Annotated in this window: 109 protein-coding genes and 1 pseudogene (2 of these 110 cut by a window edge); 68 read left to right on the forward strand and 42 right to left on the reverse strand. The window is 69.0% G+C overall.

Going from position 1 to position 114,716, the window contains the following annotated elements:
* Positions 1-520, forward strand: partial view of a glycosyltransferase gene (locus BS329_RS24940; protein ID WP_158075829.1) — the end only. It extends 650 nt beyond the left edge of the window; only the last 520 of its 1,170 coding nucleotides appear in the window; the start codon falls outside the window, past its left edge; its stop codon occupies positions 518-520.
* Between the two features lie 76 nt (positions 521-596).
* Here BS329_RS24940 and BS329_RS24945 read toward each other — a convergent pair whose 3' ends face one another.
* The 3 genes from BS329_RS24945 to BS329_RS24955 are packed head-to-tail and all read right to left on the reverse strand — an operon-like array spanning position 597 to position 2,948.
* Positions 597-863 (reverse strand): HPr family phosphocarrier protein, encoded by a 267-nt coding sequence (locus tag BS329_RS24945; protein ID WP_076163675.1) that lies wholly within the window; start codon positions 861-863, stop codon positions 597-599.
* Between the two features lie 40 nt (positions 864-903).
* Positions 904-2,163: a PTS transporter subunit EIIC gene (locus tag BS329_RS24950; RefSeq protein ID WP_076163676.1), complete on the reverse strand. Its 1,260-nt coding sequence runs from the start codon at positions 2,161-2,163 to the stop codon at positions 904-906.
* The gene (locus BS329_RS24955; RefSeq protein ID WP_076163796.1) at positions 2,160-2,948 is read right to left on the reverse strand and encodes a GntR family transcriptional regulator; all 789 of its coding nucleotides are present in this window, start codon (positions 2,946-2,948) and stop codon (positions 2,160-2,162) included. Before BS329_RS24955 ends, BS329_RS24950 begins: the two co-directional genes overlap by 4 nt.
* A gap of 225 nt (positions 2,949-3,173) precedes the next feature.
* Between BS329_RS24955 and BS329_RS24960 the strand changes: the two are divergent.
* Both BS329_RS24960 and BS329_RS24965 read left to right on the forward strand, forming a co-directional pair.
* Positions 3,174-3,419: pseudogene (locus BS329_RS24960) on the forward strand (PTS sugar transporter subunit IIB); the annotation flags it as partial.
* Positions 3,416-3,871: a PTS sugar transporter subunit IIA gene (locus BS329_RS24965; protein WP_076163677.1), complete on the forward strand. Its 456-nt coding sequence runs from the start codon at positions 3,416-3,418 to the stop codon at positions 3,869-3,871. The pseudogene BS329_RS24960 and the gene BS329_RS24965, both read left to right, overlap by 4 nt.
* A 61-nt stretch (positions 3,872-3,932) precedes the next feature.
* On the opposite strand, the gene BS329_RS24970 is transcribed toward BS329_RS24965, so the two are convergent.
* The gene (locus BS329_RS24970; RefSeq protein ID WP_076163678.1) at positions 3,933-4,361 is read right to left on the reverse strand and encodes a QcrA and Rieske domain-containing protein; all 429 of its coding nucleotides are present in this window, start codon (positions 4,359-4,361) and stop codon (positions 3,933-3,935) included.
* A 132-nt stretch (positions 4,362-4,493) separates the two neighbouring features.
* Between BS329_RS24970 and BS329_RS24975 the strand changes: the two genes are divergently transcribed.
* The 11 genes from BS329_RS24975 (at position 4,494) to BS329_RS25025 (ending at position 13,067) form a co-directional block, all read left to right on the forward strand.
* Entirely contained in the window at positions 4,494-4,862 is a 369-nt protein-coding gene (locus tag BS329_RS24975) for a hypothetical protein (protein ID WP_076163679.1), read from the forward strand.
* Positions 4,859-5,371: a sigma-70 family RNA polymerase sigma factor gene (locus BS329_RS24980; RefSeq protein ID WP_076163680.1), complete on the forward strand. Its 513-nt coding sequence runs from the start codon at positions 4,859-4,861 to the stop codon at positions 5,369-5,371. Before BS329_RS24975 ends, BS329_RS24980 begins: the two co-directional genes overlap by 4 nt.
* Entirely contained in the window at positions 5,368-5,997 is a 630-nt protein-coding gene (locus tag BS329_RS24985) for an anti-sigma factor family protein (RefSeq protein ID WP_076163681.1), read from the forward strand. Before BS329_RS24980 ends, BS329_RS24985 begins: the two co-directional genes overlap by 4 nt.
* 269 nt (positions 5,998-6,266) lie before the next feature.
* Positions 6,267-6,878, forward strand: a complete 612-nt coding sequence (locus BS329_RS24990; RefSeq protein WP_076163682.1) for a prepilin peptidase — start codon at positions 6,267-6,269, stop codon at positions 6,876-6,878.
* 47 nt (positions 6,879-6,925) lie between these two features.
* Positions 6,926-8,113, forward strand: a complete 1,188-nt coding sequence (gene aroC, locus BS329_RS24995; RefSeq protein WP_076163683.1) for a chorismate synthase — start codon at positions 6,926-6,928, stop codon at positions 8,111-8,113.
* Complete coding sequence (locus tag BS329_RS25000) at positions 8,110-8,634, forward strand: shikimate kinase (protein WP_084750153.1); 525 nt, start codon at positions 8,110-8,112, stop codon at positions 8,632-8,634. The genes aroC and BS329_RS25000 overlap by 4 nt, the downstream gene beginning before the upstream one ends.
* Positions 8,631-9,056 (forward strand): hypothetical protein, encoded by a 426-nt coding sequence (locus BS329_RS25005; RefSeq protein WP_076163685.1) that lies wholly within the window; start codon positions 8,631-8,633, stop codon positions 9,054-9,056. The genes BS329_RS25000 and BS329_RS25005 overlap by 4 nt, the downstream gene beginning before the upstream one ends.
* Positions 9,057-9,064: 8 nt before the next feature.
* Complete coding sequence (aroB, locus tag BS329_RS25010) at positions 9,065-10,174, forward strand: 3-dehydroquinate synthase (protein WP_076163686.1); 1,110 nt, start codon at positions 9,065-9,067, stop codon at positions 10,172-10,174.
* Positions 10,171-10,602, forward strand: coding sequence for a type II 3-dehydroquinate dehydratase (aroQ, locus tag BS329_RS25015; protein WP_076163687.1), 432 nt, complete (start codon positions 10,171-10,173; stop codon positions 10,600-10,602). The genes aroB and aroQ overlap by 4 nt, the downstream gene beginning before the upstream one ends.
* Complete coding sequence (locus BS329_RS25020; RefSeq protein ID WP_076163688.1) at positions 10,599-11,522, forward strand: GNAT family N-acetyltransferase; 924 nt, start codon at positions 10,599-10,601, stop codon at positions 11,520-11,522. The genes aroQ and BS329_RS25020 overlap by 4 nt, the downstream gene beginning before the upstream one ends.
* 60 nt (positions 11,523-11,582) lie before the next feature.
* A complete protein-coding gene (locus BS329_RS25025) occupies positions 11,583-13,067 on the forward strand; it encodes a glycoside hydrolase family protein (RefSeq protein ID WP_076163689.1) in 1,485 nt (494 codons plus the stop codon).
* Here BS329_RS25025 and BS329_RS25030 read toward each other — a convergent pair.
* Positions 13,022-13,474 (reverse strand): B-4DMT family transporter, encoded by a 453-nt coding sequence (locus BS329_RS25030; RefSeq protein ID WP_167480031.1) that lies wholly within the window; start codon positions 13,472-13,474, stop codon positions 13,022-13,024. The two genes, BS329_RS25025 and BS329_RS25030, sit on opposite strands and share 46 nt — an antisense overlap.
* Before the next feature lie 176 nt (positions 13,475-13,650).
* On the opposite strand from BS329_RS25030, the gene BS329_RS25035 reads away from it, so the two are divergent.
* Genes BS329_RS25035 through nusB form a run of 3 tightly spaced genes read left to right on the forward strand, consistent with a single transcriptional unit; the run spans position 13,651 to position 15,808 of the window.
* Entirely contained in the window at positions 13,651-14,742 is a 1,092-nt protein-coding gene (locus BS329_RS25035; protein WP_076163691.1) for a M24 family metallopeptidase, read from the forward strand.
* A gap of 38 nt (positions 14,743-14,780) precedes the next feature.
* Complete coding sequence (efp, locus tag BS329_RS25040) at positions 14,781-15,344, forward strand: elongation factor P (RefSeq protein WP_076163692.1); 564 nt, start codon at positions 14,781-14,783, stop codon at positions 15,342-15,344.
* Positions 15,344-15,808 carry a transcription antitermination factor NusB gene (gene nusB / locus BS329_RS25045; RefSeq protein ID WP_076163693.1) on the forward strand — a complete coding sequence of 155 codons (465 nt, stop codon included), beginning with the start codon at positions 15,344-15,346 and terminating at the stop codon, positions 15,806-15,808. The genes efp and nusB overlap by 1 nt, the downstream gene beginning before the upstream one ends.
* Before the next feature lie 278 nt (positions 15,809-16,086).
* Here nusB and bldD read toward each other — a convergent pair whose 3' ends face one another.
* Positions 16,087-16,575, reverse strand: a complete 489-nt coding sequence (bldD, locus tag BS329_RS25050) for a transcriptional regulator BldD (RefSeq protein ID WP_003096372.1) — start codon at positions 16,573-16,575, stop codon at positions 16,087-16,089.
* A gap of 260 nt (positions 16,576-16,835) precedes the next feature.
* On the opposite strand from bldD, the gene pyrR reads away from it, so the two are divergent.
* The 16 genes from pyrR to BS329_RS25125 all read left to right on the forward strand — a co-directional run bounded on the left by pyrR (position 16,836) and on the right by BS329_RS25125 (position 33,521).
* Complete coding sequence (gene pyrR, locus BS329_RS25055; protein WP_076163694.1) at positions 16,836-17,447, forward strand: bifunctional pyr operon transcriptional regulator/uracil phosphoribosyltransferase PyrR; 612 nt, start codon at positions 16,836-16,838, stop codon at positions 17,445-17,447.
* A complete protein-coding gene (locus tag BS329_RS25060) occupies positions 17,444-18,376 on the forward strand; it encodes an aspartate carbamoyltransferase catalytic subunit (RefSeq protein WP_076163695.1) in 933 nt (310 codons plus the stop codon). Before pyrR ends, BS329_RS25060 begins: the two co-directional genes overlap by 4 nt.
* Entirely contained in the window at positions 18,373-19,665 is a 1,293-nt protein-coding gene (locus BS329_RS25065) for a dihydroorotase (protein ID WP_076163696.1), read from the forward strand. The genes BS329_RS25060 and BS329_RS25065 overlap by 4 nt, the downstream gene beginning before the upstream one ends.
* Positions 19,662-20,171, forward strand: coding sequence for a PH-like domain-containing protein (locus BS329_RS25070; protein ID WP_076163697.1), 510 nt, complete (start codon positions 19,662-19,664; stop codon positions 20,169-20,171). The genes BS329_RS25065 and BS329_RS25070 overlap by 4 nt, the downstream gene beginning before the upstream one ends.
* On the forward strand, positions 20,171-21,304 hold the full coding sequence (carA, locus tag BS329_RS25075) for a glutamine-hydrolyzing carbamoyl-phosphate synthase small subunit (RefSeq protein WP_076163698.1): 1,134 nt from the start codon (positions 20,171-20,173) through the stop codon (positions 21,302-21,304). The genes BS329_RS25070 and carA overlap by 1 nt, the downstream gene beginning before the upstream one ends.
* Complete coding sequence (locus tag BS329_RS25080) at positions 21,304-22,506, forward strand: AAA family ATPase (RefSeq protein ID WP_076163699.1); 1,203 nt, start codon at positions 21,304-21,306, stop codon at positions 22,504-22,506. The genes carA and BS329_RS25080 overlap by 1 nt, the downstream gene beginning before the upstream one ends.
* Complete coding sequence (locus BS329_RS25085; RefSeq protein WP_244197283.1) at positions 22,503-23,132, forward strand: DUF4276 family protein; 630 nt, start codon at positions 22,503-22,505, stop codon at positions 23,130-23,132. The genes BS329_RS25080 and BS329_RS25085 overlap by 4 nt, the downstream gene beginning before the upstream one ends.
* The gene (gene carB, locus BS329_RS25090; RefSeq protein WP_076163700.1) at positions 23,132-26,446 is read left to right on the forward strand and encodes a carbamoyl-phosphate synthase large subunit; all 3,315 of its coding nucleotides are present in this window, start codon (positions 23,132-23,134) and stop codon (positions 26,444-26,446) included. Before BS329_RS25085 ends, carB begins: the two co-directional genes overlap by 1 nt.
* Positions 26,443-27,282 (forward strand): orotidine-5'-phosphate decarboxylase, encoded by an 840-nt coding sequence (gene pyrF / locus BS329_RS25095; RefSeq protein WP_076163701.1) that lies wholly within the window; start codon positions 26,443-26,445, stop codon positions 27,280-27,282. Before carB ends, pyrF begins: the two co-directional genes overlap by 4 nt.
* A 107-nt stretch (positions 27,283-27,389) precedes the next feature.
* A complete protein-coding gene (gene mihF / locus BS329_RS44175; RefSeq protein WP_003096398.1) occupies positions 27,390-27,707 on the forward strand; it encodes an integration host factor, actinobacterial type in 318 nt (105 codons plus the stop codon).
* On the forward strand, positions 27,704-28,333 hold the full coding sequence (gene gmk, locus BS329_RS25105) for a guanylate kinase (RefSeq protein ID WP_076163702.1): 630 nt from the start codon (positions 27,704-27,706) through the stop codon (positions 28,331-28,333). The genes mihF and gmk overlap by 4 nt, the downstream gene beginning before the upstream one ends.
* Positions 28,334-28,357: 24 nt before the next feature.
* Positions 28,358-28,627 (forward strand): DNA-directed RNA polymerase subunit omega, encoded by a 270-nt coding sequence (gene rpoZ / locus BS329_RS25110; RefSeq protein ID WP_005152353.1) that lies wholly within the window; start codon positions 28,358-28,360, stop codon positions 28,625-28,627.
* Positions 28,628-28,634: 7 nt separating this feature from the next.
* Positions 28,635-28,799, forward strand: coding sequence for a hypothetical protein (locus BS329_RS43490; protein WP_158075830.1), 165 nt, complete (start codon positions 28,635-28,637; stop codon positions 28,797-28,799).
* Positions 28,792-30,012 carry a bifunctional phosphopantothenoylcysteine decarboxylase/phosphopantothenate--cysteine ligase CoaBC gene (gene coaBC / locus BS329_RS25115; RefSeq protein ID WP_076163703.1) on the forward strand — a complete coding sequence of 407 codons (1,221 nt, stop codon included), beginning with the start codon at positions 28,792-28,794 and terminating at the stop codon, positions 30,010-30,012. The genes BS329_RS43490 and coaBC overlap by 8 nt, the downstream gene beginning before the upstream one ends.
* A 94-nt stretch (positions 30,013-30,106) precedes the next feature.
* Positions 30,107-31,309 (forward strand): methionine adenosyltransferase, encoded by a 1,203-nt coding sequence (metK, locus tag BS329_RS25120; RefSeq protein ID WP_076163704.1) that lies wholly within the window; start codon positions 30,107-30,109, stop codon positions 31,307-31,309.
* A 118-nt stretch (positions 31,310-31,427) separates the two neighbouring features.
* Positions 31,428-33,521 (forward strand): primosomal protein N', encoded by a 2,094-nt coding sequence (locus BS329_RS25125; protein ID WP_076163705.1) that lies wholly within the window; start codon positions 31,428-31,430, stop codon positions 33,519-33,521.
* 83 nt (positions 33,522-33,604) lie between these two features.
* On the opposite strand, the gene BS329_RS25130 is transcribed toward BS329_RS25125, so the two are convergent.
* On the reverse strand, positions 33,605-34,993 hold the full coding sequence (locus tag BS329_RS25130) for a hypothetical protein (protein WP_076163706.1): 1,389 nt from the start codon (positions 34,991-34,993) through the stop codon (positions 33,605-33,607).
* A 99-nt stretch (positions 34,994-35,092) separates the two neighbouring features.
* Between BS329_RS25130 and ggt the strand changes: the two genes are divergently transcribed.
* From ggt to BS329_RS25150, 4 genes are all read left to right on the forward strand, one after another.
* The gene (gene ggt, locus BS329_RS25135; RefSeq protein ID WP_076163707.1) at positions 35,093-36,904 is read left to right on the forward strand and encodes a gamma-glutamyltransferase; all 1,812 of its coding nucleotides are present in this window, start codon (positions 35,093-35,095) and stop codon (positions 36,902-36,904) included.
* 244 nt (positions 36,905-37,148) lie between these two features.
* Positions 37,149-38,075 (forward strand): methionyl-tRNA formyltransferase, encoded by a 927-nt coding sequence (gene fmt / locus BS329_RS25140; protein ID WP_076163708.1) that lies wholly within the window; start codon positions 37,149-37,151, stop codon positions 38,073-38,075.
* Positions 38,072-39,511 carry an RsmB/NOP family class I SAM-dependent RNA methyltransferase gene (locus BS329_RS25145; RefSeq protein ID WP_143253187.1) on the forward strand — a complete coding sequence of 480 codons (1,440 nt, stop codon included), beginning with the start codon at positions 38,072-38,074 and terminating at the stop codon, positions 39,509-39,511. Before fmt ends, BS329_RS25145 begins: the two co-directional genes overlap by 4 nt.
* The gene (locus BS329_RS25150) at positions 39,508-40,008 is read left to right on the forward strand and encodes a flavoprotein (protein WP_076163709.1); all 501 of its coding nucleotides are present in this window, start codon (positions 39,508-39,510) and stop codon (positions 40,006-40,008) included. Before BS329_RS25145 ends, BS329_RS25150 begins: the two co-directional genes overlap by 4 nt.
* On the opposite strand, the gene BS329_RS25155 is transcribed toward BS329_RS25150, so the two are convergent.
* The 4 genes from BS329_RS25155 to BS329_RS25170 all read right to left on the reverse strand — a co-directional run bounded on the left by BS329_RS25155 (position 40,005) and on the right by BS329_RS25170 (position 44,582).
* The gene (locus BS329_RS25155; protein WP_076163710.1) at positions 40,005-41,120 is read right to left on the reverse strand and encodes a serine hydrolase domain-containing protein; all 1,116 of its coding nucleotides are present in this window, start codon (positions 41,118-41,120) and stop codon (positions 40,005-40,007) included. The two genes, BS329_RS25150 and BS329_RS25155, sit on opposite strands and share 4 nt — an antisense overlap.
* Before the next feature lie 78 nt (positions 41,121-41,198).
* Positions 41,199-42,584, reverse strand: a complete 1,386-nt coding sequence (gene phoA / locus BS329_RS25160; protein ID WP_076163711.1) for an alkaline phosphatase — start codon at positions 42,582-42,584, stop codon at positions 41,199-41,201.
* Positions 42,585-42,690: 106 nt separating this feature from the next.
* The gene (locus BS329_RS25165) at positions 42,691-43,350 is read right to left on the reverse strand and encodes a response regulator transcription factor (RefSeq protein WP_076163712.1); all 660 of its coding nucleotides are present in this window, start codon (positions 43,348-43,350) and stop codon (positions 42,691-42,693) included.
* Positions 43,347-44,582 (reverse strand): sensor histidine kinase, encoded by a 1,236-nt coding sequence (locus tag BS329_RS25170; RefSeq protein ID WP_076163713.1) that lies wholly within the window; start codon positions 44,580-44,582, stop codon positions 43,347-43,349. The genes BS329_RS25165 and BS329_RS25170 overlap by 4 nt, the downstream gene beginning before the upstream one ends.
* 145 nt (positions 44,583-44,727) lie before the next feature.
* Here BS329_RS25170 and rpe point away from each other — a divergent pair, with 145 nt between their 5' ends.
* The 5 genes from rpe (at position 44,728) to BS329_RS25195 (ending at position 48,424) form a co-directional block, all read left to right on the forward strand.
* Positions 44,728-45,396 (forward strand): ribulose-phosphate 3-epimerase, encoded by a 669-nt coding sequence (gene rpe / locus BS329_RS25175; protein WP_076163714.1) that lies wholly within the window; start codon positions 44,728-44,730, stop codon positions 45,394-45,396.
* A gap of 112 nt (positions 45,397-45,508) precedes the next feature.
* Entirely contained in the window at positions 45,509-46,132 is a 624-nt protein-coding gene (locus tag BS329_RS25180; RefSeq protein WP_076163715.1) for a riboflavin synthase, read from the forward strand.
* A gap of 53 nt (positions 46,133-46,185) precedes the next feature.
* Entirely contained in the window at positions 46,186-47,460 is a 1,275-nt protein-coding gene (locus BS329_RS25185; RefSeq protein ID WP_208619274.1) for a bifunctional 3,4-dihydroxy-2-butanone-4-phosphate synthase/GTP cyclohydrolase II, read from the forward strand.
* Complete coding sequence (gene ribH, locus BS329_RS25190) at positions 47,457-47,963, forward strand: 6,7-dimethyl-8-ribityllumazine synthase (protein ID WP_076163717.1); 507 nt, start codon at positions 47,457-47,459, stop codon at positions 47,961-47,963. The genes BS329_RS25185 and ribH overlap by 4 nt, the downstream gene beginning before the upstream one ends.
* Positions 47,964-47,980: 17 nt before the next feature.
* Positions 47,981-48,424 (forward strand): PH domain-containing protein, encoded by a 444-nt coding sequence (locus tag BS329_RS25195; protein ID WP_076163799.1) that lies wholly within the window; start codon positions 47,981-47,983, stop codon positions 48,422-48,424.
* A gap of 141 nt (positions 48,425-48,565) precedes the next feature.
* On the opposite strand, the gene BS329_RS25200 is transcribed toward BS329_RS25195, so the two are convergent.
* Both BS329_RS25200 and BS329_RS25205 read right to left on the reverse strand, forming a co-directional pair.
* Entirely contained in the window at positions 48,566-49,345 is a 780-nt protein-coding gene (locus BS329_RS25200) for an exodeoxyribonuclease III (protein WP_076163718.1), read from the reverse strand.
* A gap of 94 nt (positions 49,346-49,439) precedes the next feature.
* Positions 49,440-50,177, reverse strand: a complete 738-nt coding sequence (locus BS329_RS25205) for a S1 family peptidase (RefSeq protein ID WP_076163719.1) — start codon at positions 50,175-50,177, stop codon at positions 49,440-49,442.
* A gap of 238 nt (positions 50,178-50,415) precedes the next feature.
* On the opposite strand from BS329_RS25205, the gene uvrC reads away from it, so the two are divergent.
* Genes uvrC through whiA form a run of 4 tightly spaced genes read left to right on the forward strand, consistent with a single transcriptional unit; the run spans position 50,416 to position 55,253 of the window.
* Positions 50,416-52,374, forward strand: coding sequence for an excinuclease ABC subunit UvrC (gene uvrC, locus BS329_RS25210; RefSeq protein ID WP_076163720.1), 1,959 nt, complete (start codon positions 50,416-50,418; stop codon positions 52,372-52,374).
* A 50-nt stretch (positions 52,375-52,424) separates the two neighbouring features.
* Positions 52,425-53,282 carry an RNase adapter RapZ gene (gene rapZ, locus BS329_RS25215; protein WP_076163800.1) on the forward strand — a complete coding sequence of 286 codons (858 nt, stop codon included), beginning with the start codon at positions 52,425-52,427 and terminating at the stop codon, positions 53,280-53,282.
* Positions 53,269-54,273, forward strand: a complete 1,005-nt coding sequence (locus tag BS329_RS25220; RefSeq protein ID WP_076163721.1) for a gluconeogenesis factor YvcK family protein — start codon at positions 53,269-53,271, stop codon at positions 54,271-54,273. Before rapZ ends, BS329_RS25220 begins: the two co-directional genes overlap by 14 nt.
* Positions 54,264-55,253: a DNA-binding protein WhiA gene (whiA, locus tag BS329_RS25225; RefSeq protein ID WP_034311722.1), complete on the forward strand. Its 990-nt coding sequence runs from the start codon at positions 54,264-54,266 to the stop codon at positions 55,251-55,253. The genes BS329_RS25220 and whiA overlap by 10 nt, the downstream gene beginning before the upstream one ends.
* A 254-nt stretch (positions 55,254-55,507) precedes the next feature.
* Here the strand turns inward: whiA and BS329_RS25230 are convergent, their stop codons facing one another.
* From BS329_RS25230 to BS329_RS25245, 4 genes are all read right to left on the reverse strand, one after another.
* Positions 55,508-56,461 carry a prenyltransferase/squalene oxidase repeat-containing protein gene (locus BS329_RS25230; protein WP_076163722.1) on the reverse strand — a complete coding sequence of 318 codons (954 nt, stop codon included), beginning with the start codon at positions 56,459-56,461 and terminating at the stop codon, positions 55,508-55,510.
* A complete protein-coding gene (locus tag BS329_RS25235; protein ID WP_076163723.1) occupies positions 56,458-57,165 on the reverse strand; it encodes a class I SAM-dependent methyltransferase in 708 nt (235 codons plus the stop codon). The genes BS329_RS25230 and BS329_RS25235 overlap by 4 nt, the downstream gene beginning before the upstream one ends.
* The gene (locus BS329_RS25240) at positions 57,159-58,373 is read right to left on the reverse strand and encodes a glycosyltransferase family 4 protein (RefSeq protein WP_076163724.1); all 1,215 of its coding nucleotides are present in this window, start codon (positions 58,371-58,373) and stop codon (positions 57,159-57,161) included. The genes BS329_RS25235 and BS329_RS25240 overlap by 7 nt, the downstream gene beginning before the upstream one ends.
* A 194-nt stretch (positions 58,374-58,567) precedes the next feature.
* Positions 58,568-61,246, reverse strand: a complete 2,679-nt coding sequence (locus BS329_RS25245) for an FHA domain-containing protein (protein WP_244197284.1) — start codon at positions 61,244-61,246, stop codon at positions 58,568-58,570.
* 94 nt (positions 61,247-61,340) lie between these two features.
* Here BS329_RS25245 and BS329_RS25250 point away from each other — a divergent pair, with 94 nt between their 5' ends.
* Complete coding sequence (locus BS329_RS25250; protein ID WP_076163725.1) at positions 61,341-62,276, forward strand: hypothetical protein; 936 nt, start codon at positions 61,341-61,343, stop codon at positions 62,274-62,276.
* Positions 62,277-62,340: 64 nt separating this feature from the next.
* Here the strand turns inward: BS329_RS25250 and BS329_RS25255 are convergent, their stop codons facing one another.
* The gene (locus BS329_RS25255) at positions 62,341-63,237 is read right to left on the reverse strand and encodes a sterol desaturase family protein (RefSeq protein ID WP_076163726.1); all 897 of its coding nucleotides are present in this window, start codon (positions 63,235-63,237) and stop codon (positions 62,341-62,343) included.
* A gap of 84 nt (positions 63,238-63,321) precedes the next feature.
* Here BS329_RS25255 and BS329_RS25260 point away from each other — a divergent pair, with 84 nt between their 5' ends.
* A complete protein-coding gene (locus BS329_RS25260; RefSeq protein WP_244197285.1) occupies positions 63,322-63,933 on the forward strand; it encodes a TetR/AcrR family transcriptional regulator in 612 nt (203 codons plus the stop codon).
* On the opposite strand, the gene BS329_RS25265 is transcribed toward BS329_RS25260, so the two are convergent.
* The 4 genes from BS329_RS25265 to BS329_RS25280 all read right to left on the reverse strand — a co-directional run bounded on the left by BS329_RS25265 (position 63,908) and on the right by BS329_RS25280 (position 68,886).
* A complete protein-coding gene (locus BS329_RS25265) occupies positions 63,908-64,426 on the reverse strand; it encodes an NUDIX domain-containing protein (protein WP_076163728.1) in 519 nt (172 codons plus the stop codon). The genes BS329_RS25260 and BS329_RS25265 overlap by 26 nt on opposite strands.
* 405 nt (positions 64,427-64,831) lie before the next feature.
* Positions 64,832-65,434, reverse strand: a complete 603-nt coding sequence (locus BS329_RS25270; protein ID WP_076163729.1) for an RICIN domain-containing protein — start codon at positions 65,432-65,434, stop codon at positions 64,832-64,834.
* Between the two features lie 215 nt (positions 65,435-65,649).
* Positions 65,650-68,163 (reverse strand): PQQ-dependent sugar dehydrogenase, encoded by a 2,514-nt coding sequence (locus BS329_RS25275; protein WP_143253195.1) that lies wholly within the window; start codon positions 68,161-68,163, stop codon positions 65,650-65,652.
* Between the two features lie 285 nt (positions 68,164-68,448).
* Complete coding sequence (locus tag BS329_RS25280; protein WP_076163731.1) at positions 68,449-68,886, reverse strand: PPOX class F420-dependent oxidoreductase; 438 nt, start codon at positions 68,884-68,886, stop codon at positions 68,449-68,451.
* A 109-nt stretch (positions 68,887-68,995) separates the two neighbouring features.
* Between BS329_RS25280 and BS329_RS25285 the strand changes: the two genes are divergently transcribed.
* Genes BS329_RS25285 through BS329_RS25305 form a run of 5 tightly spaced genes read left to right on the forward strand, consistent with a single transcriptional unit; the run spans position 68,996 to position 76,509 of the window.
* Positions 68,996-70,444: a hypothetical protein gene (locus tag BS329_RS25285; protein WP_076163802.1), complete on the forward strand. Its 1,449-nt coding sequence runs from the start codon at positions 68,996-68,998 to the stop codon at positions 70,442-70,444.
* A gap of 56 nt (positions 70,445-70,500) precedes the next feature.
* Positions 70,501-71,241: a hypothetical protein gene (locus BS329_RS25290; RefSeq protein ID WP_076163801.1), complete on the forward strand. Its 741-nt coding sequence runs from the start codon at positions 70,501-70,503 to the stop codon at positions 71,239-71,241.
* Between the two features lie 16 nt (positions 71,242-71,257).
* Positions 71,258-75,727, forward strand: a complete 4,470-nt coding sequence (locus BS329_RS25295; protein ID WP_076163732.1) for a coiled-coil domain-containing protein — start codon at positions 71,258-71,260, stop codon at positions 75,725-75,727.
* A 43-nt stretch (positions 75,728-75,770) separates the two neighbouring features.
* Complete coding sequence (locus tag BS329_RS25300) at positions 75,771-76,037, forward strand: type II toxin-antitoxin system Phd/YefM family antitoxin (protein WP_076163733.1); 267 nt, start codon at positions 75,771-75,773, stop codon at positions 76,035-76,037.
* A complete protein-coding gene (locus tag BS329_RS25305; protein ID WP_244197286.1) occupies positions 76,027-76,509 on the forward strand; it encodes a type II toxin-antitoxin system VapC family toxin in 483 nt (160 codons plus the stop codon). The genes BS329_RS25300 and BS329_RS25305 overlap by 11 nt, the downstream gene beginning before the upstream one ends.
* Here the strand turns inward: BS329_RS25305 and BS329_RS25310 are convergent.
* Complete coding sequence (locus BS329_RS25310) at positions 76,424-77,362, reverse strand: AraC family transcriptional regulator (RefSeq protein ID WP_076163734.1); 939 nt, start codon at positions 77,360-77,362, stop codon at positions 76,424-76,426. The two genes, BS329_RS25305 and BS329_RS25310, sit on opposite strands and share 86 nt — an antisense overlap.
* An 87-nt stretch (positions 77,363-77,449) precedes the next feature.
* Here BS329_RS25310 and BS329_RS25315 point away from each other — a divergent pair, with 87 nt between their 5' ends.
* Positions 77,450-77,878: a nitroreductase/quinone reductase family protein gene (locus BS329_RS25315; protein ID WP_076163735.1), complete on the forward strand. Its 429-nt coding sequence runs from the start codon at positions 77,450-77,452 to the stop codon at positions 77,876-77,878.
* Between the two features lie 475 nt (positions 77,879-78,353).
* Here BS329_RS25315 and BS329_RS25320 read toward each other — a convergent pair whose 3' ends face one another.
* The 5 genes from BS329_RS25320 to BS329_RS43500 form a co-directional block, all read right to left on the reverse strand.
* Positions 78,354-78,956 carry an LppA family lipoprotein gene (locus tag BS329_RS25320; protein ID WP_076163736.1) on the reverse strand — a complete coding sequence of 201 codons (603 nt, stop codon included), beginning with the start codon at positions 78,954-78,956 and terminating at the stop codon, positions 78,354-78,356.
* Between the two features lie 11 nt (positions 78,957-78,967).
* Complete coding sequence (locus BS329_RS25325) at positions 78,968-80,719, reverse strand: alpha/beta hydrolase (RefSeq protein ID WP_076163737.1); 1,752 nt, start codon at positions 80,717-80,719, stop codon at positions 78,968-78,970.
* The gene (locus BS329_RS25330; RefSeq protein ID WP_076163738.1) at positions 80,719-81,039 is read right to left on the reverse strand and encodes a DUF6317 family protein; all 321 of its coding nucleotides are present in this window, start codon (positions 81,037-81,039) and stop codon (positions 80,719-80,721) included. Before BS329_RS25330 ends, BS329_RS25325 begins: the two co-directional genes overlap by 1 nt.
* 1,675 nt (positions 81,040-82,714) lie before the next feature.
* A complete protein-coding gene (locus tag BS329_RS25335) occupies positions 82,715-83,461 on the reverse strand; it encodes a hypothetical protein (RefSeq protein WP_076163739.1) in 747 nt (248 codons plus the stop codon).
* Between the two features lie 91 nt (positions 83,462-83,552).
* Positions 83,553-83,723, reverse strand: coding sequence for a hypothetical protein (locus BS329_RS43500; RefSeq protein WP_158075832.1), 171 nt, complete (start codon positions 83,721-83,723; stop codon positions 83,553-83,555).
* Between the two features lie 155 nt (positions 83,724-83,878).
* Between BS329_RS43500 and BS329_RS25340 the strand changes: the two genes are divergently transcribed.
* The 6 genes from BS329_RS25340 (at position 83,879) to BS329_RS25365 (ending at position 89,054) form a co-directional block, all read left to right on the forward strand.
* Positions 83,879-85,066, forward strand: coding sequence for a winged helix DNA-binding domain-containing protein (locus tag BS329_RS25340; RefSeq protein WP_076163740.1), 1,188 nt, complete (start codon positions 83,879-83,881; stop codon positions 85,064-85,066).
* A 178-nt stretch (positions 85,067-85,244) separates the two neighbouring features.
* On the forward strand, positions 85,245-86,249 hold the full coding sequence (gene gap / locus BS329_RS25345) for a type I glyceraldehyde-3-phosphate dehydrogenase (protein WP_076163741.1): 1,005 nt from the start codon (positions 85,245-85,247) through the stop codon (positions 86,247-86,249).
* 9 nt (positions 86,250-86,258) lie between these two features.
* On the forward strand, positions 86,259-87,476 hold the full coding sequence (locus BS329_RS25350) for a phosphoglycerate kinase (RefSeq protein ID WP_279628187.1): 1,218 nt from the start codon (positions 86,259-86,261) through the stop codon (positions 87,474-87,476).
* Positions 87,476-88,261: a triose-phosphate isomerase gene (gene tpiA / locus BS329_RS25355; protein ID WP_076163743.1), complete on the forward strand. Its 786-nt coding sequence runs from the start codon at positions 87,476-87,478 to the stop codon at positions 88,259-88,261. The genes BS329_RS25350 and tpiA overlap by 1 nt, the downstream gene beginning before the upstream one ends.
* Before the next feature lie 155 nt (positions 88,262-88,416).
* Entirely contained in the window at positions 88,417-88,647 is a 231-nt protein-coding gene (gene secG, locus BS329_RS25360; protein WP_005152283.1) for a preprotein translocase subunit SecG, read from the forward strand.
* Positions 88,648-88,712: 65 nt separating this feature from the next.
* On the forward strand, positions 88,713-89,054 hold the full coding sequence (locus tag BS329_RS25365; protein WP_037320937.1) for an RNA polymerase-binding protein RbpA: 342 nt from the start codon (positions 88,713-88,715) through the stop codon (positions 89,052-89,054).
* A gap of 148 nt (positions 89,055-89,202) precedes the next feature.
* Here BS329_RS25365 and BS329_RS25370 read toward each other — a convergent pair whose 3' ends face one another.
* The 7 genes from BS329_RS25370 to tkt form a co-directional block, all read right to left on the reverse strand.
* Positions 89,203-90,405, reverse strand: coding sequence for a sensor histidine kinase (locus tag BS329_RS25370; protein ID WP_076163744.1), 1,203 nt, complete (start codon positions 90,403-90,405; stop codon positions 89,203-89,205).
* 471 nt (positions 90,406-90,876) lie between these two features.
* The gene (pgl, locus tag BS329_RS25375; RefSeq protein WP_076163745.1) at positions 90,877-91,632 is read right to left on the reverse strand and encodes a 6-phosphogluconolactonase; all 756 of its coding nucleotides are present in this window, start codon (positions 91,630-91,632) and stop codon (positions 90,877-90,879) included.
* On the reverse strand, positions 91,629-92,663 hold the full coding sequence (gene opcA / locus BS329_RS25380) for a glucose-6-phosphate dehydrogenase assembly protein OpcA (RefSeq protein WP_076163746.1): 1,035 nt from the start codon (positions 92,661-92,663) through the stop codon (positions 91,629-91,631). Before opcA ends, pgl begins: the two co-directional genes overlap by 4 nt.
* Positions 92,660-94,189: a glucose-6-phosphate dehydrogenase gene (gene zwf / locus BS329_RS25385; RefSeq protein WP_076163747.1), complete on the reverse strand. Its 1,530-nt coding sequence runs from the start codon at positions 94,187-94,189 to the stop codon at positions 92,660-92,662. Before zwf ends, opcA begins: the two co-directional genes overlap by 4 nt.
* Positions 94,186-95,820, reverse strand: a complete 1,635-nt coding sequence (locus BS329_RS25390) for a hypothetical protein (protein ID WP_076163748.1) — start codon at positions 95,818-95,820, stop codon at positions 94,186-94,188. Before BS329_RS25390 ends, zwf begins: the two co-directional genes overlap by 4 nt.
* 9 nt (positions 95,821-95,829) lie before the next feature.
* Positions 95,830-96,942 (reverse strand): transaldolase, encoded by a 1,113-nt coding sequence (gene tal, locus BS329_RS25395; protein WP_076163749.1) that lies wholly within the window; start codon positions 96,940-96,942, stop codon positions 95,830-95,832.
* A gap of 10 nt (positions 96,943-96,952) precedes the next feature.
* Positions 96,953-99,055: a transketolase gene (gene tkt, locus BS329_RS25400; RefSeq protein WP_076163750.1), complete on the reverse strand. Its 2,103-nt coding sequence runs from the start codon at positions 99,053-99,055 to the stop codon at positions 96,953-96,955.
* Between the two features lie 301 nt (positions 99,056-99,356).
* Here tkt and BS329_RS25405 point away from each other — a divergent pair, with 301 nt between their 5' ends.
* The 3 genes from BS329_RS25405 (at position 99,357) to BS329_RS25415 (ending at position 103,382) form a co-directional block, all read left to right on the forward strand.
* On the forward strand, positions 99,357-100,337 hold the full coding sequence (locus BS329_RS25405) for a heme o synthase (protein WP_076163751.1): 981 nt from the start codon (positions 99,357-99,359) through the stop codon (positions 100,335-100,337).
* A gap of 206 nt (positions 100,338-100,543) precedes the next feature.
* Positions 100,544-102,799, forward strand: a complete 2,256-nt coding sequence (locus BS329_RS25410; protein ID WP_143253197.1) for a HelD family protein — start codon at positions 100,544-100,546, stop codon at positions 102,797-102,799.
* Between the two features lie 10 nt (positions 102,800-102,809).
* Positions 102,810-103,382, forward strand: coding sequence for an FKBP-type peptidyl-prolyl cis-trans isomerase (locus BS329_RS25415; RefSeq protein WP_076163753.1), 573 nt, complete (start codon positions 102,810-102,812; stop codon positions 103,380-103,382).
* Positions 103,383-103,467: 85 nt separating this feature from the next.
* Here the strand turns inward: BS329_RS25415 and BS329_RS25420 are convergent, their stop codons facing one another.
* Together BS329_RS25420 and BS329_RS25425 are read right to left on the reverse strand one after the other, a co-directional pair.
* Complete coding sequence (locus tag BS329_RS25420; RefSeq protein WP_076163754.1) at positions 103,468-103,995, reverse strand: GNAT family N-acetyltransferase; 528 nt, start codon at positions 103,993-103,995, stop codon at positions 103,468-103,470.
* Complete coding sequence (locus BS329_RS25425; RefSeq protein ID WP_076163755.1) at positions 103,992-104,963, reverse strand: quinone oxidoreductase family protein; 972 nt, start codon at positions 104,961-104,963, stop codon at positions 103,992-103,994. The genes BS329_RS25420 and BS329_RS25425 overlap by 4 nt, the downstream gene beginning before the upstream one ends.
* Before the next feature lie 95 nt (positions 104,964-105,058).
* Here BS329_RS25425 and BS329_RS25430 point away from each other — a divergent pair, with 95 nt between their 5' ends.
* Both BS329_RS25430 and BS329_RS25435 read left to right on the forward strand, forming a co-directional pair.
* Positions 105,059-105,367 carry a hypothetical protein gene (locus BS329_RS25430; RefSeq protein WP_076163756.1) on the forward strand — a complete coding sequence of 103 codons (309 nt, stop codon included), beginning with the start codon at positions 105,059-105,061 and terminating at the stop codon, positions 105,365-105,367.
* Complete coding sequence (locus tag BS329_RS25435; protein WP_076163757.1) at positions 105,364-106,242, forward strand: ATP-grasp domain-containing protein; 879 nt, start codon at positions 105,364-105,366, stop codon at positions 106,240-106,242. Before BS329_RS25430 ends, BS329_RS25435 begins: the two co-directional genes overlap by 4 nt.
* An 81-nt stretch (positions 106,243-106,323) precedes the next feature.
* On the opposite strand, the gene BS329_RS25440 is transcribed toward BS329_RS25435, so the two are convergent.
* From BS329_RS25440 to mptB, 5 genes are all read right to left on the reverse strand, one after another.
* A complete protein-coding gene (locus tag BS329_RS25440) occupies positions 106,324-107,271 on the reverse strand; it encodes an acyl-CoA desaturase (RefSeq protein ID WP_076163758.1) in 948 nt (315 codons plus the stop codon).
* Between the two features lie 115 nt (positions 107,272-107,386).
* Positions 107,387-108,355 (reverse strand): COX15/CtaA family protein, encoded by a 969-nt coding sequence (locus tag BS329_RS25445; RefSeq protein ID WP_076163759.1) that lies wholly within the window; start codon positions 108,353-108,355, stop codon positions 107,387-107,389.
* 65 nt (positions 108,356-108,420) lie between these two features.
* Positions 108,421-109,233 (reverse strand): ABC transporter permease, encoded by an 813-nt coding sequence (locus BS329_RS25450; RefSeq protein ID WP_076163760.1) that lies wholly within the window; start codon positions 109,231-109,233, stop codon positions 108,421-108,423.
* Positions 109,230-110,156, reverse strand: coding sequence for an ABC transporter ATP-binding protein (locus tag BS329_RS25455; protein ID WP_076163761.1), 927 nt, complete (start codon positions 110,154-110,156; stop codon positions 109,230-109,232). Before BS329_RS25455 ends, BS329_RS25450 begins: the two co-directional genes overlap by 4 nt.
* A 19-nt stretch (positions 110,157-110,175) precedes the next feature.
* Complete coding sequence (gene mptB, locus BS329_RS25460) at positions 110,176-111,762, reverse strand: polyprenol phosphomannose-dependent alpha 1,6 mannosyltransferase MptB (RefSeq protein WP_076163762.1); 1,587 nt, start codon at positions 111,760-111,762, stop codon at positions 110,176-110,178.
* Positions 111,763-111,972: 210 nt separating this feature from the next.
* On the opposite strand from mptB, the gene BS329_RS25465 reads away from it, so the two are divergent.
* The 3 genes in view from BS329_RS25465 to sufD are tightly spaced (at most 38 nt apart) and all read left to right on the forward strand, a layout consistent with a single transcriptional unit that may run on beyond the window.
* Positions 111,973-112,773, forward strand: a complete 801-nt coding sequence (locus BS329_RS25465; RefSeq protein ID WP_425266374.1) for a helix-turn-helix transcriptional regulator — start codon at positions 111,973-111,975, stop codon at positions 112,771-112,773.
* Between the two features lie 38 nt (positions 112,774-112,811).
* The gene (sufB, locus tag BS329_RS25470; protein WP_409492618.1) at positions 112,812-114,218 is read left to right on the forward strand and encodes a Fe-S cluster assembly protein SufB; all 1,407 of its coding nucleotides are present in this window, start codon (positions 112,812-112,814) and stop codon (positions 114,216-114,218) included.
* 2 nt (positions 114,219-114,220) lie between these two features.
* Positions 114,221-114,716: the 5' end (the start) of a Fe-S cluster assembly protein SufD gene (gene sufD / locus BS329_RS25475; protein ID WP_076163764.1), read on the forward strand. Its footprint extends 704 nt past the window's final position; the window shows 496 of its 1,200 coding nt (coding positions 1-496); it begins with the start codon at positions 114,221-114,223; the stop codon falls past the right edge of the window.

Below are 114,716 nucleotides of genomic sequence, written 5' to 3' on the forward strand. Positions count from 1 at the left end.
TCGAGATTCTCTTCCGCTGTTGTCTCCGGGCGAACTCGTCCGGCACTGTGAGACCCTGCGAAGGATGGCGGGGCAGGACGTATGCACAGGTGATCACGTTCTCCCCACTGAGTACCTTCGCCGTACGCTTGCCCTCGCCTGTCAAAGTTTGACTTTTCGGAGAGAATGGCGAGTGGTCGAAGAGTACTGCGCGCTGATTGACGAAATCGATGGTTGTTCCAGTCCTGATGCGCAGTATTTTCGAGCGATGCTCGAAGGAATCGGCGAGGTTGTCACTGATCGGACTTTGAGAGACACGATCTCGGTTCGTAAGAACGAAGAGCTTCTCGCGAAGAGTACTTTGTGCCCGGCGGGCAGACATCTGGATGCCGCGATCGCCTTGCTGGTCGAGCGCCGATTCGGCGTCGAGAAAGCTGAGGAATACCGGGGGATGTGTATGGACTGGGACGACATGCTCTTCGAGCGATCCAGGCCCCGAATAAGCCAGTTGCCGTCACTTGCCTCCTCTGCTGTCCTTTAACCCGCAGGGAAGAGCATGCCCAACACCCTGCGAAGCCCGGGCCGGTCGGGGCGGCCCGGGCTTCGCAGTGAGGGGATCAGGCGTCGAGGTCGGTCGCCACCAGCTCGGCGATGGCGTCCACGGCCGCTTCGGCACCCTCACCTTCGGCACTGATGATGACCTCGTCGCCGTAGCCGGCGGCGAGGGTCATCAGGTTCAGCACGCTGCCGGCCGCGACCGGGTCGCCGCCCGCCTTGGCGATGGACACCGCGACGGGCTGCGCCGCGGCCGCCTTGGCGACCGTCGCCGCGGGCCTGGCGTGCAGGCCCACCTTGCTGGCCACGGTGACGCGTTTCTCCGGCATGTTCTTTCCCTTTCGTGCCTTCGGTTCTACTGAGCTGAAACTACTTGACGGGCTTCGCCGCGGTGGCTTCGAGATCGGCTTCGATCGCGTCGTCCTCGCGGCCCGGGGTGCGCAGGTTCCACTTCTTGATCACGAAACGGAAGATCACGTAGTAGATGACTCCATAAGCCAAACCGATGGGGATGAGCAGCCATACGTTGCTGCTCGCCGCCGGGAGACTGCTGTTGAGTGCGAAGTCGATCGCCCCGGCGGAGAAGCCGAAGCCGAGGTGGATGTCAAGCGCGTTCACCAGTGCCATCGACGTGCCGGTCAGGACCGCGTGGATCAGGTACAGCGGCCAAGCGATGAACATGAACGAGAATTCGATCGGCTCGGTGATACCGGTCAGGAACGAGGTCAGCGCGCCGGCGATCATCACACCGCCGACGATCTTCTTCTGGCTGGGCTTCGCGCTCTGCCAGATCGCCAGCGCCGCGGCGGGGATGGCGAACATGAAGATCGGGAAGAACCCGGTCATGAAGGCGCCCGCGTTGGGATCCTGGACCTTGAAGAAGTTGGGGATGTCACCACCGTCGAAGATGAACCACACCGGCACGTTCAGCAACTGGTGCAGACCGACCGGGATCAGAAGCCGGTTGAGCACACCGTAGATCCCGCCACCGACCACGGGTGCCGAGGTGACCGCGTCACCCACTGCCTGGATACCGTCGTTGACCCAGTGGAAGACCAGGCCGAAGGGCACCGCGAGAATCATCAGCGTCAGGGCGGTGATGATCGGCACGAACCGGCGGCCGCCGAAGAAGGCCAGGTACGGCGGCAGCTTGACGCGGTAGAACTTCTGCCACAGCAAGGCGGTGACCAGGCCGACGATCACACCGGCCAGCACACTGTAGGGCCACTTCATCGGGTTGAGCATCAGGCCCGCGGGTTTCTCGGGGTCCCAGCCCGGCAGCTCGGAGAACGGCGCGAAGACCTGGAGGACGCTGGTGAACACGAAGAAGCCGACCACGGCGGCCAGCGCGGTGGCACCATCGCTCTTCCGGGCGAAGCCGACGGCGATACCCACCGCGAACAGGAGCGGAAGCCAGTTGAACAGCGAGTTGCCCGCCGCGCCGAGAACCTCGGCCACTTTGGTCCAGCCGAGCCCGTCCTCGCCGAGCAGGTCGGGCTGGCCGAACCTGTTGAGGAGCGCGGCGGCGGGCAGAGCGGCGATGGGGAGCATGAGGCTGCGGCCGAAGCGCTGAAGGCCGGCAAGTCCCTTGCCTTTGCTCTTCGCCCCCTCGGCTGTGGTGGAGCTCATCGGGTACCTCCGTAGTGAGGATGGTGACCGGAATCCGGGGTGTTCCGGTCCAGCTGCATGGTGACCTGGTAGTGATCGCCCCGGTACCAGGAAGTCATGTCTTCGATCGGTTCCCCGTTGACGCTGGAAACCCGGCGGAAGACAAGAAGCGGACTGCCGGCGCGCATGCCGAGCAGGCGTGCCGTTTCGCGGTCCGCGGATTCGGCCCAGACCGTCTGCCACGCGTGGTCCGGGCGGAGGTCGTACGACTGGGCGAGTTGGACGTACAACGATCGGGTGAGATCGAGGTCGAGCAGGCCGGGCATCCGGCCCGCGTGATACCAGCCACGTTCGACCGCGAGCGGTACCCCGTCGGCACGGCGGAGCCGCACCAGCCGGTGTGCCGGAGTTCCGGCGGTCAGGCCGAGGGCGTGCGCCGAGGGGGCGGGTGGCACCTCGGTGGCGGTCTTGACGACCTCCGTGGTCGGGGTCATCCCGCGACGGCGCATGTCCTCGGTGAAGGACATCAGATAGAGCTGCAACTCCATCCGCCTCGCGGCGGTGAACGTCCCCTTGCCGCGCACCCGCGACAAGAGCCCTTCTTCGACCAGCTTGCCGATCGCCGATCGGACGGTGAGCCGCGACACCTGATAGGTCTCGGCTAGGTCACGTTCCGAGGGGATGGGCGAGCCTGGGGGTAGCTCACGCTCCACCGTGCGGCGCAGAATCTCCCGCAGCTGGGCGTGCTTGGGCGTCGGTCCGTTGATCACACGGTCGGACGGCGGCAGCTGCGCCGAAGCGCTCATGACGGTCACCGTCCTTTCGGGCCGGTCGGTTGGGGGAACCCGTACTCGCGTCTGGTCCGGAAGATTGGTACGTTCCGGTCTAGACCAATGATCCGATGGGGCAGGATGCTCCGTCGCGCGAGCGGGTGTCAACCACCGTTACGCGTTCGTGGCCAGGGATCACGTGCGAGTCGGCGAACGGCGTAGTACAGCTGGTTCGCATGTGGGAAACCGACAGGGAACAGGGAGACCGCGATGGCGGATGACAGGGCGGAAAAGATCCTCGCGGGCCTCGGCGGTGCCGAGAACGTCATCGAGGTGGAGGGCTGCATCACCCGCTTGCGGTGTGAGCTCGAAGACATGAGCCTGCTCGACGAGGCGGCGTTGAAGGCCGCCGGCGCGATGGGCGTCGTCCGCATGGGCGCCGGTGTCCAGGTGATCGTCGGGCCGGAAGCCGACAACATCGCCAGCGACATCGAGGACTTGCTGTGAGCCTCGAAATTCAGAGCCCGGTGAGCGGTAAGACGACCGCTATGACCGAAGTGCCTGACCCGGTCTTCGCGCAGGCGATGGTCGGCCCCGGCCTCGCGATCCTGCCCTCGGGCGGGCGTCAGGACGCGGTCTCGCCGGTCGACGGGACGGTCGTGACCCTGCACCCGCACGCCTTCGTGGTGGCCACCGAAGACGGCCGCGGCGTGCTGGTCCACCTCGGGATCGACACGGTCAAGCAGAAGGGCGAGGGGTTCACCCTCCACGTCGTCAAGGGTGAGACCGTCCGCGCCGGGCAGCCGGTCGTGGAGTGGGACCCCGAAGCGGTCGCGGCCGACGGCTACTCGCCGATCGTGCCCGTGGTGGCGCTGGACGCGAAGGCCGAGGTCCTTTCCGGACTGCTCACCGGCGGCGACGTCGAGGCCGGCGACGCGATCTTCACCTGGGACAGCTGAAACGCCGTACGCAAAGGGTCCCTTCAGGACGGAATTCGTCCTGAAGGGACCCTTTGCGTTTTCAGGCCGTGACGACCTGGCCGTTCGTGACCTTGACCGCGACCGAGGGCAGCGGTTTGTCCGCCGGTCCCTTTTTGACCGCGCCGGTCGCCGCGTCGAAGATCGAGTTGTGGCATGGACATTTGAGTTCCGCGCCGTCCGGGACGACCGCGCAGCCCTGGTGCGTGCAGATCGCGCTGAACGCGGCCGCGGCGCTCTCGGCGGTCCTGGTGACGATGACGTCCTTGCCGTCGGCGGTCTTGGCGGCCTTCGCCTGGCCGACCTCGATGTCGGAGAGCGCGGTCAGGGTTTCGCCCGGAGCCGCGGCGGCCGGGCCGGACGGCGGGGTGTCGCTTCCGCAGGCCGTGAGGGCCACGGCACCGACGGCCGCGCCGGCGACGGCGGCCCCGGTGGTCAGGACGGTGCGGCGGGAGTGGAGTTCGGCAGTCATGCCTCTACACACGTTCGGAGCACCCATCCGGTTCAATTTCGGCGGCCATCGGGTGGGGAATTGAACCGGGCGCCCCTCTTTTCCGTGTTCAAAGGCATAGGGGAAACCGAACACGCGAAAAGAGAAACGGACATGATCCGGTGGTTGTCGCGGGTGGTCGTGGCGGCGGGCCTGCTCGGCTCGGCGTGGGTGCACTACGTCGGATGGCAGGACTGGGCGTCCGAAACGGATGTGGTCGGCCCACTCTTTCTGGTGAACGTGGCGGCCGGGGTGGTCCTCGCGGTCGCCGTCCTGGTGTGGCACCACCGGCTTCCCGCGCTGGCGGCGATCGGCTTCGGCCTGGCCACACTGGGCGCGTACGTGCTTTCGCTGACGACAGGGTTCTTCGGCGTCTCGGAGCGCTTCACCACCCAGGCCGAGCTGTGGGGTCTGATCACCGAAGTGGTCTGCGTGGTCTTCGCCCTTCCCTTGCTCTTCGCCCGCGAAGGCACGGATCGGTGAAGGAATTCGCGGAGGACGGGCTGATGCGGGCTTTGCACGAAGAGCACGCCGCCGCGCTCTGGTCCTACGCACTGCACCTGACCAGTGGTGACCGCGTCCGCGCGGAGGACGTCGTCCAGGAGACGTTGCTGCGGGCCTGGCGCAACGCCAAGGTGCTCGACCAGTCCGAGGGATCGGCGCGGGGCTGGCTGTTCACCGTGGCGAGACGGATCGCCATCGACGACTGGCGTGCCGCCGAGGCGCATCCGGAGGTGGTGACCCGCGAACCGCCCGAAACGGCGGTCACGGACGGCACCGAGCGGGCGGTCCAGGGCTGGCTGGTGGCCGAAGCCCTCGGCGAACTTTCGCCGAGACATCGGGACGTGCTCGTCTTGTGTTATTTCCAGGGTTACTCCGTCGCCGACGCCGCGAAGCGACTGGGCGTGGCCGAAGGAACGATCAAGTCGCGGACGCATTACGCCTTGCGGGCGTTGCGGCTGATACTGGAGGAAAGAGGGGTGACTCGATGACCGACCCCTTCGCCACCTACGACGCGGCCTACGTGCTCGGGGCGTTGTCCCCGGAGGACCGGTTCGCGTACGAGACACACCTTCGCGGATGTGTCGAGTGCGCGGCGTCCGTGCGCGATCTGGCCGGGATCCCCGGCCTCCTCGCCCAGGCGGGCGCCCCCGCGCTGCGGGAGGAAGAACCGGCGCCCTCGCCGGAGCTGCTGCCCACCGTGCTCAAACGGGTCCGCCGGGGAAGGCGGATCCAACGGGCGATCACCACCACCGCGGCCGGGGTGGCCGTCGCCGCCAGTGCCACGCTCGCCGTCGTCCTGACCGGGCCGGTCGCGGCGAGCGGCAACCCGATGACCCTGCTCGGCGACTACCCGGTGACCGCCGAGGTCGCCATGTCCGCCACCGACACCGGCACGAAGGTCGACATGACGTGCAGCTACGGCGGCAACCGCACCGGGGACTACATCCTGGTCGCGGTCGGCGGCGACGGCGGCACCAGCGAACTGGCGTCCTGGCGCGCGATGCCCAAGGACACCGCGCACATCGTGGTCGGCACCGCGATGCGCGCCGGGGACATCAAGGCGCTGGAAATCCGCACGCCCTCAGGCCTCCCGCTGCTGCGGATGAACCCCTGATCCCGGTGTCATGACAGGACTTCGGCGCCGGGAGCGGGCGGATTGGTGCCTTGGTCCATGGGCTGAAGGACGCCTTCCCCGCATGCGACGCGACGAAAGCTCCCTTCGCCGCGTGGCATGCGGCCATGGGCCCCTTCAGCTCCCAGCCCTAAAACGCAAGTAGTCGACTACTTGCGTAGGGGCCGCTCACCTGCCGAAAGTGCGTGAAAGTACCTGTCACGAAAAGAAATCCTTGCCTCACCGAACGCGTCGGGCGCACTCTTGATCTTGTGTTCATGCCGATCGCCTTCGCGGTGGCGGGCGCCGGATCGGCGCTCGCCACCCGCTCCTGTCTGCGCCGCGCCGGAGCACCGGTGACGGCGTGGGCGGCGGTGCTCGCGGCCGCGTTGCTCCTCGCGGTCTGCCTCCGCCACCAAGGCGGGGCCTGGCCGTCGTGGTGGCTCGCGGTTCCGGCCGTGCTGACCGTCTTCGCGGTCCCGTTGGCGCTCGCCGACCTCAAGTACCGCCGCCTGCCCGACATCCTGACCCTGCCCGCGTACCCGGCGCTGGCCATCGCAGTGGCGGTCGCCGCGGCAGGCGGCGGGGCGGGCATCGCCTGGCGGGCCGTGTTCGGCGCACTGGTCTTCGGCGGCGCGCACGCGCTCGTCCACGCGCTGTCGCCGCGCTCGCTCGGCGCCGGTGACGTGAAGCTCGCCGGGAGCCTCGGCGCGGTCCTCGCCGCGACGGGCTGGCCGTCGGTCGTGCTCGGCGCCGTCGCCGCGGCGCTACTGAGCGTGGCGCTCGCGGTGGGCGGGCCCCGGCATCCCACGGTGCCGCACGGGCCCGGTCTCCTGGTCGCGGCGTGGGCGCTCGCCGTCTTCGCCGGACCAGGTCCCGGATAGCCCGGCCTGTCCAGGAACGGAAGGGAGACTGTGACAGGATCTGTCAGGTGTTGCGCTGGATAACCGCAGGGGAATCGCACGGACCCGCCCTCGCCGCCATCCTGGAAGGGATGCCGGCCGGAGTCGAGGTCACCACCGCCGAAGTGGGCGAGCAGCTCGCGCGACGAAGGCTCGGCTTCGGCCGCAGCCCCCGGATGGGCTTCGAGACCGACCACATCGAGTTCACCGGCGGCGTCCGGCACGGGCTCACCCAGGGCGGCCCTGTCGCGGTCCAGATCGAGAACGCCGAGTGGCCCAAATGGGAGAAGGTCATGTCGGCCGATCCCGTGCCCGCCGAGGAGCTGGAAGGCCTGGCGCGCAACGAGCCGCTGACCCGTCCCCGGCCCGGCCACGCGGACCTGCCCGGCATGCAGAAATACGGCTTCCCCGAGGCCCGTCCGGTGCTGGAGCGGGCGAGCGCCCGCGAGACGGCGTCCCGCACGGCACTCGGCACGGTGGCCCGCGCGTACCTCAAGCAGCTGCTCGGGGTCGAGATCCTCAGCCACGTCGTGTCCATCGGCGGCGCCTCGGCGCCGGAGGGTCCGCTGCCCGTGGCGTCGGACCTGCCCGCCATCGACGAGAGCCCGGTCCGCGCCTTCGGCCAGGAGGGGACCGACGCGATGGTCGCCGAGGTCGACGCCGTGCGGAAGGCGGGTGACACCGTCGGCGGCGTGATCGAGGTGATCGCCTACGGGCTGCCGCCGGGCCTCGGCTCGCACGTGCACTGGGACCGCAGGCTCGACGCCCGGCTCGCCGGCGCGCTCATGGGCGTGCAGGCGATGAAGGGAGTGGAGGTCGGCGACGGCTTCACCACGGCCAAGCGCTGGGGCAGCCAGGCCCACGACGAGATCGACCGCGGCACCGGCCCGGTCGGGGTGACCCGCCGGTCCAACCGCGCCGGCGGTCTCGAAGGCGGCATCACCAACGGCGAACCGCTGCGCGTGCGCGTCGCCATGAAGCCGATTTCGACCGTCCCCAAAGCACTGTCCACTGTGGATGTCACGACCGGCGAACCCGCGGTGGCCATCCACCAGCGTTCCGACGTCTGCGCGGTACCCCGCGCCGGGGTCGTGCTGGAGTCGGTGGTCGCGCTGGTCCTCGCGGACGCCGCGCTGGAGAAGTTCGGCGGCGACTCGCTGATCGAGGGCAAGCGCAATGTCGAGGGCTACCTGAAGGCGCTCGAGGAGCGCTGGTGACCCCTCGCGTGGTGATCATCGGGCCGCCGGGTTCCGGCAAGAGCACGGTCGGCCCGGCGCTCGCCGCCCGGCTCGGCCTTGCCTTCCGCGACAGCGACGACGACATCGTCGCGAGCGCGGGCAAGCCCATCACCGACATCTTCGCCGAGGAGGGCGAGCCCGCCTTCCGCGTGCTGGAGGAGGAGATGGTCGCGACGGCGCTGGCCGAACACGACGGCGTCCTCTCCCTGGGCGGGGGAGCGCCGATCACCCCGGGCACGCGCGAGCGGCTCGCCGGGCACACCGTGGTCTTCCTCAACGTCGGGATGGCCGCCGGGGTCCAGCGCGCCGGGCTGTCGACCGCGCGTCCGCTGCTGGCCGGGGTGAACCCCCGCGCCACCTACAAGGCACTCCTCGACGCGCGGCTGCCGGTGTACCGCGAGGTGGCCACGTTCGAGATCGAAACCGACCAGCTGACGCCCGACGAAGTCGTCAAGGCCGCCGTCATCGGACTGGCCGAGATCAGCAAGGAGCAAGCATGAAGCGCACCACCGCCGGTGTTCTCCTCGCCGTCTTGACCTTGAGCCTGACCGCCTGCAGCGAGGAAAAGCAGCCTGCGGGCTCGGACGTGATCCAGACCAGTGCCGCGGAGACCGGCTCGGCCACCGCTTCGGTCGCGCCCGAAGCCGATGTCGCCGCCGACGTCCAGGTCATGAAGTGCGAGAGCACCAGCTACACCCCGAAGGTCACCATCGAGGTCACGAACAGCACCGGTGAGGACGCGCGCTACGCCGTCACCATCGCGATCAAGGACGGCGAGGGCAAGGCCTCCGGTGAAGCGCTGTTCGCGAAAAACCGGATGACGCCTGGCCAGAAGGTGACCGAAGAGATCCCGGGGGACACCCCGGTCAAGGGCAAGATCTCCTGCGAGGTCGCCAGGGCCAAGCGGCTTCCGCCGAAGTGAGGGAAACGATGACCGAGCCGGTTCGCATCACCGTCAACACCGCCAAGCCGTACGACGTCGTCATCGGCCGGGGGCTGCTCGGCGAGCTCACCGAGCAGCTCGCCGACGCGTCCAAGGTCGCGCTGATCCACCCGCCGACGCTGACCACCACCGCCGAGGCGATCCGCGACGAACTGGCCGAGGCCGGGATCGACGCGCACCGGGTCGAGATCCCCGACGCCGAGGACGGCAAAGCGCTCTCCGTCGCCAGCTTCTGCTGGGAGGTCCTCGGCCGCATCGGCCTCGACCGCCAGGGTGTGGTCGTCGGACTCGGCGGCGGCGCCGTGACCGATCTGGCCGGGTTCGTCGCCGCCACCTGGATGCGCGGTGTCCGCCTGGTCAACGTGCCCACCACACTGCTGGGCATGGTCGACGCGGCCGTCGGCGGGAAGACCGGCATCAACACCGAGGCAGGCAAGAACCTCGTCGGCGTCTTCCACGAGCCGAGCGCGGTCCTGGTCGACCTCGCGACGCTGGAGACGTTGCCGCCCAACGAACTCGTCGCCGGAATGGCCGAGGTCGTCAAGACCGGCTTCATCGCGGACCCGCGCATCCTCGAACTCGTCGAGCGGGACTCCGCCGCCGCGCTGGACTCCACCGGCGAGGTCCTCGGTGAGCTGGTCCGCCGCTCGATCCAGGTCAAGGCCGACGTCGTCGCCGCCGACCTGCGCGAGTCGAACCTGCGCGAGATCCTCAATTACGGCCACACCCTCGGCCACGCCATCGAACGCCGCGAGAAGTACCGGTGGCGCCATGGCGCCGCGGTCAGTGTCGGCCTGGTGTTCGCCGCCGAACTCGCGCGCCTCGCGGGTCGTCTCGACGACGCCACCGCGGAGCGGCACACGTCCGTGCTCAAGCTGCTGGGCCTGCCGACCACGTACGACCCGGACGCGCTCCCGCACCTGCTGGAGACGATGAAGGGCGACAAGAAGACCCGGTCGGGCGTGCTGCGCTTCGTCGTCCTGGACGGGCTCGCCAAGCCGGGCAGGCTGGAAGGCCCCGACCCGTCGCTGCTCGCGGCGGCGTACTCGGTGGTCGCGGGGGACACCCCCAAGTCCAGCGGGAGCGTGCTGCTGTGAAGGTGCTCGTCCTCAACGGCCCCAACCTCGGGAGGCTCGGCCTGCGCGAACCGGGGATCTACGGTTCGGCCACGCACGCCGACCTTGCCGGGACCTGCGTCGAGACCGGTAAGGAACTCGGGATCGACGTCGAGGTCCGCCAGACCGACCACGAGGGCGAGATGGTCGGCTGGCTGCACGAAGCCGCCGACGCCGGCTGGCCGGTGGTGCTCAACGCGGCCGCGTGGACGCACTACTCGATCGCGGTCCGCGACGCCGCCGCCCAGCTCAAGGCGCCGCTGATCGAACTGCACATCTCCAACGTGCACCAGCGCGAGCAGTTCCGGCACCACAGCGTGCTTTCGGACGTCGCCACCGCCGTCATCGCCGGGCTCGGGGTCGACGGCTATCCGCTCGCCCTCCGCTGGATGGCCGCGAACGCGGCATGAACAACCCGCCCGAGATCAAGACCGCGCGGCTGCGGCTGCGCGGGCTGACCGAGGCCGACACCGAGGCGATCGTCGGGCTCTTCGCCGACCCGGCGTTGAGCGCGCATTTCGCGGCTCCGCTCACCGAGCCGGACAAGATCCGCGAAATGGTCGGACGGCGACTGGCGTACAGCGGCCCGGCCGGGACGGGGCACTGGGCGATCGAACGTGACGGCGAGGTGATCGGCCTCGCCCATCTGCGGCCGTCGCAAGAGCTGCCCGGCGGGGTGCCGGAAATCGGTTATTACCTGGCGCGTGCGCACGGCGGCCAGGGCCTGGCGACCGAGGCCGCGAGCGCGCTGCTCGACCACGGATTGCTCGGACTCGGCCTGTCGTCGGTGTGGGCGCTGGTCGGTGAGTCCAATGTGGCCAGTCTGAACCTGGTGCGGCGTTTGGGTTTCCTCGAGGTCGGCGGGGGTGACCACTACGGCGGGCCGCACCGCGTACTCGTCGCGCTGCCGTCGGAGCACGGGCAGGCCCATCACATCGAACTGTGGGTGCCGGATCTCGCGCGTGCCGAGGAGAGCTGGGGCTGGCTGCTCGGCGAACTCGGCTGGCGGGAGTTCCGGCGCTGGCCTGCCGGGGTCAGCTGGAAGCACGGCGCGACGTATCTCGTCGTCGAACGTTCTCCCGCGCTCAGCGGCGAAAAGCACGAGCGCACCGCGCCGGGCCTGAACCATCTCGCCCTGCACGTCGATACCCGCGATCGGGTGAACGAGCTGGCTTCGGAGGCGCTCGAACACGGCTGGTCGGCGCTGTTCGCGGACAAGTATCCGTATGCGGGCGGTGATCGCCACTACGCCGCCTACCTCGAAAACGCCGACGGCTTCGAGGTGGAGTTGGTAGCCCGACCAGGGAGTGACGTCACCCAGCTGGGTTAAGTCTCGCTACACTCGGCCATCATGCGCCTTTTTCGTGGGGGTCGGCGACCCGCCCGTGTCGTGGTGGCCGTCTTCGCGGCCGGCGCGGTTCTCGTGGCGTGCAGTGACGGCCTCGCCCAGCCCCAGGCCGACGGCAAGGGTGGCGGGATCGGCGGTGTCCAGCCGACGCCCGGTGAGAGGCCCCGGCCGATGGACGTCGAACTCGCCACGAGCGATCCCCGCGCCAGCGGTGGCGTGGTCGCCGCCGGCGGTCAGGACGCGGTCTACAACTACGGCCCGACCGTGATGCGGGACGGCGGCAAGCTCCGGATGTGGTGGTGCAGCCAGTACGGCAGCGCCCAGCCTCCCGGCGACGACGTCCTCTACGCGGAGTCTCAGTCGCTCGACGGTCCTTTCACCGGTCCGTCCGGTGGCGGTCCGGCGGCGGTGTTCTCGGGCGCGCCCGGCGGGTTCGACGGGATGCACACCTGCGACCCCTCGGTGATCAAGGTCGGCTCGACCTACTACATGTACTACACCGGCGCGGCGGGCGACCACGCGCTCGGCAACTCGATCGGCCTCGCCACCGGCACCGACGGCCTCACCTGGACCCGGGCCGCGGGCGGGCAGCCGATCGTCGGGCCCGCGCACGACGTGCATCGCGCCAACGTCTACGGCGCGGGCCAGCCCTCGGCGGTGTACCTCGACGGCTGGTTCTACCTCCTCTTCACCGACACCACGGCCAAGGCCGCCGGGTGGAACGGCGCCGGGCAGTTCCTGCTGCGCGCCAAGGACGCGGCCTTCAGCAAGGGCGTGGAGACACTGGGGGAGCAGGGTTTCGTGCCCAAGCCCAGCACGATCTCGCCACGCACGCGCTCCTTGGTCGACGGGTTCAGCACCGACCTGATGTGGGTCGGCTCGCTCGACGCCTTCGCGATCGCGCACGAGACCGACACCGGCACCACGCTCACCTTCTGGACAAGGGACTTCTCCGCGCAGCCGTACCGGCCGGTGGTCGTCCCCGGCGCCTGGAAGGAGGGACCTGGCCTGGTCCGGCGGCCCGACGGCCACGCGCCGCTCTCGTCGGGCGACGTCTGCGACCGGGTCCCGTTCGACGTCGTCCGCGCCACGATCGTCGGCGGTGCGGCCGCGCCGACCGACCTCAGGCATTTCGGCCTGGACGTCCGGGGCTCGCGGGCCTGCGACGGTGACGCCCGGACCCGGACCGCGTTCGAAGGTGTCGCGATGCCGTCGCCGCAGCGGACGATCGATCTGGTCGCCGACGGGAACCTGGTCAGGGTCGACCGGCGTTCGGTGGCGGCGGCACTCGCCGGTGAGGTGCTGGACCAGCGGCTCAAGGTCGTCGACAGATTTCCCCAGGCCGCGCGGCTGAGCGCCGGGGCGAGAATGGTGCGCGCGCCCGGCCGCGGGGTCGGCGTGGTGCTCGACGGCAAGCTGTTCGCCCTACCGGACGCCGGGGCCGCGGCGCTGAACGACTCGACCGTCGAGGAGATCGGCGATCAGGCCTGGGACGGCTTCCCCGCCGGTTTCTCGCTCGCGGGCTGAGCCTCTTCTTCGGGCGCTTTCCTGCCGATCAGGCCGCCGACGAACAGGCCGAGCCCGGCCGGGATGAGCACCAGCAGGGCCGAGAAGGCGGCGCCGCCGGTGAGCGCGCCGCCGAGTTCGGAGGCGCCGGTCTGGTCGACGAACACCGCGCGGCCGATCACGTACAGCACGCCGGAGACGGGGCCGGCGATCAGCGCCGCGATGAACCAGTTCTTGCCGCGCTCGGGTTTGTCCCGCCAGGCGTCCACGGCGCTCCAGCCCGCCGCCGCGCCGACGAGGACCGCGAGGGCGAGCGAGGTGACGAGGGTCTTGTCGGTGGGGTTGAAGACCTCGTACTTGGCCAGCACGGTGACGGCCACGCCGTGCAGCAGCGCCATCACGAGTCCACGAGTCAGCCACGGTGCCATGGGGTGAGTTTAACTCGCGAGTAGCGACAGTCACCCCCGCCCGCGCGGGTGCCCGCAGGCAAGTACGTGAAGGCCCCCTTCATTGCGCCTAGGTACATGAAGGGGGCCTTCACGTACCTAGGCGATCGTCCGGCAGCGGCCCGCCGGGCGAGCGCCCAACCTCTAAACTCCATTCCGTGCGTGAATACTTCTCTCGCCGCCGCGCGGCGCTGCGTTCCCTGCTTGCCGACTCCGGCGTGGACGCGCTGCTGGTCACGGACCTGCTCAACATCAGGTACCTGACCGGCTTCACCGGGTCCAACGCCGCTCTCCTCGTCCACGGGAGCGGCGACGACAAGACGATCTTCTGCACCGACGGCCGCTACACGGTCCAGTCGGCGGCCGAAGTTCCCGATCTCGAACGGGTGCTGGACCGCGCGAGCGCGGCCAAACTCGCCGATCTGGCGGCCGGGAAGGACTTCGGCAAGACCGGGTTCGAGAGCCAGCACGTCAGTGTCGAGCAGCACGAGGACCTCAAGGTGCGCTTCGACCGTGTCCAGCTGGTCCGGACGCCCGGCCTGATCGAGCAGCTGCGGCTGGTCAAGGACGAACAGGAGGTCGAAGCACTGCGCCAGGCGTGCGCGGCGGCCGACCGGGCCTTGGAGGACCTGGTGTCCGCCGGTGGGCTGCGGCCGGGCCGTACCGAGCTGGACGTCGCCCGTGACCTGGAGAATCGCATGCTCGGCCACGGGTCGACCGGGCCGTCGTTCGACACGATCGTCGCGGCGGGCGTCAACTCCGCGATCCCGCACCACCGGCCGACCTCGGCCGTGCTGGCGACCGCCGACTTCGTCAAGATCGACTTCGGCGCCACGGTCGACGGCTACCACTCCGACATGACCCGCACGTTCGTCCTCGGCAAGCCGGCGGCGTGGCAGGAAGAGGTCTATGAGCTGGTCCATCGGGCGCAGGCGGCGGGCTGCGACGCCGTCCTCCCCGGTGCGAAAGTGTCCGAAGTGGACAAAGCGGCCCGCGGTGTGATCGTCGACGCGGGGCGCGGCGAAAGTTTCGGCCACGGCCTCGGCCACGGGGTCGGGTTGCAGGTGCACGAGGCGCCCAGCCTCGCCACCACCGGCGTCGGTACACTGACCGCCGGTATGGCCGTCACCGTCGAGCCTGGTGTGTATCTGCCCGGACGCGGAGGCGTGCGCATCGAGGACACGCTGGTCGTGCGGGAAGGTACGCCCGAACTCCTCACGCTGAGCACCAAGGAACTCGTGGTCGTCTGACGGCGGCCCGGAAGATCGACACAGGAGACTGCACACTCGTGGCCACCACCAACGACCTGAAGAACGGGCTCGTCCTCAACCTCGACGGCCAGCTCTGGACCGTCACGGCGTTCCAGCACGTCAAGCCGGGTAAGGGCGGCGCGTTCGTCCGCACCACGCTCAAGCATGTGCTGACCGGCAAGGTCGTCGACAAGACCTTCAACGCGGGCACGAAGGTCGATACGGCCACCGTCGACCGGCGCAACATGACGTACCTGTACAAGGACGGCGCGGACTTCGTGTTCATGGACGCGGAGACCTACGACCAGATCACCGTGCTGGCCGAGACCGTCGGCGACAACGCGAACTACCTGCTCGAGAACTTCGAGGTCCAGGTCGCGGTGCACGAGGGTGTCCCGCTGTACATCGAGCTGCCGACCTCGGTCGAGCTGATCGTCCAGCACACCGACCCCGGCCTGCAGGGCGACCGTTCCACCGGTGGCACCAAGCCCGCCACCCTGGAGACCGGCGCCGAGATCCAGGTGCCGCTGTTCCTCACCACCGGCGAAAAGATCAAGGTCGACACCCGTGACGGCCGCTACCTGGGTCGCGTCTCCAACTGATGGCAGGCTCAGACAAATCCGGCAAGTCCCCGAACCGGGGCGGGCCGATCAGCCGTCGCCAGGCCCGTAAGCGTGCGGTCGAGATGATGTACGAGGCCGCCCAGCGCGGCGCCGACGCGGTGACGCTGCTGGCCGACCGGGTCGGTTCGGTCGAGGTCGACCCGATCGCGGACTACACGATCTCACTGGTCGAGGGGGTCACCGGACGCAAAGTCCAGATCGATGAGCTGCTCTCGGAGCACGCGCAGGGCTGGACGCTGGACCGGATGCCGCCGGTGGACCTCGCGGTGCTGCGGGTCGGCGTCTACGAGCTGCTGTGGGCCGAGGACGTGCCGGACCCGGTCGCCATCGACGAGGCCGTCGGGCTGGCGAAGGAGCTGTCGACCGACGACTCGCCGCGATTCGTGAACGGCGTGCTCGGCCGGATCGGCACGATCGCGGACAGGCTTCGCGCTGTACTGTAAATCGCGCTGTCCTTTAAATCGCGCTGCCGCGATCGTGCTGCCAGGGCGCTCTTCAGCATTGACTCTCACGTCAGGCTGGAGGGCGCCCTGCCATCACGATCGCGGGGCCTGCGGCCAAAGGCGCGACTTCCAAAAGATCAAAAGACCTTGGTCGCGTTCGCCTCGGTCGCCAAGACCTCGGTCACCTTTGTCAGGGTCACCTTTGGCTTGGTAGCGTTTCCCTTGGGCGCCTTGGGGGTGCAACGTTTCCGGCCCCCCGACCGAAAACGTCCTCACCTTTAATCCTCTTTGGACGGTCGAGCCTCGGGCGGCAGCACGCCCCAGTCGATCAGCTGCTCGGTGAGTTCACCGGGGGTCATGTCGTAGATGATCGCCAGCGAACGCAGGTCTTCGGTGCGGATGGAGAGCACCTTGCCGTTGTAGTCGCCGCGCTGGCTCTGGATGGTGGCCGCGTAGCGGGCGAGCGGTCCGACCTTCTCCGCCGGGAGCTGCTGCAGGCGCTCCAGGTTTATGACGATCTTCGTGGCGGGTTCGGCTCCCGAGGGCACCCGGCCCTCCGGCAGCAGTTCGACCACCGGCACGCCGTAGAAATCGGCCAGCTCGGCGAGCTTCTGCACGGTGACGGCGCGGTCGCCGCGCTCGTACGAACCGACGACGACGGCCTTCCAGCGGCCCCCGGACTTCTGCTCGACCCCGTGCAGGGACAGGCCCTGCTGCTGGCGGATCCCGCGGAGCTTGGCCCCGAGCGCCTTGGCGTAATCGCCCATCTGGTGGTTCTCCGTTTCCTCACCCCCGATCGGTCGCGGTGACCGATCCAGGGGACTCCTAGAGTCGAATACTCAGAGTAATGGTTACGCATAGTTGTCACCAGGTCAAGCGGGTGCTTTCGAGAGGCGTTCGTCACCTGGGGCGCGCCACCCGGAAGACTGAGGTCCCGCTGCTGCTAGTGTCGACTCGATTTCCTCGCCACGCAGGAAGTCGACGTCCTTTAAGGACCCGTCCAGAGAGGCGGGGAAGGAGGTCCGCCTTGTCGTCACGTCCCCGTGGCGCGGCGGAACCGGCGGGAGAGCGCGAGCTCCTCTCGTCCGGCGATGTCGCGCGCACGATCGCCCGAATGGCCCACCAGGTCATCGAGAAGACCGCTCTCGGTGCCGGTGGCTCGACTCCGCCCGTGTTGCTGGGCATCCCCACCCGGGGTACTCCGCTCGCCCTGCGGCTCGCGGACAAGATCGCCGAGTTCTCCGGCATCCGTCCGCCGACCGGCGCGCTGGACGTCACGCTCTACCGCGACGATCTCCGCCGCCGCCCGCCCCGCGCGCTCGAACATTCGCAGCTGCCGCCGACCGGTATCGACGACGCGGTGGTGATCCTGGTCGACGACGTGCTGTTCTCCGGCCGCACCATCCGCGCCGCCCTCGACGCCCTGCGCGACCACGGCCGCCCGCGCGCGGTCCAGCTGGCCGTGCTGGTCGACCGCGGCCACCGCGAACTACCGATCCGCGCCGACTACGTGGGCAAGAACGTGCCCACCTCGCGTACCGAGGGGATCGAGGTCCTGCTGTCCGAAGTGGACGGACGTGACACGGTCCTGCTGAGGTCGTCGAATGAGGGCGCTTCATCAAAAGGAGACCGATCGTGAAGCACCTGCTCGCCACCGACGGGCTCGACCCGGCGCTCGCGACAGCCGTGCTGGACACCGCCGAAGAGCTCAAGCACACCTTGCTGGGCCGCGAGGTCCGCAAACTGCCGACGTTGCGCGGCCGTACCGTCATCACGCTGTTCTACGAGAACTCGACCCGCACCCGCGTCTCGTTCGAGATCGCGGGGAAGTGGATGAGCGCCGACGTGATCAACGTCTCCGCGTCCAGTTCGTCGGTCAACAAGGGCGAATCGCTGCGGGACACCGCGCTGACGCTGGCCGCGGCCGGGGCCGACTGCGTGATCATCCGGCACCCCGCCTCCGGGGCGGCGCAGCGGCTTTCGGGCTGGCTCGCCGAGGCCGGGACGGCGGTCGTCAACGCGGGCGACGGCACCCACGAGCATCCGACGCAGGCGCTGCTCGACGCGGCGACGCTGCGGGAGCGCCTCGGTTCGCTGGAAGGCCGCCGGATCGCGATCGTCGGCGACGTCCTGCACAGCAGGGTCGCGCGGTCGAACATCCATCTGCTGTCGGCGCTGGGTGCGGAAGTGGTGCTCGTCGCGCCGCCGACGCTGCTGCCCGCCGGGGTGGAAAGCCTGCCGGTCACCGTGTCGCACGAACTCGACGCCGAACTGCCCGCGGTCGACGCGGTCATGATGCTGCGGGTCCAAGCCGAACGCATGCACGGGGGCTTTTTTCCCTCGGCTCGTGAGTACTCGATCGCGTACGGCCTCAACGAACGGCGGATGAAGCTCCTGCCCGAGCACGCCGTCGTCCTGCACCCCGGTCCGATGCTGCGCGGGATGGAGATCGCCTCGGCGGTCGCCGACTCCCCGGCCTCGGCCATCACCGAACAGGTCCGCAACGGCGTCCACGTGCGCATGGCGGTCCTCTATCACCTGCTCGCGAGCGAAGGAGCCACCGCGTGACCACCGTCCTGATCAAGGGCGCCCGGCCCTACGGCGAGGGCGACCCGGTCGACGTACTCGTCGAGGACGGGGTCATCACCGACATCGGTTCGATCGACACCCCGGACGAAGCCGAAGTGATCGAGGCGGGCGGCCAGGTGCTGCTCCCCGGTTTCGTGGACCTGCACACCCACCTGCGGGAACCCGGCCGCGAGGACACCGAGACCATCGCCACCGGTTCGGCCGCGGCCGCGCTCGGCGGCTACACCGCCGTGTTCGCCATGGCCAACACCGACCCGGTGGCCGACAACGCGGTGATCGTCGACCACGTGTGGCGGCGCGGCCAGGAGGCCGGACTGGTCGACGTGCACCCGGTCGGCGCGGTCACCGTGGGCCTCAAGGGCGAGAAGCTCGCCGAACTGGGCACCATGGCGAAGTCCGAGGCCCAGGTGAAGGTCTTCTCCGACGACGGTCTCTGTGTCGCGGACCCGCTGCTGATGCGCCGCGCGCTGGAGTACTCGACGGCGCTCGGGGTGGTCATCGCCCAGCACGCCGAGGAGCCCCGGCTGACCGTCGGCGCGCAGGCGCACGAAGGCGAGCAGTCCGCGCGCCTTGGCTACACCGGCTGGCCCGCCTCGGCGGAGGAGTCGATCGTCGCCCGCGACTGCCTGCTCGCCCGGCACGCGAACGCGCGGCTGCACGTCTGCCACGTGTCCACCTCGGGCACCGCCGACATCCTGAAGTGGGCCAAGGAGCGCGGCACCAAGGTCTCGGCCGAGGTCACCCCGCACCACCTCCTGCTGACCGACGAGCGGCTCGCCACCTACGACCCGGTCAACAAGGTCAACCCGCCGCTGCGCACCGGGTCCGACGCCGAGAAGCTGCGTGCCGCGCTGGCCGAGGGCGTCATCGACTGTGTCGCCACCGACCACGCGCCGCACGCCGTCCAGGACAAGGACTGCGAATGGAACTCAGCCCGTCCCGGCATGCTCGGCCTCCAGACCGCGCTGTCGATCGTGGTCGAGACCATGGTCCGCACCGGCCTGCTCGACTGGCGGGGCGTCGCGCGGGTGATGAGCGAGCGGCCGGCCGAGATCGGGAACCTGTCCGATCACGGCCGCCCGATCGAGGTCGGCGAACCGGCCAACCTGACGCTGGTGGACCCGGACACCGAATGGACCGTGCGCGGAGTCGAGTTCGCGAGCATCGCGGCGAACACCCCGTATGAAGGAATGCGGCTCCCCGGCGTGGTGACGGCGACGTTGCTGCGCGGGCGGATCACCGCGCGGGAGGGGAAGATCGCACCATGAGTGACCGGATTCTGCTGACCCTGGCGGTCTTCGCCTTCTTCCTCGTCTGCGTCCTCCTGATGTGGCGCGGCTGGCGCCGCAAGTCCCGCGCGCAGAGCGTCCAGGTGCCGCCGTTCGCCGAGATCCCGGCCGAACCCGGCGACGCGTCGCTCGAATCGACCGGCGTCTACATCAGCACGACGACGGCGGGGCACTGGCAGGAACGGGTGGTCACCCGCGGCGCCGGTCTGCGCACCGGCGCGGTCTGGCGGCTGCACGCCGACGGTATCGCCATCGAACGCGGTGGCGCCCCGGACTTCTGGATCCCGCGCGCTGCCGTCACCGGCGTCCGCAAGGACAAGGGCATGGCCGGGAAGGTGATGGGCATCGACGCGCTGCTCGTCATCACCTGGCTGGCGGGCGATGTCGCACTGGACACCGGATTCCGCGGCGACGACGTCGACGACTATCCACAGTGGATCGAAGCTTTGCAAAACACTCGCAACGACATCAAGGGAGGTGCCTGATGAGCACCGCAAATGGCACCCGCACCCCGGCCGCACTGGTCCTCGAAGACGGCCGGATCTTCCGGGGCTCCGCGTACGGAGCACGCGGACGCAGCCTGGGCGAGGCGGTGTTCTGCACCGGCATGACCGGCTACCAGGAGACGTTGACCGACCCCTCCTACCACCGGCAGATCGTGGTCCAGACCGCGCCCCAGATCGGCAACACCGGCTGGAACGACGAGGACGACGAGTCCTCGCGCATCTGGGTCTCGGGCTACGTCGTCCGCGACCCCGCGCGCACCCCGTCCAACTGGCGCTCGAAGCGCACGCTGGACGAGGAACTGGAGCGTCAGGGCGTCGTCGGGATCTCCGAAGTGGACACTCGCACGCTGACCCGGCACCTGCGCGAACAGGGCGCCATGCGGTCCGGCGTGTTCTCGGGTGAGGCGCTGGGCAGCGACGAGGAGATGCTCGCACAGGTCAAGGCCAGCCCGCAGATGAAGGGCGCCGACCTCGCCGGCGAGGTCAGCACCAAGCAGTCGTACGTTGTCGAAGCGCAGGGGGAGCGGAAGTTCCGCGTCGCCGCGCTGGACCTGGGCATCAAGTCCAACACCCCGCGCATGATGGCCGCGCGGGGGATCGAGGTGCATGTGCTGTCCTCGGCGTCCACTGTGGACGAACTGCTCGCGGTCGAGGCGGACGGTGTCTTCCTGTCCAACGGACCTGGCGACCCGGCGACCACCGCGCATGCGACGGAGCTGACGAAAGCGGTGCTACAGCGGGAAATTCCGCTGTTCGGCATCTGCTTCGGCAACCAGATCCTCGGCCGCGCGCTGGGCCTGGGCACCTACAAGATGCGCTACGGCCACCGTGGGATCAACATCCCGGTGATCGACGTGGCGACCAAACGGGTCGCGATCACCGCGCAGAACCACGGTTTCGCCCTCGAAGGCGAACCGGGCCAGCGGTTCGAGACGCCGTTCGGCGCCGCGCAGATCTCGCACTACTGCCCGAACGACGACACCGTCGAAGGCGTCCGCGCGTTCGACGTCCCCGCGTTCTCGGTGCAGTACCACCCCGAGGCCGCCGCCGGCCCGCACGACGCGGCCCCCCTGTTCGACGAGTTCGTGAGCTTGATGGAGAAGAAGTCGTGATGGCTGCCCAAAGCAGGTCAAAGCCGTCTATCGAGAGGCTTCACATTCGGAACTACCGAGTGCTGAAAGATGTGACCTTCGAGAAGCTCACGCCGTTGACCGTTCTGTTCGGCCCGAACGGCAGTGGCAAGTCAACCGTGTTCGACGTGTTCGCCTTTCTTCACGAAGCTTTCAGCACGAACCTCCGCCGTGCCTGGGATGCGCGCAATAGAATCGCCGAGATTCGCAGCCGAGGGGCTGAGGGACCCGTCCAGTTCGAACTCAAATATCGTGACCCGGACAGCGGACGATTGATCACCTACGTGCTGGCGATCGATGAGGAGGGAGGGTCGCCGGTTGTGGTGAGCGAGCTGCTTCGGTGGACGACCAACCCAGCCCAGGGACGACCACGAGAGATCCTCAACTTTTCGCGAGGAGAGGGGGCTGTCTACGACGAACGGGCGAACGAGAAGCTCATAGAGACGCTCGACAGTCCGGATCTGCTGGCCGTGAGCAGCCTCGGCCAGCTAAGCCGCTATCCACAGGTGGCGGCTTTGCGGAGATTCATCACTGGCTGGTACCTCTCGTACCTCAACATCGACCATGTCCGGCAGCAGCCGATGTCTGGTCCTCAGGAGAGGCTTTCGGTTACCGGAGACAATCTAGCGAATGTCATCCAGTACCTGGGAGATCGTCACCAAGACAGGCTGGCGACGATCTTCGACGTGCTTGGCCAGCGGGTGCCGAGCCTTGAGCGAGTCGACTCTGAACAGATGCCGGACGGGCGTCTGCTGCTGCGTCTAAAGGACCGGCCCTTCGATACGCCCGTACTCGCGAGGTTCATCTCTGATGGCACCTTGAAGCTGCTTGCGTACTTGACGGTGCTGTTCGACCCGGCACCGGCGCCGATTATCGGTATCGAAGAGCCTGAGAATCAACTTCACCCAAAGTTATTGTATCCATTGGCCGAGGAAGTTCGTGGGGCCTCGGCAAGGAGTCAGCTCCTCGTCACGACGCACTCGCCTTACTTTGCCGACGCGCTGTACCCCGACGAGATGTGGGCCTTATATCGCGATGAGGACGGTTTCACCAGGTGTGCTCGAGCCTCGAGGAACAAACGGCTCATGGCCATGGTGGACGCAGGCGGAATGCTGGGAAATCTCTGGATGGAGGGCTACTTCGGACTGGGTGATCCCCTTACGCGGTCGGGACGTCCAGCGTGACGAAGGAACCGATCTCGCTCGAGATCCTTGTTGAAGAACCTTCAGCGAAACGGGCGCTTGAGGTCCTGGTCCCGAAGATCGTTCCTGGGACCAGGTTCGAGATCTTTGAGTTCCGGGGTAAGGACGCCTTGTTGAAAGACCTGCCGCGCCGTTTGGCTGGTTATGCGGCTCGTTTGAGCTGGGAGTCAATCAGGGTGGCCGTGTTGGTCGATCGAGATGACGACGACTGTGTCGTACTCAAGGAGCGACTGCAGGTGATGGCGAAGACCGCAGGGCTGATCACGACGAGTGCGGCGTCGGACGGGTTCACGATCTTGAACAGGATCGTCGTGGAAGAACTCGAGGCATGGTTCTTTGGCGATGTGCCCGCTCTTTGTGCCGCGTACCCGAGGATGCCGTCGACGCTGCACAAGCAACAGAGGTACCGCGATCCTGACGCCGTCGCCGGCGGCACCTGTGAAGCGCTTGGCCGGGTGCTCGCCAGACATGGTTATCACAAGCCCCGACTGCAGAAGATGCTGCTTGCCTCCGAAGTCGCGCCGCACATGGATGTAGAGAACAATCGTTCCCAGAGTTTTCAGGTCTTCCGCGACGGTCTGCGGCGCCTGGTGAGTGAGGAAAACTAATGCCGAAGAGGACAGACATCCAGCACGTGCTGGTGATCGGCTCCGGGCCGATCGTGATCGGCCAGGCGGCGGAGTTCGACTACTCCGGCACGCAGGCCTGCCGCGTACTCCGCGAAGAGGGACTGCGCGTCTCGCTGGTGAACTCGAACCCGGCGACCATCATGACCGACCCCGAGTTCGCCGACGCCACCTACATCGAGCCGGTCACGCCGGAATTCGTCGAGAAGGTCATCGCCGTGGAACGCCCTGACGCGATCCTCGCGACCCTGGGCGGGCAGACGGCGCTCAACTGCGCGGTCGCCCTGCATGACCGCGGCGTGCTGGAGAAGTACGGCGTCGAGCTGATCGGCGCCGACGTCGAAGCCATCCAGCGCGGCGAGGACCGGCAGAAGTTCAAGGACATCGTCCGCACGATCGGCGCCGAGGTGCCGCGTTCGCGCGTCTGCCACGACATGGACGAGGTCCGCGCGACCGTCGCCGAGGTCGGCCTCCCGGTGGTCATCCGGCCGTCGTTCACCATGGGCGGGCTCGGCTCGGGTATGGCGCACACCGACGCCGAGCTGGAGCGGCTCGCTTCCACCGGTCTCGACGAGTCTCCGGTCACCGAAGTGCTCATCGAGGAGAGCGTCCTCGGCTGGAAGGAGTTCGAACTCGAACTCATGCGCGACCGGCACGACAACGTGGTGGTCGTCTGCTCGATCGAGAACATCGACGCGATGGGCGTGCACACCGGCGACTCGGTCACCGTCGCGCCCGCGATGACCCTCACCGACCGCGAGTACCAGCACATGCGCGACGTCGGCATCGCGGTGCTGCGCGAGGTCGGCGTCGACACCGGCGGCTGCAACATCCAGTTCGCGATCAACCCGGCCGACGGCCGCATGGTCGTCATCGAGATGAACCCGCGCGTCTCCCGGTCCAGCGCGCTGGCGTCGAAGGCCACCGGCTTCCCGATCGCCAAGATCGCCGCGAAGCTCGCCATCGGCTACACGCTCGACGAGATCCGCAACGACATCACCGGCGAGACCCCGGCGGCCTTCGAGCCGACGCTGGACTACGTCGTGGTGAAGGTGCCGCGGTTCGCCTTCGAGAAATTCCCCGGCGCCGACCCCACGCTGACGACGACGATGAAGAGCGTCGGCGAGGCGATGTCGTTCGGCCGCAGCTTCCCCGAGGCGCTCGGCAAGGCACTGCGCTCCATCGACACCAAGGCCACCGGTTTCTGGACGAGGCCCGATCCCGACGGCGCGACGCTCGAGTCCATTTTGGACGCTCTGCGCACGCCGCACGACGGCCGCCTCTACGAGGTCGAGCGGGCGCTGCGGTTCGGCGGCACCGTGGAGCAGATCCACGAGGCGTCGGGTATCGACCCCTGGTTCATCGACCAGATCGCCCTCATCGGCGAGGTCGGTTCCGAGGTCCGTGACGCCCAGGTGCTCGACGAGCCACTGCTGCGCCGCGCCAAGCGCACCGGTCTTTCCGACCGCCAGATCGCCGCGCTGCGGCCGGAACTGGCGGGCGAGGACGGCGTCCGCGCGCTGCGCCGCCGTCTCGGCGTGCGGCCGGTGTACAAGACCGTCGACACCTGCGCGGCCGAATTCGCGGCCAAGACGCCGTACCACTACTCGGCCTACGAGACCGATCCCGCGGCTCGGTCGGAGATCACCGCGCAGACCGAGAAGCCGAAGGTGCTGATCCTCGGCTCCGGGCCGAACCGCATCGGGCAGGGCATCGAGTTCGACTACTCGTGCGTGCACGCCGCCATCGCGTTGCGCGAGGCCGGTTTCGAAGCGGTCATGGTCAACTGCAATCCCGAGACCGTCTCCACCGACTACGACACCTCGGACAGGCTCTACTTCGAGCCGCTGTCGTTCGAGGACGTCCTGGAGGTGGTCAACGCCGAGCAGGAGTCGGGCACCGTCGCCGGGGTCATCGTGCAGCTGGGCGGCCAGACCCCGCTCTCGCTCGCGAAGCGCCTCGCCGACGCCGGTGTCCCGGTGATCGGCACCTCCCCGGACGCGATCCACCTCGCCGAGGACCGCGGCGCGTTCGGCGAGGTCCTCACCGACGCCGGGCTGCCCGCGCCGAAGTACGGCACGGCGACCTCGTTCGAGGGCGCGAAGCGGATCGCCGACAAGATCGGCTACCCGGTCCTGGTGCGGCCGTCCTACGTGCTCGGCGGGCGCGGCATGGAGATCGTGTACGACGAGGAGTCCCTCGCCGGCTACATCCACCGCGCCACCGAGGTCACCCCCGAGCACCCGGTGCTGGTGGACCGGTTCCTCGACGACGCCATCGAGATCGACGTCGACGCGCTCTTCGACGGCGACGAGCTGTTCCTCGGCGGCGTCATGGAGCACATCGAGGAGGCCGGAATCCACTCAGGCGACTCCTCCTGCGCGCTGCCGCCGATCACACTGGGCCGGACCGACATCGAGACGGTGCGCCGCTCGACAGAGGCCATCGCGCGCGGCGTCGGCGTCCGCGGGCTGCTGAACGTCCAGTACGCGCTCAAGGACGATGTCCTGTACGTCCTGGAAGCCAACCCGCGCGCCTCGCGGACGGTGCCGTTCGTGTCGAAGGCGACCGCGGTGCCGCTCGCCAAGGCCGCGGCGCTGATCATGACCGGCTCGTCGATCAAGGAGCTGCGCGAGTCCGGCGTCCTCCCGGCGGAGGGTGACGGGGGGCAGATGCCCGCCGATTCGCCGGTCGCGGTCAAGGAGGCGGTCCTGCCGTTCCACCGCTTCCGCACCCCCGAGGGCCACGGCGTCGACTCGCTGCTCGGCCCGGAGATGAAGTCCACCGGTGAGGTCATGGGCGTCGACGTCTCCTTCGGGAAGGCGTTCGCCAAGTCCCAGGCCGGGGCCTACGGTTCGCTGCCGACGTCGGGCAAGGTGTTCGTCTCGGTCGCCAACCGCGACAAGCGTTCACTGGTGTTCCCGGTGAAGCGGCTGGCGGACCTCGGTTTCGAGATCCTCGCCACCTCCGGGACAGCGGAAGTGTTGCGGCGCAACGGAGTCGCCTGCACGGTCGTGCGCAAGCACTACGAAGGTTCGGCCGAAGGCGAGCAGAACGTCGTGGATGTCATCCTCAGCGGCGAAGTGCAGATGGTGATCAACACTCCTTACGGGAACAGCGGTCCGCGCATCGACGGCTACGAAATCCGTACCGCCGCGGTGTCGCGGGACATCCCCTGCATCACCACGGTGCAAGGCGCGGCGGCGGCCGTGCACGGGATAGAGGCCGTCATCAAGGGCGACATCGGCGTCCGCTCGCTCCAGAGCCTCCAGGCGGCGCTGAAGGCCAAGGCGTGAGCGGGCGGTTCGGGGCGAGGCTGGCGCGGGCGGTCGCCCGGAAGGGACCGCTCTGCGCCGGGATCGACCCCCATCCCGCGTTGCTCCGGTCGTGGGGTCTTCCGGCGGACGCGGGCGGTCTGGAGAAGTTCGCCCTCACGGCCGCTGAGACGATCGCGCCCGAGGTCGCGGTGATCAAGCCCCAGTCGGCCTTTTTCGAGGCCTACGGGCCTCCTGGGGTCGCCGTTCTGGCCAAGACGATGAAGGTGTGCCGGGAAGCGGGCGCGCTCGTCCTGCTGGACGTCAAACGCGGCGACATCGGTTCGACGATGGCGGCGTACACGGCGGCGTTCCTGCCCTCCGGCGCGGAACTCGAGGCCGACGCCATCACCGTCTCGCCGTACCTCGGGTTCGGCTCGCTGGACTTCGCCGTCGAGGTTGCCCAGGCGCAAGGCAAGGGCCTGTTCGTCCTCGCGCGCACCTCCAACCCGGAGGCGCAGGGATTGCAGAACGCCTTGCTGCCCAACGGAAAGACCGTCGCGCAGGACATCGTCGACACGGCAGGCGCGCATAACGCCGGTGTCGGGCCGCTGGGTGACATCGGTGTCGTCGTCGGCGCGACCATCGCGCCGGGAGAGCTCGATCTGAGCAAGCTGAACGGTCCCGTCCTGGCACCCGGTTTCGGGGCTCAGGGGGCTACTCCGGCCGATTTGCGGGCGCTTTTCGGGCCGACGTTGCCGGGCGTGCTCCCCGCGTCTTCGCGCGACGTCCTCAATCACGGGCCGGATCCCGAAGCGTTGCGTGCGGCCGTTCGGCGGACGCGGGATTCCCTCGCTTCCCTGGAAAACGGCCAATAGCAGGCCCGGGAATCGGTCATGACCAGCCACCCCCGCATTGTGGGCCGAGGTAACGGGTGGGTACCGTCGCCACACCCACCCAGATTTGAGAACTACCGGAGGAAAACGTGGCACTTCCCCAGCTGACAGAGGAACAGCGCGCTGCGGCGCTGGAGAAGGCCGCCGCCGCCCGCCGCATCCGTGCTGAGCTGAAGGAGCGGCTGAAGCGGGGCGGTACCACTCTGGTCGACGTGTTGAAGCAGGCCGAGGAGAACGAAGTCCTCGGCAAGATGAAGGTCTCGGCTCTGCTCGAGGCTCTTCCGGGCGTCGGCAAGGTCCGTGCCCAGCAGACCATGGAACGACTGGAGATCGCACCCAGCCGTCGTCTTCGCGGCCTCGGCGACCGGCAGCGCAAGGCGCTGCTGGCCGAATTCAGCGGCGAGTGAGCGGCACCGGTCAGGACCACCCGGTGATCCCGGGCGCTGACCGCGGCGGTGAGCCGGTGGCGGGATTCAACTCCCGGCACCGGCTCACGGTCGTATCAGGGCCTTCGGGGGTCGGGAAGTCGAGCGTGGCGGGGGAGCTGCGCGAGCTGGATCCGGAGATCTATTTCAGCGTCTCGGTGACCACCAGGAAGCCGAGGCCGGGTGAGGTGGACGGCGAGCACTACCACTTCGTCGACCGCGCCGAGTTCGACCGCATGGTCGCCGCGGGCGAGCTGCTGGAGCACGCCGAGTTCGCCGGCAACTGCTACGGCACCCCGCGCGAACCCGTGGAGCGGGCCTTGGCGGCCGGTCGCAACGCCATACTGGAGATCGAACTCCAGGGCGCGCGGCAGGTCCGCAAGGCGATGCCGGAGGCGCGGCTGGTGATGCTGATGCCGCCGTCGTGGGACGAACTGGTCGGCAGGCTGACCGGCCGCGGCACCGAGAACGAGGCCGCGGTGAAGGCAAGGCTGGCCGAGGCGGAGCGCGAACTCGCCGCCGCCGGGGAGTTCGACGAGCGGGTCGTCAACGCCGACGTGCGAGACGCCGCCGAGCAGTTGCTAAACTTGATAACCGGCGACATCTAAACCCGAAGATTCGGAGCACCACGAGTGACGACTCAGGCCACGCTGCACGAAGAGCTCGAAGGCATCACCAACCCGCCCATCGACGACCTCCTCGAGAAGGTCAGCTCGAAGTACGCGCTGGTGATCTACTCGGCCAAGCGCGCTCGCCAGATCAACGACTACTACGCCCAGCTGGGCGAGGGCCTGCTGGAGTACGTCGGCCCGCTGGTCGAGCCGGGCCCGCGCGAAAAGCCGCTGTCCATCGCCCTGCGCGAGATCCACGGTGGCCTGCTCGAGCACACCGAGGGTGAGTAGTCACTCAATGGCCGCGGCGGCCGTCAAGGCGACCACGGAGCGCGGGCTGGCCGAAGGCCTCCGCTATCGGGATGGCAGGGCGTTGATCAGCGTGAGCGATGCCGGTGGAGTGACATGCTCTGGCAGCCTGATCGCGGTCTCGCGCGAAACCGCCGAGAACACCGTTGAATAAACCCAAAGTCGTTCTGGGCGTAGGTGGCGGCATCGCCGCTTACAAGGCCTGTGAGGTCCTGCGCGGGCTGACCGAATCCGGTCACGACGTCCGCGTGGTCCCCACGGAAGCCGCGCTGAACTTCGTCGGCGCGGCCACCTTCGAGGCACTGTCCGGCCACCCGGTGCACACCGGCGTGTTCACCGAGGTGCCCGAGGTGCAGCACGTCCGCGTCGGCAAGGAAGCCGATCTGGTGATCGTCGTGCCGGCCACGGCGAACCTGCTGGCCAAGGCCGCGCACGGCATCGCGGACGACCTGCTGACGAACACCCTGCTCACCGCCCGGTGCCCGGTCGCCTTCTTCCCGGCGATGCACACCGAGATGTGGGAGCACCCGGCCACCCGCGACAACGTGGCGCTGCTGCGCTCGCGCGGTCTGGTCGTCGCCGAACCCGCCGCGGGCAGGCTCACCGGCGCCGACACCGGCAAGGGACGGCTCGCCGACCCGGCCGAGATCGTCGACCTGGCCAGGCTCCTGCTCGCCGTGCCGAACGCCCTCCCGCGTGACCTCGAAGGCGTGCGCGTGGCGATTTCGGCGGGCGGCACCCGTGAGCCGCTGGACCCGGTCCGCTACCTGGGCAACCGCTCGTCGGGCAAGCAGGGCTACGCGCTGGCTCGCGTCGCCGCCCAGCGTGGCGCCGAGGTCACCCTGGTCGCCGCGCACACCGTCGCGCTGCCGGAGCCGGCCGGCGCGAAGGTCGTCCACGTGTCGACAGCCGAGGAGATGCGCCAGGCGATGCACGCCGAGGCCGCTTCCTCGGACATCCTGGTGATGGCCGCCGCCGTCGCCGACTTCCGGCCGTCGAACCGGGCCGACCACAAGATCAAGAAGTCCGACGACGCGCCGGATCCGGTGGTCGAACTGGCGCGCAACGCCGACATCCTGGCCGAACTGGTGCGGAACCGGACAGCGGGCCAGCTGGTCGTCGGGTTCGCCGCGGAGACCGGGGACGACAAGGGTGGCGTTCTGGACCACGCTCGGGTCAAATTGAAGCGCAAGGGTGCGGACCTTCTGGTGGTGAACGCCGTCGGTGAGGGAAAGGCGTTCGGGACCGAGGACAACTCGGGCTGGCTGCTCGGGGCCGACGGCACCGAGCTCCCGATCCCGCTCGGCGCCAAGGCCGAACTGGCGTCCACACTGTGGGACGCTGTTGTGACCTTGATGAAGCATTGAGAGGCCCTCCACCGATAGTCAGTACGCTTGAGTTCAAGCTGAGGGGTGCCTGACTATCTGGCATCAGACGTCTAGGTGAGGGAGTGACGCCACGGTGACCGCGTCCACGAGCAGACTGTTCACATCGGAATCGGTGACTGAGGGTCATCCCGACAAAATTTGCGATGCCATCAGCGATTCGATCCTGGACGGCCTGCTGGCCAAGGATCCGCGCAGCCGGGTGGCGGTCGAAACCCTCATCACCACCGGGCAGGTGCATGTCGCCGGAGAGGTGACCACCGAGGCCTACGCGGACATCCCGACCATCGTCCGCGACGTGATCCTGAAGATCGGCTACGACTCTTCGGCCAAGGGTTTCGACGGCAACTCCTGCGGCGTCAACGTGGCGATCGGCTCCCAGTCGCCCGACATCGCGCAGGGTGTCGACACCGCGTACGAGTCCCGCGTCGAGTCCGACGAAGACGAGATCAACCGCCAGGGCGCCGGCGACCAGGGCCTGATGTTCGGCTACGCCTGCTCGGACACCCCCGAGCTGATGCCGCTGCCGATCGCGCTGGCGCACCGGCTCTCGCAGCGGCTGACCCGGGTCCGCAAGGACGGCGTGCTGCCGTACCTGCGCCCGGACGGCAAGACCCAGGTCACCATCGAGTACGCCGGTGACCAGCCGGTGCGGCTCGACACGGTGGTCGTGTCCACCCAGCACGCGGACGGCATCGACCTGGAGCAGATGCTCGGCGTCGACGTCCGCGAGCACGTGGTCGCCCCGGAGCTCGCCGACCTCGGTCTCGACACCTCCAACGTGCGGCTGCTGGTGAACCCGACCGGCCGGTTCGTCATCGGCGGCCCGATGGGTGACGCGGGCCTGACCGGCCGCAAGATCATCGTCGACACCTACGGCGGCATGGCCCGTCACGGTGGCGGCGCGTTCTCCGGCAAGGATCCCTCCAAGGTCGACCGTTCGGCCGCGTACGCGATGCGCTGGGTGGCGAAGAACGTCATCGCCGCCGGCCTCGCCTCGCGCGCCGAGGTCCAGGTCGCCTACGCGATCGGCAAGGCGGCCCCGGTGGGTCTCTTCGTCGAGACGTTCGGCACCGAGACGGTCGACCCGTCGAAGATCCAGAACGCCATCACGGAGGTCTTCGACCTGCGTCCGGCGGCGATCATCCGCGACCTCGACCTGCTTCGCCCGATCTACGCGCCGACGGCCGCGTACGGCCACTTCGGCCGTCCCGAGCTGGGCCTCCCGTGGGAGAGCACGGCGCGGGCCGCGGACCTGAAGTCGGCCGCGGGCGCCTGAGGTTCACGCTGCCAAGTGTGTTATGAACGGACCTTTCATAACAAATTCTGTTATGAAAGGTCCGTTCATAACACGGCGGTGAAGAAGAGCGTCGGGCGAGTCTGGTAGAGATCACCGGGTGAGCAGCAGTCCCGAACCGGCCCCGCTGTGGGACCTCCCGGAGCCGCCGAAGGCCGAACAGGCGCGGAAGGCCAAGCCGTCCCGCGCGAAAAGCGCCAGCCGTCGCGGCGCGCAGAACCCCGCGCCCGAGAACCCGGTCGCGCGGATCGTCGTGGACATCCCGCTCACGCATCTCGACCGGACCTTCGACTACCGGATCCCGGAAAAGCTGCACGAGACCGCCGTGCCCGGCTGCCGGGTGCGCGTCCGGTTCGCGGGCCAGCTCGTCGACGGGTATCTCGTCGAGCGGGCCGACACCACGGACTTCACCGGGAAGCTCGCGTACATCGACCGCGTGACGTCCAGTGAGCCGGTGCTGCCCCCGTCGCTGCACACGCTCTGCCGGTCGGTCGCGGACCGGTACGGCGGCACGCTCAGCGACGTCCTGCGGCTGGCCATCCCGTCCCGGCACGCGAAGGTCGAGGGCGAGCCGCCCGCCGAGCCCGCGCCGACGCCGGAAGCGCCCGAAACCACCGCCTGGGAGAAGTACCGGAGCGGGCCGGCGTTCCTGGAGGCCGTCGCGGAGCGGCGTCCGGCCAACGCCGTCTGGCAGGCCCTGCCGGGGGAGGACTGGCCGCGCCGTCTCGCGGAAGCCGCGGCGGTGGCGGCCGCCGCCGGACGTGGCGTCGTGATGGTGGTCCCCGACCATCGCGATCTCACGCGTTTGCACGACGCGTGCGCCGAACTGATGGGCTCCGAGGCCGTGGTCGCCTTGATCGCCGGGCTGGGCCCCGCCGAGCGCTACCGCCGCTGGCTCGCGGTGCTGCGGGGCGCGGTGCGGGTCGTCGTCGGAACGCGCGCGGCGATGTTCGCGCCGGTCGCCGATCCCGGCCTGTTCGTGGTGTGGGACGACGGCGACGACGTCCACCTCGACCAGCACGCGCCGTATCCGCACGTCCGTGACGTGCTGATGGACCGCGCGCACGCCGCGAAAGGGTCCATGCTCGTCGCCGGTTTCGCGCGTACCGCCGAGGCGCAGTTCCTGGTCGAGTCGGGCTGGGCGCAACCGCTGGTGGCGGCCCGTCCCGAACTGCGGGCGGCCGCGCCGCGCGTCACGCCGGTCGGCGAGGACTTCGACGTCGCGCGGGACGAAGCGGCGAAGGCGGCACGGCTCCCGTCGGTCGCCTTCGAGGCGGCGAGGCAGTCGCTGGCGGGCGGATTCCCTGTGCTGGTGCAGGTTCCGCGTCGCGGGTACGTCCCGGGGCTCGCTTGCGGCAATTGCCGGACGTCCGCGCATTGCCGTCGCTGCGCGGGCCCGCTTTCCTTGCCGGGTGGGCTGATCGACGGCGCGCCGAGGCCACCCGCCTGCCGGTGGTGTGGTGTTCCCGAGACGAACTTCCATTGCGCCGCTTGCGGTTCAGTGCGGCTGCGGGCGGTCGTCGTCGGCTCCAAGCGGACCGCGGAAGAACTGGGCCGAGCGTTCACGGGATTCCCGGTGCGGACCTCGGGCGCGTCGGAGGTTTTGGCTTCAGTGCCAGGGAAACCGGCGCTGGTGGTGTGCACGCCGGGAGCCGAGCCGATCGCGGAAGGCGGTTACGGCGCGGCGTTGCTGCTGGACGGCTGGGCGCTGCTGGGGCGACAGGATCTGCGCGCGGGGGAGGAGACCCTGCGCCGCTGGATGGCGGCCGCGGCGCTGGTGCGGCCGGGGACCGAAGGCGGTCGCGTGTTCGTCGGCGCCGAAGCGGGACTCGCGGTCGTGCAGGCGCTGGTGCGGTGGGACCCGGGCTGGCACGCGAGCCAGGAACTGGCCGGGCGGCGCGAACTCGGCTTCCCGCCCGCGATGCGGATGGCGAGCGTCGAAGGCACCCCGGACGCGGTCGCCGGACTGCTCGACGACCTCGCCCTGCCGGAGACCGGCGAGGTGCTGGGACCGGTGCCGCTCGGCGACGTCGACGAGGACGGCAACGCCGAACGCGAGCGCGCCCTGGTGCGCGTCGCCCGCCCGGACGGGAAGGCGCTCGCCGCCGCCGTCCACGCCGCCGCCGCCAAACGGGACGCACGCAAGGCCACCGAGCCCATCCGGATCCAGCTGGACCCCCTGGAACTCATCTAGCGACCTCCCCCACACCGCGTTTCGTCCTCTAGTTGCGGTAGTTCGACGCCGAACTACCGCAACTAGAGGACGAAACGCATGGGTTAGAGCGTCGTGCCGAGGGTGGCGAGGACGTCGGCGCGGGGCGAAGTGCCTGGGGCGGGCGTAGCGGGCTTCGCGGCGGAGCCGCCGAGGGCGGCGGTAAGCAGCGTGACGATCTGCGACGAGATCGCAGCTCGGCGTCCCTCGAAGTCGGTGTCGGTCAGCGCCGAAGGATCGGCGGGCGTGCCGAGGACAGGTGTGTGCAGGTGCCCGCCCGCGATCCCGGTCAGGCCCAGTCCCGTGCGCAGCCGGTTCACGCGATATTGAGACTCGTTCGAGAGATAGTTACCGCCGCCGCCGGAAGCCGCGATCTCGCCGGGTTTCGGCGCGTCCGTCCGGCAAACGGCCGTTCCGGTTCCCGGCCGGTCACTGTCCGGCCACACGCAGAACGCCTGGTTGTACAGGACCTGGTATGCCCCGGCGGGCGCGGCGAGCATCTTTTCGTACGGCAGCGTGGTTTCGATGAACTGGCCGTCCGGCTGCGGCCAGCCGCGCGCGGGCGGGACCTGGCCGCGGACGGACTCGTCGAGGTTGTCCGGCGAACCACCGCGCCAGGCACCGGCCCACCGCTCGATGTCGAACCGGCCGGGACGGCCCTGGCTGATCGTCACGATCAGTTCCGGACGCCGGAGGCGGTCCTTCAGCGCCTGGCCGTAGGCCGCCTCGACGATGCCGGTGTCGAAGTAGCTCCACACCACCGGGAAAGACACGGCCTGCACCAGCGCGGGCCCGGCCGGCGTCTGGATCACCTTGCCGTCCAGGTGCAGCGCGGCCGCGCCCGACGGATTCGCGATGCGGACGCCCGCGCCGTTGAGCGTGAACGGGTCGAACCCGCTCACCATCACCCGGCGCAGCTTGGGGCTGGACGGAAAACGGGAGTCGTCGAGTCCGCGCGCGCCGAAGTCGAACGTCTTCAGCAGCTCTGCGCGGGCAGGCGCGGACAGCGTGAAGCGCGGCGTCCACTGGCGCAGTGCCTTGCTCATCTGCAAACGCGCCCAATACAGCGGGCGGTCGTCGGCCTTGTCGATATCGCCGAGATCGGGACGGCGGCCCTGCGCGCGGTCGACGGCGGTCCGCCAGAGCCCGTCACCGGCGGTCTCCGCGAGCTTCTCCGCGCGCAAAGCGGTCTTCGTCGCGCAGAGCCGCGTCGTGAAGTCGGAGACGAGCTTGTCGAACCCGGCGAGCCGGACGAGTTCCGGGCCGACCGCGGGACCGCCCGACGGCATCGTCGCGGTGAGCCGCTTTTCCTCGACGGTGATCGTCGCGGAGTCGTCAAAGCAGTCACGTACGGTTTCGGCCCGTGCGACGCCGGGGACCGCGAGGACGGGGAGGGCGATGAGCAGCGGGAGGAGCGCGCTCCATCGCCTGCCGGGAGTCTTCATGGACCGCATTCTGCTCATCCCGGCAGGGCCGCACTACCGACCTTCGCAGGTCTGAGCGGGACCTGGCGGGGTCTTGTCCGGGGTGGACAGGCGGGGCAGACTCGCGCCATGGCCGCGCACAGAAGCACTCTGGGACGCATCACCGCAGTCACCGCGATCGCCGCTCTGGTCGGTGCCGCCGCGCCGGGTACCGCCTCAGCGGCTCCACCGACGCCCAAGCCTCCGGTCGCCGTCGGCTATCTGGGCGCCGTCTCGAGTATCGACGTGGACGCGACCGCGATCGGCACGAAGATCCTGCGTGAGGGCGGCAACGCCGTCGACGCGGCCGTCGCGACGGCCGCCGCGCTGGGCGTCACCGACCCGTTTTCCGCCGGTTTCGGCGGTGGCGGCTTCTTCGTCTACTACGACGCGCGCAGCGGCAAGGTGCACACCCTCGACGGCCGCGAGACCGCGCCTTCGAGCGCGGACGAGAACCTGCTCGTCGAGAACGGCAAGGCGATCCCGTTCGCCGAGGCCGTCACCAGCGGGCTCAGCGTCGGCGTCCCCGGCACGCCCGCCACCTGGCAGGAAGCACTCCGCAAGTGGGGGACGAAGTCGCTGGCGAAGGCGGTCAAGCCCGCCGAAGAACTCGCTCGCAAGGGTTTCACCGTCGATCAGACCTTCGCCACCCAGGTCTCCAACAACGCCGCCCGCTTCTCGGCGTTCCCGTCGACCCGGTCGCTGTACCTGCCCGGCGGGGCGCCGCCCGCGGTCGGCACGACGTTCAAGAACCCGGACCTCGCCGGTACGTACGCGCAACTCGCCGCGAAGGGCACCGACGTCCTCTACCGGGGGCCGATCGGCGCGGACGTGGTGAACACCGTGCGGAAGCCGCCGGTCGACCCCGCCTCGACGCTGAACGCGCGACCCGGCGACATGACCGCGGCCGACCTCGCCAAGTACCGCGTGGTGGAGCGGAAGCCGACCAAGACCGAGTACCGCGGCCTCGACGTGTACGGCATGCCCGCGCCGTCGTCCGGTGGGCTGACCGTCGGCGAGGCGCTGAACATCCTCGAGAACAAGAAGCTGAGCAAGCTCGAGAAGGCCGACTACCTGCACTACTTCCTCGAGTCGACCCGATACGCCTTCGCCGACCGCAACCGGTGGATCGGTGACCCCGCCTTCGTCGACGTCCCGGCGAAGGAACTGATCAGCCAGAAGTTCGCCGACAGCCGCGCGTGCCTGATCGATCCCGCGAAGGCCGGGACGAGCCCGGTCGCGCCCGCCGACCCGCGCAAGCCGGTGCCGTGCGCCGCCGGGACGAACTCCGCGCCGACGCCGTACGAGGGCGAGAACACCACCCATCTCACGGTCGCCGACCGGTGGGGCAACGTCGTCGCCTACACGCTGACCATCGAGCAGGAGGGCGGCAGCGGGATCGTCGTGCCGGGCCGCGGGTTCCTGCTCAACAACGAACTGACCGACTTCTCCTTCACCCCGGTGACGCCGGGCGTGCCCGACCCGAACCTGCCAGGCCCGGCCAAGCGGCCGCGTTCGTCGATGGCGCCGACCATCGTGCTCGACCACGGCAAGCCGCTGCTCGCCGTCGGCTCGCCCGGTGGCGCGTCGATCATCACCACGGTGCTGCAGATCCTCACCGGCCGCATCGACCGAGGCCTGAAGCTGGTCGACGCGATCGCCGAACCGCGTGCCTCGCAGCGGAACTCGGCGGCCGCGCAGGTCGAGCAACCGTTCCTCGACCAGACCGAGGTGCTCGCGGCGCTGAAGGCCAAACAGCAGGGCTTCTCGACCGCGCCCGCCGAGATCGGGGCCGCGACCGGGGTCGAACGGCTGCGGGACGGGCGGTGGCTCGCGGCCGCCGAACCGACCCGGCGGGGTGGGGGCTCGGCGGCCGTCGTCCTGCCCTGGCCGCCCAGGTAGGCACCGACGATCGCCGGTGACCGGCAGATGTCTCCTGGGAGCGCGTCAGCGCGACAGGAGACTTCACCGTCGCGCGCCTCTTTTGGCCGAAGGCCATGGCGACATTTTGCAGGGCGCCCTCCACGCCTGCGTGACGTGACGGCGGTGTCGCGCCCTGCGAAAGGTTTCCGTCAGCGCGCGACATAGACTGCAGAGCGATGTTCGCCCAGTCAGAGGTACCCGTCCCCCCGGTGGAGGTGCGTTGATGCGCCTCGTCTTCGCCGGTACCCCCGAACCCGCCGTCCCGTCGCTGCGCGCGCTCCTCGCGTCCGAACGGCACGAGGTCGTCGCCGTCGTGACCCGTCCGGACGCCCAGGCGGGCCGTGGCCGTCGTGTCGTGCGATCCCCGATCGGCGCGCTGGCCGACGAGCACGGGATCGAGGTGCTGACCCCGCCGAAGGCGAGTGACCCCGCGTTCCTCGCCCGGCTCGCGGAGATCGCCCCCGACGCGTGCCCCGTCGTCGCGTACGGGGCGCTGCTGCCCCAGGCCGCGTTGGACATCCCGGAGCACGGCTGGGTCAACCTGCACTTCTCGCTGCTGCCCGCGTGGCGCGGCGCCGCGCCGGTCCAGGCCGCGATCCGCGCCGGGGACGAGATCACCGGCGCCTCGACGTTCCGCATCGTCAAGGAACTCGACGCGGGCCCGGTCTACGGCGTAATCACCGAGCAGATCACCGCCACCGACACCGCCGGGGTACTTCTGGGCAGGCTGTCGGAGTCCGGGGCGAAGCTGCTCGTGTCCACGATGGACGGAATCGCCGACGGCACGCTGCGCGCGGTCGAGCAGGCGAGCGACGGCGTGAGTTACGCGCCCAAGGTGACCGTCGAGGACGCGCGCGTCTCGTTCGCCGACCCGGGCACGGCCGTCGACAGGCAGATCCGCGCGGTCAGCCCGGAACCGGGCGCGTGGGCGGAGTTCCGGGGCGAGCGGCTGAAGCTCGGCCCGGTGACGGTCGTCGACGAGCCGGGGCCCCCGCCGGGCGAACTGGTCGTGGAGCGCAAGCGGGTCCTGGTCGGCACGGCGTCGAAACCGGTGCGGCTGGGCGAAGTGCAGGCGCAGGGGAAGAAGCGGATGGCGGCCACCGACTGGGCGCGCGGTACGAGGATCGAACAAGGAGAGCGCCTGCAGTGAACGAGCGTAGGGAACGCCGGCCATCGAGGCCGGAGCGAGGTCGTCCGGGCCCGCGTAAGGAAGGGCCCAGCCGCCCACCGCAGATCGACCCGGCCCGTCAGGTCGCCTTCGACGTGCTGCGCGCGGTCCGGGAAGACGACGCGTACGCCAACCTGGTGCTGCCGCAGCTGTTGCGCAACCGCCGGATCTCCGGCCGTGACGCGGCGCTGGCCACCGAACTGACCTACGGGACCTGCCGCGCGGTCGGCATGCTGGACGCCGTCATCGAGGCCTGCCTCGTCGACCGTCCGCTGGCCAAGGTCGACGCCGTGGTGCTGGACGGGCTGCGCCTCGGCGCGTACCAGCTGCTGCGCACCCGTATCCCCGAGCACGCCGCCGTCGGGTCCACTGTGGACCTCGTCCGTGCCGAAGTCGGTTCCTGGATCGCGGGTTTCGTCAACGCGGTGCTGCGCTCGGTGTCCGAAAAGGACGAAGAGACCTGGCTGAACGAACTGGCCCCCGACGAGGCCGTCGACCCGATCGGCGCCTACGCGCTGCGGACGGCGCACCCCCGCTGGGTCGCGCGGTCGTTCGCGGAAGCGCTGGGGGACAAGGGACCCGAGCTGAAGGCGGCGCTCGAGGCCGACGACGACCGCCCCGACGTGCACCTGGTCGCCCGTCCCGGCGAGATCAGCGCCGACGAGCTGGCCGCCATCACCGGTGGCGACGAGGCCCCGTATTCGCCTTACGGCGTCCGGATGCCCGCGGGCTCCGGCGACCCCGGCGACATCGAGCCGATCAAGGAAAAGCTGGCCGCCGTGCAGGACGAGGGCAGCCAGCTGTGCGCCGTCGCCGTCACCAAGGTCCCGCTCACCGGCTCCGACGAGCGCTGGCTTGACCTGTGCGCCGGCCCGGGTGGCAAGGCCGCGCTGCTGGGCGCGCTCGCGGCGATCAGCGGCGCCACGGTGGACGCAGTCGAGAAGGCGCCGCACCGCGCGAAGCTGATCGAGAACGCCGTCCAGGGGCTTCCGGTGACCATCCACGTCGCCGACGGCCGCGAGACCGGCCTCGAACCGGGCTACGACCGAGTCCTGGTCGACGCGCCGTGCAGCGGCCTCGGCTCGCTGCGGCGGCGGCCGGAAGCGCGCTGGCGCCGTCAGCCCAGTGACATCTCGGACCTGACGAAGCTGCAGGGCCAGCTCATCGTCGCGGCGCTGGACCTGGTCCGCCCCGGTGGCATCGTGACCTACGTCGTCTGCTCGCCGCATCTGGCCGAGACCGAAGGCGTCGTGGGGGAGACCGCGCGCCGCGCCGGCGCCGAGATCGTCGACGCTCGCGAGTTCTTCCCCGGCGTCCCGCAGCTCGGCGACGGCCCGTACGTCCAGCTGTGGCCGCACCGCCACGGTACGGACGCGATGTTCTGCGCCGTCCTGCGGAAGCCGGATTCCGCGGGGTGAGCGGGGTTCTCGGCCTGGTCGCGAGCTCGTGCGGCGGACTGGACACCCGGTTCGCCGCGCAGCTCGCGGGACCGGCCGCCGACCGCGGCTGGGAACTCGCGATCACGCTGACCCCGACCGCGGCCCGCTGGCTGGAGAAGACCGGCGGGCTCGGTGACCTGGAGAAGGTCACCAAGCTGCCGGTCCGCAGTACCTCCCGGCTGCCGGGCGAACCCCGCCCGCATCCGGATCCGACGGTGTTCCTGTTCGCGCCGGCGTCCGCGAACTCCGTGGCGAAACTCGCGCTGGGCATCGCCGACAACCAGGCGCTGACCCTGCTCGGCGACGTTCTCGGCACGCCGGGCATCACGATCGTGCTCGGCTACCAGATCCAGGACACGCGGGTGCATCATCCGGCGTGGCGGCGCCATCTCGACACGCTGGCCGCCGCCGGTGTCACCACCGCGAGGCTCACTCCGGACGCGTCCTGGACCTCCGTGCTGGACCTGCTCCCTTAGCGAGCGCAGAACGCCGTGTCCAGCGCCTTGGCGAGATGCGCGGACGCTCCTTCGGGCAGCGGGTCCAGGTTGGCGACGACGTTCACCCGCCTGCCGTGCGGGACGGCGCCCGAAAGGTTCGCGAAGCCGACGATGTTCCCGCCGTGGCCCCAGAAGGTCCCGCCGCAGGACAACGGCACAGACGCGATCCCGAGTCCGTACGCGGCACCGGGGATGCCCAGGTCGGCGGGCACCGTCCGCTGTAGCTCCGCGTGCTGGGCACGCGGCAGGAGGCGGCCGTCGGTGAGCGCGCCGTAGAAGCGGTTCAGGTCCTCGGCGGTCGAAATGATCCCACCGGAAGCCCCGGCCGCAGACGGATCGAACTCGGTGAAGTCGACGAGGCCCGGCGCGTAGCCCCGGGGGTGCGGGGCGGGAATGCTTTCGTCGCCGCGCTGCGGCAGGTAGGTGTCGCGCAGGTCGAGCGGTTTGGCGATCCTGCTTCGGATCTCCGCGGAGACGGAGCGGCCGGTGAGCTTTTCGATGAGCATCCCGGCGATGATGTAGTTCGTGTTGGAGTACGACCATTTCGTGCCGGGCGCGGACAACGGCGGATGCGCGAGGCCGATCGCCACCAGTTCTCCCGGCTCGGCGCCACGGTGCCGCCACTCCTCGATGTCGAGGTCGCGCACGTAGTCGTAGAGCCCGCTGGTGTGCTGGAGCAGCTGCCGGACGGTGATCTTGGTGCCGTCGTTGCCGTTCCCGCGCACGAGACCGGGCAGATACCGGTCGATCGGCGTGTCCAGCCGGACCTTTCCTTCGGCCACCAGTTGCAGCACCACCACGGCGACGAACGTCTTGGTGACACTGGCCGCCCGGAAGTTCGAGCCGCGCGGGAACGGTGTCCGGGTTTCGATGTTCCCGACGCCTTCGCGTTCCGACCAAGTCCGCCCGGACGCGCTCGTCACCGTCGCCTGCGCGCCGGGGACTCCGTCCCGCACCAGCGTTTTCAGTGCCTTGTCGACTTCGTCGTGTGGCTTGGTCACGGCGAGCGCCGGTGCGGCGGTGGTGGTGGCCAGCAACGCGATCAGCGAGCCGATGGCGACGATCTTCTTACCTGGCAAGGTTTTCCGCATGATGCAAAGTTAGGGAGGCCGCGATCGGGCGGCCATGGGGCAGGCCCCCACCCCTCAACGGGGGCCTGCCCCACCTCGTCAGCGCAGGCGCAGAGCGCGCTTCAAGGTGCCGAAGAGGTCGGTCTGGTTGGTCAGCCCGACGACGTTCGCCGCCTGCGGTCCGTAGCCGGCGACGCGGATCTGCGTGCCGGTGTGGTCCTGCGACGAACCGGGCATCCCGGTGCCGTAGTTGATGGTCATGTTCGCGCCCTCGTTGGTGACCAGCGTCGCGGTCTGACCGGGGCTGGCCGTGCCGTTGCCGATGATCTGGCTGGTGTGGCCGTGGTCGCCGGTGACGATCACCAGGGTGTCGGGGTTGCTCCGGGCGTAGGCGAGCCCGGCCGCGACGGCCTGGTCGAAGTCGATCGTCTCACCGATCTGGCCGCACGGGTCGGCGGCGTGGTCCTGCTTGTCGATGCTCGCGCCCTCGACCTGGAGGAAGAAACCCTTGTCCTTGCGGCGGTCGTCGAGCAGCGAGATCGCCTTGCGGGTCTGGTCGGCCAGCTTCGGCTGGGTCTTGGGCAGGCCCGCGTTCGGCGTGCAGCGGCTCGGCGGGGTGCCGCCGAGCTTCGCGGCCGGACCGGTCCAGTTGACCGGCAGGTTGCCGGGCGCGAAGAGGCCGAGCAACGGCCGGCCTGGTTTGGCCGCGGCGAGGTCGGCCGCGGTGTTCACCACCTGGTAGCCCGCCGACTTCGCCTGATCCAGCACGGTCTTTCCGGCGAACTTCCCGGCCTTGACCTTCTGGTCGAAGTACTTCGCGCCGCCACCGAGCAGGACGTCCGGCTTGGTCTGGACCAGCTGCTCGGCGATGGAACCGGCGCCGCCGTTCTCCTTGGCGTTGACCGCGCACTTCTTGCTGGTCTCGTCGGGGCCCTTGCAGTCGCGGTTGACGACGTGCGAGCCGAGCACCGCGGGGGTGGCGTCCTGGACCTCGGCCGTGGTGACGTCACCGGTGCGCAGACCCGAACGCTTGGCGATTTCGAGGATCGACGGGACGGCGTTGCCGTACGGGTCGACGGAGATCGCGCCGTTGTAGGTCTTCACGCCGGTGGCCCACCCGGTGCCGGAGGCGGCGGAGTCGGTCACGTAGTCGGGTTTCGAAGGGTTGTTCTTCTCGACCGCGTACGTCGTGTAGTCACCGGTGAGCGGCAGTTCGTCCATCGCGAGCCGTCCGGCCGCGCCGCGTTCGTAGTTCCGTGCCGAGGTGATCTCGGACTGGCCCATACCGTCGCCGATGAACAGGATGACGTTGCGGGCGCCGCCGCCCTTGATCGCGGCGCGTACGTCCTGCGTGCGGTCGCCCTGGGCGGCCGCGAGACGGGCGTCGTCGCCGGCGGCGAGCGCCGCGGGCGCCAGCGCGATCAGCGTGACGCCCAGCGCCCCGCCTGCGAGCCATTTGCGCCGTCCGGTGAACAGCGAAGCCATCGAAAACTCCTTGGGATTACTGGGGAACAGGGCAGTCCCATTAGTCACCGCGCATGTGTGCGGCCGGGGTTTTCCGGATGAACGCGAGCGGAACAACGGCCGTCCGCTAACGCAGGCTGTGGCCTGGTGCGACGATCCCGGTCTCGTAAGCGAAGACCACCGCCTGGCTGCGGTTGGCCGCGCCCAGTTTCCCGAAGATGTTGCCCACATGGGTTTTGACGGTTTCGAGACTGATGACCAGATCGGCCGCTATGTCCACATTGGACATCCCGGTGGCGATGAGCCGCAGTACCTCGGTCTCCCGTTTGGTCAGCGACGACGGCCGGGGCGCGAGTCCCGACGCCGCCGGGCGCGCGGTGACCATCCGCCGGATGGCGTCCGGGAAGAGCAGCGTCTCCCCGGCGGCGATGGTCCGGATGGCGTGCGCGAACTCCTCCTTGCGCGCCCGCTTCAGCAGGAACCCGCTCGCACCGGCCAGCAGCGCGTCGTAGACGTAGTCGTCGTTGTCGAACGTCGTGATCACGAGCACCTTCGGCGGGTCGAAATCTTCAGCCAGCACCCGCCGGGTCGCTTCGATCCCGTCCACGCCGGGCATCCGGACGTCCATCAGGACCACATCGGGACGCGTCCGCCGGACCAGGTCCACCACCTCGCCGCCGTCGCCGGCCTCGCCGACCACGGTCAGATCGGGCTGGTTTTCCAGCAGCGAGCGCAATCCGGCGCGCAGCAACGGTTCGTCGTCGACGATCAGGACACGCAGTGTCATGCGTGCGACCGTAGCGGGATCGTGGTCACCAGCCGCCACAGCGGTTCCCCGTCGATGGCGGGCCCGGCGACGAGTTCGCCACGCAGCGCCTCGACGCGTTCGGTCAGCCCTGGCAACCCGTTGCCGCCGCGATCCGACGTGGCGGCCATCTCCATGAGCGGGTTCACGATCTCGATCCGCAACGCGTCCGCCAGCACCGCGACCCGTACGGTCACCGGCCCGGGATGCGCGTGCCGCAACGCGTTCGTCAGTCCTTCTTGGACGATCCGGTACGCCTCCCGCGAAAGGGTCGCGGGCAGTTCGGCGGCCGGGCCGGTCAGCTCGTAGTCGATCACCGCCCCGCCGGAACGCGCCCGTTCGGCCAGCGTCGCGGCCTCGATGAGACGTCGTTCGGGCTCGCGGGACGACCGGTCCTCGCGCAGCAGGCCGAGGACGTGGTCGAGGTCTTCGAGTGCCGCCCGGGACGATTCCTCGATGGTGCCCAGCGCCTTGCGCACCAGCCGCGGTTCGGAATCGACCAGTTCGGCGGCCGCGGCGGCCTGGATGGTCGACGTCGTCAGCGTGTGCCCGATGGAGTCGTGCAGTTCGCGGGCCAGCCGGTTGCGCTGCTCGAAGTGGTTCGCCCGGACCTCGGCCGCGGCGACCCGTTCGGCGGCCGACGGCCCCAGCAACGCGACCGCGCAGTACTGGAAGAGCCTGGTGAAACCGATGAGGACGTACGCGATGACGACGAGGGTGACCAGCGCGAGCGGCAGCGTCCACAGCCCGCCGGTGCCGGGTTCGACCGTCACCGGTTCCCCGAAGACCTGGATCGGGCTGCCGCCGCCTCCCGTCCACACCGCGGCGAACACGAAGCCGAGCATCAGGAAGGAGCCGAGGCCGAACAGCGCCCAGCCGAGCACGGTGTGCGCGAGCAGCCAGGCGGCCGAGCGCCAGCGCTCGGCCCAGGCGACCTTCGTGTTCGGCGGGGGCTGCGCGATCCGGGTGCCCAGCATCTGGTTGGCGAACCAGACGCCGACCCGTCGCATCGGCCCCGGCAAGCCCGCCAGCGCGACCAGCAGGCCCATGGCGAGCATGCCGTAGACCATCTTCACCCTCACGTCGCCCGGGATGAGGACGGCGGGGATGAGCGCGATCGGGAACGGGATCGCCGTGATCGCCATGCCGAGCAGCCCGAACGGCACACTCCGATAGCTGCCGATCCGCACCAGGGGTTTCAAGGGGTTGACCATGACGGGAACGCTATTCGGCGCCGCGTGCGCGCACCTCCCACTGCGGTGCCATTTCCCGTCATCCTCAAGAGCGGGACGCCGGTCACAGCCGGTTAGCGGGTGTCAGCGGCGTCCTCCTACACTCGGGCGCGTGGCTCACCGACCTTTGATCGCACCCAGCATCCTCTCCGCGGACTTCGCCCGGCTCGGCGACGAGATCCGCGCCGTCGCGGGCGAGGGGGACACTCGCGCGGACTGGGTCCACGTCGACGTCATGGACGCGCACTTCGTGCCGAACCTGACCCTCGGCCTGCCCGTCGTGCAGTCGCTGATCAAGGCCACCGACGTTCCGATCGACTGCCACCTGATGATCGAGAACCCCGACAAGTGGGCAATCGGGTACGCCGAAGCGGGCGCTTACAACGTCACCGTGCACGTCGAGGCGGCGCACGACCCTGTCGCGCTGGCGAAGAACCTCCGTGCCGCCGGGGCGAAGGCCGGTCTGTCGATCAAGCCGAACACCCCGATCGAAGACCACCTCGACACCCTCAAGCACTACGACACGCTGCTGGTGATGTCGGTCGAGCCCGGCTTCGGCGGCCAGTCGTTCATCGAGGGTGTCCTCGACAAGGTGCGCACCGCCCGGCGCCTGGTCGACACCGGTCACCTCAAGCTCGTCGTCGAGATCGACGGCGGGATCAACGCCGACACCATCGAGCGGGCCGCCGAGGCCGGTGTGGACTGTTTCGTCGCCGGTTCCGCCGTCTACGGCGCCGAAGACCCTGGTAAGGCGGTCGCGGCGCTGCGCGAGCAGGCGGCCCGCATCCGCGGCTGATCCCGGCTTCTGGGCCGCCATCGGGTCAGGAGAAGGAATCGGTGCCGGTGGGTGTTGGATGAGGGGAGCACCGTTTCCAGCGACGGTGCGACCGATGAGGAGGGCAGCAGGAGTGTTCACCGGCATTGTCGAGGAACTCGGCGAGGTCACCGCGGTCGAGCAGGTCCCGAACGCCGCGCGGCTGACCGTGCGGGGGCCCCTGGTGACCAGCGACGCGAGCCACGGTGACTCCATCGCGGTGAGTGGCGTGTGCCTCACCGTGGTCGCGGTGGCGGGCGGTGAGTTTACCGTCGATGTCGTGCACGAAACCCTGCAGCGCTCCAGCCTCGCGAAGGTGAACGTCGGCGACGTCGTCAACCTGGAACGCGCGACGCCGGCGGGCGGCAGGCTCGGCGGGCACATCATGCAGGGGCATGTGGACGGCACCGGCGTCTTCCTCAAGCGGGACGAGCAGGGCCTGACCACGTTCGCCCTGCCGGGGAAACTGGCCAGGTACGTGGTCGAGAAGGGGTCGATCGCGGTCGACGGCATCTCCCTCACGGTCGCTTCGGTGACCGACGAGGAGTTCGCCGTCGCCTTGATCCCGACCACTCTCGAACTGACCACCCTCGGCCGAAACCAGCCGGGTGACCTGGTGAATCTCGAGGTCGACGTGGTCGCCAAGTACGTCGAGAAGCTGGCCATGCCGCATCTGCGCACGCAGGGGGACAATGGCGGTACGGAGGAGCGGGCGTGAGTGAGACGAGTGCGATTCCGGGGTCGGCGGGTCTGACCCCCTGTGGAGGCGGGGTGGCCGTGAACGCCGAAGCCATCGAGGCGGCGATCGCCGACATCAAGGCGGGCCGTCCGGTCGTCGTGGTGGACGACGAGGACCGCGAGAACGAGGGCGACCTGATCTTCGCGGCGGAGAAGGCCACGCCCGAACTGATGGCCTTCATGGTGCGCTACACCTCGGGGTACGTCTGCGTGGCGCTGACCGAGGCCGAGGCGGACCGGCTCGATCTGCCGCCGATGTACCACACGAACCAGGACCAGCGCGGTACCGCGTACAGCGTCACGGTCGACGCCGCCGAGGGCATCACCACCGGCATCTCCGCGGCCGACCGGTCGCACACCGTCCGCCTGCTCGCCGACCCGGCGTCCACGGCGTCGGACTTCCGGCGGCCCGGCCACGTGGTCCCGCTGCGCGCCAAGCAGGGCGGTGTCCTGCGGCGCCCCGGGCACACCGAAGCCTCCGTCGACCTGGCCCGCCTCGCCGGTCTTTCGCCGTCCGGTGTGCTCTGCGAGATCGTGTCGCAGAAGGACGAGGGTGACATGGCCCGCCGCGACGAACTCGAGGTCTTCGCCGCGGACCACGACCTCAAGATGATCACCATCGCCGACCTGATCGCGTACCGGCGCCGCACCGAGAAGCAGGTCGAGCGGGTCGCCGAGGCCCGTATCCCGCTTTCGGCCGGCACGTTCCGCGCGGTCGGCTACGACAGCCTCCTCGACGGCATCGAGCACATCGCGTTCGTCTACGGCGAGATCGGCGACGGCGAGGACATCCTGGTGCGCGTGCACTCGGAATGCCTCACCGGCGACGTCTTCGGCTCGCTGCGCTGCGACTGCGGCCCGCAGCTGGAGGCGGCGCTCGAAGCCGTCGCCAAGGAAGGCCGCGGCGTCGTGCTCTACATCCGCGGTCACGAGGGCCGGGGCATCGGGCTGCTGCACAAACTGCAGGCCTACCAGCTGCAGGACGCGGGCGCGGACACCGTCGACGCGAACCTGCAACTCGGCGTCCCCGCCGACGCGCGTGACTACGGCACCGGCGCGCAGATCCTGTGCGACCTCGGGGTCCGCTCGATGCGGCTGCTGACGAACAACCCGGCCAAGCGCGTCGGGCTGGAGGGCTACGGCCTGCGCGTCACCGGCCGGGTGTCGCTGCCGATCTCGCCGAACCCGGAGAACCTGCGCTACCTCAAGACCAAACGGGACCGGATGGGGCACGATTTGTCCCAGCTTGAGCATTTCGACCAGGTCGGCGCCGAAGTCGACCAGGGCAACGGAGGTGGCACGCGGTGAGCGGCGAGGGCCGTCCGGACGTCGAACTCGACCTGTCCGACTGTAAGAACATCCGGCTCGGGATCGTGGCCACGCGCTGGCACACGAAGATCACGAGCGCCCTGCTGGAACGCGCCCTCGCGGCGGCCAAGGTGGCCGACCTGGAGGAGGAGCCGACGGTCGTACGCGTCGCGGGCGCCGTCGAACTGCCCGTCGCCGCGCAGGCACTGGCCCGCACGCACGACGCGGTCGTCGCGCTGGGCGTGGTCATCCGGGGCGGGACCCCGCACTTCGAGTATGTCTGCGACGCGGTCACCGCGGGCCTGACCAGGGTGGCGCTCGACGAGAGCACCCCGGTCGGCAACGGTGTGCTCACCTGCGACACCGAGCAGCAGGCCCTCGACCGGTCCGGCTTGCCGGGCTCCGTCGAGGACAAGGGCTACGAAGCGACCGTCGCCGCGCTGGACGCCGCGCACGCGCTGCGAAACCTTCGCCAGCCGTGGACCGAGCGGGGTTTCGTGTGAGCGTCGAGGCGGATGTGATGACAGGGTCCGAGGTCATGGTGGTGCGGCCTCGCCGTGCCTTGGTGATGTGCTCCGTGCTGGCGGTGTTCCTGCTGGCGACGTTCGTGGTCGTCGCGGTGCTGTTGCGCGGCTCGGACACCGGCGTGATCTTCCAGCCGTCCGACCAAGCGGCGATGATCGGCATCGGGGTCCTGCTCGCGGCGGGCACGATGCTGTTCGCGACCGCGCGTCTGAAGGCCGACGCCGACGGCATCGAGGTCCGAAACGTGCTGATGACGAAGAAGTTCGCGTGGAGCGAGGTGCTTTCGGTGAGCTTCCCCGACGGCGCTTCGTGGGCGCGGCTGGAACTGCCGGACGACGAGTACTACTCGGTCATGGCCGTGCAGGCCGTGGACCGGGAACGTGCGGTGGACGCGGTGCGGGCGCTGCGGCGGCTGCACAAGGCCGCCTGGAACGGCTGACGCCTTTGCCGCCTTCATAGCGTTCGGGACCTTTCAAGCCAACAGATCCGAAGTACGTGAAGGACCCCTTCACTGCGCTAGACGCAGTGAAGGGGTCCTTCACGTACTTCAGTTGACGGACGGCACCCCGCGCCGCATCGCTCAAAGCTCGAAGTCCACCACGACCGGCGCGTGGTCCGAGGAGCCCTTCCCCTTCCGCGCGTCACGGTCCACATAGGAGTCCGTCACGCCATCCGCGACACGGGCGTCGGCGTACACGAGGTCGATCCGCATTCCCTTGTTGTTCGGGAAGTTCCCGGCCCGGTAGTCCCAGTAGGTGAACGGGTGGCCGTACTTCAACGGCCGCGGGAACACGTCGGACAACCCGAGATCCCGCAGGGCCGCGAGCGCCTTTCGCTCCGGTTCGGTCACGTGTGTCGATTCGGCGAACACGCCGATGTCCCAGACGTCCGCGTCGGTCGGCGCGATGTTGAAGTCGCCGAGCACCGCGAACGGCAAGCCGCGCGCCTGCTCCTCGCGCACCGTCGCCTCCAGTGCCGAGAGCCAGGCGAGTTTGTAGTTGTAGTGCGGGTTCTCCAGGTCCCGCCCATTGGGCACGTACACCGACCACAGCCGCACGCCGCCGCAGGTGGCGCCGATGGCCCGCGCGTCGGTCTTGTCCTCGAAGGTGGGCTCGCCGGTCAGCCCGCGCGTCACGTCCTCCAGCCCGACGCGGGACACGATGGCGACGCCGTTCCAGCGCCCGATGCCGTACGCGGCCGTCTCGTAGCCCGCCTCCCGCACGGCGTCGAACGGGAACGCCTCCGTACCGCATTTGAGTTCTTGCAGGCACAGCACATCCGGCCGCACCGAGCCGAGCCAGTCCACCACCCTCGGCAGCCGGGGCCCGATCGAGTTCACGTTCCAGGTCGCGATCCGCATGCCCGCGAGCGTCCCACACCCCACCGACAGGCTGACGCGAAAGGGCCCCTCCGAGACGGGTCGCGTCTCGGAGGGGCCCCACCGGGGTGTGAGGTCAGACCCCGGTGGTCGTGCGGATCCAGGAGCGCGCCGAAGCGACGCTGCCGTAGTTGTTGGTGCCGCGGACGTTCGAGCCGCTCTGGTTCTGCACGGTCGAGGCGACGCCGACCTGGACGCCGTTGGAGACCTGGGGGCCGCCCGAGTCGCCCTTCCACGCCGAACCGTTGATGCCGACGCTCTGGATGGCCGGGCCGCCGTAGGCGTCGCGCGAGGTGCCGCTGACGCGGACGTTGGCCACCTTCAGCGCCGAGGCGGGCGGACCGGTCGGGGTCTCGCGGCCCCAGCCGTACAGCTGGTTGGTGGACCCGACCGACGGGTTCGAGCCGGCCAGGGCGATCGGCGTGACGCCGGCGTCGGAGGCCAGGTGCAGCAGCGAGATGTCGGAGCCCGCCGGCGAGGACACCTTGCGGTCGACGGCGATCACGCGGCCACTCTGCAGCTGGTTGCTGCCGACGCGGACCCGCATGCCGCTGCCGTCGGAGTCGAGGCAGTGCTTGGCGGTCAGCACCCAGCGCTGCGCGATGACGCTGCCGGAGCAGTTGAACCCGTCCCACTGGCGGCCGGGGGTGTTGACGTAGACCTGGGCGCCCCAGCTCACGGTGGGGGCGGTGCCGCCGCCCACGATGTTCGGCTGGACGCCGGTGGGGGTGCCCGCGGAGGCGGCCGCTCCGGCGGTCATGGTGAGGGCTGCGGCGGCGAGGGTGGCGGCGCCCAGCGTGCGAAGACGGCTCACGGTGCAGGAGTCCTTTCGAGCGTCATCTGACGAAGAACCGAGTGAAAGGGAACTGGGACGGAAAGTAATCACCCGATTCACCCGCTAGGAACCAACGAACGTCGGGTCCGGCCGAATATCCGACTTAGGTCGGTATACGTAGTGAAATACGGACCGCATCGTGGTGGTCGTCACCCGGACGAGTGCTAGAGCATGGGGGCCCGTAAGACTGTCGGTGGTGCCCCATAGGCTTGGCGGTGTGGCTGACCCGACCACCTACCGTCCCTCGCCGGGGAGCATCCCGGACGCCCCTGGCGTGTACAAATTTCGTGACGCCACGAAGAGGGTCATCTACGTCGGCAAGGCGAAAAGCCTCCGCGGCCGGCTGAACTCGTACTTCGCCGACATCACCGGCTTGCACCCGCGCACCCGCCAGATGGTGACGACGGCGGCGAGCGTCGAGTGGACCGTCGTGGGCACCGAGGTCGAGGCGCTCCAGCTCGAGTACAACTGGATCAAGGAGTTCGACCCCCGGTTCAACGTCCGCTACCGCGACGACAAGAGCTACCCGGTCCTCGCCGTCACGATGAATGAGGAGTTCCCGCGCCTGCACGTCTACCGCGGCGCGCGCAAGAAGGGCGTGCGGTACTTCGGGCCGTACGCGCACGCTTGGGCCATCCGCGAGACGCTCGATCTGCTGCTGCGGGTCTTCCCGGCGCGCACCTGCACGGCCGGGGTCTTCAAACGGCACGGCCAGATCGGCAGGCCCTGCCTGCTCGGCTACATCGGCAAATGCTCCGCGCCGTGCGTCGGCAAGGTCTCCGCCGACGAGCACCGCGCGATCGTCGAGGACTTCTGTGACTTCCTCGCCGGCCGCACCGACGCGCTGATCCGCCGTCTCGAACAGGAAATGGCGGCCGCGTCCGACGAGCTGGAGTTCGAGCGCGCGGCCCGGTTGCGTGACGACCTCGGCGCGCTCCGGCGCGCGATGGAGAAGCAGGCGGTGGTGCTCGGCGACGGTACGGACGCCGACGTCGTCGCCTTCGCCCACGACGAACTCGAAGCCGCGGTCCAGGTCTTCCACGTGCGCGGCGGCCGGGTCCGCGGCCAGCGCGGGTGGGTGATCGACAAGGCCGAGGAGATGGACGTCAAGGACCTCGTCGACCACTTCCTCACGCAGTTCTACGGCGAAGAGGCCGAACGCGCGGACGACCCCGACCTCGGGTCGCCGGTGCCGCGTGAGGTGCTCGTGCCCGAACTGCCCGCCGACGCCGAGGCGGTGGGCGAGTGGCTTTCCGGGCTGCGCGGGTCGAGGGTGAGCCTGCGGGTGCCGCAGCGCGGCGACAAACGCGCGCTCGCGGAGACGGTGACACGTAACGCAGGCGAGGCCTTCACCCAGCACAAACTGCGCCGTGCCGGTGATCTCACCGCGCGGTCGGCGGCGTTGGCCGAACTACAGGACTACCTGGCGCTGGAGACCGCGCCGCTGCGCATCGAATGCGTCGACATCAGCCATATCCAGGGCAGTGACGTGGTCGCGTCGCTCGTGGTGTTCGAGGACGGCGTCCCGCGCAAGTCCGAGTATCGGCGATTCGCGCTGCGCGAGGCCGCGGAGGAAGGCGACGTCGCGTCGATCGCCGAGGTCGTCCGCCGCCGTTTTTCCCGCTACCTCAAGGAAACGGCCGAAGACGCACCGGTCGACCCGGACCGCCCCGGCATCGACCCGGAGACCGGCAAGCCACGCAAGTTCGCCTACGCGCCGAACCTGCTCGTCGTCGACGGCGCGGGCCCGCAGGCCACCGCGGCCGCGGACGTGCTCTCGGAACTCGGCTTCACCGACCTGGTCGTGGTCGGCCTGGCGAAGCGGCTGGAGGAGGTGTGGCTGCCGGGCGATCCCGATCCGGTGATCCTGCCGCGCACCTCCGACGCGTTGTATCTGCTCCAGCGGCTGCGCGACGAGGCGCACCGGTTCGCCATCCGGTACCACCGGGAGAAGCGCTCCAAGCGGATGCAGGTGTCCGCATTGGACGGTGTGCCCGGGCTGGGGCAGGCTCGGCGTACCGCGCTGATCAAGCATTTCGGCTCGGTGCGGAAACTCCGCGAAGCAAGGATCGAGGAGATCGAGGCGGTGCCCGGCTTCGGCAGGCGCACCGCGGAGGCGGTCGTCGCGGCGCTCGCAGGGGAGCAGCCACAGACGGCGGGGGAGTCCAGTACGTGATCGGGGAAAGGACCATCGTGAGTGCGCAAGAAGAAGGCCGCGGTTCCGGAATGGAGGTCGCGGTCGTCTCCGGGCTGTCCGGGGCGGGCCGCAGTACCGCCGCGAAATGCCTGGAGGACCTGGGCTGGTTCGTGGTGGACAACCTGCCGCCCGAACTGATCGCCACCATGGTCGAGCTGGGCGCGCAGGCGCGGGGCGCGATCACCAAGGTCGCGGTCGTGATGGACGTGCGGTCGCGCGCGTTCACCGACGACCTGGCGTCGGTCATCAAGGACCTCGACGCCCGCGGGTACAAGCCGCGCGTGCTGTTCCTGGAGGCGACCGACGCGGTGCTGGTGCGCCGGTTCGAGGCCGTCCGCCGCGGGCACCCGATGCAGGGCGACGGCAGGCTCGCCGACGGCATCACCGCCGAGCGCACGCTGCTGGAGCCGCTGCGCGAAGAGGCGGACCTCGTGCTCGACACGTCGTCGCTCTCGGTGCACGACCTGCGGGCCAAGATCGAGGACGCGTTCGGCTCCGAGGCCGGCACGCAGACCCGCGTCACCGTGCTCTCGTTCGGTTACAAGTACGGCCTGCCGATGGACGCGGATCTGGTGATGGACGTCCGGTTCCTGCCGAACCCGTTCTGGATCCCGGAACTGCGCGACCACACCGGTCTCGAGGGCGAGGTCCGCAACTACGTGCTCAGCCAGGAGGGCGCGGACGAGTTCCTCGACCGCTACCACCAGCTGCTGCGCCTGATCGGCGCGGGTTACAAGCGCGAGGGCAAGCGGTACCTGACGCTGGCCGTCGGCTGCACGGGCGGAAAGCACCGCAGTGTCGCCATTTCCGAGGAGCTCGCCCAGCGTCTGTCCAATGAGGACGGTATGGCCGTGAAGGTGGTGCACCGCGACCTTGGCCGCGAGTAGCGACCCGCGCGCGGTCGCCTTGGGTGGCGGGCACGGCCTGCACGCCACCCTCACCGCGTTGCGCCGGGTGACCTCGCAGGTCACCGCCGTGGTCACCGTCGCGGACGACGGGGGCTCGTCCGGCAGGCTGCGCCGGGAACTCGGCCTGCTGCCGCCGGGCGACCTGCGGCAGGCGTTCGCCGCGTTCGCCGCCGAAGACGGCGGGATCCTGTGGGCGGAGGTGTTCCAGCACCGCTTCGGCGGCGACGGCGCGCTCGCCGGGCACGCGGTCGGGAACCTGTTGCTGGCCGGGCTGTTCGAGGTGCTCGGCGATCCGGTCGCCGCGCTCGACGAGGCGAGCAGGCTGATGGGCATCTCCGGCCGGGTCCTGCCGATGTCACCCGAACCGCTGGAAATCCAAGGTGAGGTTTCGGGTCTGGACGCCGAGAATCCCGAAGCGTTCCGGCGGATCCGCGGTCAAGTGGCGGTGGCGACGACGCCGGGACAGGTGCACCGGATCAGCCTGCACCCGGCAGGACAGGCCGACCGGCCGCCGCGGGGATGCCCCGAGGCGATCGAAGCCGTGCTCGAAGCGGACGTCGTGTTCCTCGGCCCGGGGTCGTGGTTCACCAGCGTGCTGCCGCATCTGCTGGTGCCGGATCTGCACGACGCGCTGCTCCGGACGGACGCCACGAAGGTCGTCATCCTCAATCTGATCCCCCAACCGGGGGAGACGGCGGGATTCTCTCCGGAGAAGCATTTGGACGTACTCTTCGAACACGCCCCGGAACTGCGGGTGGACGCGGTCATCGCGGACCGGGACTCGGTGCCCTCACCAGCCCGGTTACGGGAGGCGGCCGGGAGACTCGGCGCGCAGGCGTTGCTGGGGGCGGTGGCTGACCCGGTCGTGACGGGGCGGCATGATCCTGATGCGCTCGCGGGCTGTATGCGGGACGCTCTCGGTCTCACCGGGGGAGGAGCTGAAGGTATGGAGGGGCAGCGATGGCGATGACCGCCGCCGTGAAGGACGAGCTGAGCCGGCTGGAGATCACCAAGATCGGCCCGCGCCGCGCGGAGGTCGCGTCGATGCTGCGATTCGCGGGAGGGCTGCACATCGTGGCCGGCCGCGTCGTGGTGGAGGCCGAACTCGACACCGGTTCGGTGGCGAGGCGGCTGCGCAAGGAGATCCACGAACTGTACGGACACCAGTCCGACGTCCACGTCATCTCGTCGAGCGGGCTGCGCAAGGGGACGCGGTACGTCGTACGGGTGGTCAAGGACGGCGAAGGCCTCGCGAGGCAGACCGGCCTGATCGACCAGCGTGGCCGTCCGGTGCGCGGGCTGCCCGCCGCCGTCGTGTCCGGCGGTGTCGCCGACGCGGAAGCCGCCTGGCGTGGCGCGTTCCTGGCGCACGGTTCGCTCACCGAACCCGGCCGCTCGTCGTCGCTCGAAGTCACCTGCCCCGGACCCGAAGCCGCGCTGGCGCTCGTCGGTGCCGCCCGGCGGATGGGCATCCAGGCGAAGTCGCGTGAGGTCCGCGGCGCGGACCGCGTCGTCGTGCGTGACGGCGACGCCATCGGTGCCCTGCTGACCCGTCTCGGCGCCCACACGAGTGTGCTCGCGTGGGAAGAGCGGCGGATGCGCCGTGAGGTGCGCGCCACCGCGAACCGGCTGGCGAACTTCGACGACGCCAACCTGCGGCGTTCGGCTCGCGCGGCCGTCGCGGCGGCGGCCAGGGTCGAGCGGGCACTGGACATCCTCGGCGAATCCGCCCCGGACCATCTGTTGGCCGCGGGCAAACTGCGGCTGTCGAACCGGCAGGCCTCGCTCGAGGAACTGGGCCAGTTGTCCGAGCCGCAGATGACCAAGGACGCCGTCGCCGGCCGGATCCGCCGCCTGCTGGCGATGGCCGACAAGAAGGCGAAGGAACAGGGCATCCCGGACACCGAATCCGCCGTCACCCCGGACATGCTGGAAGAAGACGAAGCCTGACCCCTCCGCGATTAGTCCTCTGGTTGCGGTCGTTGCACACGCATCGATCGCAACTAGAGGACTAATTGCGGGTAGGGCAAAGGTGTTACGAGGTCGGGCGTGGCGCGAAAGCCACTTTCGGGACGTCAGACGTCGCGAAAGTGGCTTTCGCGACATGATCGCCGGCTGGGAAGACTCTCGCCGGGTTGTGAAGGGCTCCTTGCCTACCCTGAGGTAGCGAAGGAGCTCTTCACGACGCTTTGACTTTCGGCTCACTAGATGCGCTGCTCACCGAAGATTTCGCAGGTGGCTGGGTCGCCATCGAGCGCGGCGGTGGCGAGGAGGACGGCACCCGAGGTCCACGTAGTGCGCTCGTCCGGCCAGAACTCCTCGTCCGCGAACTGGTATCCGGTCCAGTACGAGCCGTCGTCGTGCTTGAGCCGGGCCACCCAGGCGAGGAGTTCGCCCGCGCGGACACGATCTCCGCGAGCGGCGAGAGTCAGCGCCAGTTCGGCGGTTTCCCCGCCGGTGACCCACGGTTCATGGCGCACACATCGCACCCCGAGCCCGGGTTCGACGAACCGGTCCCAGCCCGCCGCCAGCCGCGCCGCGGCGTCGGCGCCGGTCACCACGGAGCCCAGAACCGGGTAGTACCAATCCATCGCGTGCGGTTTCGGGAGGAACAGCCGCGGCTCGTCGCGCAGGGCCACCCGGAGCCGGCGTGCCGCGTCTCGCCACTGTGGACGGTCCAGCCCTCGCACGGACGCGAGCGCCAGGGCCTGGGTCAGCGCGTGGTGGATGCTGCTGCTTCCGGTGACCAGCCGGACCTCGGGGTCGTCCCGCCAGGCGATGGCGCCCGACGGTTGCTGCCGCCGCAGAACGGCGTCGGCGGCCCTGTCCACGACCGGCCACATCCGGTCCAGCCAGGCGTGGTCCCCGGTCACCAGGAAATGATGCCGGACGCCGACGGCCACGTAGGCGGTGAAATTAGTGTCCATAGTGGACAGTTTGGGTCCACCGTCGCGATACTCGGCCGCCCATGAGCCGTCGGGGCGCTGGTTCCGCAGAAGCCAGTCGTAGGCGGCTTCGGCCTCCGTGCGCCGCCCTGCCGCGTCCAGGCCCATCGCGGCTTCGATGTGGTTCCAGGGATCGAGATAGCCGCCCGCTCGCCAGGGGATCGCGCCGTCCGTGCGCTGCACGGCGGCGATCGTGGCCGCGGTGGCCTTCACCGTTTACGGGCGTAGACGACGAGGCTCTTGCCGAGCACCGGGTTCAACGCCCATTCGGCGAACCGCACCGGCCGGGGACTCCGCATGATGTCCCACACCAGAAAACGGTGGTACAGGGCGCAAAGCCGGTGATCGGCGTCGGGGCCGACCGCGCATTTCAACCACCAGTAAGGCGAATGCAAGGCGTGCGCGTGGTGGGTGCCGATCGGCCGCAGACCAGCTTCCCGTAGCCGTCCGAGCAGCTCGCCGCGCCGGTAGACACGGATGTGGCCACCTTCGACCTCGTGGTACTCGTCCGAAAGCAGCCAGCAGATCCGCTCCGGCCACCAGCGCGGCACGGTCGCCACCACCAGGCCGCCGGGTGCCAGAACCCGGCTCACTTCCGCGAGCACGGTACGGTCGGCATGGATGTGTTCCAGCGTTTCCGCCACGATGACCCGGTTGAAGGCACCGTCCGGGAACGGCAGCAGGCGGCCGTCCGCGCGGACGGCCACCGCCGAAGCCGTGGCGGGAGCCTCGCCCGCTTCCGCGAGATTGGCGAACATGTCCCGCACGTGTTTCAGCGCGATGTCGTCGAGATCGGCGGCGACCACGTCCGCGCCGTGTTTGTACGCCGCGTAGGCGTGCCTGCCGTCCCCGCAGCCGAGGTCGAGCACCCGATCCCCGTGGCCGACGGGGAACCGGCCGAAATCGACGGTCAGCATCCCGCACGCTCCCGGCCGAGGACACGCAGATAGTGCGCGGCGGTCTCCTCGGCGGTGCGTCGCCAGCTCAGCGCCCCCGTCGTTTCCAGGCCGCGGTCCGCGAGGTCGGCGCGCAGGTGTTCGTCGCCGAGGACTTTGATGATCGCCTCCGCGAGCGCCGGTACATCACCCGGCGGGACCAGGATTCCCGCGTCCCCCACGACCTCGGGAAGCGCCCCGCCGGTCGTCGCGACGACCGGTGTCCCGCAGGCCATCGCCTCGGCGGCCGGCAGCGAGAACCCTTCGAACAGGGAAGGGATACAAGCGATTTCGGCCGAACAGAGCAACCGTGCGAGTTCGTCGTCGGTCAGCCCGGTGACGAAGCTGACGCCTCCGCCGGGGCCGAGCCGGGCAAGTGCTCGCGCCGCCGGACCGTCCGGTTTCGGCCTGCCGACGATCACCAGCTCACCGTCGATCCGTTCCCACGCCGCCAGAAGGTGTTCGAGGCCCTTCAACGGTTCGTCCGCGCTGGCGACGGCGACGACCCGGCCGGGCACCCGGCGGATTTCGGGCCGCGGCCGGAAGATCCGGGTGTCCGCGGAGAGCGGCACGACGCGGATCCGGTCGTCCGGTACGCCCATTTCCCGGCCGATGGCCGCGCGGGAAGCCCGCGACACGGTCAGCGTGGGCAGTCGCCGTGCGACCCGGTGCTGCATGTCGACGAACCCGTACCACCGCTTGACCCTCGCCGCTTCGCGCCCGGTGACGGTGGCGAGCTTCAAGGCACGGTCCACGGCGATGGGATGGTGGATCGTGGCGACCGTCGGGAGTCCACAGTGGAGGATGCCGTAACCGAGCCCCTGGTTGTCGTGGACGATGTCGAATTCGTCCCGGCGTTTCGCGAGATGGCGAGCGGCACGCAGGGAGAACGCGAGGGGTTCGGGGAAGCCGCCGCGCCGCATGCCGAGGAACTCCACCCACGACGGTAGATCACGCAGCTCCCGAGGCCGCGGTGTCCGGAAGGGGTTCGGCTCCGCGAACAGGTCGAGCCCGGGGAGTTTCGTCAACCGCACGCCGTCATCGACCTCCGGATAGGGTGGCCCGGACAGCACCTCGACGTGATGTCCCAGCGCGGCGAGTTCGCGGCTCAGATGCCGGACGTACACGCCCTGACCGCCGCTTCGCGGATTCCCGCGGTAGGTCAGGAGCGCGATCCGCAGTGCGCTCACCGCTCACTCCCGCGGGCCCCAGTGATCGAGCTGCGCTCGGATCTTCCGGGTTTCCTCATGCCGTTCGCCCCGTACCTCGACGGAGTCGCCGAGCAGTCGGCTCCAGGTCGAGAGGGCTTCGGTGATCCGGCCTGTTTTGGCGAGCGCGAGCGCGAGACCGAACCGGAGGTCGAGGACGTCGGGATGCCGGTCATTCAGCCGTCCCGTCGCTTCGGCGAGGAGCTGTCGATACTCCGAAACGACGGGGGGGGGTGCTCGATTTCGGCGCTCCAGAACGCGATGTTGTGCCGGATGTGACTGACGATCTCGTCGTCGCCCAAAGCCTGTTCCGCCCGCGGCAGCAGTTCCCGGGCGAGACGGAGGGCCTCCTCCCCGTTCCCGGTCTTGCCCGTCGCCACCGCGAGGAAGTGCCGTGCGTGCAGTGTTTCACGATGGTCGGGTCCGAGCGCGGTGTCGGCGTCCCGGACGAGGGCCTCGAACTCGGACCGGGATTCCTCGAAGCGGCCGAGTTCGGCGAGCAGGTGCCCGATGTTGTTGCGGATGCTCAAGACGTCTTCGTCGCCACCGGACAGGGCGGTGGTGGCGATCGGCAACAGTTCTTCGAACCGGGCGAGCGCTCCGGCCGCGTCGCCGGCCTTGCCGGTCCAGGTGGCGTGCCGTGCCTTGCAGCGCAAGGTGATCCGGTCGGTCCCGCCGAGTTCCCGTGTCGCGCGGTTCGCCAAGGCCGCCCAGCGTTCCCGGTTCTCGACGGGGATGTGGGAGGCTCGGCGCTCCAGCGCGGTGAGGGCGTCCTCGTGGAGTCCGGCGAGCCAGAAGTGCTCGGCTTCGTTGGCCGCGGCGTAGCTCTGTTCGAGCGTCGGCTCGTCGTTTCCGGTCACGAGTGCCACCTCCGAGGTCGCCGCAGCCAGCTGGGCGTGCAGACGGGTCGCCACATCGGGGAAGAGCGCGGGCGCGTCGGCGGTCAGCAGGACGGTTTCGTCGGCGAGGCCTGCCTGGGTCCGGCTGACCGAGTCACCGAGCCCGGCCAGGAAGTCGCGGACGTGCACCCGCCGGTCCGGGCCACCGCCCGCCGCGCTCGCCGCGGTGAGGATCGAGATCGGGATGGGGCCGCGGGTGGCTGCCAGCCCCAGCAGCTCCAGCAGGACCGCTCGACCCTGCCGTGGCGAAGCCACCGCGCCGGTGCCGTGCTGGTCTTCCTCTTCGGCGTCCTCCTGCGTGACATTGATGAAGGAGACTGTCGAATCGCCCAGCCGGAGCACGTCGCGATGCGCCAACTCGGCGTTCAGCACCCGCCGCCCGTTGACGAAGGTGCCGTTGGCGGAGTCCAGGTCGGTCAGCCACGCTGTCGTGCCGTTCCAGTGGATCTCGCAGTGGAGCCGGGAAACCCGAGAGTCCCTGAGCTGGAGCGCGGCGTTCCTGCTGCGGCCGAGCGTCGTGGTGCCGAAGGACAGTTCGTGGTTCGCGGAAGGCAGCCCGGGGACGTCGATGATCAGGGTCGCCGGTGTGATCCTCGGCGAACCGGTGTCATACCCGGTCTGGTGGTCCCGGTCATCGGTGTCCTCAGGTTCCCGCGCCACGGGAGACGAGGGCAGAGGAACCGCCACCGCCGGTGGAAGACGCGCCGGGTCCCGTGTCGTCACGACCGTCTTCACCAGCGCCAGCTCCGGTTCGGTCGACACACTCCGGAGAAGGCCGAACAGGCGCTCCTGGACGGCGGGGTCGAGGTCGTCCAGCCCGTCGATCGCGATCCGCACGTGCGTGTCGGCGCACTGTGGAGCGAGAACCCGAAGAGGACCGAGAAGTGCCAGATCGAAAGCGCTTGCGCCGCTGCGGGCGGCGTCGTCGAGCCCGGCATGGTGAACCTGCTCGGCGTCGGCGAAACCGGGCACGGTGCGCCGCAACTGACCGGCGAGTTCCCTGGCGAGCCGCTCCGCCGTGTCGCCTCGGCTCGCGAACAACACGGCGTGCAGGAAGTCCGGCGGCACATAGGATCCGGCCGCGGACGGCCGCGCCAGCGCGGCGAGCATCGCCGACTTCCCCGCGCCCGCCCCGCCGGTTATCGCGACCAGCCGGGCGCCGGTGAGCAGGTGGCCGACGGTCTCGCCGAGTTTCGGGCCCGGCCGGTAGCCCGCGGTCAGCCGTTCGATCCGCGGCGCGGCCGGGTTGCCCGCCAGGGGCGAACGCCGCCAGACGGCGGAGGAGTTCAGCGCGAGCCACAGCCCCTGATCGGCCTCGGCCACCTCACGGGTGCCGTCGAACCCCAGGTGCACCGCGGTCTGCGTGGGGCACAGGCCGGTGATCACCCGTTTGAGGTCCGCGCACCGGACGCGCTCGCCGAACTCCGCGTGCCCCGACCGGAGTACCGAGACCAGTGACCGGCTGAAACAACCGTTCGCCGCGACGCGGTCGTCCGAGGCGGTGAGCAGGTCGAATCGTCTGCCCGCTTCGCCGACGATCCGCAGCCAGCGCCGTCCCGCCTGCCTCGCCCCGATGCCGGCGTGGCAGGTGTCGAGAAGGATCACCAAGCCGTCCAGCATCGAGTCGCGGCCGAGCAGTTCCTTGATGCGCTGCGCGAACAGGAACGACTTCCGGCTGTCCACCGGCAGACCGGTGTCCTTGGTGAGGAAGTAGAAGTCGTCGTCGGCGTACTCACCGTGCCCGACGAGCGAGAGGAACAGCGTCGCCTCGTCCTCCGACGCGCGCTCGAAGGCCTCCACCAGCGCGTCGTCCAGCTCGACCATCGTCGGGTCGACGAGCAGGCCGCGGCCGTCCGCGAGGGCGGGGACGCAGCCGCCGATCGCGGGATCGAGCAGGGCCGCCGAACCTGGCGGCCCGCGTCGGGAAGGAACGAGAGGAGGTTCAGCGAATCGCATTGCGACGCGACTACCAACGACCTCCGCTCTCCCACGGAGATCACTTTGTCTCATCGGACGGTCACCGGCAAGGGCGGCCGCGATACTGTGCGCCATGGCTCGGATCGTTCTGGTGCACGGTATCGCCCAGGAACAGAAGTCCGCGGACACCCTCGAGGCGGAATGGCTGCCGAGTTTGGCAGATGGTGTCCGGCTCGCCGGTGACGCCGGGCTGGCCGACACCCTGTGGCGCGATGCCCGGCCCGGCGACGCCCGGATGGCCTTCTACGGTGACCTTTTCCTCGCGGGCGACCAGCAAGGCAGCGCCGACGAACTCACCGCCGACGAAGGGGAACTCACCGCCGACGAAGGGGAACTCGCCGAGGCGCTGGCGGGGGAGTGGCTCCGGAACGCGGCCGTCTCGGCGTCCCGCGAGGCGGATCGCGCGCGGGCGAGGGCCGAACTGGCCCGGCTCGACGGTCCGGCCGGGGAAACCCAGGGCGTGCGCGCCGCCGCGCGTCCGGTGCTGAACGCGCTGGTCCGGCTGCGGCCGTTCGCGAGGCTCGGGGTGGCGTTCGCCGAACGTGTGGTGGTCAAGGCGCTCAGGCAGGTGACGCGGTACCTCACCGACGACGCGATCCGGGAACACGTGCAGGACCGCGTCGCCGGGCTCATCGGCCCGGAGACCGAGGCGATCATCGGCCATTCGCTCGGTTCCGTCGTCGCCTACGAAGCCGCCCATCTGCACGGCCGCCCCCTGCCGCTGCTGCTCACCCTCGGTTCCCCGCTCGGCCTGCGCACGGTCGTCTACGAACGGACCCGTCCCCAGCCGCCGTCCGTCCCGCCCGGCGTCGCGCGCTGGGTGAATCTGGCCGACCGGGACGACCTCGTCGCCGCGCGTCCGGATCTCACGCCGCTGTTCCCCGGCGCCGACGGCGTCCTCGACAGCGGTTACACCGTCGACAACGGCGCCAAACCGCACGAGGCGGCGTTCTACCTGGCCAAGCGGCGGACCGGCGAAGTCCTGTCCGCGGCACTGTCCGGTCGTTGACCTGCGGCGAACAGGCGTAACGCGCGGTTTCCGTGGTGACGGCGGAGGGAAGGGTCGCCGCAACTCATCCTCGCTGCGCAGGACCGCGTAGGCCGTGTCCTAGGCCCAGCTCCTTCGCGGGCTGCCAGCCCGGCGGGCCGAACACGTAGCCGAGTCTCTCCCGCCAAGACCCGGCCGCGCGGACGTCGCGCAGGATCGAGCCGTACTCGTGGAAACCGACCTTGAGCAGGTTGTAGGACTCGACGTTCTTGGTCAGCCCGTAGGTCGGCCGCTTGCCCTCGGGGACGAAGCTGCCGAACATCCGGTCCCAGACGATCAGGATGCCGCCGTAGTTCGCGTCCAGGTACTCCTGGTCGCTGCCGTGGTGCACACGATGGTGTGAAGGTGTGTTGAACACGTACTCGAACCAGCGCGGCAGCTTCCGGATCTTCTCGGTGTGCACGAAGAACTGGTAGACGAGGTCGATCGACAGCCCGGTGAGGATCATCCACGGCGGGATGCCGGCGAAGGCCAGGATCGACCAGAACGGCAGCTGGAAGTACGGGGTCCACTTCTGGCGCAGCGCGGTCGAGAAGTTGTAGTGCTCACTCGAATGGTGCACCTGGTGGCCCGCCCACATGATCCGGACGCGGTGGCTGGCCCGGTGGTAGGCGTAGAAGACGATTTCCTGGCCCAGCAGCATCAGGACCCAGGTCCACCAGTCGTGCGGGCTGAACTTCACCGGCGCCAGTTCGTGGAGCGCGGCGAACACGAAGAGCATGGCGACGCGGAAGACGCCGTTGATCACGACCGCCACCGCGCCCATGGACATGCTGGTCCGGGTGTCCTTGACGCTGTAGCCGATGACGTTGTCGTCGTGGCCCAGTACGTGCAGCGCGAGGATCTCGATCGCGACGAACAGCAGGAACACCGGTGTCGCCATGAGCACCGGGTCACTCAAATGGGCAAGGAAATCAGCCATCGCACCGCTCCTGTCTCCGCCTCCGCGATCTGACCTTCAGGTAACTTACCTCAGGGTCATTTACCTGAGGGTAAGATAACCGCCGTGACAGAAGCAAGGGCCGTCGGCACGAAGGGCATGCCCCGTGAAGAGCGGGAGACCCAGATCGTGCGCGCCGGTACGGAGGAATTCGGCAAGAACGGGTACGCCGGGGCGTCGATGGTGGAGATCGCCCGCCGGGTCGGTGTCACGAAACCCTTGCTGTACCAGTACTTCGGTTCGAAGGACGGGTTGTACCTCGCCTGCCTGCACCGGGCGGGGGACAGGCTGACCGAGGGCGTCGCCGAGACGATGGCGGAGGACGGCGAGCCGCCGGAGCGGATGCCGCTGGCAGTGCTCGCGGCCATTTTCGAGACGTTCGACAACGACCGGTACGCGTGGAAGCTGCTCCGCGACCCGACGGTGCCTTCGACCGGCGAGATCGCCGGGGTCGCGGTCGACTACCGCTACCGGCTCGACGGGTTCGCGCTGATCGGTGCCGCCCAGTTGATGCACTCGCGGGGTCTGGACGACGAGCGCGACATCGAGGCGATCGCCCAGGTGTGGACCGGCGTGGTCGATTCCCTGATCGGCTGGTGGATCGACCAGCCTGATCAGGACGCGGCGGCGATGACCGAGCGATGCGGGCGGATCATGCGGAACCTGTTCGGCTGGTGAGCGTGGCCAGATCCGACACGGCGGCCTCGCAATCGGCGAAGGCGAGCGGCGGGCGGTCGTCCAGCCGGAACCAGGCGTAGCCGGAATTCTCTTCCGACAGCACGATTTCGGCGCCCGGTGGGAGTTGGCAGGTGAAGGCGAATCCGATCGTCGTCAGGCCGGTGTCGCCGTAGACCGACGAATACGATCCGGCGAACCGGAGGTTCACGAGTTCACAGCCGATCTCTTCCAGGCCTTCGCGAATGAGGTTCCGCTCGGCGCTCTCCGCACCGGAGAGAAAGCCGCCGACGGTGTCCCAGCCGCCTTTCCGGGGCTCGTGCGCCCGGCGCAGCAACAGGATCCGGTCGCCGTCGAGGATGAGGCCGACCGTGGTCGGCAGCGGGTTGTCGTATTTGGTGAAGCCACAAGCGGGACACTCGACGTGGGTGTCCTCACCGTCACCGGAGAGCCGGGTTTCGGCGGCGCATCGGGGGCAGAACTTCCAGTCCTTCACCGGCCGAAGCCTAGCGGCCGGTGCCGGAAATCCGCGTCGTACTTGGGTGAATGAACCCCACCTGCTCGTTTATGAAGGAATGGGGACACTCAACGCCCGATTCCTTCATGGACGGCCGCTGAAGTGTTGCTCCTGAGGCTGGCGGGATTGGTGATGCACGCGGCATCAGAACCAGTGGCGCACGGATTCTCAGCCACTCGCCCGAACGGCCACCATCACTCGCGATCTCGTCAGGACCCGAATTCGCCGACAGCGCGGGACCTGATGCGTCGCGAAAGCCACTTTCGGGTCGTCAGATGTCGCGAAAGTGGCTTTCGCGACACGTGAGGGGCGGCTGGGCGCGCCCGGTGCACCGAAGCCGCGAACTAACGAATCGCCACACCAGCGGCCGGTGAAGGATCGAGGTCAGAACCACCACTGGTTCCTGGCGCCCGCCCGGAAGTCCCACAGCAGCACGACACCGCCGTCGCGGCCCGCCGTGTTGAGGTCGGCGTCGAGGTAGCGGCCGCTTCGCACGTTCTGCAGCCGCAGGTATCCCTCGGGGTTCTCGGTGACCGCGAACCACTGGTTCGACGCGGCCGGGATGAAATCCCAGAGCTGGATCTTGGTGCCGTTGCTGTTGATCGAGCTGAGGTCGGCGTCCAGGTACCGTCCGCTTTGGACACTCTGGAGCCGGAAGTGGCCCTCGGGGATCTGGGTGACGTACCAGGCCTGGTTGGCCGGAGTGGTGCCGTCCGGGCGGGTGAGGCAGGTCCAGAGCTGGACCTTGGTGCCGTTCCCGTTGACGGTGCTCAGATCCGCGTCCAGGCAGCGGCTCTCGTCGGAGGCCGGGCCGAGCAGGTACGCCTGCTGCCGCGCGCTGAACCCGGCACCGCTCACCTTCGCCGGGCGCAGTGACAGCCCGCCGATGTCGACGCGCTCGTCCGCCAGCGCGGCGGGCGCGCTGACCAAGCCCGCAAGTCCGGCGAGGACGGTCACGGACACGAGGAATCGCTTGAGATCGCGCATTTCTTGTCCCCAGGTCGACGCAGGGTGTCTCCACTGGGCCCCCGACCAGAACAGCCTGCTGGCCCGATCCTGCTCTTCGTCCGGCACCGCGTCAACGAGGGTTGTTTCCCACGAAAACGCCACCTCGCCGGGGAATCCCGGACGAGGTGGCGTTCCTCCAGTGACACTGGATACGGCTGGGGTGCCCGGCGCCGCTCCGGACACCCCAACCGTGCCTAGGACGCGGCGTTGGAGGTGCCGCGCAGTTTGACGTTGGCCGTCGAGGCGTTCTTGATCGCCGTCTCGATCTGCGCCATCGTCGAGGACGAGGACAAGCCCGGTACCTTCGCCGATTTCAGCGCATAGAGCGTGAACGTGTAGGGATGGCTGGAGCCGCCGGGACAGGGGCCGAAGTACTTCTGCGCGTTCGCCCCGCTACCCATGGCCTTTTGCTTGGCGCCGTTCTGATCCGGGACGGTGTAGCCCGCTCCCAGGCCCTCGGGCAGCGACACCGTGGACCCCGAGGACGCCGGGATGTCCCAGATCGCCCAGTGCAGTTTGTTGCCGTTGTTGGCCACGTCGGCGAAGACGACCGCGTACCCCTTGGCGCCAGTGGTCCCGGCACCCCACGCCAGCGGCGGGGAGGTGTCCTGGCCCGCGGTGCCGTCACCGGCGCAGGTGTACTTGCCAGGGATGGAGGCGTTGTCGGCGAACGCGGAACTGGCCAGCTTGAACGCTCCCGGCTGCGAGCCGCCGGGGAACTTCAACCGCACCACCACGTTGTCGATCCCACTCGGCGTGCCGCCGTTCTTGTCCGCGTTGGTCGAGGTGACCCACAGGCCGCCGTCCGGGGTCTTGGTGACCGAGCGGAGCCTGCCCCAGCGGCCGGAGAACAGTGACTGCACCGAACCGACGCCGTTGCCCGCCGCGTTGATCTGCGTGGCGAAAAGTTGCTGGCTGGTGACGCCCGCGACGTAGACCCAGTCGTTGACGATCTCGATCCCGCTGGGCCCACCGGAACTGGTCGGCCAGGTCTTCTTCGGCGCGACCGTGCCGCCGCAGCTGCCGTCGGTGCCTTCGCACTGCGGCCAGCCGAAGTTGCCGCCCTTCTGGATCAGGTTGAGCTCGTCCAGCTTGCCGTCGCCGAACTCCGACGCCCACAGCTGGCCGCGGGAATCCCACGCCAGGCCCTGCGGGTTGCGGTGCCCGAAGCTCCAGACGTACCGGGCGTTGCCGCCGGTGGAGGCGAACGGGTTGTCGCCCGGCGCCGAGCCGTCGGGATTGACCCGCAGGATCTTCCCGTTGAGCGAACCCTTGTTCTGCGCGGTGTCCTTGTTCTGCCCGTCGCCCGCCGTGACGTAGAGCTTGCCGTCCGGGCCGAAGCGGATCCTGCCGCCGTTGTGGTAACGGTTCTTCGCGATCCCGGTGAGCACCGGCGTCGACGTCGAGGACAATGTTCCGTTGTCATAGGTCATCTTCACGATCCGGTTGTCACCGGAAGCCGTGTGGTACAGGTAGATCGCGTGATCGGTGGCGTAGTTCGGCGAGATCGCGATGCCGAGCAGGCCGCCCTCGCCGTTGGTGCCCACAGCGCCGGGAACCTTGCCGACGGTGGTCTTCTGGCCCGACGGCGTGATCCGCAGGATCTCGAACCGGTCGCGTTCGGTCGCGAGCGCCGAGCCGTCCGGCAGGAAGTCGACGGACCAGGCGAGGTCGACCTTGGTGATGTCCTTGTCGTACTCGGGAATTCCGCCGCCCGCGGTGCCACTGGTCTTGGCGGTCACCGCGGCGCTGGCGCCGGAGGTGTTGCCGTCGAGGTCCCGCGCCTTGACTGTGAAGGTGTACGAGGTGTTCGCCGTCAGCCCGGTGATCGTGGCTTCGAGCGAAGGCGTCGTCGCGACCTTCGTGGTGCCCTGATAGACGTCGTAAGCCGCGATGGTGCCGCTGTCGTCGGTGGAAGCGTTCCACGCCAAGGAGACACTGTTCGCGGTCACCGACGTCGAACGCGGGTTCCCCGGCACCGTCGGCGGCGTGGTGTCCCCGCTGGCCGGCGTCGTGAACTGGACGACATTGCTTTGCTGCGAAGGGTTTCCGGCCGCGTCGAAGGCGCCGACCGAGATGTCGTAGGCCGTGTTCGGCGTCAGGTTGTCGACGGTCGCGGTGAGCGTGTTCCCGTCGACGGTCTTCAGGACGTTGCCGCCGCGCATGACCTCGTACCGGACCACGCCGACGTTGTCGGTCGCGGCTTCCCAGGTGAAGGTGGCCGAACGGGCCTTGACGTCCTTGGCGGCCAGGTTCTTCGGCGGGGTCGGCGCTTCGGCGTCGGCCACTCCGCTCGCGGTGAGCTTGTCCGCGTTGGGACCGCCGTTCGCGGTCGTCGAGGTGGTGCGGATCTTGTTGGCCCCGGCGGCCAGCGCGACGTCCTTGGTGACGGTCTTCCACGTGGTCCACGCGCCGGTCCCGGGGAAGGACAGCGTGCCGGCGGCGGTGCCGTTGACGCTCAGCGAGACCGGCCTGTCGACGGTGGTTCCGTTGGCGTAGCGGAAAGTCAGCGTCTTGGTTCCGGCCTGCGCGGCGTTCACCGTGTACTCGACATAGCTGCCGACGACGTTGTCGAAGTTCACGAACCCGGTGCCGGAGTAGCCAGCGTGGTTCTTTTCGACGGCGCCTTGGGAGATCGTCGCGGCTTCGGATTCGTGGTCGGTCGGTGCGGCACCGGCGGGCGGAGCCGGCAGGACGGCGAAGGTCATCGCCGTCGCGGCGGCACACGAGAGAAGCGCGCGCCACGGTGGTCGGGGTGCCACTGGAGCCTCCATGCGTGAAGTGGGGTCGGGAGGTGCAACGGCGGACCGGGCAGGACCCGGCGAGAGAAACGGGTTTAGTTAGGAAACTTTCCTATCTATGAGTCAAATCACACACCAACGACTGCTTGGTGTCAACACTTGACGCCCCGAAACGCGTTTCGTCCTCTAGTTGCGGTACTTGCACGCGCAAGTACCGCAACTAGAGGACGAAACGCGGAAGAAAGAGAGGCGTCAGCCGGCGATGTCGGCGCGTGCGATCACCTTCGTGATCCGCGCCCGCACCAAGGACTCCTCGGGCACGGCATTGCGCTTGCCGTAGGCCTCGGCCTGATCCTCGCCCATGTACCGGCCACCGAGCCTGGTCGCCCATTCGAGCATCTCGTCGCAGTCGTCGTGCAGTACCGCCTCGGCGGTGAACTGCACGTACGAGTACGGCGGCTTCTGGTCGTCGACGGCGAGCGAGAGCCGCCCGTCTCGGCGGATCGCCTTCCCCTTGAGCGTGTCCGTGCCGGTGGTGAAGATCAGCTCGTCGCCGTCCGCGCCCTCGTTCAGCAGGAACCACACCGGCGTCACGATCGGTGCCCCGTTGGCGCGGACCAGGCCGAGCATGCCCGTGCGGGTGCCCTCACTCGCGAACTGCCACCACTCGTCCCGGCTCATCTCACGCATGAACGAGACGCTACCGCCGCCCGGAGCCCCCGCCACCCCGGTCACCCGTGCGAGGTGCCGGGGGCGGCGACTAGCCTGGCCTGCTGTGCGAGACGACGAGCTGACCGGGATGGGGCTGGCCGACGAGGGGCTGACACGCCGCCTCAAGGCGCTGGCCTGCACCGCGCCCTTGCACGACCTCGACGCGCGCAAGGCGAAGCTGGACTGGGCGGACGCCACGATCTACCAGATGGCCGAGATCGCGCTGCACACGATCGACCAGGTCACCGTGTCGATGGACTTCGACACCGGCGCCGACCACGAACAGGTGATCGTGCGGTTGCTGCCGTTCGTCGCGCTCCAGGCCCCCGGCCGGACCCCGGACGAGCACGCCAAGGTGGCCCGCTGGGTGCTCGACAACCTGATCAACGTCGGCACCACCGACCGCGGGTTCCGCCGCGTCTACGGCTCCATCGGCCCCGGCGGCGGCTACCAGCGGCGGCAGTTCGACTTCAAACTGCTCGTGGAGCTGGCCGCGCCCGACGGCGAGGTCTACCTGCGCGCCACCGACGAGGCGATCAACGTCCTCGTCGGCGCGCTGGACACCGACGTCGAATCTGCCCAGATCGCGGCCGAGGTCAAACTGGAGAACCTGATCAATCGCGGCCGTCTCGCCGACGCGAAACTCGCCGCCGAACAGGCCCGCTACCGCACCGTCCAGTACGGCGAGACGTTGCGTGCCAAACTCGACGCCACCCGTCGCGACGTCCGCGCGGTCGACTGGGAGCGTGAGGTCCCGGACCTGCTGGACCAGGCGCTGTCCCATATCGAGTCCCGGTTCCGCGCCGAGAACGCGATCCTTAAGAACATCACCGCGTCGAGGGACGAGACCGAGGACCTCGACCGGAAACGCCGCGCCGCCGAACTGGTCGACATCGTCGGCGACTGCATCCGCCGCCACACCCGGTTGCAGTCGCGGCTGGCCGACGCCGGGGCGGTGTTCCGTGCCGAACAGGACCGCCAGCAGTTCTCCGGGCCGCCGCAGCGCGCCACGATCGACCTGTTCGGCCAGCTCTTGATGCCGACGCTGGGCCTGCCGATCGCCGACGCCGTCGCGCCGGCCGAGTCCTTCTTCCACGCCGGGGCCGGGATCTCCCCGCCGACCGTGCCGTCGCTGTCCTCGCTGGTGTCGCTGCTGCTGCGGCCGGCACCGGAACGCGACCAGCTCGTCGGCGAGATCCCCGAGCCCGAGCTGATGCCCGCCGACGTCACCGACAGGTTCGGCGACGAGCAGTGGCGCCTCGCCGACGACCTGCTCGATCTGCCCGAGGTGCCGCGACGGCTGTCCGGCCTGCTCGAAGAGGCCCGCCGGATCGACCCGGGGCTGCCCGCCCTGGTCGCGTTGCGCGCGGTGCACGCCTACAGTCCCGGGGTCGGCGCGGCGCTCCGGCTGGGAGAGCGCCAGGTACTGCTGGCCGTCGACGACGGCACTTTGCTCGAAGACCCGGAGTTCGGCGGAGCGGATCTGCTGCTCTCGTCGGCGTGGGTCGATCGCCACGACGAAGAGGAGGTCGCGTGACGACGGGGATTTCTCCAGGGGACGTCGAATCCGCGGCCCGGCTCGTCTCGTTCGGCATGCGCCCGAAGCAGCTGCCGTCGCGGGACGTCGTCTACGGCGACCTCGTCCGGCGCTACGGCGAGGACAGGGCGTTCAAACAGCTCACGCACGCCGTCGCGGCCGGGCTCGGGCTGATGGTGCTGGAGGTCAACCTCCAGGCCGGTGCCGTGCTGGCGGCGACCGACGAGTCCGTCTTCGAGATCAAGATGGACAGCTACGCGCGGCAGAGCAAGATCCGCGAGCGCCGTGAGACCGAGAAGGTCCTGCACGGGCTCATCCACCTGGCCACCGCCGCGCTCGGCTACCCGCGCCCGGACGACCTCGCCAACGACACCTACATCGGCCGCGTCAGCGTCGAGCAGGTGGACGCCATGGTGCGCGAGGCCTGCCGGATCCTCGACGAGCGCGCGGCGGCGGCCGAGTCGAACAACGATCCGCTGGCCGACGCGCCCGAGCTCGAACAAGCGTGGCGCGCCTACGCCCGTCGTCCGGCGGCGGCGGCGACCAAGGACGGCAGGCTGGCTTCGGACACCACCCGCGGCATGGTCGCGCGTGCGCTGCGCTTCCTCGCGGATCAAGGTTTCCTCGTGCAGGTCAGCGGAGAACAGGGCGGTACCTATCGCACGACGCCGCGCTATCAGGTGCAAGTGCGCGAACTCGCCGCCGACGCCGCCTTCGACGATCTGCTCGCGCTGAACGTGGTCTCGGTCGCCAACGGCGGCGGGACCCTGCGCGCGGCCGCGTCGGACACGCTCTAACAAGGGGACTTGAGAGATGTACGAGCTTTCGCGGGTTCGCCTGCACTCGGTGGGCCCGGCGGGCGCGCGGTACCAGGACGTCGTGCTGGACTTCAGCGGCGTGGGCGCGGCCATCACCGCGCCCCAACAGGACGCGCTGTTCAGCGCCGGGATCCACCTGGCAGGGGAGGGGCCGCCGCGGCGGCCGTCGCCGGCGAGTGTGCTGTTCCTGGAGAACGGCGGCGGCAAATCCGTCCTGATCAAGCTGATCTTCTCGGTCATGCTGCCCGGCCGCCGTCAGGTCGTCGGCACGACGAACACCAAGGTGCTGGAGAAGTTCGTCGCCGCCAAGGACGTTTCCCACGTCGCGCTGGAGTGGCTTCAGGTCGAGACCGGCCATCGGGTGATCACCGGCAAGGTGTCGGAATGGCGCGGGCACGTGGTGTCGGCGGATTCGGAGAATCTCGTCGACTCCTGGTACTGCTTCCGTCCCACGCCTTCGCTCGATCTGGACACGCTGCCGCTGACGTCGGACGGCAGGCTCCTGACGATGTCCGGCTTCCACGACCTGCTCGACAAGGTGCACGGCGGCGAGCCGGAGCTGGAGCTGTTCTGGACCCGGCGTCACCACGAATGGACGTCCCGGCTGGACGGTCTCGGCCTCGACACCGAACTCTTCCGGTACCAGCGCGCGATGAACGCCGGTGAGGGCGAGGCGGCGGACGCGTTCGCGTTCAGCACCGACGAGGCGTTCGTCGAGTTCCTGCTGCGCGCGGTGCTTTCGGAGGAGGAGCCGAAGGATCTCGCCGAGGTCGTCGCGACCTACGCGCACAACCTCGCCCAGCGCGGGGATCTGTTGTCGGAACGGGACTTCGTCGCGGGGGCGCTCGATCTGCTCACGCCCCTGGCGGAGGAGGAAGGCGTCGCCGCGGCGTCGCGGAAGCTCGCCGACGCGGCCCGTGCCGAGATGCGGACGCTGGCCGCTCAGGTCGCCGCGCGTGACAAACTCGAGAACGAACGGCTGGGCGGGCTCGCGCAGCACGTCGACGAGGTCAAGTCCGCGGAGAAGCTGGCCGAGGGCGACCATCGCCGTCTCACCGCCGGGGTCACCGAACTCCGGCGCCTGGTCGGGAAACTGCGGCTCGACGAGGCGCGGGAGAGCAAGAAACGGGTCGACGGCGAACTGGCCGAGGCCAAGACCGCCGCCGAGGCGTGGCGTGAATGCGCCACCGTGCTCAACCACCTCAACGCCGCCCGCAAGGCCCGCAATTTCCGGGAACTGGTGGGGAATCGCGAGCAGAAGGCGCAACCCGCGCTGCAGGCGCGCAACACCGCCGCGACCGCGCTCGCGCGAGGCCTGCTGGCGCTCGCGAAGAACGCCACCGATCAGGCCGCGAAGGCCGAGGCCCATGTCGGCGCTTTGCGTGCGGAGGCGGAGAAGGCCCAGTCCGAACGTGACGAGTCGGCGAATCTCGCGGCCTCGCGCCGGGCGGAGGCCCGAGGGCTGGGCGCCCGGATCGCCGAAATCCGGGAGGAGATCGCGGAAACCGTCCGGTCCGGCGCGCTCGAGGCCGGGGCCGACGTCGCCGAAGCCGCGCGTCTGACCAGGACGGAGGCCGAGACGACCGCCGCGGAACTCGTCCGCCGCGAACAGGAACTCGAACGGGTCGCCGAAGATCTGCGGGCCGCACAAGCGACCGTCAACGACGCGCACCGGCTCGCTGGGTCCACCAAGGACCGGCTGGAACGCGCGGCCGACGAACTCGACCGGGCCAACCGGCGCACCGACGCCCTCGCCGTCGAACCCCGGCTGGCCGACCTCCTCGGCGCCGACGACGTCGCGCTGGAGACGGATCTGCCGGTACTGCTGGAACGGCTGCGCGAGGCGGGTTCGACCGCCGAGAAGGAGCAGACGGCGTTGCGGATGGAGGAATCGGTCGACGAGCGCGCGCTGAACGCGCTCGGCTCCGGTGGTCTCCTGCCCGCGACCGAAGAGGTACAGGCCGCGCTGGACGCGCTGGAAGCCGCCGGGATGAACGCCTGGTCCGGCTGGCGCTACCTGTCCACTTTGGACAAGAAGCGGCGTGCGGCCGTGCTGGCTCGCGCGCCGCAGCTGGTCTCGGGAATCCTGCTCAACGAACCGGAGCAGGTCCGGCTCGCCGAGAAGGTACTGGCGGAGCGGCGGCTCCTGCCCACCACGATCATCCCGGTCGCCACGACCGAGGCCACCACGGCCGACCGCCTGCCGGGCGAGGTGGGCATCGAATTCCTCGTGCCGCCCAATCCGGCGATGTACGACGAGGAAGCGGCCGACGCCGAGCGCGAGGCGATCGCGCTCCGGCACGCGGAACGGCAGCGCCGGCTGGAGGCGCTGGCGACGTCGCTGGCCGACGACAGCGCGCTGTCGTGGAAACTCAAGACCTGGCGCGAGGACTACCCTCCCGGCAGTATCGCGACACTGGCCGAACAGTCGCAGAACGCCCGCACCGCGCACGAGACCGCGCGGACCGCGTTGGAACAGGCCGAAAAGGAGTTCCAGCGGCTCGGGGAGAAGGCGACCGGGCTGCGCGAGCGGGTCCCCGAGCTGCGGACGGCGTCGGCCGGGGCGGGGGAGCGGGCACGAGGGCTCGAAGCGCTGGCCACGCGGGCCGCGAAGATTCCCGAGTGGACGGACGACGCCGAACGCGCGACGGAGACCGCCGAACGGGCCGAGTCGACGGCATCCGAAGCCGCGGTGAAGGCTTCGAGGCTGCGCGAGCAGGCGGGTGAGGAACAACGCACCGCCGACGGGCACAGGCGCACGGCGACGACCGCGAAGTCGGAACTGGCCGAGGTCCCGGGATCGAGTGACGTCACCGAGGACGACGCCGTCCCGGCTGAACCGGTCGACGCGTTGCGGCGCACCTTCGCGTCCGCGTCCGAGGCGTATTCGAAGGTCGAGGTCGGCAGCGATCTGCGGGCCGAACTCGACCAGGCGGAAAGCGTCGAGGCGTCCGCGCGGGCGGCCGTCGAGGCGCTGGACGACGCCGTCCGCGAGCGGGCCTCGGCGTTGCTGGAGACGCCGGACGGTTCCGACGCCTCCGCGCGGGCCGCCGCGCAGGCGCGGGCGAACCGGGCGGTCGTGGTGCTGGAGGAGGAACGCACCGAGATCGTCGGGCTCGTCGCGACCCGCAAGGCGGAACTGAGCCAGCTTCCGGAACAGCCGTCAGCACTCGCCGCGATCTCGTCCGACGCGCGGCCGCAGGACATCGAGCACGGCTTGGCGCTCATCGACGACGCCAGCCTCGAAGTGTCCGCCGCCGCGCGGAAATGGGAGGAACTGCAGGAGCGCCGAGCCGCGGCCGAGGCGACGTTGGAGTCCGCGAAGACGTCCGCGTCCGGTTTCGGCCTGCTGGCCGAGTCCATGGCACATCTCTTGTCCAAAGAGGACGGCGAGGTGGCGTTCGACGGCGACGTCGAATCGGCCCGTACCAAGCACTCCCGGCTCAACACCGCGCTCACCGAGGCGCAGGACGCCGCCGACGCGGGCGACCGCCGGGTGCGGGCCGCGGCGGACCAGCTCGCGCAGTACGCCACGGACAAGCGGTTCGAAAAGCTCAGCACGCCGGTGCGGCAGCAGGTGATCTCGGTCCGCCGAGATCAGCTGCCCGCGCACGCCGCGGAATGGGCCGAGGCGCTGCGGCCGCGGTTGCGCACGCTCACCGACGACCTCGCGCAGATCGACCGGCACCGTGGCGGCATCATCACCCGGCTGCAGGGCATGGTCGACGGTGCTCTGCGTACTCTTCGCGCGGCACAACGGGTTTCGCGGCTGCCCGACGGACTCGGCGACTGGTCGGGCCAGGAGTTCCTGCGGATCCGCTTCACCGAACTCGAGGAGAACGTGCTCGCCGAGAAACTGGGCGAGGTCGTAGACGAGGCCGCGGTGGGCAAGACCTCCGACGGCCGGGACGTCAAGCGGGACGGACTCTCGCTCGTGCTGCGTGGCGTGCAGGCCGCCGCTCCCAAGGGGTTCCGGGTCGACATTCTGAAGCCGGACTCCGTGCTGCGGACCGAACGGCAGCGAGTCTCCGAGATCCGGGACGTGTTCTCCGGCGGGCAGCAGCTGACCGCGGCGATCATCCTGTACTGCACGCTCGCCGCGTTGCGGGCGAACAACCGCGGCAAGGCACGCGACCGGCACTCCGGCGTGCTGTTCCTCGACAACCCGATCGGCCGCGCGTCGGCGGGTTACCTGCTGGAGTTGCAGCGTGCGGTCGCGGAGGCGCTGGGTGTCCAGCTGATCTACACCACAGGTCTGTTCGACGCCGGCGCGCTGAGTGAGTTCCCGCTGATCGTGCGGCTGCGCAACGACGCTGATCTGCGGGCGGGCCGCAAATACCTGTCCGTCGACGCCACGATCCGGAACGCGACCGACGACCTCGGGGAGCCGGACGGCGTCGCGCGACTCTCCGCCACGCGGCTGTTCACGCGGCCGTCGGAGGAACCGGAGGAAGAGACCGCTTGAGCTCTCGGTGCCACCAGGTGCCACCAGGTGCTATCATCTGGCCATGAGCGTTCAGCATGAGATTTCCCAGCGTGATCTCCGGAACCGCTCCGGCGAGATCATGGACGCGGTCGAGCATGGTGAGACCTTCACCGTGACCCGCAGCGGCTCGCCCATCGCCCAGTTGGTCCCGCTGTGCCGACGGCACGCCGTGTCCCGGGACCAGTTCGCCGCCGTCTCGGCGAACGCTCCGCTCATCGACCCGGACAGGTTCTGCGCGGACCTCGACGACGCCTTCGCGGGGGAGGCTGACGATCCTTATGGCCGCTGAGGTACACGGCCTGCTCGACACGAACATCCTCATTCTCCGGCGGGCGATCGATCACGCCCAGCTGCCGGATCTGATGTCGATCAGCACGATCACGCTCGCCGAGCTTTCGGCCGGTCCGCATTACGCCACCGACCCCGCCGAACGGGCCCGGCGCACGGAGCTGCTGCAACGGGTGGAGTCCGAGTTCGACCCGTTACCGTTCGGCACGGAGGCGGCGCGGATCTTCGGCCGAGTGTCGGCGTCTGTGCTCGCGATGGGCAGGACACCCCGGCGGCGGGTGGCCGATCTGATGATCGCCAGTGTGGCCATCGCGCACCGGATGCCGCTGTACACCACCAACCCGCAGGATTTCGAAGGCCTGAAAGAGCTTCTCGACGTCGTCCCGGTCACTCGGCCGGGACAGGCCGTGACCGGGTCGAGGTCCGGTACTGCCCAGGCGCCTGCTGGCGTGCGCGCCGGAAAGCCCGGCTGAACGCGTAGACCGACGTGTAGCCGACCGAGTGAGCGATGGCGTCCACCGTGTCGGCGGTGTCGCGGAGCCGGACCGCGGCCAGGTCCATCCGCCACTGGGTGAGGTAGTCGCCAGGAGTCCGTCCGGTCGTTTCGCGGAAGCGGCGGGTCAGCGTGCTGCGTGAGGTCGACAGTTCCGCCGCGAGCAGGTCGGTGGTCCACGGTTTCGCCGGATCCTCGTGGATCTTGACCAGGGCAACGCTGATCAGCGGGTCGCCGAGGACGCCGAGCCAGGTTCCCCGCGTCTCGGCCGGTTTCTCCGTCCGCCACACGCGGAGCAGCTGGACCAGGAGGATGTCGACGAGCCGGTTGAGGACGAACTCGGTCGCGATCTGCGGACGGGCCAGTTCCCGCGACAGCAGCCGGACGGTGTCGTCCAGCCCGCCGCCGTCGTGGTTCGCGCGGATGTGCACCAGTTCCGGCAGGGTGGCCAGCACCTGGATGGACACCGCCGGGTCGTAGTCGTAGGACGCGCCGAGGATGTGGGTCTGCACCTCCCCGGAGCCGAGGCGCAGCACCCCGCCGCACTTCCGTGCTCGCTCCGCCGCCGTGCACAGCTGGGGAATGATCGGGGCGCCCGGGGCGCTGCGCAGGGTGTGTTCCGGTCCGTTCGGCAGCAGGACGACGTCGCCGGGCATGAGCTGCCGCGGTGGGTGACCCGCCACGTCCAGCCAAGCCGTGCCGCAGGTGACGGCGTAGAAGGCCGCGCCCGCGATGCCGTGCCAGAGGATCCCCCACGGCCCGGACGCCTCGATCCTGGCCCCGGCGGCGCCTCGGACGCCACCCACGGCGAGAGTTTCGGCCAACAAATCCATATCGCCGACAATAGTGCGACAGATGGATATGTTCATAGGGTTTTCGGGCATCGATACGAGCACGGCACGCCCCATACGATCGAGGTCATGGCAGACACGATCGACTTCGACTTCGACAAGATCAACCGCGGCGTGATCACCGAATTCCGGGAGACCGGTGGCAAGGCCGGCGGCATGTTCGAGGGCTTTCCGCTGGTGCTCGTGCACCACACCGGGGCCAAGTCCGGCACCGAACGGATCGCGCCGCTGGTCCCGCTCCTGGAGGGCGACCGGATCTACATCTTCGCCAGCAAGGGCGGCACTGATGAGAACCCGGCCTGGTACCACAACCTGGTGGCCCATCCGGACACCAAGGTCGAACTTGGCACCGAAATCTTCCCGGTCCGCGCGCGGGTGCTCACCGGCTCCGAACGCGATGACGTCTACGCCCGGCAGTCCGCCATCCAGCCGCAGTTCGCCGAGTACCAGCGCAAGACCAGCCGGGTCATCCCGGTGATCGAGCTGGAGCGGATCTAGCTGCGCCAGGGCGCGGGACGTCTCAGCGGCGGTGGCGGGGCGCGGATCGTGAGTGGCGATTCGGGTCAGGCCAAGACTGTCTCGGGTACCTACTCTCGTGCGGTTCGCGTGATGGAATGGACGACACGCGTGTCCAGTCGGACGGCTCGCGGCGGGAGTGGCTGGGTCGGTGTGTCGTCCGTCGGATCACGCGTGTCGTCCCCGCGGTCACGCGAAAGCCCCGATTCGGCCTGAGTGGTGCGTGGCGATTCGGGTCAGCGCGAAAGGCGTCCAGGTATCTACTGGCTTCCGGGCCTCGCGACACCCCTGGATGGCGGCCGCGCTCAACGCCTGAGTCCCGCTTCTGCCGGGTGGGTCGCGAGTGGTGAAGGCGGTCAGAGCTGACCCTGTTTGAGTTACCTACTCGCGACCTGCGGATTTTGTTCTCCTGCCCTGCTGGCCGGGGCAAACAAGGGCAGGAGAACCATGTGCGGTCTTACTTGCCCGGCTCGGTGCTGCGGGGTGTACCACGGCGGTGGGCCTCGGCGGTGAGGTGACAGCTAGTGGTGATGGCCATGACGAAGGCTTTGTCTGCCCCGACAGAGAGCTCGGCTCCGTCCTTGTCGGTGAGGCTGAACTGATAGTTGCCTGGCTTGTCAGAGCTGAGGGTCACAGTGGTGAAGCCGTACGGCGCGGCGGTCTCGGTGATGATCGTTTTTGCTTTCGTCCACTGCTCCGGCGTAGGCGCTATCGCTGAGACCCAGCTGGCCGGGTGTACTTCCTGCCCGTCATAGGGATGGATGTTCGGGAAGCTTCGCGCGCAGCCGCCTACGCTGTCGCCCCGGCCGCTGTCCTTCCATGGAGGTGTCGGGAGTTCTCTGGTGAGGGCGTCGCGGATTTTGCTCCGCATCTCGTTGTGACGGGTGAGTGCTTGATCGATGTCGGGGCGTTGCAGGAGTGTCGCGAACTGCTGTTGTTGGGTGGGCATGGTGTCCTTGCCGGGGCCGGATGCGTCGGGGTCGCTGCATGCTGCTGCGGAGAGTGCGATCAGGCCGATTGTGCAGACGGCCGCGATCAGGGCGTGTGGTCGGTGGGTCACGTGTTTGAGCCTTAACCTCGAGCGGGGATTGCCAGTTCGGCGTGTCCGGACACGACGGCGGCGATGTTGTACTTGCTGGTGCTGTCGGTGCCGTCGGGCATGGTTTTGGTGTATTCGCTGTGTCCAGTTGATCCGGCGAGTGGTCGGCCGTCTGGTGTGACTGCCGCACCGGTCTGCAGCTGGTTCATTCCCGCCATGTCGCTGGGGTCTGTTCCGTAGCGGCCACTGCTGAGTGAGCCGATGTCGGCGACGGCGTCGCCGTCGGCTTCGAGGTTGTAGGCGTGGCCTTCGGCCAGTTGCATCCGACGGATCTCGGCCTCGCCGAGCGGTTGGCCTGCCGGGGTGTCGGAGATGCCGGGTGAGCCGAAGAACACGGCGTCGTCCACACCGGTGTGGCTGTTGAGGGCGATACCGGAAGTCAGTGAGCCGTAGGAGTGCCCAAGCGCGGTCAGGTGCGGGTCCACGGGGCGAGAGGCATTGATGCCCTGATCGAACCGGGCGAGCTTTTCCGCACCGTCACGGGCAGCGCTGCCATCAATGATGTCGGGAATATCGGCTGGGTTGCTCGTGGTCGGCGGTTCATATCCGAGCCACGTCACCGTGGCCACCTGACTGCTGTCGCCCTTGCTGTCCAAGATGTCTTCTGCGGTATCGCGCACCTTACGCATGTCTTCGACGTAGCCGTCCAGGTTGGTGCCGACCGACGAGTTCATTCCGGGGGTGAAGACCGCGACGTGCTCGGCGGTGTCGACATTGCCGTTGGCTACGGCGGCTTTGAGCCGGTCCCCGGTCAGGTCGAGCGACAGTAGCTGCCGATCGGGATTCGGCTTGCCGTCAGGCCCTTTCACCAGGCCGTCCACCTTGCCGAGAGCGGCCAACCGTTCGTCCAGCTTCTCAAGCTTCTCCAGGTACTTGTGAACGCTGGGCACATCCCTGTTGAGGTCGGGAGGTGCTGTCTTCATCAGCTGGGTGCGCTCGTCTTGCAATGCCTGAAGCTCATGTTCGAGCGAGGCGATATTCGCACTGCTGCGTGCCCACGCCGCCACCCCGTCACGATTGCCTATCATCTCGGGGTGGTCCTTGACCAGACGTAGTCGCTGGTTCTGCGACAGAGCCGCCCACCATGCGGCGTTCGCCGATGCGCTCGCGTCGACCGGTGGGGGTGAGAGAATGGACAGTGACCCCATGGCGGCGCCGGAGTTACCGGCGGTGGCGAGCGAGGTGTTCTCGTTGTCATTCCCCGTGGCGTCGATGGTGTGCCCGGCAAGAATGCGGTCGAGCACCGCACAGAAATCGTCATCGATATCGACGGCTTGACGGAGAACCTGTTCGACCCGATCGCGAAGTTCGGCAGCGATCGCCCGCCGTTCGGCGGCGACCGCTTCTTTCTGGTCCTCGGGGGTGTCCGGTGGCGGACCATTGTCATTGACCGCGCCGTCACCACCGATGGCGAAATGGTGTGTGCGGGCGAGACCCTCGGCCTCGGTGACGGCGTTCCGCATACCGGTGATCGCGTCGCCGACGTCTCCAGAACTGCGGCGCAAGGAGGCGACCTCGGCGGCGTATTCCTCCAGGCCGTCGATGATCTGATTGACCTCAGCGGCGGCCACGCTGGCGGCGTCGCCGTGCCAGCCGTAAGGCGTGTTGATGTCACGTAGGTCGTCGGAGCAAGCGACGACTTTGTTGTAGGCGGCGTTGATCGCGGCGACCGCGTCTCTCAGCGGTGCGGGATCCCAGCGGGTGACCTCGTCCCAGGTGACCATCAGACCGCCTTCACCCCGCCGGTGGGCTGCGGCGCTGTGCTGAGGTCGCTGGCGGCGGCCGCGTCCTGGGTCCTGTAGCGGTCGGCCGCCGTGGCCATGGACGCGCCGTGTGTGTCCAGCCTGGTCCCGAAAGACCGCTCGCGGTCTTGCAGAGCCTGTTTCACCTCGGCCAGCTTGCCTACCGCACGGGCACCCGGAATGCCCGCGTCACCGCCGGGCACAGTGGCCGAACCGGCCGCACCCCGCAACCCGTCGGCGACCCGCCCGGCGGCCTTCCCCGACTGTCTGATCCCGTCGATGACCACCTGATATCCCGACATACGCCCTCCCTCGTAGTCTACCGGTCACTCACAGACAACTTACGGGATCAGCAACCGGCCGTTCAACGGCGGCAGGGCACCGGGAGGACATGATTTCCGCAGGTCGGGGGCGACTACCCAGGCAGAGCTGAGTAGATCTACTCACCCCCGCCAGGTTCACGGGGACGCTCGGAGGCACCGTGTGGCGGCTCGGGCCGCATCCGGCCTGCGAGGTCTTCCAGTCTGGAGGCCAGGGCAGCCGTCGCCTCCGGCGGAACGGTGCCGTTGCCGATCGCTGCCCGTAGCGTCGCTGCGGCCTCCGCGAGCGAAACGCCAGCCTCGGCCAGTCGCCCACGCGCGGCGGCCACCGTCACAGTATCCCGTTGCTCGTCTGTCATGAAACAACACCACTTCGTCGGTAATGACCTCGTCAGAATGCTGAGAATCCCCATAAATCACGATTTGTGACTCATTGCTGTTGTCGGCAACGACCAGAATCCGAAGCGTATAGCCAAGGAAGCGCGCATACATTTGAAGCTCACCGACGTTACCGGCATATGCAGGGTTGTTCTCCCATCGCCAGACAGTCGACGGGTGCACATCCAACTCGATTCCCACGCCGTTCAAAGGCCACTTTCGAGATTCCTGATCCTAGACAGTTGATGCTGAACCCGGACAACCTCTTGCATCGCTTCCCTGTCATCATTCGTATCAGTCAACGGTATAGCACCACACGTTTTCATGCATGGGGTTCCATTCTGGTTCATTTATGGATTTGCGAATAAGAAATTGCGACATGGGTTAATCTTGTGTTCGCGGTGTGGCACGGCTGCATTTTCGGGCGAGACGGCGCCATCCGGCCGGTGCGCGATGACGCGTCGGCCGCTGCCGATGTCGAACGGTGCGCACACCTGACCAGGCCCGCACGAATGCGCGGCAGTCCTCGCAGGGGCGGCCGTTCGGCACGAGCATTGGCGCCGCCAGCACCACGTGACCGCACAAGGCCACATACCCTCCACGGGAGTCTTCCTTGCGCGCACGGAAGAATTCCTCGTCTGTGACCGCATGGTCCAGCCCGCCGTACTGGCTGCGATGCCAGCAGATATACAGCCCACCATGCCGCCCCGGCCGCGCTCCATGGATCACGGCCGCCACCCCGCGTCCCATGCCCGCAGCATTCGTGCTGCTTCCGCCCAGTAGGCTTCGGTCATCTCCGTGATCGTCGTGCCATGATGGCGGTTTTCGAGGTCGATTTCACCGGCACGGCGACGGCCCCGATTATCGAATCGGGATCTGTCAGACCGCTATGTCAACGCTTTTCGCTGCCGCACTGGGCATCCGACTCCCTGTTATCCTCGTTCTCCCCGCCGATGGCCGGAGGTGTTCCACCTTCATGCGCAGTCACATGATCAGTTTCGAGCCGGACAAGATTCGAAACTTGCCACGGTGGCAAACACTCGAATAGGCTACAAGTTCGAGTTAGACGCGCAGCCCTGACCGGCACGCCATGCCGCGAAGCTTGCGGCCAACAGCATCCTGTTTGGTGCCCTTGGCGACCAGTTCGGCGAGGATCGAGCGCATAAACGGGTGCCGGTGAATACGGGCAGGCGAGATTTTCTCCGCCCGGCGGAGCATCAGCACAGCTTCGTCACGGCGTTTCGGGAATCTGGCGAGAGCGCGCCCGTACTCGCGATAATTAGGCCGACCGCCGCGTTGGCGTGGGTAGCGCAGTCGGGTCGACCGTCTCAGCGATCTTTATGGCGTCCGCGTGTTCTCCGGCTTCCAGCGCCACCGACATGCGCCACACGCCTACGTGAACCGCCAGATCAGCCGCATGGTCAAGCGCGGCTACACGCTGCGCGTTGTCCTTCTGCGCAGCGGACACGAGCGAGGACGTGAGGCTGAGCATCCCGGACAGCTGCATGCCCGCCGACGTCGCAGTACCAGGCGCGGCCACCACGCCGTCATGCTCGATCAGACCAGCACTGATCGGCCTCAGCAGCACCTCCCCGACCTGACGCGGCAGCCACGTCTTACCCATGATCGTGAGCAGCCCCGCCGCGTTCCACTCATCCGCGATGGTGGACTGAAACACCCCCGCCAACACCGCATCCGTGGCGTCCCTCAACGCCTTGCGTTCCCGCTCCACCAACTCCGCCGGAACCGGCTTACGGGTGTCCTTCCCGTCCTCGTCCACCCACTCCTCACGCGGCACGGTCCGGTCCAGACCCCCGAACCCGAACCGGCGCCCCTGGTGATGCGGGATACCGCGCTTGCGCAGCACCTCGAACCGGCGGGAGATCCGCTGAGACGCCTCATCGGAGTTGCGCTGATTGTGCGCCACCTCCTGCCGTAACTGGTACCGATCGTTGTAGTCGGTGAGGTCATAGCGGCCGTGTGAGGACGCCACCGTGTACGAGGCATAGCCCGTGCTCTCGATCACTTTGAACAGGTCTCAAGGTCCTGTGACTGCCGCCAACCCCGGTCGGTGTTCCACAACACCACCCCATCCGACGCCCGCGCCGCGACCCGTTTCATGATCCGTCCCAGCCTGGACGATGCACCTTCGGGTTCCACGCGGACAGCTTCGGGTCCGAGATCTTCTCATCCAGCACGCCGCCCAACCGGTCGATCACATCCCGGTTGTCGGCGTGCTGGGTCTCGCACTTCTCCAGCTTCCCCGCCTGATTCCGCGACAGGCGCATACGAGTTCAACACCGGCTGACGCCCGCCCTGACCTGCACTAACCTGATGACTGAATGCCATGTGATCCACAGTAGGTACATAAGACAGGTTCAGCTAGAACACGAATCGCCACTCACGGCCGGGGATTGTCGGGGTCCGGTGGTAGGAACGAGCCGTGACCCCCAAGATCGACGTCCGCCAGCGCCGTGCCCGGCTCGCCGTGCGCCATCACCTCGCCACGCCCGCGGCGTCGGTGCACGCCGTGGCGGACGCGGTCGTCGCGCTGCACGCCACCGACCCGTCGACGGTTCATCTCTCGACGTGGGCTCGGATCAAAGGTGACGGGGTCACGGAACTAGAGAACGCGCTCTACGAGGAGCGCGCGCTGATCCGGCTGCTCGGCATGCGCCGCACGGTCTTCGTGGCCGGGCGCGAGAACGCGGCCCTCGTCCAGGCGGCGTGCTCGGCGGACATCGCCAAGAAGCAGCGACGCCTGCTCGAACAGCACCTCGGCAGGCAGGGTCACCCGGAGAACGTGCCCGACCCGGAACGCTGGCTGGCCGAGGTCGAAGACGCGACCGAGCGCGCCCTGAAGGCCCGTGGTTCCGCGACGGCGCAACAGCTCGCGGAGGACGAGCCCCGGCTGAAGCAGCAACTCATCATGGCGGCGGGGAAACCGTACGAGGCCATCGCCAACGTCAACAGCCGGGTCCTGTTCCAGCTCGCGGTCGACGGGCGCATCGTGCGCGGGCGCCCGCGCGGGAGCTGGATCAGCAGCCAGCACTACTGGGCCCCGATGGCCGACTGGCTGCCACAGGGCCTCACCGAGTGGGACGCCGACGAGGCCAGAGCCGAACTCGCCCGTAAGTGGCTCTACGCCTACGGCCCGGCACCGATCGCGGACCTGCGATGGTGGACGGGCTGGACGGCCGGGCAGACGAAGAAGGCGCTCGCTGCCGTTCAGCCGATCGAGGTCGACCTCGACGGTGTTCCCGGGGTGGTGCTCGCCGACGACTTGGAGCCGGTCGCCGAGCCCGAGCTCTGGGTCGCGTTGCTCCCGTCGCTCGACCCGACGTCGATGGGGTGGATCGAGCGGGACTGGTATCTCGGCCCGCACCGGGCGCCGCTGTTCGACGGCACCGGCAACATCGGGCCCACCGTCTGGGCCGGTGGCCGGATCGTCGGCGGCTGGGCACAGCGTGCGGACGGCGAGGTCGTCCACCACTTCCTGGAGGACGTCGGCGCGGACGTGGAACGGGCTGTCGAGGTGGAGGCGAACCACCTGGCCGGGTGGTTCGGAGAAGTGCGAGTCACGCCACGAATGCGGACACCGCTGGAGCGACGGCTAGCACAACGAAGCTGAGAGTTTTCCGCAGACTTCCTGGTGGCGAACCACTTGATCGATTCTTGACCTGACCCACCGAGTGGTGGAAGTCTCGTCAGGGCAAAGAGGGCCGCCCGAGCACGCACGCTAGGGTTGCGCCCGAGTAAAGGACGTCTTACCGGGGCGATCCCGGACGAGTCTCAAGGGAGTGGCAGCAGTGACGGTTCGCGTAGGTGTCAACGGCTTCGGCCGCATCGGCCGCAACTTCTTCCGGGCCGTGCAGGCCGCCGGTCACGACATCGAGGTGGTCGCGTTCAACGACCTCGGCGACGTCGCCACGATGGCCCACCTGCTCAAGTACGACTCCATCCTCGGCCGGTTCCCGGGTGAGGTCAGCGTCAGCGACGAAGGCATCGTCGTCGACGGCAAGACGATCAAGGCCCTCGCCGAGCGCGACCCGGCCAACCTGCCCTGGGGCGACCTGGGCGTGGACGTCGTCGTCGAGTCGACCGGCTTCTTCACCAACGCCGACGCCGCCAAGGCGCACCTCGCCGGCGGCGCGAAGAAGGTCATCATCTCCGCGCCAGCCAAGGGCGAGGACCTGACCGTGGTGCTGGGCGTCAACGACGACAAGTACGACGGCTCGCAGAACATCATCTCGAACGCCTCCTGCACCACGAACTGCCTCGGCCCGCTGGCCAAGGTCCTGCAGGACTCGTTCGGCATCGAGCAGGGCCTGATGACCACCATCCACGCGTACACGCAGGACCAGAACCTCCAGGACGCGCCGCACAAGGACCTGCGCCGTGCCCGCGCCGCCGCGCTGAACATCGTCCCGACCTCGACCGGCGCGGCCAAGGCCATCGGCCTGGTCCTGCCGGAGCTGCAGGGCAAGCTGGACGGCTACGCGCTGCGCGTCCCGATCCCGACCGGCTCGGCCACCGACCTCACCGTCACGCTGACCAAGAGCGCGACCCTCGAGGAGATCAACGCCGCGTACAAGGCCGCCGCCGAAGGCCCCCTGGCAGACATCCTGCGCTACAACGAGGACCCGATCGTCTCGGCCGACATCGTCACCGACCCGGCGTCCTGCATCTACGACGCGCCGCTGACCAAGGTCATCGGCAACCAGGTCAAGGTCATCGGCTGGTACGACAACGAGTGGGGCTACTCCAACCGCCTCGCCGACCTCGTCAAGCTCGTCGGCACCAAGCTTTCCTGACCGATGGCGCTGAAAAACCTCGAAGACCTGCTGAGCGAGGACGTCTCAGGCCGGTTCGTCCTCGTACGGTCCGACCTGAACGTCCCGCTCGACGGGAACAAGATCACCGACGACGGCCGCGTCCGCGCGGCCCTGCCGACCCTCAAGCGCCTCGCCGAGGCGGGCGCGAAGGTGGTCGTCACGGCGCATCTCGGCCGTCCCAAGGGCGAGCCGGACCCGCAGTTCTCGCTGGCGCCCGTCGCCGCGAAGCTCACCGAGCTGCTCGGCGTCGACGTCCCGCTGGCGGGTGACCTGGTCGGCGAGTCAGCCAAGACCACCGTCGCGGGCCTGACCGACGGTCAGGTGGCCCTGCTGGAGAACGTGCGCTTCGACGCACGCGAGACCAGCAAGGTCGAGGCCGAGCGTCAGGAACTGGCCGCCGAACTGGCCGCGCTCGTCCCGGGCGGCGCGTTCGTCTCCGACGGTTTCGGCGTCGTGCACCGCAAGCAGGCGTCGGTCTACGAGATCGCCCGAACGCTTCCGGCGTATGCGGGTGGCCTGGTGCTGGCCGAGGTCGACGTCCTCAAGAGGCTTGCCGGTAAAGACACTGTGCTCGCCCGGCCCTATGTGGTCGTGCTCGGCGGCGCGAAGGTTTCGGACAAGCTGGGCGTGATCGCCAATCTGCTGACCAAGGTCGACAGGCTGCTCATCGGCGGCGGCATGGCGTACACCTTCCTCAAGGCCCAGGGCCACGAGGTCGGGAACTCGCTGCTGCAGGAAGACCAGCTGGAGCAGGTCCGCGGCTTCCTCGCCGAGGCGGAGAAGCGCGGCGTCGAACTGATCCTGCCGGTGGACGTCCTCGCCGCGACGGGCTTCGCCGCCGACGCGGAGTTCGACGTCGTCGACGCGAAGGCCATTCCGGCCGACCGCATGGGTCTCGACATCGGCCCGAAGTCGCGCGAACTGTTCGCGGGCAAGCTGGCCGACGCGGCGACCGTGTTCTGGAACGGCCCGATGGGCGTGTTCGAGTTCGAGTCCTTCGCCGGCGGCACCCGTGCCGTGGCCGAAGCGCTGGTCAAGAGCGACGCCTTCACCGTGGTCGGCGGTGGCGACTCCGCCGCGGCCGTGCGGCAGCTCGGCCTGCCCGAGGATGGCTTCTCGCACATCTCGACCGGCGGCGGTGCGTCGCTGGAGTACCTGGAGGGCAAGGAACTGCCCGGAGTCGCTGTGCTGGGAGAGAACGACTAGTGGCGCGCAAACCGCTCATCGCCGGCAACTGGAAGATGAACCAGAACCACCTCGAAGCCATCGCGCTGGTTCAGAAGATCGCCTTCGCCCTGCCGGAGAAGTACTACGCGAAGGTCGACGTCGCGGTCCTGCCGCCGTTCACCGACATCCGCAGCGTCCAGACGCTGACCGACGGCGACAAGCTGTCGCTCACCTACGGCGCCCAGGACCTGTCGCCGCACGACTCCGGTGCCTACACCGGTGACGTGTCGGGCCTGATGCTGGCGAAGCTGGGTTGCAGCTTCGTCACCGTCGGGCACTCGGAGCGGCGCGAGTACCACGGCGAATCCGACGAACTCGTCAACAAGAAGGTCAAGGCCGCGCTCAAGCACGGCATCACGCCGATCCTGTGCGTGGGGGAGAAGCTCGAGGTCCGCGAGGCGGGCGAGCACATCGCCCACACCACGACCCAGCTGGTGGAGGGCCTGAAGGGGCTCAAGGCCGAGCAGGTCAAGGACGTCGTCGTCGCCTATGAGCCGGTCTGGGCCATCGGGACCGGCAAGGTCGCGACCCCGCAGGACGCCGAGGAGGTGTGCGGAGCCATCCGCGCCACCCTCGCCGAGAAATACGGTGCCGAGGTCGCGTCCTCGGTCCGCGTCCTCTACGGCGGCTCGGCGAAGGCCAACAACATCAGTGACCTCGTCGCCTGCGAGAACATCGATGGTGCCCTCGTTGGTGGTGCCAGCCTGGATGGTGACGAGTTCACCAAACTCTGCGCACTCGCCGCGGGCGGGCCCCTGCCCTGATCGGGGCACCAACCGGGTAACCTGTGTATCCGGTCCGTCACACAGCAGTGGACGAGTCCAGGAGTACGGTGTGTTCTGGTGGACAGTGTTTCCGATAGCACTGCGCCGCCGGCACGCACCGTTTTCCTGCATTCTCCAAGAGCGCAGAGGATGACATGAAGCTGTTCCTGCAAATCCTGTTGATCGCCTCCAGCTTTTTCCTGGTGGTCGCCGTGTTGCTGCACCGCGGCCGTGGGGGCGGTCTGTCGTCGCTGTTCGGTGGCGGCATGCAGTCGAGCCTCTCGGGCTCGAGCGTGGCCGAGAAGAACCTCGACCGGATCACGCTGCTGCTGGGCGCTGTGTGGCTGATCAGCATCATCGGCCTCGGGCTCCTGCTCAAGGTCTGATCGATCCAGGTGTTTCGGCGTGCCTATGGGGGGCGCGCCGCCGATCCCTATAGGTGTGAGGATTCATGGTTGGCGGTAACGCGATTCGGGGCACCCGTGTGGGTGCCGGACCTTCGGGCGAATCGGAGCGGGGTGAGTCGGCGCCGCGGCGCCGCATTTCCTACTGGTGCGCCAACGGGCACGAGGCGCAGCCCTCGTTCTCGATGGACGCCGAGATTCCCGACGAATGGGATTGCCCGCGCTGCGGACTCCCCGGTGGACAGGACGAGCAGAACCCGCCTGCCGCGCCGCGGACCGAGCCTTACAAGACCCATCTCGCCTACGTGAAAGAACGGCGTTCCGACGCCGACGGCGAGGCCATCCTCGCCGAGGCGCTGGAGCGGTTGCGCCAGCGCCGGGAGATCTAGCCTCTGGTGTTCCGGGACTGAAAGCCCGCGTCCGCGATCCCGTCGCCAGGGCGCCCCGCCCAACGTCAGGGTGGCGGGGCGCGCCCTGGCGCCGGGATAGCGGGGCCTGCGGCCAGCCTGGTTCAGCGCAGCTCCGCCTCCCGGCTGGTCACCGGTCGAGCGGGTACCGGGCACGCACCCGGAACCCGCCGTCCTCGGTGTCGGCGGTCTCGAAGCTCCCACCCAGCAGTCGAGCGCGTTCGGCCAGTCCGGTCAGCCCGTGCCCTCCCGAGGGCAGGGCCGCACCGGACGTCCGGGCGCGCTCATTGCGTATCTCGACCTTGAGGGAACCGTGCTCGCCCTGGATCCGGATGGTCGCGGTGGCGCCCGGCGCGTGCTTGTGCACGTTGGTCAGGCATTCCTGCACGGTCCGGTAGGCCGCCGCCGAAACCTGGCTGGGCAGCAGGTCGGGGATCCGCTCGACGGTGAGGTGCACCGGGACGTCCGAGCCGCGGATCAGCCGGTCGAGTTCGTTGATCCCCGGCCGCGGGCCGTCGTCTCCGGAGCCCGAACGCAGCACGCTTACGAGTGAACGCAGCTCTTCCAGGGTCTTGGTGCTGAGTTTCCGGATGACCTGCGCGGTTTCGAGCGAGCGGGCGTCGGTGGTCTGCGCCTGAAGCGCGCCGGCCTGCATCGCGATGAGCGTGATTTGATGCGAAACGACGTCGTGCATCTCGCGTGCCAGCCGGGCGCGCTCCTCCGCGCGGACGGCGTCGGCGTGGAAGCGGCGCTCACGGTCGCGGCTGGCGGCGAGTTCGGAGAGCTTCTGCGAGATCTCGGTCCGCGCCCCGATCAGCAGGCCGATGGCCACCGGCATCCCGGCGACGATGACGCCGTAGATCCCGTCCAGGACGTGTTCGCGCCAGCTGAGTTCGACGAAGTCGGCCAGCGGCCACTGGACGAACCGGCAGGTGAAGACGAGCGCGAACCCGGTCCAGGTCTGCCAGTGCATCTGCTTGCGGGTGGCGAGGAAGCCAAGCGCGATCATCGCGGCCAGCTGGGACCAGCCCGCCAGGAAGCCGGGGACGGTGACGATCACCGCGAGGAACGGCAGCTTGCGGCGGAAGGCGAGACCGAGGCACGCGATGCCGGACAGGTAGATGGAGTACGGCTGGGCCTTCTCGGGGATCACCAGCCAGACGTCGAGTGCGGCCAGGAAGATCGCGAGCGTGTCGACGCCCAGCGCGACCAGCACCGGACGTTTGATCTTGGCGAACGACATGACCCCGGCGGCACGGCGCATCCGGTCGGCGGCGTCCGCTCCGGAGCCGCCCACCGAGATACCTGGCATCGAGAGACCCTCTGTGCTCATCGCTGGCGACCTCACTCGTCTTGTGGACTTGAATGAAGAGACGTGTTCTTCGCCCGATCGGGACGCGCAGGAACGAACAAATGTGCGGATGCTAACGGGTGGTTGTATTAGGGCGGTAAGTTTCCCCCGGTCGGGCTAGCGACTGTCCGGTCACTGTCCGTTCTGCGGACAAGTGCATGAACGTTCGGTCGGTCGGATCCTCAGCGGACCACCCGGGCTCGGTGGTCCGCTGATCACTTCGACGGGTGTTGCGAGCGGTTGTGACGCAGGAAGCGGCGGAAGTTGATCTACGTCACTTTTCGTGGTCGCGCGGTGACCCTGCCGCGCTCTCTTCTCACCTTCAGAGTAGAGAAGAGAGGCCGTCCCGGACTTCCGCCATGGGGGTGCAGGTGCTGTGTAGGTGCCTGAAGTACGTGAAGGCCCCCTTCATTGCGCCAGGCGCAATGAAGGGGGCCTTCACGTACTTCAGGGTCAGGCAGACGGGGTCTGGTAGACCTTCGTGAGCTTCGAGGCGGAGCCCCGGTCCAGCAGCCAGAGCGTGCGACGGCTGCCGCGTGCCCCCGCTACCGGGATCTGGACCTCGCCGGCACCGGCCAGCGCCTGCGCGACGGCGTCCGCCTTGGCATCGCCGCCGGTGACCAGCCAGATGTCCTGCGCGCGACGGATCGCGGGCAGGGTCAGCGAGATCCGGGTCGGCGGCGGCTTCGGGCAGTCGCGCACCGCGACGACCGAACGCTCCTTCTCGTACACCGCCGGGCTCTCGGGGAAGATCGAGGCGGTGTGCCCCTCCCCGCCGAGGCCCAGCAGCATGATGTCGAACGCCGGCACGTCGGCCGTCAGGATCTCCGCGTACGCGGCGGCCGCGGCGTCGACGTCATCGCCGAACTCGCCGTCCGAGGGGGCCATGGCGTGCACCCGCTTCGGGTCGAGCGGGACGTGGTCGAGCAGGGCCTCGCGGGCCTGCTTCTCGTTGCGCTCGTCGGAGGCCGCCGGGACGAAACGCTCGTCGCCCCAGTAGACGTCGAGACGCGACCAGTCGAGAGCGTCGCGGGCGCTGGAGTCGCGCAGTTCCTTCAGGATCGCGATCCCGGTGCCGCCACCGGTGAGCACCACCGAAGCCGAGCCCTTGGCGGCCTGGACGTCGACGAGCCGGGTGACCAGCCTGGCCGCCGTGGCGGCGGCCAGGAGGTCCGGGTTCTCGTAGACGACGACCTCGGTCTTGCTCATGAGGCGCTCTTCTTCGTCGTAGCGGTGGCGGCGGCCGCCTTCTTCTTCGGAGCGACGGGAGCGGCCGGAGCGGCCGGAGCGGTCTTCTTCGCCGGAGCGGCCTTGGCCGCGGTGCCCGACGAGATCTTGCCGAGCCCGTTCAGCGAGGCCTCGTAGACCTCGTCCGGGTCGAGCCGCCGCAGCTCCTCGATCAGGCAGTCCTTGTTGTCCCGCCGCTGCAGGGCGATCCGCCGCGTCGGCTGGCCCGGCTGGGTCAGCGTGCCGACCCGTCCGTCCGGCCGGTGCAGTTCCACCGCGCCGGAACGCCGCTCCAGCGTCACCGAGATGATGCCCGCGGCACCGCTGCTCTTGACCCGCTTCACCGGCACCTTGAGGTACTCGGCCAGCCAGCCCGCGAGCAGTTCGGTCGACGGCGAGTCGGCCTCACCGGTCACGGTCGCGCCGGTGATCTTCTCATGCGGTGGAAGGTCCAAAGCGGACACCAGCTGGGCACGCCAGCTGGTCAGCCTGGTCCACGCCAGATCGGTGTCACCCTCCACATAGGACTTCGCCCGGGTGGTGAGTGCTCTTATGGGTGACTTTTCCGCGGCGGAGTCGGTGATCCGGCGCTGGGCCAGCTCACCGAGCGGGTCCTTGGCCGGAGCCTTCGGGCCGGTGCCGGGCCACCAGGTGACGATCGGCGCGTCCGGCAGGAGCAGCGGCACGACGGCGCTCTGCCCCTGCGAGGCCAGCGGACCGTAGAGCCGCAGGACGATGACCTCGCTCGCGCCGGCGTCGCCGCCGACCCGGATCTGGCCGTCGATCCGCGGTGCCGCGGTCCGCGCGCCCTTGGCCACCACGATCACCCGCGAGGGGTGCTCCCGGCTGGCCTCGTTGGCGGCTTCGATCGCTTCTTCGAGCCGGTCGTCGTCGTCAGCCACTATGACCAGCGTCAGCACCCGGCCGAGTGCCACCTGCCCGCCCTGTTCGCGGATTTCGACGAGTTTCTTGTTCAGCTGCGACGTCGTGGTCGACGGCAGGTCGATGATCACGGACGCCTCCAGTTCCGGCCGGTACGCTCCAGCATTTCGTCCGCGGACGGCGGTCCCCACGAGCCGGGCGGGTACGCCGCGGGCGCGCCCTTCTTGGCCCAGTGGTCGAGGATCGGGTCCAGGATCTCCCAGGACAGCTCGACCTCTTCGTTCACCGGGAACAGCGACGGTTCGCCGAGCAGCACGTCCAGGATGAGCCGCTCGTAGGCCTCCGGCGACGACTCGGTGAACGCGTGCCCGTAGCCGAAGTCCATGGTGACGTCGCGGACCTCCATCGTGGTCCCCGGCACCTTCGACCCGAACCGCAGCGTGATGCCCTCGTCGGGCTGCACCCGGATCACCAGCGCGTTCTGGCCCAGTTCCTCGGTCGAGGTCGAGTCGAACGGCAGATGCGGCGCCCGCTTGAACACCACGGCGATCTCGGTGACCCGGCGGCCAAGCCGCTTGCCGGTGCGCAGGTAGAACGGCACGCCCGCCCAGCGGCGGTTCTGCACCTCCAGCGTCACCGCGGCGTAGGTCTCGGTGGTCGAGTCCTTCGAGAAACCGTCTTCCTGCAGCAGGCCCGGCACTTTCATGCCGCCCTGCCAGCCGCCCGCGTACTGCCCGCGCGCGGTGGTCTCGTCGAGCGGTCCGAGTGGCTTCGTCGCCGAAAGCACCTTGATCTTCTCGGACCGCAGCGCCCGCGGCGCGAACGAGACCGGCTCCTCCATCGCGGTCAGCGCGAGGAGTTGCAGCAGGTGGTTCTGGATGACGTCGCGGGCGGCGCCGATGCCGTCGTAGTACCCCGCGCGGCCGCCGAGGCCGATGTCCTCGGCCATGGTGATCTGCACGTGGTCGACGTAGTTGGCGTTCCAGATCGGCTCGAAGAGCTGGTTCGCGAACCGCAGCGCCAGCAGGTTCTGCACCGTCTCCTTGCCGAGGTAGTGGTCGATGCGGAACACCGACTCCTCGGGGAAGACGTCGTTCACGATCTCGTTGAGCTCCTTGGCGCTCTTGAGGTCGCGGCCGAACGGCTTCTCGATGACCACGCGGCGCCAGGTCTCCTCGCTCGCGTCGGCGAGGCCGGAGCGGGCGAGCTGCTTGGTCACCACCGGGAACGCGCTCGGCGGGATCGACAGGTAGAACGCGGTGTTGCCACCGGTGCCCCGCTCGGCGTCGAGGTCCTTGACCGTCTGCGCGAGCCGGTCGAAGGCGTCATCGTCGTCGAAGGTGCCCTGGACGAACCGGATCCCTTCGGCGAGCCGGTTCCACACCGACTCCTTGAACGGCGTCCGGGCGTGCTCCTTGACCGAGTCGTGCACCAGCTCGCCGAAGTCCTGGTGCTCCCAGTCCCGGCGGGCGAAACCGACCAGCGAGAACCCGGCGGGCAGCAGCCCGCGGTGGGCGAGGTCGTAGATCGCCGGCATCAGTTTCTTGCGGGCGAGGTCACCGGTCACGCCGAAGATCACCAGGCTGGACGGCCCGGCGATCCGTGGCAGCCGCTTGTCGCGCGGGTCGCGCAGCGGGTTGCTCCAGGCCCGGGTCACTCGCCTGCCTCCTGTACCGCGCGGACCAGTTCGGCCAGGCCGGCGGCCCGGTCGGTGAGGTGCAGGCGCAGCACCGGACGACCGTGCTCCGCGAGCACCTGGCCGTCACCCAGTGCCTGCGCGTGCTGGAGCACGCCGAGCGTGTACGGCCGGTCCGGCACGTCGAGATCCTGCTCGACGGCGCCGGTGATCTGCAGGAAGACACCGTTCTGGTGCCCGCCCTTGTGGTACTGCCCGGTGGAGTGCAGGAACCGCGGCCCCCACCCGAAGGTGGTCTGGCGGCCGGTCCGCTTGGCGACCTCGCCACGCAGGAGCGACGTCGACGCGTCGTCGAGACGGTCGAGGTACGCCTGCACCGCGATGTAGCCGGTTTCCGGTGCGGAATCGAAGAAAGCCCGCAGGATGTCCGCGAGCTTCCCCTCCGTCGAAACGCCTTCCGAGCCGAACACCTCGACCGCGCCGTCCACAGTGGACGGCTTCTCGCCGCCCTTGAGCTTGTCCGGGTTGTCGAGCAGCGACCGTGCGGCCTTCTTGGCCGCCTCGACGTCGGGCTGGTCGAACGGGTTGATCCCGAGCAGCCGTCCGGCGAGCGCGGTCGCGAACTCCCACAGCAGGAACTGCGCGCCGAGCGAGCCGGTCACGGAGATCTTCGCGGTGCCTTCGGCCTGGCCAACGGCCACCGGGGTGGCGTCGTCCTTGGCGTCGGCGAACCCGGGGGAGTCCGGGCCCTCGACGGCGACCGGCAGAAGACCGGTGCCCTGCTTGCCGGTGGACTCGGCGATCAGCTGCTCCGCCCAGTCGGCGAAGCCCTTGAGTACGGAGCCACCCTCTTTTGAAGGCACTGTGGCGATGACGACCTTCTCGGCGCCCTTTTCGTGCGCCGCCGTCCACGCCGCCGCGAGCTTGACAGCGGGGTTGTCCACGGAGTCGGCTGCCAGCGTCTCTGCCGCCGAAGCGGCCTGGTCGAGCAGGCGGGCGACGTCCGCGCCGGCGAGCCCGGCCGGGACGAGCCCGAACGCGGTCAGCGCCGAATAACGGCCGCCGACGTTCGGATCGGCGAGGAAGACCTTGCGGTAACCCTCCTTTTCGGACAGTTCCGCGAACGGCGAGCCCGGGTCGGTGACGACCACGATCCGTCGTGCCGCGTCGATACCCGCGTCGGTGAAGGCCTTCGCGAAGATCCGCCGGTGGCTGTCGGTCTCGACGGTGCCGCCGGACTTCGACGACACGACGATGACCGTGCGCTCCAGGTCACCGGCGAGCGCGTCGGCGACCTGGCCAGGGTCGGTGGTGTCGAGGACGGTCAGCGCGACGCCGTCCGTCGCGGTGATGACCTCGGGGGCCAGTGACGAACCGCCCATGCCCGCGAGGACGACGCGGTCGACACCCTCCGAACGCAGGTCGGTCCGCAATGCCTCGATCTCGCCGATCAACGGCCGCGAGGACTTGTGCAGCGTCGTCCACGAGAGACGGATCGACGCTTCGGACTCGGCTTCGGGACCCCACAGTGTGGCGTCCTGGGACGCCAATTTCGATGCGACCTGGTCGGCGACGAGCCGCTCCGCGAACGGAGCGGCTTCGCCGGCCAGGGCGGCGTCGACTATTTCGACGCCGGTCGTTTCCCCTGCCATGGTCGGTGATCAGTCCTTCGCCTTGTCCAGCTGCCCGGTGACGGTCTCGAGAAGTTCGGTCCAGGACTTCTCGAACTTCTCGACGCCCTCGTTCTCGAGGGTCAGGAACACGTCGGTGATGTCGATGCCGACGGCGCTCAGCTTGTCGAAGACGGCCTGCGCCTCGGCGCCCTTGCCGGTCACCGTGTCACCGGTGACGTCGGCGTGGTCCGCTGCGGCGTCGAGGGTCTTCTCCGGCATCGTGTTGACCGTGTCCTTGACGACGAGCTGGTCCACGTAGCGGGTGTCGGAGTACTGCGGGTCCTTCACACCGGTGGAGGCCCACAGCGGACGCTGCGCGTTCGCGCCCGCCTCGGCGAGCTTCTTCCAGCGGTCCGAGGAGGACAACTCCTCGAACGCCGCGTACGCGAGGCGCGCGTTGGCGAGGGCGGCCTCGCCGCGCAGCGCCTTGGCCTCGTCGGTGCCGATGGCGTCGAGCCGCTTGTCGATCTCGGCGTCCACACGGGACACGAAGAACGACGCGACCGAGTGAATGCCCTTGAGGTCGTGGCCGTTGGCCTTGGCCTGCTCGAGCCCGGCGAAGTAGGCCTCGATGACCGCCCGGTACCGCTCGACCGAGAAGATCAGCGTGACGTTGACGCTGATGCCCTCGGCCAGGGTCTTGGTGATGGCCGGGAGGCCTTCTTCGGTGGCCGGGATCTTGATCAGCACGTTCGGCCGGTCCACGGTCTTCCACAGGTCCTGCGCCTCGGCCGCGGTCTTCTCGGCGTCCTTGGCCAGCCGCGGGTCCACCTCGATGGACACCCGGCCGTCGACCCCGTTCGTGGCGGTGTAGACGTCGCGGAACAGGTCCGCGGCGTTGCGCACGTCGGTGGTGGTCAGTTCGCGGATGGTGGCCTCGACGTCGGCGCCGCGGGCTGCCAGCTCGCGAGTCTGCTCGTCGTAGGCCTCGCCCTTCGACATCGCGTTGGCGAAGATCGTCGGGTTGGTCGTCACGCCCACGACGTGCTTGTCGCGGACGAGACCGGCGAGGTTGCCGGTGTTCAGACGCTCACGGGACAGGTCGTCGAGCCAAATCGAAACACCGGCCTCGGACAGTTGCGCGAGGTTGTCGTTGCTCATGCCTTCCCCTTCAGTTCTTGGTGTTGGCGATCGAGCGACGGGCGGCGTCGACGACGGCTTCCGCGGTGAACCCGAACTCGCGGAACAGAGTGCCGGCGTCGGCCGAGGCACCGAAATGCTCGATCGAGACGTTCTCCCCGGCGTCACCGGTGAAGCGGTGCCACGAAAGGGCGATACCGGCTTCGACGGAGACGCGTGCCTTGACCGACGGCGGGAGCACCGAGTCCTTGTAGGACTGGTCCTGCGCGTCGAACCACTCGACACACGGCATCGAGACGACGCTCGCCGGGATGCCGTCGGCTTCGAGGGTCTTGCGGGCCTCCACGGCCAGCTGGACCTCGGAGCCGGTCGCGATCAGCACGACCTGGGGCAGCTCGCCCGACGCTTCGGCAAGGACGTAACCGCCCCGCTTGACGCCTTCGGCGCTGGTGCCCTCCAGCACCGGCACGTTCTGCCGGGTGAGCGCGAGGCCCGACGGGTGGTGGACGTCCTCCAGGACGGCCTTCCACGCGTACGCGGTCTCGTTGGCGTCCGCCGGGCGGACGACGTTGAGGCCGGGGATCGCGCGCAGCGAGGAGAGCTGCTCGATCGGCTGGTGGGTCGGGCCGTCCTCGCCGAGGCCGATCGAGTCGTGCGTCCACACGTAGGTGACCGGCGCCTTCATCAGCGCGGCCAGCCGCACGGGCGGGCGCATGTAGTCGGAGAAGATCAGGAACGTCGCGCCGTAGGGACGGGTGCCGCCGTGCAGCGCGATGCCGTTGAGGATCGAGCCCATCGCGTGCTCGCGGATGCCGAAGTGCAGCGTCCGGCCGTACGGGCTGGTCTTCCACATGTCGGTGGAAGCCTTCTCCGGGCCGAACGAGTCGGCCCCCTTCATGGTGGTGTTGTTGCTCTCCGCGAGGTCCGCGGAGCCACCCCACAGTTCGGGAAGCGGGTCGGCGAGGGCGTTCAAAACCTCACCGGAGGCCTTGCGGGTCGCGATGCCCTTGGCGTCCGGCTCCCACTTCGGGAGGTTGTCGGCGAAGCCGTCGGGCAGCGTGCGGGTGGACATCCGGTCCGCGATCTTCTTGCGCTCCGGGTTGGCGGCGCCCCACGCCTCGAACTTCTCCTGCCATTCGGCACGCGCGGTCTTGCCGCGGTCGACGGCCCGGCGGGTGTGCGCGATGACCTCGTCGTCGACCTGGAAGTTCCGCTCGGGGTCGAAGCCGAGGATCTCCTTGACCGCGGCGACCTCTTCGGCACCGAGCGCGGCGCCGTGGGCCTTGCCGGTGCCCATCTTCTTCGGTGCCGGGTACCCGATGACGGTCTTCAGCGCGATGAACGACGGGCGCTCGGTCTCGGCCTTCGCGGCCTTGATGGCCTTTTCGATCGCGACGACGTCCTCGCCACCCTCGACGACCTGGGTGTGCCACCCGTAGGCCTCGTAGCGCTTCACGACGTCCTCGGACAGCGCGATCTTGGTGTCGTCCTCGATCGAGATCTCGTTGTCGTCCCAGAAGACGATGAGGTTGCCCAGCTCCTGGCGGCCGGCGATCGACGAGGCTTCGGCGGTGACGCCCTCTTCGATGTCACCGTCGGAGGCGATCACGTAGATGTGGTGGTCGAAGATGCTCTCGCCGACGGCGGGCTCCGGGTCCAGCAGGCCGCGCTCGCGGCGGGCCGCCATCGCCATGCCGACACCGTTGGCCAGGCCCTGGCCGAGCGGGCCGGTGGTGGTCTCGATGCCCTTGGTGTGGCGGTACTCCGGGTGACCGGGGGTCTTCGAGTTCCACTTGCGGAGCTGCTTCAGGTCTTCCAGCTCCAGGCCGAACCCAGCGAGGTACAGCTGGATGTAGAGGGTCAGGCTCGAGTGCCCCGCGGAGAGGATGAAGCGGTCGCGGGCGGGCCACTCGGGGTCCGCCGGGTCATGACGCAGCGTCCGCTGGAAGAGCGTGTAGGCGAGCGGCGCCAAGCTCATCGCGGTGCCGGGGTGACCGCTGCCGCAGTTCTCGACCGCGTCCGCGGCGAGCACCCGAACGGTGTCGACGGCCCGCGTGTCGTTCTCGGTCCAGTCGGCGGGCAGGTTGCGCCGGAGGAGTGGGTTCTTCTCGCTGGTAGAGGCGGTTTCGGACACTGAACTCGAACTCCCCGTCATCAGGTTGTGGCTTCTCTTCCCTCATGGGTAACCCACGTGTACCGCTATTAATCTCAATCGATCCGGAAGGGACGATATTCCTGCTCCGGGCCGTTCGCTTCAGGTACGCCGCGACCTACCGCGGCCAGCCTAATGGTTCGGCCGGTCGAGGACCCGCGATCACCCTCTGGAAACAGCACGTCTAACATCGAGGAAGGGTTCAGAACGCAGGGATCCGGGGCCCGCCACATCACCCGGAAGCCTGGTGGGCCCCGGCCCGAAAACTGACGCAGGGAGTGAAATGTCGTTGGTGAACGCTGCGCACGGACGCAGTGACAGCACCAGCGCCGTACATCCGACCGGTGAACGACCGCACGGTGGCCGGCGAACAATCCGCCAGGTCGTCGGCGCGTACGCCGCCCTCGCGAAGCCCAGGGTGATCGAACTCCTCCTCGTCACCACGATTCCCGCGATGTTCCTGGCAGGCCGGGAAACCCCGTCGCCGTGGCTGGTACTCGCGACGCTCGTGGGCGGCACCATGGCCGCCGGTAGCGCCAACGCCTTGAACTGCGTCATCGACGCGGACATCGACAAGGTGATGAACCGCACCAAGCGCCGTCCGCTGGTGAAGGAATCGGTACCCCGCCGCGGCGCGCTGATCTTCGGTCTCGTGCTCGGCGTGCTGTCGGCAGTCGTGCTCTATTTCACGGTGAATCTGCTCTCGGCGATCCTCGCGATCGCGACGATCCTGTTCTACATCTTCGTCTACACGCTGGTGCTGAAGCGGCGTACGTCACAGAATGTGGTCTGGGGCGGGGCGGCGGGCTGCATGCCGGTCGTCATCGGCTGGGCCGCCGTCACCGGCACCGTCGAGTGGCCCGCGTTCGTGATGTTCGGTGTCATCTTCTTCTGGACCCCGCCGCACACCTGGGCGCTGGGCATGAAGTACCGCGACGACTACGAGCGCGCCGGCGTGCCGATGCTGCCGGTGGTCGCCACCCCGCAGCACGTGGCGCGGCAGATCGTCATCTACTCGTGGGTGATGGTCGCCTGGACGCTGCTGCTGGTCCCGGTGACGAGCTGGATCTACACTACGTTCGCGATCCTGGCGGGCGGCTGGTTCCTCTTCTACGCGCACAGCCTGAACGCGGCGGTGCGGCGCGGCGAGGAAACCAAGCCGATGTCGCTGTTCCACCGGTCGAACACATACCTGATGATCGTGTTCGTCGCGCTGGCCGTCGACTCGGCCATCGGCCTCCCCGCCATCGGCCTGCCCTTCTGACGCTCCTCCCCGTCCCGCAATTCGTCCTCTAGTTGCGGTAGTTGCACGCTCAACTACCGCAACTAGAGGACGAATTGCGTTGGGGGCGTCTTCCAGGCTGCCTTGCTCCTGGTCCGCGTGCGCACGCGAGAATGAGATGATGGCGGGCGCCGTTGTAACCCTTTCGGCCCCTTGTCCCACCTCTCGAAAGCAGGCTGCTTTTGTCTGTGTCCCCGGACCGGGAACTCGACGCGCTCGAGCGGGACGTCGCGCTCGAGCAGGAGTACGTCACCACCCTTTACCGCAAACTCGACGCCGAACGCGTCGACGCGCAGCGCAGGCTCGACCAGACGCTGCGCCAGACCGGCGGCACCCCGCAGGCGCGCACCGAACGCGACGTCGCCACGACGCTGTACACCGACAGGTTGTCCCAGCTGAGCTCCGTCGAGCAGGGCCTGTGCTTCGGCCGTCTCGACTTCTTGCCCGAGCACGCCGAGGAGACCACCTACATCGGGCGGCTCGGGCTGTTCGACGAGGACGACGAGTACCGCCCGCTGCTGGTCGACTGGCGTGCGCCGGTCGCGCGGCCCTTCTACCTGGCCACCGCCGCCTCGCCCGAAGGCGTCCGCCGCCGTCGCCACATCCGGTCGCTGAGCCGCAAGGTCGTCGGCGTCGACGACGAGATCCTCGATCTCTCCGCCGCCGACCAGGGCCAGGACCTCGGTCTCGCGGGGGAGGCGGCGCTGCTGGCCGCGCTCGAACGCCGTCGCACCGGTGAGATGAGCGACATCGTCGCCACCATCCAGGCCGAGCAGGACCGCATCATCCGCGCTTCGCCGAACGGCGTCCTGGTGGTCCAGGGCGGCCCGGGCACCGGCAAGACCGCGGTCGCGCTGCACCGCGCGGCGTACCTGCTCTACACGCACCGGCAGCAGCTCACCACGCGCGGCGTGCTGGTGGTCGGGCCGAACAGCACCTTTCTCCGCTACATCGGGCAGGTCCTGCCGTCGCTGGGCGAGACCGGGGTGCTGCTGGCCACGATCGGCCAGCTGTACCCGGGCCTGGACGCCGTCGGCCCGGTCACCCGCGAGGCCGCGGAGATCAAGGGCCGTCCGGTGATGGCCGACGTGCTCGCCAACGCCGTCCGCGATCGCCAGCGCGTGCCGGAACCGGTGCTGGAGATCGAGTTCGAACGCGAGATCCTGATGCTCGACCGCAAGACCTGCACCGAAGCCAGGACGCGGGCCCGCCGGTCGCGCCGTCCGCACAACCTCGCGCGGCGGATCTTCGTCTCCGACCTCCTCGACGCCCTGACCCGCCAGGCCGCCCGCAAACTGGGGGAGGACCTGCTCGACGCGCGCGACGTCCAGGACATCCGCGCCGAGGTCGCCGCCGACCGGAACGTGGCCGCCGCGATCGACGGGCTGTGGCCGACACTCACTCCCGAAATCGTCCTCGACGAGCTGTTCGCCGACCGCGAACGGTTGCGCGGCGCGGCCGGGAAGGTCTTGTCGGAGACCGATCGTGAGCACCTTTTCAGCCCAACGGACGCCAAGTGGAGCCCGGCCGACGTCCCGCTGCTCGACGAACTCGCCGAGCTGCTCGGCGAGGACGACACCGACGCCAGGGCCGAGCGTGCCCGCCGGGAGCGGGAAGACCGCGCCTACGCGGAAGGCGTGCTCGACATCCTCGAACAGGACGAGGAGATCGTCGACGAGGAACTGCTGCGGGTGGGTGACGTCCTCGACGCCGAACTGTTCGCCGAACGCCAGCAGCGCCGCAGTGAGATGACCGCGGCACAGCGGGCCGCCCAGGACCGGACCTGGACCTTCGGGCACGTGATCGTCGACGAGGCGCAGGAGCTGACCGCGATGGACTGGCGGCTGCTGATGCGCCGGTCTCCGAACCGGTCGATGACGCTGGTCGGTGACGTCGCCCAGACCGGCGCTTCCGGTGGCGCGCGATCGTGGGGGGAAGTGCTCTCGCCGTACGTCGCAGATCGTTGGCGGCTCGAAGAGCTGACCGTGAACTACCGGACCCCGGCGGAGATCATGGCCGTCGCGTCCCGCGTGCTCGCCGACGTCAATCCCGAGCTGGAAGCGCCGGTTTCGGTGCGGGAGACGGGTTTCGAGCCGTGGCTGCGTTCCGTGGACCCGGCGGAACTCGCCGCCGCGCTGCCCGGTCTCGTCGAGGCCGAACTGTCCGCTGTGGACGGTGGGACGGTCGCCGTGCTTTGCCCGGTCCCGCTGATCGAGACGGTGTCGGAGGCGCTCAGTGAGGCAGGGGACCGGGTGTCGGTGATGGCGGTGGAGCGGGCGAAGGGCCTGGAGTTCGATTCGGTGGTGCTGGTCGCCCCGGACCAGGTCGTCGCCGAGTCCCCGCGCGGGCTCAACGATCTTTATGTGGCCCTGACCAGGGCGACCCGTCGGATGGGTGTAGTGCAGACCGGTGACCTTGTACCGGCGCTGGAGGGTCTTGGCTAAGGTCTGCCGCATGCGCACATTCGGCAAGATCGTGGTCATCGGCGCGGGCGTCCTCGCCCTGGCGGCCTGTGGCGAGAAAGCGAACACCGCAGGTTCCGCCCAGTCGTCCTCCGGCGCGGCACCCGCGTCGGCGACGTCGCAGGCCCCGCCCGCTTCGAAGGGCAAGGAGTGCACGGCCGACGACGTCAAGACCACCGGGAAGTTCGGGGAAGCGCCGACCATCACCATCCCGGACGACTGCGACCCGCCGAAGAAGCTCATCACCAAGGACCTCGAGCCCGGCACTGGTGAGGGTGCCAAGGCCGGCGCGAAGCTGGGGATGAACTACTCGCTGGTCACCTGGTCCAACAAGCAGAAGTTGGACAGCTCGTTCGACCGCGGCGAGCCGTTCGAGCTGACGCTCGGCGCCGGCATGGTCATCAAGGGCTGGGACCAGGGGCTCGAAGGGATCAAGCAGGGCGCGCGGCGACTGCTGATCATCCCGCCGGACCTCGGTTACGGCCAGGGCGGCAACGGCATCGAGCCGAACGAGACCCTGGTGTTCGTGACCGACGCGGTGAGCGTCCCGACCGACAAGGGCTGATGCCGGCAGGAGCTGAAGGGGCCCTTCACCGCATCTCACGCGATGAAGGGCCCTTTCGCTGCATGCGATGCGGGGAAAGTCCCCTTCAGTCGCGGTACTCCCAGGTGAGCAGGGTGATCTCCAGGCCCTTCTCGACCTTCACCTCAGGTTCCCTGTCGGTCACGGCGTAGCCGACGCGGCGAGCGACGGCCTCGCTGGCCGCGTTCCGCGCGTCGATCTTCAGCTGGAGCGGTCCGAGACCGAGGTCCAGCGCATAAGCGGTGAGCACCCGAAGAGCCCGCGCCGCGAGGTCTTGCCCGCGGTGGGCCGGGCCGACCGCGTAGCCGAGTTCGGCCGCATCGTCCTTCAGGAACAACACCACCTCGCCGAGCGGCTCGCCGCCGTCGACCGTGATGGCCAGCCGCCGCCCCGTCCCCTCGGTGCGGCGGGCGAGACTCTTCTCGTAGTGCCCCTTCGCCGCCACCTCGTCGAAAGGGGACGGCAACGGCGTGAAACGAGCGACAGCGGGGTTGTCGAACAGGCCGGGCATGAACGCGACGTCGTCTTCGATCCAGTCGCGCAGCACGACATCTTCCCCGGTGAGCCGGACCTCCTCCGGCCAGGTCACGGTCACGGGATCAGCAGGAGCTTGCCGGTGGTGCGGCGGCCCTGGAGGTCTTCGTGCGCCTGACGGGCGTCGGCCAGCGGGTAGCGGCCGCCGATCCGGATGTTCAGCGAGCCGTCTCCGACGGCGGTGAACAGTTCGTTCACCCGCCACTCCAGTTCCTCACGGGTGAGCACGTAGTGCGCGGAGGTCGGGCGGGTGAGGTACACCGAGCCACTGCGGTTGAGCAGTTGCGGGTCGATCGGCGGCACCGGGCCGCTGGCCGCGCCGTAGAGGGCGAGCAGGCCGCGGATCTTCAGGCTCGCCAGGCTGCCGTCCACAGTGGACTTGCCGACGCCGTCGTAGACCACTGCGACGCCCTTGCCGCCGGTGAGTTCGCGGGCCGCCTCGGCGAAGTCGACCTGGTCGTAGCGGATGACGTCGTCCGCGCCCGCCGCCTTGGCGAGTTCGGCCTTCTCGGCGGTGGAGACGGTGCCGATCACCCGCGCGCCGCGGGCCTTGGCCAGCTGGACCAGCAGCAGCCCCATCCCGCCCGCGGCGGCGTGGACGAGGACGTCGTCACCGGCCTTGACCTCGTAGGTCGAGGCGGTCAGCGCGTGCGCGGTGACGCCCTGGAGCATCGTGGCGGCGGCGGTCTCCTCGGTCACGCCGTCCGGGATCTTCACCGCGACCGCGGCGGGGAGCAGACGGCGCTGGGCGTAGCTGCCGAGCGAACCCTGCCAGGCGACCCGGTCGCCCACGGCGAAACCGGTCACGCCGTCGCCGATCGCGGCGACCGTGCCGGCGCCCTCCATGCCCAGGATGAACGGCGTGCCGACCGGGTAGATGCCCTCGCGGTGGTAGGTGTCGATGTAGTTGACGCCCGCCGCGGCGACGTCCACCAGCAGTTCCCCGGCACCGGGTTCGCCGACCTCGACTTGCGTCGGCTCGAGGACTTCGGGACCGCCGGTTCGCCGGATCTGCACTGCCGTGGGCATACATCCTCCTCGTTCAAGGTCGTTCCGACCGGGACAACTATGGCCGACGCCACGGTTATTCCGCGTCCCGGGCCTTTCGCGGTTAAGCTCGGGCCGTGGCTGAGACCGAAGAGAAGACCGAGACCGCCGCCCCCACGTCGCGCCAGGTCGCGGCCGCCCGCGACTTCGTCAAGCGGCACGGGAAGCCGTCGCGCGCGGTGGTGGAGAACATCGGCCGAGCCGGCGCCAGGGTCGTGCTCGTGGGCGCCGACGGCGCGCTCGGTGACGTCATCGTCGCCTCCACCGAGGCGGGCGAGGCGCTGGTCGAGGCCGTCGAAGACCTCGAGCCCGCCGAATGGGACAGCGAGACCGTGAAGGCCACCAAGATCGGTGCCGAGCACCGCCGCCGGATGGCCGGCAAGTGAGCGGCTCCGCGATCTTCGTCGCTTGCTCCACGCTGCCGGAAGGTGACGGTGACGAGCACGCCGTTCCCGAGGCGATGGCCGACCTCGGCTTCAAGACCCGCTGGGCCGTCTGGGACGACACGACCGTCGACTTCGGCGCCGCGGACATCGTCGTGCTGCGCGCCACCTGGGACTACGCCGAGCGCCGTGACGAGTTCCTGTCCTGGACCGAAACCGTGCCCGCGCTGTCCAATTCGGCCGAAGTCGCGCGCTGGAACACCGACAAAGCCTATCTGGCCGAACTCGGCGACGCCGGGGTCGCGGTCGTGCCGACGACGCTGATCGCGCCGGATGACGACACCCCGCGCTGGCCCAAGGGCGATTTCGTGCTGAAGCCCGCGGTCGGTGCCGGATCCCGGGGCGTCGGGAAGTTCACCGCCGCCCGCGCCGACGAGGCCGTGTCGCATCTGAAGAGTCTTCACGGCGAAGGCCACACCGCGGTGATGCAGCCGTATCAGTCCAGTGTGGACAGTGAAGGCGAGTTCGCGCTGGTGTACTTCGGCGGCGTCTACTCGCACGCTTTCTCGAAGGCCGCGATGCTGGGCAGGGGCAGGGAAGTCGACGAATCCGGTCTGTACGTGACGGAAAAGCTCGCGCCCGTGCAGCCCGCCGCGGGATTCCGTGCCTTGGCCGAGGACGTTCTTGACGCGACGGCGGCGCTGCTCGGCATCCTGCGCGCGGAACTGCTCTACGCCCGCGTCGACCTCGTCGCCGGTCCGGACGGCAAGCCGCTGCTGCTGGAACTGGAACTCGTCGAGCCGTCGCTCGGTTTCCGTCAGACCGACGCCGCGGCCGCTTGGCGCTTCGCCTCGGCCGTACGGCAGCAACTCGCCTGACGCGATTCGTCCTCTAGTTGCGGTATATGCGTGTGCAAGTACCGCAACTAGAGGACGAATCGCGAAGGGGGCAGGCGAGTGTCAGGCGGGTTTCACGCGTTTGGCGGCCAGGCGTTCCGGCTTCGGCCACCGCACGTCCCGCGCCCAGCCGAACTTCTCGAACAGCCAGATCAGGCGCGCCGAGACGTCGACCTGTCCGCGCAGGACACCGTGCCGCGCGCAGGTCGGGTCGGCGTGGTGGGAGTTGTGCCACGACTCGCCCATGGACAGAATCGCCAGCGGCCAGAAGTTCGCCGCCTTGTCACGGCTGGCGAACGGGCGCTCGCCGATCAGGTGGCAGATCGAGTTCACCGACCAGCTGACGTGGTGCAGGAACGCGATCCGGACCAGCCCGGCCCAGAAGAACCCGGTCACCGCACCCCACCAAGACCAGCTGATCAGTCCGCCGAGTACGGCGGGCAGCGCGAGGCTGAGCGTGATCCACAGCCAGAAGTAGCGGTTCACGACGCGAAGATCCTTGTCGGCCACCAGGTCCGGCGCGAAGCGCTCGTAGTTGGTCACCTCGCGGCTGAACATCCAGCCCATGTGCGCGTGCCAGAACCCGCGCAGCAGCGCCGTGGGCGACGTCCCGAACAGCCAGGGGGAGTGCGGGTCGCCTTCGCGGTCGGCGAAGGCGTGGTGACGGCGGTGGCTGGCCACCCAGAAGATGACCGACCCCTGCACCGCGAAACCACCGGCGATCGCGAGCGCGATCCGCAGCGGGCGTCCGGCCTTGAACGCACCGTGGGTGAAGTAGCGGTGGTAGCCGACGGTCACCCCCAGCGTCCCGACGGTGTAGAACACGGCCGCCAGCGCGAGATCGACCCAAGTCATGCCCCAGCCCCACACGATGGGCACGGCGGCGAGCAGCGCGACGAACGGGACCAGCAGGAAGGTCTTGAGTATTAACATCTCCCCGGACCCTCGACGGTGGGAGATCAGGGGCTTGGACTGACTGGCCGGTGCGTCCGGCTCCGTGCTGGCGGTCATGCGACACCTCGTGCCTCGACTCGGAGGTGACCCCCGTGTGGGGCACCGAAACGCAGCGTAAGGGCAGTGTCTGGCGAGCACGCCGCCCGGGGGTTACGTCCGGTTTGCCAGGGAGTCAGTTCGAAGTGGCGAGTTCCCGGTCAGCGGCGTGGGAAACCGGCGCCGGACCGCGATCTCGTGATCCGCACCACAGTGCCGCCGTGGAGACGATCACCAGCGCGGAGCCGAGGACGTGGAACGAGACCAGCGCCTCCGGCACACCCAGCGCGTACTGCACCGAGCCCAGGACACCCTGTGCGAGAGCGATGACCCAGACGAGGGTGTACCGCCGCCACAGCTGCTTCGGCGTGCTGCCACGCATCAGCTGGAGCCCGAACACGACCAGCACGATCAGGTAGGCCACCAGCAGGCCGCCGTGGATCTGCGTGAGCGTCTCGATCGGCGCCTGGAACCGGTGGGTGCCGGGGTCGCCGCCGTGCGGGCCCGCGCCGGTGACCGTGGTGCCCGCGACCAGGACGGCCCACATCGCGGCGGCGAGCACGATCAGCGTCTTGCGGCCCGCGTCCGGGATGAGCCAGCGGGCGGGCTCGTCACCCTCCTCGAAGGCGCGCAAAAGCAGGACCGCGAGCCAGACCAGGGGAGTGGAGGCCAGGAAGTGGAGCGCGACTGTCCACCATTCGAGCTTCGCGAGCACGGTGATCCCGCCGACGACGGCCTGCAGCAGCACGCCCGCGGGCATCGTCCAGGCCAGCTTCACCAGACGGCGGCGGCTCGGGTGCTCGATCTGCACGCGCCACGCGGTGATCACGCACAGCGCGGCGACGGCGATGACGACGCCGGTCAGCATCCGGTTGCCGAACTCGATCCATTGGGTGAGCGCGTCGAATTCGGGGTGCGCCACCGGCACGATGCTGCCTTCGACGCACTGCGGCCAGGTCGGGCAGCCGAGGCCCGAGCCGGTGACCCGGACGATCGAGCCGGTGACGCCGATTCCGGCCTGTGCGATCACCGCCGCCATCGCGACCGCTCGCTGGACCGCGGACGAGGGATACGGCAGACGCGCTACAAGGCTCTGGAACGGCACGCCTCCGATGCTAGAACGCCGTTGCTGAGAGCGTGTCACCGGCCGTATCCGCTGTGTCCGCCGCCTCAGGTGAGCTTCGTGGTCTTACTCGCCAGCGCACCGGCGACGACGCCCCAGCCGACGAGGACCGCGAACGGGCCCCAGCCGAACGAGCCGTCCAGCAGCACCGACCGCAGTCCTTCGGCGAGCGCGCCCGAGGGCAGCAACTCGACGATCGTCGCGACACCGGACGGCATCGTCGACGGCGCCAGCAGGATGCCACCGGCGAGCAGCAGCACGAACCAGACGATGTTCGCCAGCGCCAGTACGGCTTCCGCCCGCAGTGCCCCGCCGAGCAACAACCCCAGCGCGCCGAACGCGAACGTGCCAGCGATCAGGAACGGGATCGCACCGAGGATCCCGCCGGGCGACGGCGACCAGCCCAGCAGCGCGGCCACGGCACCGAGGATCACGGCCTGCAACGCGACCACGACCAGCGCGGCGGTCACCCGGCCCGCGACGAGCAGCCAGCGGGGCAGCGCGGTGGCGGAAAGTCGTTTCAGGACGCCATAACGGCGATCGAAGCCGAGTGCGATGGCCTGTCCGGTGAACGCCGACGACATCACCGCCAGCGCCAGGATCCTCGGCGTGATCCAGTCCACTTTGGACGCCGAACCGAGCTGCGACGACGGCAGGATGTCCAGCAGCGACAAGCCGATCAGCAGCGCGAGCGGGATGAGCAGGGTCAGCAGGATCTGCTCGCCGTGGCGCAGGGTCAGGCTCGCCTCGATCTTCGCGTGCGTGCGCAGCATCTTGCCGAGCGAACCGCGGCCGGGGGCGGGGGTGAAGGTGCCCGCGGCGAATCGGGGAGCGGGCGGCGGCGTAGGCAGTGTCGTCATGCGCGCAGTTCCCGTCCGGTCAGCTCCAGGAAGACCTCTTCCAGCGTGCGCCTGCCGACCTGGAGTTCCTCGGGCATGACGCCCTGCTGCGCGCACCACGCCGTCACCGTCGACACCACCTGCGGGTCGATCGCGCCCTCGACGAGGTACGTCCCCGGCGCGGACTCGTGGACGAGGTGACCCTCGGGCAGGGCCGCGGTCAGCAGACCGGTGTCGAGCCGCGTACGCGCCTTGAAACGCATCTGCACGGCTTCGCCCGCGTCGACGGTCAGCGACTGCGGGGAGCCTTCGACGACGACCTTGCCGTGGTCCACGATCACCACGGTGTCGGCCAGCGTTTCGGCCTCTTCCATCAGATGCGTGGTGAGCAGCACGCTGACCCCGTCGGTGCGCAGTGCGCCGAGCAGATCCCAGACCAGGCGACGGGCCTGCGGGTCCATACCCGCTGTCGGCTCGTCGAGGAAGAGCAGTTCCGGGCGTCCGACGAGCGCGCAGGCGAGGGAAAGCCGCTGCTGCTGTCCGCCGGAAAGGCGTTTGAACGGCCTCTTCCGCGCTCCGGCGAGACCGAGGACATCCAGCAGCCAGGCGGGATCGAGCGGGTTCGCGGCACACGCCGCGACCAGTCCGAGCATCTCGTCGGCGCGGACGCCGGGATACGCGCCGCCGCCCTGGGGCATCACGCCGATCCGCGGCCGCAGCGCCGGCCCGTCCCGTGACGGGTCCATGCCCAGCACGCGGACTTCGCCGTCGTCAGCGCGCAGGAAGCCTTCGCAGATCTCGACGGTGGTGGTCTTGCCGGCCCCGTTCGGGCCGAGCAGAGCAAGCAGTGTGCCACGTTCCATCCGCAGGTCGAGTCCGTCGACCGCGGTGGTGGATCCGTAGCGTTTCACCAGCCCGGTGATCTCGACGGCGGGGGTGTTCACGACAGGTCACGATACGGCGTCACGCCGGGACCGAACGCTCCGGGGACGATCTGGACAGCAGCAGCGGCGAGACGCGGTGGACGACGAACAGCCCCAGAAGCGTGATCGCCCCCGCGGCGGCCCACGCGAACGGCAGGACGTAACCGCGGCCGTCGAAGGTGCTGCCCGTCGTGGGCAGCAGGAACGGCAGGACGGCGGTGACGATCGTCGCGGCGATGCGGAATCGCGAGGTCCCCGCGGACGCGGCGAGCGGGATGATCGCCCACAGCAGGTACCAGGGTTGCAGCGCGACGTGCAGGACCATCACCGCGCCGAGCGAGACCCCGAGGCCGATCATCGGCCGGTAGCGCCATTTGAAGCTGTCCCAGAGGAACTTGACCGTCACCGCCCCCGCCACGAGATAGCCGAGCGAGCCGAGGATCGGTACCAGCGCGTTGGTGTGGTTGCCGAGGCCGAGCGCGATGCCGAGGACACCGCCGAGCGCGGCGAGTTCCGAGGTCGGCGAGATCCACGAGCGCACCAGGCCCGGCGTCCCCAGCGCGCCGACCCAGCCGAAGCCGAGTCCGGTGCCGTAACAGACCGCGACCAGCACGACGCCGAACAGCAGTGCCATCGGCGCCGCCGCGGTGAGCAGGTCCTTGAGCCTGCCGTGCCAGCGTCTCGCCACCATCACCGTGAAAAACGGCAGCGCCAGGATCGCGTTCAGCTTCACCGCGACGCCGAGGGTGATGATCGCCACCCCGAGCCCGATGAACAGGAGTTCGCCCTTGGCCAGCGGCGGGGGAGTGTCGCCCTTGAACCGCACCGGCATCCGGCTGATGCCGATCTCCAGCCCGGCCACCATGAGGCCGATCGCCAGCGCGTCGTTGTGGGCGCCCGCGACGAAATGGAAGATCAGCAGCGGGTTCGCCGCGCCGAGCCACAGCGCGGTGGCGGGCTGCACGCCGAACCGCCTGGCCAGCCGGGGCAGCGCCCAGATGATCAGGATGACGCCGATCAGCGCGAGCCCTCGTTGCAGCAGGACACCGGTGACGATGCTCCCGTTGCTCAGCGGGGCGAGCCAGCCGCCGAGGCGCAGCAGCAGCGGGCCGTAGGGCGCCGGGGTCTCGCGCCACATGTTGGAGACACCCGAGGTCAGCGGATCGGAGACACCGAGTGCTTCGGCGGGGCCGAGGGAGTACGGGTCCATCCCGCGCGCCACGATCTCGCTCTGCGCGAGATAGCTGTAGACGTCGCGAGAGAACAGCGGCGGGATGACCAGCAGCGGCGCGCACCAGAGCGCGATGGTGCGGGCGAGCTGGCCCTGGGTGGCGAGGCGGCGGCGCGCGGGCTGCGCGAACCGGCCCAGCATCAGCCAGCTGAGCACGATGATCGCCATCCCGGCGAGGCCCATCGCGAGCGAGACGGTGGGGATCCGGGTGAACAGCCGCAGGACCGGGATCTCCTGGACCGGGTTGATCACCGGCGCGGCGCCCGCGCCGAGCGAGCCGAGGGCGAGGAACAGGGAACCGACCGCGCCGAACCGGCGGACCACGTTCAGCCCGCGCAGTTCCTTGTCGTCGAGCGGCTCGGATTCGTGCGGGCGTGCCGGGGACAGCGTCGCCACCGATCCCGACGCCGGGTCTTCCGGTCCCGTCCCGTCCGTGTCCCGCTGCGCCGGGTGTTCGCCCACTGCCACGCACGAAGGGTAGCGATCGCGGGAACAGACTGAACGAGTACGTGGTTACCTCCGGGAGATCACCGGTCGACGTGATCCACGCCACTCCGTGAGGCACCCCTCTTTGCGGCCTCCCCGGAAATACGTCACACTTGTGTTGTGAAAAAGATGGGGACGCAGGACGAGGCCGGTGGCGACATGCTCCGCGCCGAGGTCCAGCCTGTCCCCGCGCAGGTCGGTCCCGAGGGTCGGACCAGGCACGAAGTGGCCCGTTTGCTGCTGGAACAGGGTCCGATGACCGCCGTCGTGGTCGCCGAGCAGCTGGGGATCAGCGCCGCCGCCGTCCGCCGTCATCTGGACGCGCTTCTGGCCGACGGCGAGGCCGAGACCCGCGACGCGCCCCGCCGCGGCCCCCGCGGACGAGGCCGTCCCGCCAAGAACTTCCTGCTCACCGAAGCGGGCCGCGCCCGGTTCGGGCACGCGTACGACGACCTCGCGTCCTCGGCCATCCGCTTCCTCTCCGATCACGCCGGCGAAGACGCCGTGAAGGCCTTCGCGGAAGCCCGTGTCGCTTCGCTGGTCGGCCCGCATCAAGAGGCCATCACCAAGCACACGGATCCCGCCGCCCGCGCCGAGGCCCTCGCTGCGGCGCTGACCAGGGAGGGTTACGCTGCGTCGACCCGTCAGGTCGGGGTTGGTGAACAGCTGTGCCAGCACCATTGCCCGGTCGCCCACGTCGCCGCCGAGTTCCCTCAGTTGTGCGAAGCCGAAACCGAGGCTTTCGCGCATCTGCTGGGTACCCACGTGCAGCGACTGGCGACCATCGCACGCGGTGACAACGCGTGCACCACACACGTACCCGTCGCTTCGGCGGGTCACCCGGCCACACCCCGGCCGGGAAGCACGGCGCCCTCCCCAGGGCGTACAGCACGGATCCCGAATGGAGGGAAACCCGCATGACTGCCGCTGCCGAGCAGCGCACTCCCACCACCGCGCCCATGAGCCAGGAAGAGACCATCGAGTCCCTTGGCAAGTATGCGTTCGGCTGGGCGGACTCCGACGAGGCGGGCTCAACGGCCCGTCGTGGACTCAACGAGGACGTCGTCACCGACATCTCCTCGAAGAAGTCCGAGCCGGAGTGGATGCGCGAAGCGCGACTCAAGGCGCTCAAGCTTTTCGATCTGAAGCCCATGCCCAACTGGGGTGCGGACCTCTCCGGGATCGACTTCGACAACATCAAGTACTTCGTGCGGTCCAGTGAGAAGCAGGCCACCTCCTGGGAGGACCTGCCCGAGGACATCAAGAACACGTATGACCGGCTCGGCATCCCGGAGGCGGAGAAGCAGCGTCTCGTCGCCGGTGTCGCCGCGCAGTACGAGTCCGAGGTCGTCTACCACTCGATCCGTGAGGATCTGGAGGCACAGGGCGTCCTGTTCCTGGACACCGACACCGCGCTCAAGGAGCACCCGGAGATCTTCAAGGAGTACTTCGGCTCCGTGATCCCGGCCGGGGACAACAAGTTCTCCGCGCTGAACACCGCGGTGTGGTCCGGTGGCTCGTTCATCTACGTGCCCAAGGGCGTCAAGGTGGACATCCCGCTCCAGGCCTACTTCCGGATCAACACCGAGAACATGGGCCAGTTCGAGCGGACCCTGATCATCGTCGACGAAGACGCCTACGTGCACTACGTCGAGGGTTGCACCGCGCCGATCTACCAGTCCGACTCGCTGCACTCGGCGGTCGTGGAGATCATCGTGAAGAAGGGCGCCCGCTGCCGTTACACGACCATCCAGAACTGGTCGAACAACGTCTACAACCTGGTCACCAAGCGCGCCAAATGCGAAGAGGGCGCGACCATGGAGTGGATCGACGGCAACATCGGTTCCAAGGTCACCATGAAGTACCCGTCCGTGTTCCTCATGGGCGAGCACGCCAAGGGCGAGGTCCTCTCGGTCGCGTTCGCCGGCGAAGGCCAGCACCAGGACGCCGGCGCGAAGATGGAGCACCTGGCGCCGCACACCTCCTCGACCATCGTGTCGAAGTCGGTGGCGCGCGGCGGTGGCCGCACCTCCTACCGCGGCCTGATCAAGATCGCGAAGCGGGCGCACCACTCGCGGTCCAGCGTGGTCTGTGACGCGCTGCTGGTCGACACGATCTCGCGGTCGGACACGTATCCGTACGTCGACATCCGCAACGACGAGGTCTCGATGGGCCACGAGGCGACCGTCTCGAAGGTCAGCGAAGACCAGATGTTCTACCTCATGTCGCGCGGTCTCGACGAGGCCGAGGCCATGGCGATGATCGTGCGCGGGTTCGTCGAGCCCATCGCGCGTGAGCTGCCGATGGAGTACGCGCTCGAGCTGAACCGCCTGATCGAGCTTCAGATGGAAGGGTCCGTCGGCTAGTCATGTCGGTTACCGAGAACAACGTTTCCGAAGCGATGCGCGAGGGGGTTGGCGAGCCCGCCGGCTCTGGAGGCACAGTTGTGCCGGCCACCTCCCGCGCGGAGCGGTTCACCTCTCATGACGTCGAGGCCTTCGAGGTCCCCGGCGGCCGTGAGGAGAACTGGCGCTTCACTCCGATGAAGCGGCTGCGCGGACTGCACGACGGGTCCGCCACCGCCTCGGGTTCGGCCACCGTCGAGGCCGACGCCGCGCCCGAACTGAAGATCGAACAGGTCGGCCGGGACGACGAGCGCCTCGGCGTCGCCGGTGTCCCGAGCGACCGGATCGCCGCGCAGGCCTACTCCTCGTTCACCGAGGCCACCGTCATCACGGTGCCCAAGGAGACCAAGGCGTCGAAGCCGTCGACGGTGAAGATCACCGGCCCCGGTGAGGGCCAAGTCGCTTACGGGCACCTCCAGGTCCGCGCCGAGCAGTTCTCCGAGGCCGTCATCGTCCTCG

Origin of the sequence: Amycolatopsis coloradensis (genome assembly GCF_001953865.1) — a bacterium.
GTDB lineage: Bacteria > Actinomycetota > Actinomycetes > Mycobacteriales > Pseudonocardiaceae > Amycolatopsis > Amycolatopsis coloradensis.

Coding starts and splice junctions, on each gene's coding strand:
- BS329_RS24945 (WP_076163675.1), bottom strand. CDS start 863: ATGCCGGAGAAACGCGTCACCGTGGCCAGCAAGGTGGGCCTGCACGCC.
- BS329_RS24950 (WP_076163676.1), bottom strand. CDS start 2,163: ATGAGCTCCACCACAGCCGAGGGGGCGAAGAGCAAAGGCAAGGGACTT.
- BS329_RS24955 (WP_076163796.1), bottom strand. CDS start 2,948: ATGAGCGCTTCGGCGCAGCTGCCGCCGTCCGACCGTGTGATCAACGGA.
- BS329_RS24970 (WP_076163678.1), bottom strand. CDS start 4,361: ATGACTGCCGAACTCCACTCCCGCCGCACCGTCCTGACCACCGGGGCC.
- BS329_RS24975 (WP_076163679.1), top strand. CDS start 4,494: ATGATCCGGTGGTTGTCGCGGGTGGTCGTGGCGGCGGGCCTGCTCGGC.
- BS329_RS24985 (WP_076163681.1), top strand. CDS start 5,368: ATGACCGACCCCTTCGCCACCTACGACGCGGCCTACGTGCTCGGGGCG.
- BS329_RS25005 (WP_076163685.1), top strand. CDS start 8,631: ATGAAGCGCACCACCGCCGGTGTTCTCCTCGCCGTCTTGACCTTGAGC.
- aroB (WP_076163686.1), top strand. CDS start 9,065: ATGACCGAGCCGGTTCGCATCACCGTCAACACCGCCAAGCCGTACGAC.
- BS329_RS25020 (WP_076163688.1), top strand. CDS start 10,599: ATGAACAACCCGCCCGAGATCAAGACCGCGCGGCTGCGGCTGCGCGGG.
- BS329_RS25030 (WP_167480031.1), bottom strand. CDS start 13,474: ATGGCACCGTGGCTGACTCGTGGACTCGTGATGGCGCTGCTGCACGGC.
- nusB (WP_076163693.1), top strand. CDS start 15,344: ATGGCAGGCTCAGACAAATCCGGCAAGTCCCCGAACCGGGGCGGGCCG.
- bldD (WP_003096372.1), bottom strand. CDS start 16,575: ATGGGCGATTACGCCAAGGCGCTCGGGGCCAAGCTCCGCGGGATCCGC.
- BS329_RS25070 (WP_076163697.1), top strand. CDS start 19,662: ATGAGTGACCGGATTCTGCTGACCCTGGCGGTCTTCGCCTTCTTCCTC.
- carA (WP_076163698.1), top strand. CDS start 20,171: ATGAGCACCGCAAATGGCACCCGCACCCCGGCCGCACTGGTCCTCGAA.
- BS329_RS25080 (WP_076163699.1), top strand. CDS start 21,304: ATGGCTGCCCAAAGCAGGTCAAAGCCGTCTATCGAGAGGCTTCACATT.
- carB (WP_076163700.1), top strand. CDS start 23,132: ATGCCGAAGAGGACAGACATCCAGCACGTGCTGGTGATCGGCTCCGGG.
- BS329_RS43490 (WP_158075830.1), top strand. CDS start 28,635: ATGGCCGCGGCGGCCGTCAAGGCGACCACGGAGCGCGGGCTGGCCGAA.
- BS329_RS25130 (WP_076163706.1), bottom strand. CDS start 34,993: ATGCGGTCCATGAAGACTCCCGGCAGGCGATGGAGCGCGCTCCTCCCG.
- ggt (WP_076163707.1), top strand. CDS start 35,093: ATGGCCGCGCACAGAAGCACTCTGGGACGCATCACCGCAGTCACCGCG.
- fmt (WP_076163708.1), top strand. CDS start 37,149: ATGCGCCTCGTCTTCGCCGGTACCCCCGAACCCGCCGTCCCGTCGCTG.
- BS329_RS25155 (WP_076163710.1), bottom strand. CDS start 41,120: ATGCGGAAAACCTTGCCAGGTAAGAAGATCGTCGCCATCGGCTCGCTG.
- phoA (WP_076163711.1), bottom strand. CDS start 42,584: ATGGCTTCGCTGTTCACCGGACGGCGCAAATGGCTCGCAGGCGGGGCG.
- BS329_RS25165 (WP_076163712.1), bottom strand. CDS start 43,350: ATGACACTGCGTGTCCTGATCGTCGACGACGAACCGTTGCTGCGCGCC.
- BS329_RS25170 (WP_076163713.1), bottom strand. CDS start 44,582: ATGGTCAACCCCTTGAAACCCCTGGTGCGGATCGGCAGCTATCGGAGT.
- BS329_RS25195 (WP_076163799.1), top strand. CDS start 47,981: ATGACAGGGTCCGAGGTCATGGTGGTGCGGCCTCGCCGTGCCTTGGTG.
- BS329_RS25200 (WP_076163718.1), bottom strand. CDS start 49,345: ATGCGGATCGCGACCTGGAACGTGAACTCGATCGGGCCCCGGCTGCCG.
- rapZ (WP_076163800.1), top strand. CDS start 52,425: ATGGAGGTCGCGGTCGTCTCCGGGCTGTCCGGGGCGGGCCGCAGTACC.
- whiA (WP_034311722.1), top strand. CDS start 54,264: ATGGCGATGACCGCCGCCGTGAAGGACGAGCTGAGCCGGCTGGAGATC.
- BS329_RS25235 (WP_076163723.1), bottom strand. CDS start 57,165: ATGCTGACCGTCGATTTCGGCCGGTTCCCCGTCGGCCACGGGGATCGG.
- BS329_RS25245 (WP_244197284.1), bottom strand. CDS start 61,246: ATGCGATTCGCTGAACCTCCTCTCGTTCCTTCCCGACGCGGGCCGCCA.
- BS329_RS25250 (WP_076163725.1), top strand. CDS start 61,341: ATGGCTCGGATCGTTCTGGTGCACGGTATCGCCCAGGAACAGAAGTCC.
- BS329_RS25255 (WP_076163726.1), bottom strand. CDS start 63,237: ATGGCTGATTTCCTTGCCCATTTGAGTGACCCGGTGCTCATGGCGACA.
- BS329_RS25270 (WP_076163729.1), bottom strand. CDS start 65,434: ATGCGCGATCTCAAGCGATTCCTCGTGTCCGTGACCGTCCTCGCCGGA.
- BS329_RS25275 (WP_143253195.1), bottom strand. CDS start 68,163: ATGACCTTCGCCGTCCTGCCGGCTCCGCCCGCCGGTGCCGCACCGACC.
- BS329_RS25280 (WP_076163731.1), bottom strand. CDS start 68,886: ATGCGTGAGATGAGCCGGGACGAGTGGTGGCAGTTCGCGAGTGAGGGC.
- BS329_RS25285 (WP_076163802.1), top strand. CDS start 68,996: ATGGGGCTGGCCGACGAGGGGCTGACACGCCGCCTCAAGGCGCTGGCC.
- BS329_RS25290 (WP_076163801.1), top strand. CDS start 70,501: ATGCGCCCGAAGCAGCTGCCGTCGCGGGACGTCGTCTACGGCGACCTC.
- BS329_RS25295 (WP_076163732.1), top strand. CDS start 71,258: ATGTACGAGCTTTCGCGGGTTCGCCTGCACTCGGTGGGCCCGGCGGGC.
- BS329_RS25300 (WP_076163733.1), top strand. CDS start 75,771: ATGAGCGTTCAGCATGAGATTTCCCAGCGTGATCTCCGGAACCGCTCC.
- BS329_RS25305 (WP_244197286.1), top strand. CDS start 76,027: ATGGCCGCTGAGGTACACGGCCTGCTCGACACGAACATCCTCATTCTC.
- BS329_RS25310 (WP_076163734.1), bottom strand. CDS start 77,362: ATGGATTTGTTGGCCGAAACTCTCGCCGTGGGTGGCGTCCGAGGCGCC.
- BS329_RS25315 (WP_076163735.1), top strand. CDS start 77,450: ATGGCAGACACGATCGACTTCGACTTCGACAAGATCAACCGCGGCGTG.
- BS329_RS25325 (WP_076163737.1), bottom strand. CDS start 80,719: ATGGTCACCTGGGACGAGGTCACCCGCTGGGATCCCGCACCGCTGAGA.
- BS329_RS25330 (WP_076163738.1), bottom strand. CDS start 81,039: ATGTCGGGATATCAGGTGGTCATCGACGGGATCAGACAGTCGGGGAAG.
- BS329_RS43500 (WP_158075832.1), bottom strand. CDS start 83,723: ATGCGCCTGTCGCGGAATCAGGCGGGGAAGCTGGAGAAGTGCGAGACC.
- secG (WP_005152283.1), top strand. CDS start 88,417: ATGAAGCTGTTCCTGCAAATCCTGTTGATCGCCTCCAGCTTTTTCCTG.
- BS329_RS25365 (WP_037320937.1), top strand. CDS start 88,713: ATGGTTGGCGGTAACGCGATTCGGGGCACCCGTGTGGGTGCCGGACCT.
- BS329_RS25370 (WP_076163744.1), bottom strand. CDS start 90,405: ATGAGCACAGAGGGTCTCTCGATGCCAGGTATCTCGGTGGGCGGCTCC.
- pgl (WP_076163745.1), bottom strand. CDS start 91,632: ATGAGCAAGACCGAGGTCGTCGTCTACGAGAACCCGGACCTCCTGGCC.
- BS329_RS25390 (WP_076163748.1), bottom strand. CDS start 95,820: ATGGCAGGGGAAACGACCGGCGTCGAAATAGTCGACGCCGCCCTGGCC.
- tal (WP_076163749.1), bottom strand. CDS start 96,942: ATGAGCAACGACAACCTCGCGCAACTGTCCGAGGCCGGTGTTTCGATT.
- BS329_RS25405 (WP_076163751.1), top strand. CDS start 99,357: ATGTCGTTGGTGAACGCTGCGCACGGACGCAGTGACAGCACCAGCGCC.
- BS329_RS25415 (WP_076163753.1), top strand. CDS start 102,810: ATGCGCACATTCGGCAAGATCGTGGTCATCGGCGCGGGCGTCCTCGCC.
- BS329_RS25425 (WP_076163755.1), bottom strand. CDS start 104,963: ATGCCCACGGCAGTGCAGATCCGGCGAACCGGCGGTCCCGAAGTCCTC.
- BS329_RS25440 (WP_076163758.1), bottom strand. CDS start 107,271: ATGACCGCCAGCACGGAGCCGGACGCACCGGCCAGTCAGTCCAAGCCC.
- BS329_RS25450 (WP_076163760.1), bottom strand. CDS start 109,233: ATGACGACACTGCCTACGCCGCCGCCCGCTCCCCGATTCGCCGCGGGC.
- sufB (WP_409492618.1), top strand. CDS start 112,812: ATGAGCCAGGAAGAGACCATCGAGTCCCTTGGCAAGTATGCGTTCGGC.